This window comes from Robertmurraya sp., from assembly GCF_036676585.1.
Lineage (GTDB): Bacteria > Bacillota > Bacilli > Bacillales > Cytobacillaceae > Robertmurraya_A.
This window is the reverse complement of the sequence record NZ_JAKFCQ010000165.1, coordinates 1-115,343: the sequence shown is the minus strand read 5'-3', so window position 1 is coordinate 115,343 and position 115,343 is coordinate 1. Positions and strand designations below refer to the sequence as shown.

The 115,343-nt window shown below is 37.6% G+C and carries 126 protein-coding genes and 2 other annotated features (1 of these 128 running past the window's edge); of the genes, 107 read left to right on the top strand and 19 right to left on the bottom strand.

The window, feature by feature from the left end; genetic code table 11:
• From ACGLXV_RS21720 to ACGLXV_RS21630, 19 genes are all read left to right on the top strand, one after another.
• Window positions 1-421: the final stretch of an AI-2E family transporter gene (locus tag ACGLXV_RS21720; RefSeq protein WP_391560251.1), read on the top strand. Its footprint begins 659 nt before the window's first position; only the last 421 of its 1,080 coding nucleotides appear in the window; the start codon falls outside the window, past its left edge; its stop codon occupies window positions 419-421.
• Between the two features lie 60 nt (window positions 422-481).
• Window positions 482-691 (top strand) — a binding site (T-box leader).
• A 49-nt stretch (window positions 692-740) separates the two neighbouring features.
• Window positions 741-3,374 carry an alanine--tRNA ligase gene (alaS, locus tag ACGLXV_RS21715; protein ID WP_391560250.1) on the top strand — a complete coding sequence of 878 codons (2,634 nt, stop codon included), beginning with the start codon at window positions 741-743 and terminating at the stop codon, window positions 3,372-3,374.
• 135 nt (window positions 3,375-3,509) lie between these two features.
• A complete protein-coding gene (locus ACGLXV_RS21710; RefSeq protein ID WP_119709221.1) occupies window positions 3,510-3,779 on the top strand; it encodes an IreB family regulatory phosphoprotein in 270 nt (89 codons plus the stop codon).
• Window positions 3,780-3,782: 3 nt separating this feature from the next.
• A complete protein-coding gene (gene ruvX / locus ACGLXV_RS21705; RefSeq protein ID WP_119709220.1) occupies window positions 3,783-4,199 on the top strand; it encodes a Holliday junction resolvase RuvX in 417 nt (138 codons plus the stop codon).
• A 17-nt stretch (window positions 4,200-4,216) separates the two neighbouring features.
• Window positions 4,217-4,504, top strand: coding sequence for a DUF1292 domain-containing protein (locus ACGLXV_RS21700; protein ID WP_119709219.1), 288 nt, complete (start codon window positions 4,217-4,219; stop codon window positions 4,502-4,504).
• A gap of 216 nt (window positions 4,505-4,720) precedes the next feature.
• Window positions 4,721-5,800, top strand: a complete 1,080-nt coding sequence (gene mltG, locus ACGLXV_RS21695; protein ID WP_391560276.1) for an endolytic transglycosylase MltG — start codon at window positions 4,721-4,723, stop codon at window positions 5,798-5,800.
• Between the two features lie 165 nt (window positions 5,801-5,965).
• On the top strand, window positions 5,966-6,604 hold the full coding sequence (locus ACGLXV_RS21690; protein ID WP_391560249.1) for an O-methyltransferase: 639 nt from the start codon (window positions 5,966-5,968) through the stop codon (window positions 6,602-6,604).
• Between the two features lie 7 nt (window positions 6,605-6,611).
• Entirely contained in the window at window positions 6,612-7,541 is a 930-nt protein-coding gene (locus tag ACGLXV_RS21685) for a peptidase U32 family protein (protein ID WP_391560248.1), read from the top strand.
• Window positions 7,542-7,568: 27 nt separating this feature from the next.
• Window positions 7,569-8,840, top strand: a complete 1,272-nt coding sequence (locus tag ACGLXV_RS21680; RefSeq protein ID WP_391560247.1) for a peptidase U32 family protein — start codon at window positions 7,569-7,571, stop codon at window positions 8,838-8,840.
• Window positions 8,841-8,846: 6 nt separating this feature from the next.
• On the top strand, window positions 8,847-9,482 hold the full coding sequence (gene udk / locus ACGLXV_RS21675; RefSeq protein ID WP_391560246.1) for a uridine kinase: 636 nt from the start codon (window positions 8,847-8,849) through the stop codon (window positions 9,480-9,482).
• Between the two features lie 169 nt (window positions 9,483-9,651).
• Window positions 9,652-10,128 (top strand): transcription elongation factor GreA, encoded by a 477-nt coding sequence (gene greA / locus ACGLXV_RS21670; RefSeq protein ID WP_119709214.1) that lies wholly within the window; start codon window positions 9,652-9,654, stop codon window positions 10,126-10,128.
• A gap of 54 nt (window positions 10,129-10,182) precedes the next feature.
• Window positions 10,183-11,961 (top strand): peptidoglycan D,D-transpeptidase FtsI family protein, encoded by a 1,779-nt coding sequence (locus ACGLXV_RS21665; RefSeq protein ID WP_391560245.1) that lies wholly within the window; start codon window positions 10,183-10,185, stop codon window positions 11,959-11,961.
• Between the two features lie 104 nt (window positions 11,962-12,065).
• The gene (locus tag ACGLXV_RS21660; protein WP_391560244.1) at window positions 12,066-12,728 is read left to right on the top strand and encodes a YrrS family protein; all 663 of its coding nucleotides are present in this window, start codon (window positions 12,066-12,068) and stop codon (window positions 12,726-12,728) included.
• Window positions 12,729-12,751: 23 nt separating this feature from the next.
• On the top strand, window positions 12,752-13,450 hold the full coding sequence (mtnN, locus tag ACGLXV_RS21655) for a 5'-methylthioadenosine/S-adenosylhomocysteine nucleosidase (protein WP_391560243.1): 699 nt from the start codon (window positions 12,752-12,754) through the stop codon (window positions 13,448-13,450).
• Between the two features lie 92 nt (window positions 13,451-13,542).
• Window positions 13,543-13,794 (top strand): YrhC family protein, encoded by a 252-nt coding sequence (locus tag ACGLXV_RS21650; protein ID WP_391560242.1) that lies wholly within the window; start codon window positions 13,543-13,545, stop codon window positions 13,792-13,794.
• A gap of 339 nt (window positions 13,795-14,133) precedes the next feature.
• Complete coding sequence (locus ACGLXV_RS21645) at window positions 14,134-14,274, top strand: YrzI family small protein (RefSeq protein ID WP_391560241.1); 141 nt, start codon at window positions 14,134-14,136, stop codon at window positions 14,272-14,274.
• A gap of 565 nt (window positions 14,275-14,839) precedes the next feature.
• Window positions 14,840-15,565: an RNA polymerase sporulation sigma factor SigK gene (gene sigK / locus ACGLXV_RS21640; protein WP_066049924.1), complete on the top strand. Its 726-nt coding sequence runs from the start codon at window positions 14,840-14,842 to the stop codon at window positions 15,563-15,565.
• A 123-nt stretch (window positions 15,566-15,688) separates the two neighbouring features.
• Window positions 15,689-15,832, top strand: a complete 144-nt coding sequence (locus ACGLXV_RS21635) for a hypothetical protein (protein ID WP_162927791.1) — start codon at window positions 15,689-15,691, stop codon at window positions 15,830-15,832.
• Between the two features lie 107 nt (window positions 15,833-15,939).
• The gene (locus tag ACGLXV_RS21630) at window positions 15,940-17,733 is read left to right on the top strand and encodes a M3 family oligoendopeptidase (protein WP_391560240.1); all 1,794 of its coding nucleotides are present in this window, start codon (window positions 15,940-15,942) and stop codon (window positions 17,731-17,733) included.
• Between the two features lie 37 nt (window positions 17,734-17,770).
• Here the strand turns inward: ACGLXV_RS21630 and pssA are convergent, their stop codons facing one another.
• Window positions 17,771-18,310, bottom strand: a complete 540-nt coding sequence (gene pssA / locus ACGLXV_RS21625) for a CDP-diacylglycerol--serine O-phosphatidyltransferase (RefSeq protein WP_119709208.1) — start codon at window positions 18,308-18,310, stop codon at window positions 17,771-17,773.
• Window positions 18,311-18,427: 117 nt separating this feature from the next.
• On the opposite strand from pssA, the gene ACGLXV_RS21620 reads away from it, so the two are divergent.
• Window positions 18,428-19,213, top strand: a complete 786-nt coding sequence (locus ACGLXV_RS21620; RefSeq protein WP_391560239.1) for a phosphatidylserine decarboxylase — start codon at window positions 18,428-18,430, stop codon at window positions 19,211-19,213.
• A 44-nt stretch (window positions 19,214-19,257) separates the two neighbouring features.
• Here the strand turns inward: ACGLXV_RS21620 and ACGLXV_RS21615 are convergent, their stop codons facing one another.
• On the bottom strand, window positions 19,258-19,392 hold the full coding sequence (locus ACGLXV_RS21615; RefSeq protein WP_119709206.1) for a sporulation histidine kinase inhibitor Sda: 135 nt from the start codon (window positions 19,390-19,392) through the stop codon (window positions 19,258-19,260).
• Between the two features lie 279 nt (window positions 19,393-19,671).
• On the opposite strand from ACGLXV_RS21615, the gene ACGLXV_RS21610 reads away from it, so the two are divergent.
• The 8 genes from ACGLXV_RS21610 (at window position 19,672) to ACGLXV_RS21575 (ending at window position 24,733) form a co-directional block, all read left to right on the top strand.
• Window positions 19,672-20,187: a YqeG family HAD IIIA-type phosphatase gene (locus ACGLXV_RS21610; RefSeq protein ID WP_119709205.1), complete on the top strand. Its 516-nt coding sequence runs from the start codon at window positions 19,672-19,674 to the stop codon at window positions 20,185-20,187.
• A gap of 2 nt (window positions 20,188-20,189) precedes the next feature.
• Window positions 20,190-21,293, top strand: coding sequence for a ribosome biogenesis GTPase YqeH (gene yqeH, locus ACGLXV_RS21605; RefSeq protein ID WP_391560238.1), 1,104 nt, complete (start codon window positions 20,190-20,192; stop codon window positions 21,291-21,293).
• A 74-nt stretch (window positions 21,294-21,367) separates the two neighbouring features.
• The gene (aroE, locus tag ACGLXV_RS21600) at window positions 21,368-22,198 is read left to right on the top strand and encodes a shikimate dehydrogenase (RefSeq protein ID WP_391560237.1); all 831 of its coding nucleotides are present in this window, start codon (window positions 21,368-21,370) and stop codon (window positions 22,196-22,198) included.
• Window positions 22,199-22,200: 2 nt separating this feature from the next.
• Entirely contained in the window at window positions 22,201-22,491 is a 291-nt protein-coding gene (gene yhbY / locus ACGLXV_RS21595) for a ribosome assembly RNA-binding protein YhbY (protein ID WP_119709202.1), read from the top strand.
• 15 nt (window positions 22,492-22,506) lie between these two features.
• Window positions 22,507-23,094, top strand: coding sequence for a nicotinate-nucleotide adenylyltransferase (locus tag ACGLXV_RS21590; RefSeq protein ID WP_391560236.1), 588 nt, complete (start codon window positions 22,507-22,509; stop codon window positions 23,092-23,094).
• Entirely contained in the window at window positions 23,063-23,629 is a 567-nt protein-coding gene (yqeK, locus tag ACGLXV_RS21585; protein WP_391560235.1) for a bis(5'-nucleosyl)-tetraphosphatase (symmetrical) YqeK, read from the top strand. Before ACGLXV_RS21590 ends, yqeK begins: the two co-directional genes overlap by 32 nt.
• 4 nt (window positions 23,630-23,633) lie before the next feature.
• Complete coding sequence (rsfS, locus tag ACGLXV_RS21580) at window positions 23,634-23,990, top strand: ribosome silencing factor (protein ID WP_251514140.1); 357 nt, start codon at window positions 23,634-23,636, stop codon at window positions 23,988-23,990.
• Window positions 23,987-24,733: a class I SAM-dependent DNA methyltransferase gene (locus ACGLXV_RS21575; RefSeq protein ID WP_119709198.1), complete on the top strand. Its 747-nt coding sequence runs from the start codon at window positions 23,987-23,989 to the stop codon at window positions 24,731-24,733. Before rsfS ends, ACGLXV_RS21575 begins: the two co-directional genes overlap by 4 nt.
• A gap of 54 nt (window positions 24,734-24,787) precedes the next feature.
• Here ACGLXV_RS21575 and comER read toward each other — a convergent pair whose 3' ends face one another.
• Window positions 24,788-25,627 (bottom strand): late competence protein ComER, encoded by an 840-nt coding sequence (gene comER / locus ACGLXV_RS21570; RefSeq protein WP_391560234.1) that lies wholly within the window; start codon window positions 25,625-25,627, stop codon window positions 24,788-24,790.
• Between the two features lie 85 nt (window positions 25,628-25,712).
• On the opposite strand from comER, the gene ACGLXV_RS21565 reads away from it, so the two are divergent.
• The 3 genes from ACGLXV_RS21565 to ACGLXV_RS21555 all read left to right on the top strand — a co-directional run bounded on the left by ACGLXV_RS21565 (window position 25,713) and on the right by ACGLXV_RS21555 (window position 29,261).
• Window positions 25,713-26,339: a helix-hairpin-helix domain-containing protein gene (locus ACGLXV_RS21565; RefSeq protein WP_391560233.1), complete on the top strand. Its 627-nt coding sequence runs from the start codon at window positions 25,713-25,715 to the stop codon at window positions 26,337-26,339.
• Window positions 26,340-26,405: 66 nt separating this feature from the next.
• The gene (locus tag ACGLXV_RS21560; protein ID WP_391560232.1) at window positions 26,406-26,903 is read left to right on the top strand and encodes a ComE operon protein 2; all 498 of its coding nucleotides are present in this window, start codon (window positions 26,406-26,408) and stop codon (window positions 26,901-26,903) included.
• A gap of 36 nt (window positions 26,904-26,939) precedes the next feature.
• The gene (locus ACGLXV_RS21555) at window positions 26,940-29,261 is read left to right on the top strand and encodes a DNA internalization-related competence protein ComEC/Rec2 (RefSeq protein WP_391560231.1); all 2,322 of its coding nucleotides are present in this window, start codon (window positions 26,940-26,942) and stop codon (window positions 29,259-29,261) included.
• A 47-nt stretch (window positions 29,262-29,308) separates the two neighbouring features.
• Here the strand turns inward: ACGLXV_RS21555 and ACGLXV_RS21550 are convergent, their stop codons facing one another.
• Window positions 29,309-29,443: a YqzM family protein gene (locus ACGLXV_RS21550; protein WP_084361972.1), complete on the bottom strand. Its 135-nt coding sequence runs from the start codon at window positions 29,441-29,443 to the stop codon at window positions 29,309-29,311.
• A 300-nt stretch (window positions 29,444-29,743) separates the two neighbouring features.
• Between ACGLXV_RS21550 and holA the strand changes: the two genes are divergently transcribed.
• Window positions 29,744-30,766, top strand: a complete 1,023-nt coding sequence (gene holA / locus ACGLXV_RS21545; protein WP_119709193.1) for a DNA polymerase III subunit delta — start codon at window positions 29,744-29,746, stop codon at window positions 30,764-30,766.
• A gap of 56 nt (window positions 30,767-30,822) precedes the next feature.
• Here holA and rpsT read toward each other — a convergent pair whose 3' ends face one another.
• Window positions 30,823-31,089 carry a 30S ribosomal protein S20 gene (gene rpsT, locus ACGLXV_RS21540; protein WP_119709192.1) on the bottom strand — a complete coding sequence of 89 codons (267 nt, stop codon included), beginning with the start codon at window positions 31,087-31,089 and terminating at the stop codon, window positions 30,823-30,825.
• Window positions 31,090-31,315: 226 nt separating this feature from the next.
• Between rpsT and gpr the strand changes: the two genes are divergently transcribed.
• The 13 genes from gpr to deoC all read left to right on the top strand — a co-directional run bounded on the left by gpr (window position 31,316) and on the right by deoC (window position 45,947).
• Entirely contained in the window at window positions 31,316-32,440 is a 1,125-nt protein-coding gene (gene gpr / locus ACGLXV_RS21535) for a GPR endopeptidase (RefSeq protein ID WP_391560275.1), read from the top strand.
• Window positions 32,441-32,516: 76 nt separating this feature from the next.
• On the top strand, window positions 32,517-33,713 hold the full coding sequence (gene spoIIP / locus ACGLXV_RS21530) for a stage II sporulation protein P (protein WP_391560230.1): 1,197 nt from the start codon (window positions 32,517-32,519) through the stop codon (window positions 33,711-33,713).
• Between the two features lie 20 nt (window positions 33,714-33,733).
• Entirely contained in the window at window positions 33,734-34,063 is a 330-nt protein-coding gene (locus ACGLXV_RS21525; protein ID WP_391560229.1) for a YqxA family protein, read from the top strand.
• A 110-nt stretch (window positions 34,064-34,173) separates the two neighbouring features.
• The gene (gene lepA, locus ACGLXV_RS21520) at window positions 34,174-36,009 is read left to right on the top strand and encodes a translation elongation factor 4 (protein ID WP_391560228.1); all 1,836 of its coding nucleotides are present in this window, start codon (window positions 34,174-34,176) and stop codon (window positions 36,007-36,009) included.
• 98 nt (window positions 36,010-36,107) lie between these two features.
• Complete coding sequence (gene hemW, locus ACGLXV_RS21515) at window positions 36,108-37,247, top strand: radical SAM family heme chaperone HemW (protein WP_391560227.1); 1,140 nt, start codon at window positions 36,108-36,110, stop codon at window positions 37,245-37,247.
• Window positions 37,248-37,332: 85 nt separating this feature from the next.
• Window positions 37,333-38,364 carry a heat-inducible transcriptional repressor HrcA gene (gene hrcA, locus ACGLXV_RS21510; RefSeq protein WP_119709187.1) on the top strand — a complete coding sequence of 344 codons (1,032 nt, stop codon included), beginning with the start codon at window positions 37,333-37,335 and terminating at the stop codon, window positions 38,362-38,364.
• A gap of 88 nt (window positions 38,365-38,452) precedes the next feature.
• Window positions 38,453-39,037 (top strand): nucleotide exchange factor GrpE, encoded by a 585-nt coding sequence (gene grpE, locus ACGLXV_RS21505; RefSeq protein ID WP_119709186.1) that lies wholly within the window; start codon window positions 38,453-38,455, stop codon window positions 39,035-39,037.
• Between the two features lie 34 nt (window positions 39,038-39,071).
• Window positions 39,072-40,898, top strand: a complete 1,827-nt coding sequence (dnaK, locus tag ACGLXV_RS21500) for a molecular chaperone DnaK (RefSeq protein WP_119709185.1) — start codon at window positions 39,072-39,074, stop codon at window positions 40,896-40,898.
• Window positions 40,899-41,024: 126 nt separating this feature from the next.
• The gene (gene dnaJ / locus ACGLXV_RS21495; protein WP_391560226.1) at window positions 41,025-42,146 is read left to right on the top strand and encodes a molecular chaperone DnaJ; all 1,122 of its coding nucleotides are present in this window, start codon (window positions 41,025-41,027) and stop codon (window positions 42,144-42,146) included.
• Between the two features lie 20 nt (window positions 42,147-42,166).
• Complete coding sequence (gene prmA, locus ACGLXV_RS21490; RefSeq protein ID WP_119709183.1) at window positions 42,167-43,105, top strand: 50S ribosomal protein L11 methyltransferase; 939 nt, start codon at window positions 42,167-42,169, stop codon at window positions 43,103-43,105.
• A gap of 49 nt (window positions 43,106-43,154) precedes the next feature.
• Window positions 43,155-43,901, top strand: coding sequence for a 16S rRNA (uracil(1498)-N(3))-methyltransferase (locus tag ACGLXV_RS21485; protein WP_391560225.1), 747 nt, complete (start codon window positions 43,155-43,157; stop codon window positions 43,899-43,901).
• Between the two features lie 5 nt (window positions 43,902-43,906).
• Entirely contained in the window at window positions 43,907-45,256 is a 1,350-nt protein-coding gene (mtaB, locus tag ACGLXV_RS21480) for a tRNA (N(6)-L-threonylcarbamoyladenosine(37)-C(2))-methylthiotransferase MtaB (RefSeq protein ID WP_119709181.1), read from the top strand.
• Window positions 45,257-45,275: 19 nt separating this feature from the next.
• The gene (gene deoC, locus ACGLXV_RS21475) at window positions 45,276-45,947 is read left to right on the top strand and encodes a deoxyribose-phosphate aldolase (protein ID WP_119709180.1); all 672 of its coding nucleotides are present in this window, start codon (window positions 45,276-45,278) and stop codon (window positions 45,945-45,947) included.
• A 28-nt stretch (window positions 45,948-45,975) separates the two neighbouring features.
• Here deoC and ACGLXV_RS21470 read toward each other — a convergent pair whose 3' ends face one another.
• Window positions 45,976-46,899: a Na/Pi symporter gene (locus ACGLXV_RS21470; RefSeq protein WP_119709179.1), complete on the bottom strand. Its 924-nt coding sequence runs from the start codon at window positions 46,897-46,899 to the stop codon at window positions 45,976-45,978.
• Window positions 46,900-47,114: 215 nt separating this feature from the next.
• On the opposite strand from ACGLXV_RS21470, the gene rpsU reads away from it, so the two are divergent.
• The 27 genes from rpsU (at window position 47,115) to ACGLXV_RS21335 (ending at window position 71,976) form a co-directional block, all read left to right on the top strand.
• Entirely contained in the window at window positions 47,115-47,288 is a 174-nt protein-coding gene (rpsU, locus tag ACGLXV_RS21465) for a 30S ribosomal protein S21 (RefSeq protein ID WP_019154564.1), read from the top strand.
• A 14-nt stretch (window positions 47,289-47,302) separates the two neighbouring features.
• Window positions 47,303-47,746: a GatB/YqeY domain-containing protein gene (locus ACGLXV_RS21460; protein ID WP_119709178.1), complete on the top strand. Its 444-nt coding sequence runs from the start codon at window positions 47,303-47,305 to the stop codon at window positions 47,744-47,746.
• A gap of 156 nt (window positions 47,747-47,902) precedes the next feature.
• Window positions 47,903-49,222 (top strand): NfeD family protein, encoded by a 1,320-nt coding sequence (locus ACGLXV_RS21455; protein WP_119710675.1) that lies wholly within the window; start codon window positions 47,903-47,905, stop codon window positions 49,220-49,222.
• The gene (gene floA / locus ACGLXV_RS21450; RefSeq protein WP_162927789.1) at window positions 49,219-50,208 is read left to right on the top strand and encodes a flotillin-like protein FloA; all 990 of its coding nucleotides are present in this window, start codon (window positions 49,219-49,221) and stop codon (window positions 50,206-50,208) included. The genes ACGLXV_RS21455 and floA overlap by 4 nt, the downstream gene beginning before the upstream one ends.
• A 36-nt stretch (window positions 50,209-50,244) precedes the next feature.
• A complete protein-coding gene (locus tag ACGLXV_RS21445; RefSeq protein WP_391560224.1) occupies window positions 50,245-50,739 on the top strand; it encodes a hypothetical protein in 495 nt (164 codons plus the stop codon).
• A gap of 81 nt (window positions 50,740-50,820) precedes the next feature.
• Complete coding sequence (gene yqfC / locus ACGLXV_RS21440; protein ID WP_119709176.1) at window positions 50,821-51,105, top strand: sporulation protein YqfC; 285 nt, start codon at window positions 50,821-50,823, stop codon at window positions 51,103-51,105.
• 41 nt (window positions 51,106-51,146) lie between these two features.
• A complete protein-coding gene (yqfD, locus tag ACGLXV_RS21435) occupies window positions 51,147-52,340 on the top strand; it encodes a sporulation protein YqfD (protein WP_119709175.1) in 1,194 nt (397 codons plus the stop codon).
• Window positions 52,337-53,302: a PhoH family protein gene (locus tag ACGLXV_RS21430; protein ID WP_119709174.1), complete on the top strand. Its 966-nt coding sequence runs from the start codon at window positions 52,337-52,339 to the stop codon at window positions 53,300-53,302. The genes yqfD and ACGLXV_RS21430 overlap by 4 nt, the downstream gene beginning before the upstream one ends.
• Window positions 53,303-53,431: 129 nt before the next feature.
• Complete coding sequence (locus ACGLXV_RS21425) at window positions 53,432-55,612, top strand: HD family phosphohydrolase (RefSeq protein ID WP_391560223.1); 2,181 nt, start codon at window positions 53,432-53,434, stop codon at window positions 55,610-55,612.
• Window positions 55,609-56,079, top strand: coding sequence for an rRNA maturation RNase YbeY (gene ybeY, locus ACGLXV_RS21420; RefSeq protein WP_119709172.1), 471 nt, complete (start codon window positions 55,609-55,611; stop codon window positions 56,077-56,079). Before ACGLXV_RS21425 ends, ybeY begins: the two co-directional genes overlap by 4 nt.
• The gene (locus tag ACGLXV_RS21415; RefSeq protein WP_391560222.1) at window positions 55,997-56,440 is read left to right on the top strand and encodes a diacylglycerol kinase family protein; all 444 of its coding nucleotides are present in this window, start codon (window positions 55,997-55,999) and stop codon (window positions 56,438-56,440) included. The genes ybeY and ACGLXV_RS21415 overlap by 83 nt, the downstream gene beginning before the upstream one ends.
• Window positions 56,441-56,641: 201 nt before the next feature.
• On the top strand, window positions 56,642-57,043 hold the full coding sequence (locus ACGLXV_RS21410; RefSeq protein WP_119710673.1) for a cytidine deaminase: 402 nt from the start codon (window positions 56,642-56,644) through the stop codon (window positions 57,041-57,043).
• Window positions 57,036-57,953 carry a GTPase Era gene (era, locus tag ACGLXV_RS21405; RefSeq protein WP_391560221.1) on the top strand — a complete coding sequence of 306 codons (918 nt, stop codon included), beginning with the start codon at window positions 57,036-57,038 and terminating at the stop codon, window positions 57,951-57,953. The genes ACGLXV_RS21410 and era overlap by 8 nt, the downstream gene beginning before the upstream one ends.
• 153 nt (window positions 57,954-58,106) lie before the next feature.
• Window positions 58,107-58,250 carry a YqzL family protein gene (locus tag ACGLXV_RS21400; protein WP_119709169.1) on the top strand — a complete coding sequence of 48 codons (144 nt, stop codon included), beginning with the start codon at window positions 58,107-58,109 and terminating at the stop codon, window positions 58,248-58,250.
• Window positions 58,251-58,279: 29 nt separating this feature from the next.
• Window positions 58,280-59,041, top strand: a complete 762-nt coding sequence (gene recO, locus ACGLXV_RS21395; protein WP_119709168.1) for a DNA repair protein RecO — start codon at window positions 58,280-58,282, stop codon at window positions 59,039-59,041.
• A 39-nt stretch (window positions 59,042-59,080) separates the two neighbouring features.
• Window positions 59,081-59,259: a binding site (T-box leader), on the top strand.
• An 80-nt stretch (window positions 59,260-59,339) separates the two neighbouring features.
• Window positions 59,340-60,230: a glycine--tRNA ligase subunit alpha gene (gene glyQ / locus ACGLXV_RS21390; RefSeq protein WP_119709167.1), complete on the top strand. Its 891-nt coding sequence runs from the start codon at window positions 59,340-59,342 to the stop codon at window positions 60,228-60,230.
• Complete coding sequence (glyS, locus tag ACGLXV_RS21385) at window positions 60,223-62,298, top strand: glycine--tRNA ligase subunit beta (protein ID WP_391560220.1); 2,076 nt, start codon at window positions 60,223-60,225, stop codon at window positions 62,296-62,298. Before glyQ ends, glyS begins: the two co-directional genes overlap by 8 nt.
• Before the next feature lie 130 nt (window positions 62,299-62,428).
• Window positions 62,429-63,061, top strand: a complete 633-nt coding sequence (gene ccpN / locus ACGLXV_RS21380; RefSeq protein ID WP_162927788.1) for a transcriptional regulator CcpN — start codon at window positions 62,429-62,431, stop codon at window positions 63,059-63,061.
• Window positions 63,062-63,126: 65 nt separating this feature from the next.
• Window positions 63,127-63,936 (top strand): pyruvate, water dikinase regulatory protein, encoded by an 810-nt coding sequence (locus ACGLXV_RS21375; RefSeq protein ID WP_119709164.1) that lies wholly within the window; start codon window positions 63,127-63,129, stop codon window positions 63,934-63,936.
• A 263-nt stretch (window positions 63,937-64,199) separates the two neighbouring features.
• A complete protein-coding gene (locus tag ACGLXV_RS21370; RefSeq protein WP_119709163.1) occupies window positions 64,200-64,670 on the top strand; it encodes a YaiI/YqxD family protein in 471 nt (156 codons plus the stop codon).
• Window positions 64,671-64,708: 38 nt separating this feature from the next.
• A complete protein-coding gene (gene dnaG / locus ACGLXV_RS21365; RefSeq protein WP_391560219.1) occupies window positions 64,709-66,523 on the top strand; it encodes a DNA primase in 1,815 nt (604 codons plus the stop codon).
• A 33-nt stretch (window positions 66,524-66,556) separates the two neighbouring features.
• The gene (gene rpoD, locus ACGLXV_RS21360) at window positions 66,557-67,681 is read left to right on the top strand and encodes an RNA polymerase sigma factor RpoD (RefSeq protein ID WP_119709162.1); all 1,125 of its coding nucleotides are present in this window, start codon (window positions 66,557-66,559) and stop codon (window positions 67,679-67,681) included.
• Window positions 67,682-67,686: 5 nt separating this feature from the next.
• The gene (locus ACGLXV_RS21355; RefSeq protein WP_391560218.1) at window positions 67,687-68,286 is read left to right on the top strand and encodes a hypothetical protein; all 600 of its coding nucleotides are present in this window, start codon (window positions 67,687-67,689) and stop codon (window positions 68,284-68,286) included.
• A 102-nt stretch (window positions 68,287-68,388) separates the two neighbouring features.
• A complete protein-coding gene (locus ACGLXV_RS21350) occupies window positions 68,389-69,528 on the top strand; it encodes an acyl-CoA dehydrogenase family protein (RefSeq protein ID WP_119709160.1) in 1,140 nt (379 codons plus the stop codon).
• A gap of 179 nt (window positions 69,529-69,707) precedes the next feature.
• Window positions 69,708-70,073 (top strand): cytochrome c550, encoded by a 366-nt coding sequence (gene cccA / locus ACGLXV_RS21345; protein WP_119709159.1) that lies wholly within the window; start codon window positions 69,708-69,710, stop codon window positions 70,071-70,073.
• 80 nt (window positions 70,074-70,153) lie between these two features.
• On the top strand, window positions 70,154-70,864 hold the full coding sequence (locus ACGLXV_RS21340; RefSeq protein WP_119709158.1) for a tRNA (adenine(22)-N(1))-methyltransferase: 711 nt from the start codon (window positions 70,154-70,156) through the stop codon (window positions 70,862-70,864).
• Window positions 70,861-71,976, top strand: coding sequence for a Nif3-like dinuclear metal center hexameric protein (locus tag ACGLXV_RS21335; protein WP_391560217.1), 1,116 nt, complete (start codon window positions 70,861-70,863; stop codon window positions 71,974-71,976). Before ACGLXV_RS21340 ends, ACGLXV_RS21335 begins: the two co-directional genes overlap by 4 nt.
• Before the next feature lie 43 nt (window positions 71,977-72,019).
• Here the strand turns inward: ACGLXV_RS21335 and ACGLXV_RS21330 are convergent, their stop codons facing one another.
• Entirely contained in the window at window positions 72,020-72,958 is a 939-nt protein-coding gene (locus tag ACGLXV_RS21330; RefSeq protein WP_119709156.1) for a 4-hydroxy-3-methylbut-2-enyl diphosphate reductase, read from the bottom strand.
• A gap of 102 nt (window positions 72,959-73,060) precedes the next feature.
• Entirely contained in the window at window positions 73,061-73,699 is a 639-nt protein-coding gene (gene vrrA, locus ACGLXV_RS21325) for a VrrA/YqfQ family protein (RefSeq protein ID WP_391560216.1), read from the bottom strand.
• Between the two features lie 220 nt (window positions 73,700-73,919).
• On the opposite strand from vrrA, the gene ACGLXV_RS21320 reads away from it, so the two are divergent.
• Window positions 73,920-75,230, top strand: a complete 1,311-nt coding sequence (locus ACGLXV_RS21320; protein ID WP_119710672.1) for a DEAD/DEAH box helicase — start codon at window positions 73,920-73,922, stop codon at window positions 75,228-75,230.
• Between the two features lie 19 nt (window positions 75,231-75,249).
• Complete coding sequence (locus ACGLXV_RS21315) at window positions 75,250-76,146, top strand: deoxyribonuclease IV (protein ID WP_119710671.1); 897 nt, start codon at window positions 75,250-75,252, stop codon at window positions 76,144-76,146.
• A 39-nt stretch (window positions 76,147-76,185) separates the two neighbouring features.
• Here the strand turns inward: ACGLXV_RS21315 and ACGLXV_RS21310 are convergent, their stop codons facing one another.
• Window positions 76,186-76,440: a DUF2624 domain-containing protein gene (locus tag ACGLXV_RS21310; protein WP_119709154.1), complete on the bottom strand. Its 255-nt coding sequence runs from the start codon at window positions 76,438-76,440 to the stop codon at window positions 76,186-76,188.
• A 151-nt stretch (window positions 76,441-76,591) separates the two neighbouring features.
• Here ACGLXV_RS21310 and ACGLXV_RS21305 point away from each other — a divergent pair, with 151 nt between their 5' ends.
• From ACGLXV_RS21305 to ACGLXV_RS21295, 3 genes are read left to right on the top strand one after another with little or no spacing between them, the layout of a single operon-like run.
• On the top strand, window positions 76,592-77,383 hold the full coding sequence (locus tag ACGLXV_RS21305) for a metal ABC transporter ATP-binding protein (protein ID WP_391560215.1): 792 nt from the start codon (window positions 76,592-76,594) through the stop codon (window positions 77,381-77,383).
• Entirely contained in the window at window positions 77,380-78,231 is an 852-nt protein-coding gene (locus ACGLXV_RS21300; RefSeq protein WP_119709152.1) for a metal ABC transporter permease, read from the top strand. The genes ACGLXV_RS21305 and ACGLXV_RS21300 overlap by 4 nt, the downstream gene beginning before the upstream one ends.
• A complete protein-coding gene (locus tag ACGLXV_RS21295; protein WP_391560214.1) occupies window positions 78,228-78,644 on the top strand; it encodes a Fur family transcriptional regulator in 417 nt (138 codons plus the stop codon). Before ACGLXV_RS21300 ends, ACGLXV_RS21295 begins: the two co-directional genes overlap by 4 nt.
• 4 nt (window positions 78,645-78,648) lie before the next feature.
• On the opposite strand, the gene ACGLXV_RS21290 is transcribed toward ACGLXV_RS21295, so the two are convergent.
• Entirely contained in the window at window positions 78,649-79,218 is a 570-nt protein-coding gene (locus ACGLXV_RS21290) for a hypothetical protein (protein ID WP_119709150.1), read from the bottom strand.
• Between the two features lie 127 nt (window positions 79,219-79,345).
• Between ACGLXV_RS21290 and ACGLXV_RS21285 the strand changes: the two genes are divergently transcribed.
• Window positions 79,346-79,723, top strand: a complete 378-nt coding sequence (locus tag ACGLXV_RS21285) for a hypothetical protein (RefSeq protein WP_391560213.1) — start codon at window positions 79,346-79,348, stop codon at window positions 79,721-79,723.
• A 54-nt stretch (window positions 79,724-79,777) separates the two neighbouring features.
• Here ACGLXV_RS21285 and ispG read toward each other — a convergent pair whose 3' ends face one another.
• From ispG to ACGLXV_RS21270, 3 genes are all read right to left on the bottom strand, one after another.
• Window positions 79,778-80,875 (bottom strand): flavodoxin-dependent (E)-4-hydroxy-3-methylbut-2-enyl-diphosphate synthase, encoded by a 1,098-nt coding sequence (gene ispG, locus ACGLXV_RS21280; RefSeq protein ID WP_340906290.1) that lies wholly within the window; start codon window positions 80,873-80,875, stop codon window positions 79,778-79,780.
• 126 nt (window positions 80,876-81,001) lie between these two features.
• Complete coding sequence (locus ACGLXV_RS21275) at window positions 81,002-81,358, bottom strand: hypothetical protein (RefSeq protein ID WP_391560212.1); 357 nt, start codon at window positions 81,356-81,358, stop codon at window positions 81,002-81,004.
• 100 nt (window positions 81,359-81,458) lie between these two features.
• Window positions 81,459-82,229 carry a DUF1189 domain-containing protein gene (locus tag ACGLXV_RS21270; protein ID WP_391560211.1) on the bottom strand — a complete coding sequence of 257 codons (771 nt, stop codon included), beginning with the start codon at window positions 82,227-82,229 and terminating at the stop codon, window positions 81,459-81,461.
• A gap of 268 nt (window positions 82,230-82,497) precedes the next feature.
• Here ACGLXV_RS21270 and ACGLXV_RS21265 point away from each other — a divergent pair, with 268 nt between their 5' ends.
• Together ACGLXV_RS21265 and ACGLXV_RS21260 are read left to right on the top strand one after the other, a co-directional pair.
• Window positions 82,498-84,111 (top strand): Na/Pi cotransporter family protein, encoded by a 1,614-nt coding sequence (locus tag ACGLXV_RS21265; protein ID WP_391560274.1) that lies wholly within the window; start codon window positions 82,498-82,500, stop codon window positions 84,109-84,111.
• A 44-nt stretch (window positions 84,112-84,155) separates the two neighbouring features.
• The gene (locus ACGLXV_RS21260; RefSeq protein ID WP_391560210.1) at window positions 84,156-84,638 is read left to right on the top strand and encodes a DUF456 domain-containing protein; all 483 of its coding nucleotides are present in this window, start codon (window positions 84,156-84,158) and stop codon (window positions 84,636-84,638) included.
• A 37-nt stretch (window positions 84,639-84,675) separates the two neighbouring features.
• Here the strand turns inward: ACGLXV_RS21260 and ACGLXV_RS21255 are convergent, their stop codons facing one another.
• Window positions 84,676-85,371: a Crp/Fnr family transcriptional regulator gene (locus ACGLXV_RS21255; RefSeq protein WP_119709145.1), complete on the bottom strand. Its 696-nt coding sequence runs from the start codon at window positions 85,369-85,371 to the stop codon at window positions 84,676-84,678.
• 373 nt (window positions 85,372-85,744) lie between these two features.
• Here ACGLXV_RS21255 and ACGLXV_RS21250 point away from each other — a divergent pair, with 373 nt between their 5' ends.
• The 8 genes from ACGLXV_RS21250 (at window position 85,745) to phoU (ending at window position 94,503) form a co-directional block, all read left to right on the top strand.
• Complete coding sequence (locus ACGLXV_RS21250; protein ID WP_391560209.1) at window positions 85,745-86,353, top strand: superoxide dismutase; 609 nt, start codon at window positions 85,745-85,747, stop codon at window positions 86,351-86,353.
• 110 nt (window positions 86,354-86,463) lie between these two features.
• The gene (locus tag ACGLXV_RS21245) at window positions 86,464-87,675 is read left to right on the top strand and encodes an MFS transporter (protein WP_391560208.1); all 1,212 of its coding nucleotides are present in this window, start codon (window positions 86,464-86,466) and stop codon (window positions 87,673-87,675) included.
• A 55-nt stretch (window positions 87,676-87,730) separates the two neighbouring features.
• A complete protein-coding gene (locus tag ACGLXV_RS21240) occupies window positions 87,731-89,815 on the top strand; it encodes a peptidoglycan D,D-transpeptidase FtsI family protein (RefSeq protein ID WP_391560207.1) in 2,085 nt (694 codons plus the stop codon).
• A gap of 151 nt (window positions 89,816-89,966) precedes the next feature.
• On the top strand, window positions 89,967-90,941 hold the full coding sequence (locus ACGLXV_RS21235) for a PstS family phosphate ABC transporter substrate-binding protein (protein WP_391560206.1): 975 nt from the start codon (window positions 89,967-89,969) through the stop codon (window positions 90,939-90,941).
• A 128-nt stretch (window positions 90,942-91,069) separates the two neighbouring features.
• Window positions 91,070-92,041, top strand: coding sequence for a phosphate ABC transporter permease subunit PstC (gene pstC, locus ACGLXV_RS21230; RefSeq protein ID WP_391560205.1), 972 nt, complete (start codon window positions 91,070-91,072; stop codon window positions 92,039-92,041).
• A gap of 1 nt (window position 92,042) precedes the next feature.
• Complete coding sequence (gene pstA / locus ACGLXV_RS21225) at window positions 92,043-92,927, top strand: phosphate ABC transporter permease PstA (protein ID WP_119709139.1); 885 nt, start codon at window positions 92,043-92,045, stop codon at window positions 92,925-92,927.
• A gap of 74 nt (window positions 92,928-93,001) precedes the next feature.
• Complete coding sequence (gene pstB / locus ACGLXV_RS21220) at window positions 93,002-93,781, top strand: phosphate ABC transporter ATP-binding protein PstB (protein ID WP_391560273.1); 780 nt, start codon at window positions 93,002-93,004, stop codon at window positions 93,779-93,781.
• Window positions 93,782-93,843: 62 nt separating this feature from the next.
• Window positions 93,844-94,503, top strand: coding sequence for a phosphate signaling complex protein PhoU (gene phoU / locus ACGLXV_RS21215; RefSeq protein WP_119709137.1), 660 nt, complete (start codon window positions 93,844-93,846; stop codon window positions 94,501-94,503).
• A 25-nt stretch (window positions 94,504-94,528) separates the two neighbouring features.
• On the opposite strand, the gene ACGLXV_RS21210 is transcribed toward phoU, so the two are convergent.
• The gene (locus tag ACGLXV_RS21210) at window positions 94,529-95,044 is read right to left on the bottom strand and encodes a hypothetical protein (protein WP_391560204.1); all 516 of its coding nucleotides are present in this window, start codon (window positions 95,042-95,044) and stop codon (window positions 94,529-94,531) included.
• Window positions 95,037-95,405, bottom strand: coding sequence for a hypothetical protein (locus ACGLXV_RS21205; RefSeq protein WP_119709135.1), 369 nt, complete (start codon window positions 95,403-95,405; stop codon window positions 95,037-95,039). The genes ACGLXV_RS21210 and ACGLXV_RS21205 overlap by 8 nt, the downstream gene beginning before the upstream one ends.
• A gap of 313 nt (window positions 95,406-95,718) precedes the next feature.
• On the opposite strand from ACGLXV_RS21205, the gene ACGLXV_RS21200 reads away from it, so the two are divergent.
• From ACGLXV_RS21200 to ACGLXV_RS21125, 16 genes are all read left to right on the top strand, one after another.
• A complete protein-coding gene (locus tag ACGLXV_RS21200) occupies window positions 95,719-96,207 on the top strand; it encodes a DUF4912 domain-containing protein (protein ID WP_391560203.1) in 489 nt (162 codons plus the stop codon).
• Window positions 96,197-97,378 (top strand): glycosyltransferase family 4 protein, encoded by a 1,182-nt coding sequence (locus ACGLXV_RS21195; protein WP_240390601.1) that lies wholly within the window; start codon window positions 96,197-96,199, stop codon window positions 97,376-97,378. Before ACGLXV_RS21200 ends, ACGLXV_RS21195 begins: the two co-directional genes overlap by 11 nt.
• A 40-nt stretch (window positions 97,379-97,418) precedes the next feature.
• Window positions 97,419-98,852, top strand: a complete 1,434-nt coding sequence (locus ACGLXV_RS21190) for a nucleotidyltransferase family protein (protein ID WP_391560202.1) — start codon at window positions 97,419-97,421, stop codon at window positions 98,850-98,852.
• A 1-nt stretch (window position 98,853) separates the two neighbouring features.
• A complete protein-coding gene (locus ACGLXV_RS21185) occupies window positions 98,854-99,483 on the top strand; it encodes a hypothetical protein (RefSeq protein WP_391560201.1) in 630 nt (209 codons plus the stop codon).
• Window positions 99,484-99,557: 74 nt separating this feature from the next.
• Complete coding sequence (gene rpmG, locus ACGLXV_RS21180; protein ID WP_066049658.1) at window positions 99,558-99,707, top strand: 50S ribosomal protein L33; 150 nt, start codon at window positions 99,558-99,560, stop codon at window positions 99,705-99,707.
• 70 nt (window positions 99,708-99,777) lie between these two features.
• A complete protein-coding gene (locus tag ACGLXV_RS21175; RefSeq protein WP_391560200.1) occupies window positions 99,778-100,344 on the top strand; it encodes a 5-formyltetrahydrofolate cyclo-ligase in 567 nt (188 codons plus the stop codon).
• Complete coding sequence (locus ACGLXV_RS21170; protein WP_391560199.1) at window positions 100,337-101,113, top strand: DUF92 domain-containing protein; 777 nt, start codon at window positions 100,337-100,339, stop codon at window positions 101,111-101,113. Before ACGLXV_RS21175 ends, ACGLXV_RS21170 begins: the two co-directional genes overlap by 8 nt.
• Window positions 101,114-101,169: 56 nt before the next feature.
• Window positions 101,170-102,126 carry an L-lactate dehydrogenase gene (locus ACGLXV_RS21165; protein ID WP_391560198.1) on the top strand — a complete coding sequence of 319 codons (957 nt, stop codon included), beginning with the start codon at window positions 101,170-101,172 and terminating at the stop codon, window positions 102,124-102,126.
• A 62-nt stretch (window positions 102,127-102,188) separates the two neighbouring features.
• Window positions 102,189-102,380, top strand: a complete 192-nt coding sequence (locus ACGLXV_RS21160; protein WP_119709128.1) for a hypothetical protein — start codon at window positions 102,189-102,191, stop codon at window positions 102,378-102,380.
• A gap of 115 nt (window positions 102,381-102,495) precedes the next feature.
• Entirely contained in the window at window positions 102,496-104,043 is a 1,548-nt protein-coding gene (locus tag ACGLXV_RS21155; protein WP_391560197.1) for a rhomboid family intramembrane serine protease, read from the top strand.
• A gap of 139 nt (window positions 104,044-104,182) precedes the next feature.
• Complete coding sequence (locus ACGLXV_RS21150; RefSeq protein WP_391560272.1) at window positions 104,183-105,640, top strand: spore germination protein; 1,458 nt, start codon at window positions 104,183-104,185, stop codon at window positions 105,638-105,640.
• A 124-nt stretch (window positions 105,641-105,764) separates the two neighbouring features.
• Complete coding sequence (locus ACGLXV_RS21145; protein WP_119709126.1) at window positions 105,765-105,965, top strand: YqgQ family protein; 201 nt, start codon at window positions 105,765-105,767, stop codon at window positions 105,963-105,965.
• A gap of 11 nt (window positions 105,966-105,976) precedes the next feature.
• Complete coding sequence (locus ACGLXV_RS21140; RefSeq protein ID WP_391560196.1) at window positions 105,977-106,954, top strand: ROK family glucokinase; 978 nt, start codon at window positions 105,977-105,979, stop codon at window positions 106,952-106,954.
• 251 nt (window positions 106,955-107,205) lie between these two features.
• Window positions 107,206-109,086: an LTA synthase family protein gene (locus tag ACGLXV_RS21135; protein WP_391560195.1), complete on the top strand. Its 1,881-nt coding sequence runs from the start codon at window positions 107,206-107,208 to the stop codon at window positions 109,084-109,086.
• A gap of 116 nt (window positions 109,087-109,202) precedes the next feature.
• Window positions 109,203-110,390, top strand: coding sequence for a M14 family metallopeptidase (locus ACGLXV_RS21130; protein WP_391560194.1), 1,188 nt, complete (start codon window positions 109,203-109,205; stop codon window positions 110,388-110,390).
• Window positions 110,391-110,463: 73 nt separating this feature from the next.
• Window positions 110,464-111,609 (top strand): YqgU-like beta propeller domain-containing protein, encoded by a 1,146-nt coding sequence (locus ACGLXV_RS21125; RefSeq protein WP_391560193.1) that lies wholly within the window; start codon window positions 110,464-110,466, stop codon window positions 111,607-111,609.
• A gap of 55 nt (window positions 111,610-111,664) precedes the next feature.
• Here ACGLXV_RS21125 and ACGLXV_RS21120 read toward each other — a convergent pair whose 3' ends face one another.
• Window positions 111,665-111,838 carry a DUF2759 domain-containing protein gene (locus ACGLXV_RS21120; RefSeq protein WP_119709121.1) on the bottom strand — a complete coding sequence of 58 codons (174 nt, stop codon included), beginning with the start codon at window positions 111,836-111,838 and terminating at the stop codon, window positions 111,665-111,667.
• 236 nt (window positions 111,839-112,074) lie between these two features.
• Between ACGLXV_RS21120 and ACGLXV_RS21115 the strand changes: the two genes are divergently transcribed.
• Together ACGLXV_RS21115 and ACGLXV_RS21110 are read left to right on the top strand one after the other, a co-directional pair.
• The gene (locus tag ACGLXV_RS21115) at window positions 112,075-112,707 is read left to right on the top strand and encodes an MBL fold metallo-hydrolase (protein WP_391560192.1); all 633 of its coding nucleotides are present in this window, start codon (window positions 112,075-112,077) and stop codon (window positions 112,705-112,707) included.
• Between the two features lie 139 nt (window positions 112,708-112,846).
• On the top strand, window positions 112,847-113,923 hold the full coding sequence (locus ACGLXV_RS21110; RefSeq protein ID WP_391560191.1) for a class I SAM-dependent methyltransferase: 1,077 nt from the start codon (window positions 112,847-112,849) through the stop codon (window positions 113,921-113,923).
• 59 nt (window positions 113,924-113,982) lie between these two features.
• On the opposite strand, the gene ACGLXV_RS21105 is transcribed toward ACGLXV_RS21110, so the two are convergent.
• A complete protein-coding gene (locus ACGLXV_RS21105; RefSeq protein WP_066049620.1) occupies window positions 113,983-114,228 on the bottom strand; it encodes a DUF2626 domain-containing protein in 246 nt (81 codons plus the stop codon).
• 86 nt (window positions 114,229-114,314) lie between these two features.
• On the bottom strand, window positions 114,315-115,013 hold the full coding sequence (locus ACGLXV_RS21100) for a helix-turn-helix transcriptional regulator (protein ID WP_119709119.1): 699 nt from the start codon (window positions 115,011-115,013) through the stop codon (window positions 114,315-114,317).
• 201 nt (window positions 115,014-115,214) lie between these two features.
• On the opposite strand from ACGLXV_RS21100, the gene ACGLXV_RS21095 reads away from it, so the two are divergent.
• On the top strand, window positions 115,215-115,343 hold a 129-nt coding region (locus ACGLXV_RS21095), incomplete at its 3' end, for a glutaredoxin domain-containing protein (protein WP_391560271.1).

Below are 115,343 nucleotides of genomic sequence, written 5' to 3'. Positions count from 1 at the left end.
AGTATGCGTGTTGATTGGTACGATTTCAGCTTTATCCTTCTGGTTCATCGACTTACGGTACCCGCTGTTGCTTGGATTAATTGTTGGGATAACAAATATTATCCCATATTTCGGACCTGTTATCGGTGCTGTGCCAGCTGTAATCATCGCTGCTACAATTAGTGTAAAAATGATCCTATTCGTAGTGATTATCATCGCTCTACTCCAATTTTTAGAGGGAAATATATTATCTCCCTTTATTGTTGGAAAGAGCTTGCATATGCATCCTTTAGTGATTATGTTCGCTCTTTTAGCAGGTGGAGAAATAGGTGGAATACTAGGACTGATCTTAGCTGTACCAATCATGGCCATTTTAAAGGTGAGCCTTCTACATGCAAAGCAGCACTTTTCAAAAGATGTATCCGATAATCAATTGATGTGACAACGTTGACAAATATAAAAACATATCAGTATAATTCGTACTATAAAGTTCAAAATACACGAAAACATGTTGAAGGAACAAGTATGTGATAGACCGTCTGTAGAGAGGAATTTCCTTGGCTGAAAGAAATTCTAGACGAAGGATGACAGAAAGCTATTCCGGAGTGCAGCTAATTCCTGCCGTTAACCTGCGTTAAAGGTCTTTGAGAGATGAGTGCTTTTTTGCATTCATAATCAGGGTGGTACCGCGAGCAAGCTCCTCGTCCCTGTTTTGGGATGAAGGGCTTTTTTTGTTGGAAAAAATGTTGGAGGGAAAATAAATGAAGAAACTTACAGGCTCAGAAATTCGTAAAATGTATTTAGACTTTTTTAAAGAAAAAGGACATGCAGTGGAACCAAGTGCTCCCCTCGTTCCTCATGATGATCCATCTTTGCTTTGGATTAACAGTGGGGTAGCGACGTTAAAAAAGTATTTTGATGGACGAGTGATTCCAGACAATCCAAGAATTACAAATGCACAGAAATCTATTCGTACGAACGATATTGAAAACGTTGGGAAAACAGCAAGACATCATACGTTTTTTGAGATGCTTGGGAATTTCTCTATCGGAGAATACTTCAAAGTTGAAGCCATCCATTGGGCATGGGAGTTTTTGACTGATGAAAAATGGGTAGGGTTTGAAAAGGAAAAGCTTTCCGTTACGATTCATCCAGAAGATGACGAGGCGTTTGAAATTTGGAGCAAAGAAATTGGTGTGCCGGAAGAGCGAATTATTCGCTTAGAAGGGAACTTCTGGGATATCGGGGAAGGACCTAGTGGACCAAATACGGAAATTTTCTATGATCGTGGACCTGAATATGGAAATGATGAAAGTGATCCGGAGTTGTATCCTGGAGGAGAGAATGACAGATATTTAGAGGTTTGGAACTTAGTTTTCTCAGAATTTAATCATAATCCGGATGGTACATATACTCCACTACCAAAGAAAAATATTGATACAGGAATGGGACTTGAAAGAATGGCTTCGGTTGTTCAAAATGTTCCTACTAATTTTGATACTGATTTATTTATGCCAATTATTCGCGCAACAGAAGAGATCTCTGGGGCAAAGTATGGAAATGGTAAAGAGTCTGATGTAGCATTTAAAGTCATTGCTGACCATATCCGTACCGTGGCATTTGCTATTGGTGACGGCGCACTTCCTTCCAATGAGGGTCGAGGGTATGTGTTAAGAAGATTGCTTCGTAGAGCCGTACGTTTTGCCAAGCAAATTAACATCAACCGTCCATTCATGTTTGAACTGGTTCCCGTTGTAGGGGAAATCATGGTTGATTTTTACCCAGAAGTAAAGAATAAGACCGACTTTATCCAAAAGGTCATAAAGAATGAAGAAGAAAGATTCCATGAGACTCTTAATGAGGGGCTTCAAATTCTCTCAGCGGTTATCAAAAAAGAAAAGGAAGCTGGAAGTGATACGATTCAGGGCGCAGACGTTTTCCGTCTTTATGACACATACGGTTTCCCAGTCGAATTAACAGAGGAGTATGGTGAAGAAGAGGGAATGAAGGTTGACCACGCTGGTTTTGAGAGCGAAATGGAGCTTCAGCGTGAGCGTGCACGTAAAGCAAGACAAGATGTAGACTCTATGCAGGTTCAAGGTGGAGAACTTGGTGAGATTAAAGTAGAAAGTAAGTTTGTTGGTTACGATCAGTTACAGGTTGAATCAAAGGTTCTTGCTATCGTACAAAATGGTGTAAAAATCGACAAGGCAAGTGAAGGAGAAGAAATCCAATTAATACTCGATGTCACTCCATTCTACGCTGAGAGCGGTGGGCAAATTGCTGACCTTGGTACACTATTTAGCGATGGTGTAAAAGCGGCGGTAAAAGATGTGCAAAAGGCACCAAACGGACAAAACCTTCACCGTGTACTGATTGAATCTGGTGAATTGCAAGTTAATGACCAGGTAGTTGCGGTTGTTGATGAGAACAATAGAGGGAAAATTATTAAGAACCATACGGCAACCCATTTATTACATCAAGCATTAAAAGATGTTCTTGGAACACATGTAAACCAAGCCGGTTCTCTAGTAGAACAAGATAGACTTCGTTTTGACTTCTCTCATTTTGGACAAGTAAAACCAGAGGAATTAGAAGAAATAGAGAAGATTGTAAACGAAAAAATTTGGCAGTCTCTATCTGTTCAAACAGACTATAAGGCAATTGCTGAAGCAAAAGCGATGGGAGCTATGGCGCTATTTGGTGAAAAATATGGTGATATCGTACGTGTGGTTCAAGTCGGAGATTATAGTTTAGAACTTTGTGGTGGTTGTCACGTTCCTAATACATCAGTCATTGGTCTCTTTAAAATCATATCTGAAAGTGGTATTGGAGCAGGAACTCGTCGTATAGAAGCGGTGACGGGGGAAGGTGCATTTAAGCAAATGCATAGCCAAATCCAGATTTTAAAAGACGTGGCAGGAAAGTTAAAAACGAACCTAAAAGATGTACCATCTAGAATCGATGCACTGTTAAGTGAACAAAAACAGCTTCAAAAAGAAAATGAGTCTTTAACAGCTAAGCTAGGGAATATTGAAGCAGGTAATTTGGTTAATAATGTGAAAGAAGTGAATGGAGTTCAAGTTTTGGCTGTTCGAATTCAAGGTGCTGATATGAACGGACTTAGAAACATGGTGGATGATTTGAAGCAAAAGCTTGGATCTGCAGTAATCGTACTTGGAAGTGTAAACGAAGAAAAGGTAAACTTAATTGCCGGTGTAACAAAAGACTTAATTGAAAAAGGCTATCATGCCGGTAAAATTATTAAAGAAGTTGCTACTATTTGCGGAGGTAGCGGTGGTGGACGTCCAGATATGGCCCAAGCAGGAGGAAAAGATGCTGGAAAGCTGGATTCCGCACTAAGTTTTGTAGAAGAATGGGTCAAATCCGTTTGATATTCAAGAAAAGTAGTGTAAAATGAAGGAGATTAGACTACTAAATATTTCTTCCATTGGATAGATTTGATGATAGATACTTCTATAAGAGCGGAAGTTAGCCAGCGATTACTAGATAAAGCGAGGTGCAAGAGAATGAGTACATTTGATAAAACAATGAGGTTTAATTTTCCAGAAGAGCCAATCGAACATGACGTGAAGGAAGTCCTTTTTCAAGTACATGAAGCTCTTCAAGAAAAAGGATATCATCCGATTAATCAAATTGTAGGTTACCTGCTTTCTGGAGATCCTGCTTATATTCCTCGTCATCGTGATGCTCGTAACATTATTCGAAAGCTTGAACGAGATGAAATTATTGAAGAGCTTGTCAAAAGCTATTTAAAAACACAACGAGAGGGCTCTTAACGTATGCGAATTCTCGGTCTTGACGTCGGCAGTAAAACGGTCGGCGTTGCGCTCAGCGATGAATTTGGCTGGACAGCGCAAGGATTAGAAACAATAAAAATTAATGAAGATGAAAGAATGTTTGGTTTTGACCAGATTGGTCAAATAATAGAAAAGTATGAAGTAGGAAAAATAGTAGTAGGGCTGCCTAAAAACATGAATGGTACCATTGGACCTAGAGGGGAAGCGAGTCAATTTTACGCTAGTGAGCTAGAAAAGAGGTTTTCCTTGCCTGTATTCCTATGGGACGAGCGTCTAACTACGGTTGCTGCGGAACGTGTCTTACTAGAAGCGGATGTTAGTAGGAAAAAACGTAAAAAAGTAATCGACAAAATGGCAGCAGCTATGATCTTACAAGGCTTTTTAGATAGTCAAAAATAACTTGAGGTGATTTTTCAATGCAACATGGAGAAAACAATATTACAGTAATTGATGAGGATGGTAACGAGCAACTTTGTGAGGTGCTTTTTACATTCGATTCTGATGAATTTGGTAAGTCTTATGTTCTTTATTATCCAATTGGTGCAGATGAAAACGATGATGAAGAAATTGAAATTCATGCATCTGCTTTCGTTCCAACCGAAGATAATAATGATGGTGAGTTAATGCCTATCGAGACAGACGAAGAGTGGGACCTAATCGAAGAAATGTTAAATACATTCCTAGAAGAGCAAGACGAAGAATAGAACGATAAAAAGCGGATAGCATAGGCTATCCGCCTTTTTTTTGCAATTTTTTACTTCTATTGTCGAAAAATATAGTATAATGATTCGAGAATAGTTATAAGGGAATAGTAAGAATGAGCCCTGTGAATTGGAGGGGAAACTTTGTCAACGGAAGAGAAGCAAAAGAAAGAGAATACAGGTAACAAGACTGATAAAAAAGCAATCATCCGAGAAAAGATGATTGAGAGGGAAGGCGAGGCAAGAGTCGTAAGGAAAATTGTCTTTACCATTTCAATCATCTTATTTCTACTGGTAGCAATTACGGCTGGTGGCGGATATTTTTATATTAAATCGGCACTAAAGCCCGTAGATCCAGATAATAAAAAAGAAATGACAGTAGAAATTCCAATTGGTTCTTCAGTTACTGGTATTGCAAACATATTAGAGGAACATGGGATTATTAAAGATGCACGTGTATTCAAGTACTTTGTTAAGTTTAAGAACGAGTCAGGGTTTATGGCTGGTAACTATGAACTCTCACCTTCTATGACCTTGCCAAGTATCATTGAAAGCTTAAAAACAGGTAAAGTGGAGCAAGAAGTGGTGTTTCAAATTACCATCCCTGAAGGAAAACAGCTAAAAGAAATTGCAAAAATCATCGCAGAAAAAACAAATCATACAGAAGAAGATGTATTTACAAAATTAAATGACCGTGAATTCATACAAGCACTTATGAATAAATACCCTGATTTATTAACAGAGGAAATTCTCGTGGAAAATGTTAAATACCCATTAGAAGGCTATTTGTTCCCTGCAACATATCCTTTCTATAAAGAAGACACAAAAATAGAAGAAATTATTATGGCCATGCTAGATCAGACAAAAAAGGTAATTAGTGAGTATGAGGGTGATATGGCTGAGAGGCAATATACTGCTCACCAACTATTAACCTTTGCCTCATTGGTAGAAGAGGAAGCAACTGAGAAACTTGAGCGTGACCAAATTGCCAGTGTCTTTTATAATCGTATAGATACGGGGATGCCGTTACAAACAGATCCTACCGTTTTATATGCACATGGAGAACATAAGGACAAGGTGTTGTATAAGGATTTGGAAATTGATGATCCATACAATACTTACAAATACCAAGGCTTAACACCAGGTCCAATAGCTAATGCAGGTGCTGTATCAATTGAAGCTGTTTTACATCCTGCCGAGACAGACTTTCTATACTTTTTAGCAACGGCATCTGGTGATGTATTATTCTCGAAAACTCTCGAGGAGCATAATGCAAAAAAGGCCGAGCACATCAATTAATCTGCTTCAAGGAGAAATGTTCGCATTTCTCCTTCTATTATGATAAAATAGTTCAAGTGTTTTTAAATAGCGTCAACCACAGAAGACCATATTTAGCCGTGCTGAATCCCTGTGAATTGCTGTGAACGCTATTTTTTCATGTCTAAACAAAAGAGGTGACGCAGCTTGGAAACGGAAAAGCTGCATTCTTATATAGAAGAGCTCATTCTAAATAGAACAGATCTACTAGAAGAAATGGAGCAATACGCGAAAGCTCATCATGTTCCCATTATGGAACTGTCAGGAATCGAAACGATTCTTCAAATACTGAGAATAGCTCAACCGAAAAAGATTCTAGAGGTGGGTACAGCTATTGGATATTCTGCCTTACGAATGGCCACTGTTCTTCCTGAAACGAACATCGTCACAATTGAACGGGACAGTGAGCGCTATACGGTCGCGGAGGAATTTATTAAACGTGCAAACAAAGAACACCAAATATCGATCATCAAGGGTGATGCGCTAGAAGTAGAGTCACTTATAGAAAAATTTGGTTCTTTTGATGCGATTTTCATAGATGCAGCCAAAGGGCAGTACAAGAAGTTCTTTGAAATATATTCAAAGTATTTAGCAGACAAAGGAATAATCATAACCGACAACGTCCTGTTTAAAGGACTCGTCTGTGAGGATACAATTGAGAGTAAAAGAGTAAGAAGCATGGTTACAAAAATAAAAGATTTTAACAAATGGCTAATGGAACATGCAGAATACGATTCGGTCATTATTCCTGTTGGCGATGGAGTAGCAATTAGTAAAAAGAGGTGAAGAGAAAATGAAAAAACCAGAACTATTAGTCACACCAAAAACGATTGAAGATATAGAAGCATTATGTAAAGTTGGAGCGGACGCTTTTGTGATCGGAGAGGAACGCTTTGGTCTTCGTTTGGCTGGAGAATTTTCAAGTGAAGATGTAAAGAAGGCTGTAGAAATTGCCCATTCTTTTCAGAAAAAAGTGTATGTAGCGATGAATGCAATCTTCCACAATGAAAGCATTGACGCTTTATATGACTATGTAAGGTTTGTAAAAGAAGCAAACGTAGATGCAATCATTTTCGGTGATCCAGCGGTTTTAATGGTAGCGAAAGAGGCTGCACCTGATATGCCTCTTCATTGGAACACAGAAACAACTGCAACGAACTGGTATACATGTAACTATTGGGGTAGAAAAGGGGCTAAACGTGCGATCCTTGCTAGAGAAATCAATATGGATGCGATTGTCGAAATGAAAGAGCATGCTGAAGTGGAGATTGAGGTACAAGTTCACGGGATGACAGCCATGTTCCAGTCCAAGCGTTCACTATTAGGGAACTATTATGAGTATCAAGGAAAAGCACTAGTGGTTGAAAATCGTGCCCAAAATGCGAACATGTTCCTTCATGATAAGGAAAGAGAAAACAAATATCCGATTTTTGAAGATGCGAACGGAACACATATTATGAGTCCGAATGATATGTGTATGATAGATGAGCTAACAGAGCTAATTGAAGCAGAAGTTGATTCTCTAAAGATTGATGGTGTACTACAAACATCAGAATACATTCAGAAAGTAACAGAATTATATCGAAAAGCAATTGATCTATGTGTCGAAGATCTTGATCAGTACGAAGAAGTAAAGGACGACTTATTACAGGAAGTTGAAAAGATTCAGCCAAAGAATCGTCCATTAGATACTGGATTTTTCTTCAAAGAGACCGTTTATTAATAAAACATGTGTTAAGGAGGGAAAAAGATGTCTATCGTACTAAACGATAAAATTTCACAGATTGTGAATGGAAAGCGAGTAATTGTAAAAAAACCAGAATTACTTGCTCCTGCTGGAAATCTAGAGAAATTAAAAATTGCTGTCCAATACGGGGCAGATGCTGTATTTATCGGTGGACAAGAATACGGACTTCGCTCAAACGCAGGGAACTTTACTTTTGATGAAATGAAAGAGGGAGTAGAGTTTGCTAAGAAATATGGTGCGAAGATTTATGTAACAACAAATATTTTTGCTCATAATGAAAATATAGATGGATTAGAAGAATATATTCTTGGTTTAAAAGGAGCTGGGATTGCAGGTATTATTGTTGCTGATCCTCTTATCATTGAAACATGCCGTCGATTAGCTCCTGAAATTGAAGTGCATTTAAGTACACAACAGTCTTTATCCAATTGGAAAGCTGTCCAATTCTGGAAGGAAGAAGGATTAGAACGTGTGGTACTTGCACGTGAAACTAGTGCGGAAGAAATTAGAGAAATGAAAGAGAAAGTCGATATCGAAATTGAAACATTCATCCATGGTGCAATGTGTATCGCATACTCTGGACGCTGTACATTAAGTAATCATATGACAGCTCGAGACTCAAACCGTGGTGGATGCTGTCAGTCTTGCCGCTGGGATTATGACCTGTATTCGCTTGATCAACAAGATGAAGTAGCTCAATTTAGCGAAGGTGATGCACCGTTTGCGATGAGCCCTAAGGATCTTAAGTTAATTGAGTCCATTCCTCAAATGATTGAGCTTGGTATTGATAGTTTGAAAATCGAAGGTCGTATGAAGTCCATTCACTATGTGGCAACAGTTGTTAGTGTGTACCGTAAAGTAATTGATGCTTATTGTGCGGACCCTGAGAACTTTGTTATTCAAAAAGAATGGTTAGAAGAACTTGATAAATGTGCAAACCGTGACACGGCTCCTGCTTTCTTTGAAGGAGTTCCTGGGTATAAAGAGCAGATGTTTGGAAATCATAGCAAAAAGACAACTTTTGACTTTGCTGGATTGGTGTTAGACTATGATGCTGAAAATCAAATGGTAACACTTCAGCAGCGAAACTACTTTAAACCTGGTCAAGAAGTAGAGTTTTTTGGACCTGAAATTGAGAACTTTACAACTGTTGTTGAAAAAATTTGGGATGAGGATGGCAATGAGCTAGATACAGCAAGGCATCCAATGCAAATCGTAAAGTTCAAATTAGACAAGCCGGTTTACCCAAACAACATGATGCGGAAGGAGATTTAAACTAGCATGAAGCGCAAACCCGTTGTTATTGGTGTAGCCGGTGGCTCCGGCTCCGGGAAAACGAGCGTAACAAAGTCGATTTACGAGTCGTTTAAAGGGCATTCAATTTTAATGCTCGAGCAAGATTTTTATTATAAAGACCAATCGCATTTGCCTTTTGAGGAGCGTCTAAAGACGAATTATGACCACCCACTAGCATTTGACAATGATTTACTAATTGAGCATATTGAAAGTCTTCTCCGCTACGAAGCGATTAATAAGCCTGTGTATGACTACAGTGTTCATACCCGTTCAAGTGATGTCATCCATGTTGAGCCCAAGGATGTAATTATCCTTGAAGGGATCCTCGTATTAGAAGACGAAAGACTTCGTAACTTGATGGATATTAAGTTATACGTAGATACTGATGCGGACCTTCGTATTATTAGACGATTGGTAAGAGATATAAAAGAACGCGAGCGCTCAATGGATTCAGTCATTGACCAGTATGTAAATGTGGTACGGCCAATGCATAATCAATTTATTGAACCAACGAAACGTTATGCAGATATTATTATCCCAGAAGGTGGCCATAATTTTGTCGCAATTGATTTGATGGTCACAAAAATTCAAACAATTCTTGAACAAAAATCATTTTTATGAAACAATAAAAAGCAGTAATGCAAATGTTTCCCAAAATAAGTCCAGTTGGACGTTTCATGCGCGCCCTTTTCATAAGGACGCGCTCCTATGCATTTACCGTAAGATATAACTACATAAGAAGAATACACAATCTATTTGGGGGTTGTGAAACTAGAAGGAGTGAAGGGTTTTGGCTACAGAAAAGGTTTTCCCGATGACTTTAGCTGGTAAAGAAAAATTAGAGCAAGAATTAGAACATTTAAAATCAGTAAAACGTAAAGAAGTCGTAGAGCGTATTAAAATTGCTCGTAGCTTCGGAGACTTATCTGAGAACTCAGAGTATGACTCGGCTAAAGAAGAACAAGCATTTGTTGAAGGTCGTATTACAACGATTGAAAATATGATAAGAAACGCAAAGATTATTAAAGAGGATGAACTTGCTACCGATGCGGTTGCTTTAGGTCGTTCTGTTACGTTTATTGAGCTTCCTGGAGGCGACGAGGAAACGTATTCAATCGTAGGAAGTGCAGAAGCAGATCCATTTGAAGGCAAAATCTCTAATGATTCTCCAATTGCCAAAAGCTTGATGGGTAAGAAGGTTGGAGACGAAGTAACGGTTCAAACGCCTGGTGGAGAAATGAATGTACGTATTACAAATATTAAGTAAATTGGTTTGAAATAAGAAAACCTCGTCAACACTTTTGACGAGGTGTTTTTTATTATGTGGAGAAAACGGGCAGTGGTATGGTTAATTATTTGTATAATAGCAATTAGTCTCTTAATAGGAAGGCTTGTTCAAGTGCAGCTCGTTTCAACAGAAAACTTTACAAAACATAACGTTAATCTCCTTGAGGCGAGTGTTGTTCAACGCTCACAACAAATGGTGATTGATAATGGGAGAGGCGGGTTTCTTGATCGCAATGGAGAGTCACTTGTTCACCGTAAGATTCCGGTTCTCATTCTCTTTCCGTTTTTGAAGAATATGGAGTGGGATAGTGAACAGGTCGCAGACATTATCAATGTTCCTGTGGAATCAATTGAATACAGAGTGAAACAAGCGGAAGACCCTTTCGCCTATGGCGATCCGAATCCACTTAAACTAACAGATGCTCAAATGGAGCAAATTAATGCTCTGAAAATACCAGGAGTGTTTGCTGTAGAAAGGAAATATTCACTAAATGAGTATCCAGCTGAACAGCTTATAGGTATTACGGGACAAAATACAGCTGAATTACAAAAACGATATCCTGATAAAGACTTGCTAGAACAGACAGTGATTGGGTTAACCGGATTAGAAAAAAGCTTTGATGAATTTTTGCTTCCTGATGGAAATTCCAAGCTTATCTACCATGTTGATGCAAAGGGTGGACCGCTGTTTGGGATTGATGTGAAATATGTCGAACCAGCCAATCCTTTCTATCCAGTCAATATTAAAACAACGATAGATAAAGATATTCAGGAAATGGCTGAAAATCTAGTTGACCAATATAAAATTAGTAAAGGAGGACTTGTCCTTCTAGACTTAGAGACGAATGCTGTCCTTGCTATGGTATCTAGACCTAACATTAATAAGGAAAAGCCGTTTGAGGATGGTTCAAGTGGTCTGAAGAATATGATGATATCTGAGCAAATTATTGGGTCTGTTTTTAAAACGGTTGTGGCTGGAGCCGCCATTGATTATGAACTAGATGATCCCACTCGAATGTATGATTGTAGTAAAAAAATAAATGGCCAACCAGACTTAGTGTATGAACATGGAATGTTAAACTTTACGGATAGCTTTGCAAGGAGCTGTAACAATACTTTTGGTACGATAGCAAAGGAATTAAAGGATATTGACCCTAATATACTCGAGGAGTATGCAAATAAATTATCTCTCGTAGGTTCTGTTGGATGGAACGGTGATATCTATCATTTCTCTAATTTTAAGCAGCTTCAAGAAGAACAAAAAGGCCGTGTGTTTTTATCAGAGGATGCTAAAAATGATAACAACTTTGTTGCTTTGACAGGAATCGGTCAGCATGAGGTACGTGCAACACCACTGGCTGTTGCCAATATGATGGGGACTATTGCGAAAGGTGGAGTAAGGGAGAGTGTTAGAGTCGTTTCAGAAGTGGAATATAAAAATGGGAACTCACTACTACCATTCGAAAAGCAAGCTCTGCCTGGCGAATCGATTTCTCCTTATACCGCAATGAAGCTTCAAAAATTATTGCGTGAAGTGGTTGTAAATGAAAATGGAACGGGGAGATGGTTTCAAGAACTGCCATATGCCGTTGCTGGGAAGTCAGGAACAGCTGAAACGGGAATCTTTAAAGATGAGAAACAATTGCATAATAAATGGTTTGCTGGTTATTTCCCATACGATAACCCTAAATATGCTCTAGTAACAGTAAATTTAGGGGTTTATGGGGACGAAGGTGGAGTTAACGGATTATTTGCCGATATGGTAAAAAACGTATATAACTTTGATCATAATGAGCCTCTGTCGAAACGTTAATGTATTTGTAACGTGATTGTCCTTTTCGATTTACGGGTTAAATGGTAGAATGTATAGCGAGTTCGCTCTTAAAAGGATGTTCAAAAGAGGTCTAGGAGGTTCGTATGATGCAAGATGATTATCAGCAATCAAGGTTCAATCAAAGGTCGAAGCGTCGTAAAACAAATCTGATTTTAAATGGTCTCATTGGAATAGTATTGGTTTTAATTATTGTTGTTTCCGGGGTTATTTTTTTGGGGAACGATGATAAAGCTACGACAGTAAAAGAGCAAGAACAAAGCGTAGAAGCTTCAAATGAAGCGAATGAAGGAGAAGAGTCCTCGAAGGAAGAGACAGAAGGATCTGACTCAGAAACGGATGAGGAAGATTCGTCTACTGAGTCTTCGTCCTCGAATGAAGAGTCAAGCGAGGAAGCTAGCTCTAATGATAACGAAGAGGCAATTGTGACAGAAGGCGGGGCGGATTCTAATGTAGTCAGAACCATTGTTAACCCAAATTGGGAGCCAATCGGAACGAGCCAAACAGGTGAACACACGAACGTGTATAGTGGTGTGGATTGGGATGAAATGGTTTCTGCCATTGAATATGCCACTGGGCTATCAGAGGATAATATGACGATCAAGTTCCTTGGAAATGATGGTCATAATAAATCAAAAGGAACCGTCTTTTCAAAGGACAGAACCCAAATTTATCGTGTTTCCATTGAGTGGGTTGATGGTCAAGGTTGGAAGCCTACATTAGTGGAAGAGCTAGCGTCGATAGAATAAACAATAGAGAGAGGTCTTTATAAGTGAAAATCGCAATTATTGGTGCAATGGAAGAAGAAGTAGCTTTACTAAGAGAAAAAATCAGCAATCAGGAACAAGAAACTATTGCAGGATGTGAGTTTACAACAGGTAGTATGGATGGTGCGGAGGTAATCCTATTGCGCTCAGGGATAGGGAAAGTAAACGCAGCAATGTCCACAACGATACTATTAGATAGATTTAAACCTGATTATGTTATTAACACAGGTTCAGCAGGAGGCTTTCATCCTGATTTAAATGTAGGAGATGTTGTTATCTCTTCTGAGGTTCGCCATCATGATGTAGACGTTACAGCATTTGGATATGAGTATGGTCAAGTACCACAGCTTCCTGCAGCGTTTGAGGCCAATTCCGGGCTTGTTGAGATAGCAGAGGAAGCTGCAAAGGAAATTGGTAGTGTGCAAGTTGTGAAAGGATTAATCGCAACGGGCGATTCTTTTATGAATGATCCAAAGCGTGTGGATGCTATCCGTGATAAATTTCTTAATTTACAGGCAGTCGAAATGGAAGCAGCTGCTATTGCCCAAGTTTCCTATCAATTTGGGATTCCATTTGTTATCATTCGTTCATTGTCTGATATCGCTGGGAAAGAATCCGATGTTTCATTTGAACAATATTTAGAAAAAGCAGCACTTCATTCAGCTTCTTTGGTTATGAAAATCGTCGAAAAGCTTAAAGGCTGATTGAACAACTTAGAAAAATTGCTATTAATTACATCCTCACTAACACAGCGTTCTATGATAAAGTAGTTTCATAGAACAAGAGAAGGTTGCAGGTGAGTATAGTGAAAGATAGCAGCGCAGGAAAAATGCTTGAAGAGAAAATGATTGATTTTAAAAGGTTTGCGGTTGTTTTACTTGCCGTAGGAAGCTTTTTTTACCTAGGTGTTATCATTCCATCAGGTGAAAAAGTGCTAACCGATCTATATATTATGATGTGCTCATCTATGCTGTTTTTAGCGGGTTCTATTTACTTTTTTACTTTATCGAAGCAAATAAAAACAAAGCTTGATGACATAAATGAATAGAAAGATAGCTCTCAGTCTCCCTGAGGGCTATTTTTTTTAGAAAATCTTAAAAAAGGGGTTTACATAATTGGTAATAGTGGATATAATTACCACTGTAAGCAATAATTTCTAAAAAGGAGGTCGAGTGAAATGATTAAATTATCTGTAGCAATTGAAAAGAAGACAACTAAATGTTTCACGCATTCGACCATTAGGAATGAATTGCTTAAGTAAATGTGAAGATAACTTATGCCATTTCAAGCCGCTTGGAGAATGTACTCTTGCGGCTTTTTATATGCCTAAAAGTCGCAGGGGGATCCTTGCGGCTTTTTTGTGTGCAAAAATAAGGAGGTGATAGATATGACCCTGAATATATTATTCTTAACGGTAACGATTAAAAAACGTAACGTGTCAGCTGCTGAATTTGAACGAGCAGAAAAGGCGAAAAAGCAATATGAAGCTACTCGCGATCGTATGCTTTCCATTCAACGATTATTTTAAGGTAAGGTTAATAACAAAACTAAAAAATAAAGAAAGGTGGGAATGAAGATGATTTATTTCATGCAAGATCGTAAGGCAGTTTTATGGGTGGAGAAAGATACCACCTAACGAATTTGTGGTGAGGAGGGGAAATCGATGTTCCTCCGTGTATTGTTGCTATCTCTAGAAATGTATTGCTTAAGAAAATCAAAGAAGAGTTCTTCCCCCGGAGATATCTCTTAGATTTAAGTGACTTAGCGCATTATGAAGGCTTCATAAGTAACAAAATGTTCACATCCTTTCTCCATTTTGCTCTGAAAAATATGTTACATTCGAAGTAACAAAAGGGAGAGAAGGGGTGGTAACATGTTCGCAATCGTTATGGGTTTAATTATATGCGGATCTGTAGGTTGTATAATTGCTGCCGAAGTTTCCGTAGAATAGAAGCTTAAAACACCGACCTCGCTGTCGGTGTTTTTTAATAATCATTTTCTATTTAAATATAATTAAGTGGGACAGACAAATACGACCACCTCTCTTCATAGGTATTAACATGGAGGAAAGTCCTGAAAGTGGGGTGGAATAAATGTCAGGTATATTGACTGCACTTAGCTATTTAGTAAAGGAAATTGTGTTTTTAGTTTCCTATGTTAAAAATAATGCATTTCCACAACCATTATCATCGGCGGATGAAAAGAAATATTTACGATTAATGGCAGATGGTGATGCTCATGCTCGTAATATGCTTATTGAACATAATCTCCGTCTCGTCGCTCATATCGTTAAAAAATTTGAGAATACGGGGGAAGATTCAGAGGATTTAATCTCCATTGGAACAATTGGATTAATTAAAGCCATTGAAAGCTATTCTGAAGGGAAAGGAACAAAGCTTGCTACGTATGCGGCCCGTTGTATAGAAAACGAAATTCTCATGCATTTACGGGCTTTAAAAAAGACAAAAAAAGATGTGTCCCTTCACGATCCAATTGGTCAGGATAAAGAAGGAAACGAGATCTCATTAATCGATGTCTTGAAATCAGAATCTGAGGATGTCATTGAAACCATTCAACTAAATATGGAGCTTGAAAAGGTAAAAGAATTTATAGACGTGCTTGATGACAGGGAAAAGGAAGTAATCGTTGGCCGATTTGGTCTCGATTTAAAAAAGGAAAAAACGCAAAGAGAGATTGCCAAAGAATTAGGCATATCAAGAAGCTATGTTTCAAGAATTGAAAAGAGAGCATTAATGAAGATGTTTCATGAATTTTATCGAGCGGAGAAGGAAAAGCGAAAGCGTGATTCTCAAAGTTAGAAAGTAGTAGGCATAGAGCAATCTATGCCTATTTGTATACACGGAAAGTCCGCACCTGCCTACACCAATATGGACAATGAACATACATTGATTAGTAGGATAAAGTGTAAAGGAGGGTAAAAAATGCCATACGGTTATCCTTATCCATATGCTTATCAAGCACCATATTATGGTGGCGGTGGAGTAGCTTTAGCACTGCTTATCGTTTTGTTCGTACTGTTGCTCATATTCGGTGGTTGGTGGTATTTTACTGGTTATCGATATTAATTTTAGGACCCATCATCAAGGTGGGTCTTTCGGTTTTCGAAACTTTTCGTAGAGTTTTCGGAAAAATAAATTTATAATGAAATAGACAATGATTAGGAGGGGTATGGATGACAAAAGGAAGTACTTATTATGATGTATGGGACCTTGACGTGTTTTTTTCAGGGGGAAGTTCTTCTCAAGCATTTATTAATCACATACATAGCTCAAAAGAAGATGTTGAAAGGTTTCGAAGTAGGGTAACAGACTGGCAGCCATCGAATAAAATAACAGATCAAGAACAAATTGCAGAAATCGTTGAATTCTTTCAAAGAGTTGCGAAAGAGATTCGCCAGGCAGGAGCATTTGTTAGCTGTTTACATGCACAAAATACAAACGATAAGAAAGTAAGCGGACTTCGTGGGCAAGTAACTGAGCTTAGTGCTAGTTTACAAAATGCTCTCACTGTTTTTGATCAAAAATTAACTACTTACGATGATCAAATTTGGGAAGAACTGTTGCAGGTAGAGGCTTTACATCAATTGCAGTTTGTGTTAAATGAAAGACGTATCAATGCATTAGAGAGACTTTCTCAGGAAGAAGAAACAATCATTAATGCATTAAGTATTGATGGCTATCATGGATGGGGGCAATTATATGATACCATCGTTGGTACGATTAAAGTTCCGTTTAAAGAAGGAAACGAAACAAAGGAATTATCAGTTGGGCAGGCAGCCAACAAGTTCTCACATCCTGATCATGTGGTAAGAAAATCCATCTTTGAAGGCTGGGAGGAATCTTGGTCTGAAAAAGCAGAGTATTTGTCGAAAACACTCAATCACCTTGCCGGATTTCGTTTAAACACTTATAAGCTTCGCGGATGGGAAGATGTATTAAAGGAGCCTTTACAAATAAATCGTATGCAGAAGAAAACATTAGATACGATGTGGCAGGTTATTTCCGATGCCAAAGCCCCTTTTGTAACATTTTTAGAGAGAAAAGCGAAGTTACTAGGGAAGGATCGGTTAAGCTGGTATGACTTAGATGCACCCATCGGTCAGGTAGAATCAAAGGTTTCATATGAAGAAGGTGCTGAATTTATTATTGAGCATTTTTCACGCTTTGGAAAAGAAATGACCGGTTTTGCGAAAAAGGCATTTGAACAGAAATGGATTGAAGCTGAAGATCGCCCTGGAAAAGCACCAGGTGGTTTTCATACCTTTTTCCCTGAGAGCAATCAGTCAAGAATATTTATGACGTTCTCAGGAACACCTTCTAATGTTTCAACTCTTGCACATGAATTAGGTCATGGCTTTCATACATATGCGATGAGAGATCAACATTATTTAAATAGAAATTATGCGATGAATGTAGCAGAAACAGCCTCGACCTTTGCAGAGATGATCGTAGCTGATGCTTCTGTCAAACAAGCGAAGAACCCAGAGGAAAAGCTAGCGTTATTAGAGGATAAAATACAGCGTTCAGTAGCATTATTAATGAATATTCACGCTCGCTTTCTATTTGAAACACGCTTCTATGAGGAAAGAAAAAATGGAGTCGTAGGAACAGATCGTTTAAATCAATTAATGAAAGAAGCACAAGAAGAGGCATATGGTGGAGCTCTAGCTGAATACCATCCTTTGTTCTGGGCCTCTAAGCTACATTTCTTTATCACAGGTGTTCCTTTTTATAATTTTCCTTACACATTTGGTTATTTATTCTCTTTAGGAATTTATGCAAAGGCACTAGAAGAAGGGGAAGGCTACGAGGAAAAGTATATTGCTCTGTTAAAGGATACAGCATCTATGACAGTAGAGGAATTAGCTTGGAAGCATTTGAATGTTGATTTAACAAAGCCTGATTTTTGGGAAAAAGCAGTACAACAATGTATAGCAGATGTTGAGGAATTTTTATCGTTAACTTAAATGAGAAAATATAGACACGGGCTTTTTAAGGCTGTGTCTATATTTTTTTTAATTTGAAAGGACTAACCATGAAAAAAGAAAGAATAATAATGAAAAAGAGGAACATCTCAGGAAGTAGGGACGGGAGCAATAGGTAGCTAAAAGTCAATAAGCAGCCAGCAGCTGTAATCGGTAAACCCGTAAAATAGCTTTGATTCTCACTAATATTAAAGCGAGCAAGTCGAAATGCCCCACAGGCGATATAAAAAATCGTAAAGAATGTTCCAGGAAAGTCAAACTCAAATAATATTCCTTGATAAATCAATAGTGCAGGTGCGACACCAAATGATATAATATCACTCATGGAATCTAATTGTTTGCCAAGTTCTGATTCAATATGAAGTTTTCGGGCAACCATTCCATCAAATCGGTCAACGAAAGCGGCAATAAAAATTAATAAAAGGCTCAAATCTAAATTCCCTTTAAGGCTCTCAATCACTGCGAATCCACCGAGAAAGAGATTGATGAAAGTTAATAGATTGGCCGTTTGAATCCTTAATTTTTTGAGCGTTTGATCGAGTACGTTTAATAAAAACAAATATGCCTCACCCCTATATTAAAATGGATAAAAAACATCTTAATTATAAGTAATGATTGGTTATCTTGTTTTATTCGTTTATTGTGTGAGAATTTTCCCATAACGGAGGTCAATCCATTGTTTCAAACTATTTATCGTTTTATGATTGAATTAACCAATGGCAAATGGTCATCATTGCTGTTGAAAAGATTTGCTACATCAAATATGAGTCGTTATGTCGTTCCTCACTTCTCAAGAATCTATCAAATCAATACGGAGGAAATGAAAGGAGATCTCAAGGAATTTTCCACACTTCATGATTTCTTTATACGAAAGTTAAGGAAAGGGAGTAGACCGATTGATCAGGATGTGCAAGCTGTTACTAGTCCAGTGGATGCCGTACTTGAGGAAGTTGGACCTATTTCAGAACAGAAATTGATTGAAGTGAAGGGGAAAACATACTCGATTGCAGAGATGCTAGGGAATAATGAACTTTTACAGAAATACATACATGGTACCTTCATGGTTTTGTACTTAAGCCCGAGTCATTACCATCGTATTCATAGTCCTGTAGCTGGAAGGGTTACAGCCAGTTGGACTCTCGGAAAGAAATCATATCCAGTCAATTCTCTTGGGTTAAAGTATGGGAAAAGTACACTTTCGAAAAATTATCGGACAGTGACTGAAATTCAGCATCAGACGGGTCATATAGCAGTGGTGAAGGTGGGAGCCATGTTCGTGAACTCCATAGAAGTTACACGTGAGAATGAACATTTAGAGAAAGGGCAGGAACTCGCGTATTTTACATTTGGATCAACGGTCGTTTTATTGTTTGAGAAAGACTCCATTCAATCAACTTCAGAAAAATCGCTTCCATTTCCTATTAAAGTGGGGGAAAGAATTGCGTTATTAAAAGAGACATGATATTGTTTTGTGAGCGCAAAGAAAAAAGCCCAATAAAGGGCTTATTAGACAATGATTTTGTGAGTTAATGAACGACGGTGAATTTCTGTCTCAATTAGATAAATAAAATCTTTGCTTAGTTGTAGTTCTCTTGCTTTAAAATACGATTCAACAAGCAAGTCATCCGATAATTTACGCAATGGAAATCACACCTTTCTTTTTTTGAGAATGGTTCTACTGCATAGTGATTCATCATAAAATGTAGGCTATGTAGCTGTACTCCTACTCTATCAAAATTAATAAAACAGAACAACCGTTCTGTTATCCACAAGTTGTGGTGGATAACTTGTGATTAATTTGTTTATAAAAGAGTAATTCCTTTTTATGACAGTGTGAGTTATGTGCATAAAGTTATCCACAGTGTTGAAGGAACGTGAAATTTGTCGAAAAATTTTCATTAATTTAATGAGGTGTAAGAAATGCTTAAAAAGTTTTTGCCAGATCAGCATGTCAAAAGTATTTTTGAAATTACTCCTGAAAGTCTGAAGGAAAAGGGAGTAAAGGCGATCATAACTGATTTAGATAACACTCTTGTCGAATGGGATCGGCCAAATGCAACACCGAACCTTATCAAATGGTTTGAGGAAATGAAAAAACACAATATTATAGTGACCATTGTGTCTAATAATAATGAAGGAAGAGTGAAAGCTTTTTCTGATCCGCTGAAAATTCCTTTTATTTTTCAAGCTCGTAAGCCGATGGCAAGAGCCTTTAAAAAGGCTATGAAGCAAATGGGAACATCTAAGGAAGAAACGGTGGTTATTGGAGACCAGCTACTTACAGATGTTCTGGGTGGTAATCGCAGCGGGTTACACACTATTCTTGTTGTACCTGTAGCCTCAACAGATGGGTTTGTGACAAAGTTTAATCGACTAGTTGAGCGGAGAATACTGAATTGGTTCCGTAAAAAAGGAATGATTGTATGGGAGGATTAAGTTTGAGTGAACAGTTTTCGTGTATAGGCTGTGGGGTAAATATCCAAACAGAGGATAAGGAGGCTTTAGGCTATGCGCCTCCATCTGCGCTTGAAAAGGAAGTTATTATTTGCCAACGCTGCTTTCGTTTAAAACACTATAATGAGATTCAGGATGTTAGTTTAACAGATGACGACTTTCTAAAAATATTGAATGGATTATCCCAGACGGATGCACTTATTGTAAAAATTGTCGATATTTTTGACTTTAACGGTAGCTGGTTACCAGGACTACACCGTTTTGTAGGGAAGAACAAAATCCTGCTAGTTGGAAATAAAGTGGACCTTCTGCCTCATTCTGTTAAACCAAATAAAGTCATTCAATGGATGAAGCGAGAGGCAAAAAAACTGGGTTTGCATCCAGAAGATGTGTTTTTAGTGAGTGCACATAAAGGTCATTTTGTTCGTGAAGTAGCGGAAGCAATCGACGAGTATCGAAATGGCAAGGATGTGTATGTAGTAGGTTGTACAAATGTTGGGAAATCAACATTTATTAACCGTATTCTTAAAGAAGTATCGGGAGAAGGGGATGTAATTACCACTTCTCATTTCCCTGGAACGACTCTTGATATTATTGAGATTCCACTTTCTGACGGTAAGCATCTCATTGATACACCAGGAATTATCAATCATCACCAAATGGCTCATTTTGTAAGTAAACAGGATTTAAAAATTATTACTCCCAAAAAGGAAATAAAGCCAAAAGTCTTTCAATTGAACGAAGGACAAACTTTATTTTTCGGAGGACTTGCACGATTTGATTTTATAAGTGGGGGAAGACAATCATTTGTTTGTCATTTTTCTAATGAAATTAATATTCATCGTACAAAACTTGATCATGCCGATGAGTTATACAAAAAGCATGTGGGTGACATGCTCTCACCTCCAAGAACTGATGAATTAGAGGAATTCCCACCACTCGTTCGCCATGAATTTATGATTAAAGAAGAAAAGACAGATATCGTGTTTTCCGGTCTGGGCTGGATAACGGTAAACGAACCAGGTGTGAAGATTGCAGCGTATGTCCCTAAGGGTGTTCATGCAATGATCAGAAAATCACTTATATAATTTAGCTATTTGAGTAAATCAGCTTGATCAACCTCATGAAGTACTCTAGGCTACAACAAGGGAGAGGAATTTTTTTGAAAAAGCTGTATGCGGTAATAGGGGATCCAATCGCTCATTCTATGTCGCCTGCCATGCACAATGATTTATTTGGCTTTTATGATATAGACGCTCATTATCAAGCGCTTCATGTGAGAAAAGGAGACTTACAGAAAGCGGTCATAGGGTTAAAAGCGGTTCAAATTAGTGGGTTTAATGTGACTGTTCCACATAAGGTCGATATCCTTCCGATGCTTGATCGCTTAGATCCTTTAGCAAAAGCAATCGGTGCAGTTAATACAGTTGTAAATGAGGATGGCGAACTTGTTGGTTACAACACGGATGGCGAAGGGTCAGTAAAAGGAATTATGAATATTATTCCGAATCTTTTCAACCACCGAATTCTCATAGTTGGAGCTGGTGGGGCTGCAAGAGCTATTTATTTTACTTTAGCTTCAATGGGGATTAAAAATATAGATGTTACCAATCGTACGAGTGAAAAAGCAGAAGAATTAATTGCTCAATGTCCATATACAGTTAACTCCAGTGTATTACTACGTGAGGAAGCTGAGAACCTGTTGGATGATTATGATATTATCATACAAACAACATCGATTGGTATGGCACCGGATGTAGAATGCCAACCGCTCTCATTACATAACTTAAAAGAAAATAGTTTTGTAAGTGATATTATATACAACCCACTTGAAACTCTATTTTTGCGTTCTGCAAAAGAAAAAGGGGCTCGTACGCAAAATGGAATTGATATGTTCGTTCTTCAAGGAGCATTAGCATTTAAAAAATGGACTGGAATTTTCCCGGACCAAAAAAGAATGGAAAAATTGGTTTTAAACCGATTAGGAGGATAAGGATGTTAACTGGTAAGCAGAAAAGATTTTTACGTTCGAAAGCACATCATCTCAACCCTATTTTTCAAGTAGGAAAAGGTGGAGTGAACGATAATATGATTAAACAAATCAATGAGGCATTAGAGGTTAGGGAGCTTTTGAAGGTAAGTGTGTTACAGAATTGTGATGAGGACAAGGACGAAGTAGCAGTTAAGTTATCGTCAGGCTGTAAGGCAGAGCTTGTTCAAGTCATTGGATCAACCATTGTTCTATATAAAGAGTCTGAGGAAAATAAACAAATACAGCTTCCTTAACCAGAGGAGGTCCTTATGAGGAAAATTGGAATTTTAGGGGGGACCTTTGATCCGCCCCACAATGGACATCTGCTTATTGCAAACGAGGTATTAGAATTCTTAGGGCTAAATGAAATATGGTTTTTACCTAATTCAAAGCCACCGCATAAATCAACAAGCGGGACGAGCACCATCCATCGAGTGACCATGCTTGAAAAGGCAATAAGTGATCATGCTCATTTTAAAGTTGAAAAGATAGAGTTGGAGCGAAGTGGTCCGTCCTATACGTATGACACGATGAAACTTCTCCAAGAAAAAAATGATGGTACAGAGTTTTATTTTATTATCGGGGCAGATATGGTTGAATATTTACCAAAATGGTACAAGATTGATGATTTAATGAAACTTGTTACGTTTGTCGGAGTGCAAAGACCAGAACACGTATTGCAGACAAGTTATCCGGTTATCTATTTAGATATTCCGGAATTTGCCGTCTCTTCTAGTTTAATAAGAGAAAGAGTAAAGAATGGGAATACTATTCATTATCTTACCCCTGACTCCGTCATACAGTATATAAAGGAGCATCAGTTATATGGATCGAGCGAAAGCGTTAGAGATTGTTAAAGAGCAATTAACCGACCATCGTTATCAGCATACACTAGGGGTAGAAGAAACAGCGTTAAAGCTAGCAAAAAAATATGGAGCAAATGAGAAACAAGCGGAGTTGGCAGCGATCTTTCATGATTATGCTAAGTTTCGTCCAAAGGAAGAGATGAAGCAAATCATCCTTCGTGAAAAAATGCCAGAGGAACTGCTTTCCTATAACAGCGAACTTTGGCATGCTCCAGTAGGCGCCTATTTAGTGGAGAAGGAAGTCGGTATTCATGATCATGAAGTACTAGAGGCAATTCGTTACCACACTTCTGGTAGGCCGCATATGTCATTGCTTGAAAAAATAATTTATGTGGCTGATTACATTGAGCCAGGAAGGCAATTTCCAGGTGTCGATGAGGTCAGAGAGGTAGCGGATAAGAATTTGAATGAAGCATTGTTACTTTCCATTCAAAATTCAATCATTTTCTTAATAAAAAAGAAACGAGCAGTTTTTCCGTTAACGCTCCAAACGTATAACTATTTCATTCATTTAAAGGAGGACTGATTGGATGACCAATCGTCAATTATTAGAAACATCAGTAAAGGCTGCTGATGATAAGCGCGCAGAGGATATTGTAGTATTAAATATGCAGGGCATTTCACTAATCTCTGATTACTTTATTATTTGTCACGGAAACTCTGATAAGCAGGTTCAAGCGATTGCCAGAGAAATGAAGGAAAAGGCAATGGAAAATGGCTATATAGTAAAGAGGATGGAAGGCTTCGACGAGGCTAGATGGATCCTTCTTGATTTAGGGGATGTGGTGGCTCATATATTCCATAAAGACGAAAGAAGTTACTATAACCTCGAGCGATTATGGGGTGATGCACCAATAGAAAATATGGAAAGTGTTCTCACTCAATGACGTATGGGAAATTTGCCTACCTTTATGATGAATTAATGAAGGATGTACCGTATGATGAATGGGTTTCTATCGTAACGGAAAAATGGAGCAAGTACGAGTGTAAGGGAAAAAAACTATTAGATTTAGCCTGTGGTACAGGTGAGTTATCTGTACGCTTTGCGAAAGCTGGATTCGAAGTGACAGGTGTCGATTTATCAGCGGACATGCTTACAGTAGCGCAGATGAAAGCATCGACTAACGGGCTAAAGCTTCCTTTTTATCAACAAAATATGGTTGAACTCGACTTATATGAGAGTTTCGATGTGATCGGGATATTTTGTGACTCCTTAAATTACCTACAGACGGAAGAAGAAGTTATTGAAACGTTTGCAAAAATTTATGACTTACTTGATGAGGATGGATTTTTTATATTTGATGTCCACTCTGTTCATAAAATCATGAATATATTTATGAATCAAACGTTTACCCATGATGAGGAGGATATTTGCTATATTTGGAATTGTTTTCAAGGAGACTATCCTCTTAGTATTGAACATGAGCTTACATTTTTTGTCCAGGATGATGAAAGCGGGAAATATGACCGTTATGATGAGTTTCATAGTCAAAGAACATTCCCGATAGAAGTGTATAAAAATTGGTTAGAAGCAAGTGGCTTATATGTAACAGATATCTTCTCTGATTTTATGGACGATTTATCTTCCGAGGCAGAAAGAATCTTTTTTATCGCTAAAAAGCAGGCATGAGAAAAAGGCTGATTGAAAATAATCAGCCTTTTTTTTATATTATTGCAGGAATCATTATTTCTTTAGAGAATTATTTAAAGGGAACTGTTTTTGTGATTCAATTAGATCCTCTTCGAATTTTGTATGAGTTGCTTGAAATAAGTGCTCAAACACATCTCCAAGCTCTGCATCCAATACTTTAATTCCTTCCCACGTTACTCCGCCCTTAACACAAACTTTTTGCTGTAGGGTTGGAAGTGTATAAAATCCTTTTCGAAGCAATTCCCCAAGCCCTATTAACATTTCACTAGCAAGTGTCGTAGCAGTTGCTTCATCTATTTTTGTTTCTGCTACTGCTGCATTAATAAATCTTTGCGTTAAGTAACTGAAAAATGCTGGTCCACAACTAACGATATCTGAGCCTACTCTTGTAATATCTTCGTTAATGGAGACCGGTGTGGAAATTGCTTCAAACAGCTGAAGTAGCTTATCCTTCCATTCCCCTGTACAGCTATCACCAAACGTTAGTAGAGATACACCTGCTAGTGCTCGATTGGTAATACTTGGTATAGCTCTCGCCACCGAACAGTCTACCACTGATTCAATTTGATTAACACTAATAGGACTAGTGATGGAAACAACACATTTCTCTGGGAGTAAAAATGGTTTAATTTCCATTAATACCTTTTGGATGTCTTTTGGTTTTATGCATAAGAAAATGACATCTGATACTCTTGCTACCCTTTTAGCATCAGAAAGTACGGCGATGTCATTATACACTGCTTTTATATTCATTGCTTTACTAAGCGTTCGATTTGTCACATTCATAAAAGAAGGGGAAATGGCTTTTCCGTCAATAAGTGCCTCAATTAATATCCTCCCCATATTCCCTGTACCAATCACTCCGATTTTCAATGTACTTCCCTCCTTCACAAAGCAAGCATTCTCATATAAAAGTATGTAAATAAATTTGTGAATATGCCAAGAAAGGAGTAACAAGATGATGGACTCTGTAAAGAAGTATAAATGGTTTATTGTTGGGTCTTGTGTTATCGCCATTGGAATGCTAATTTTTGCTCGCGGTCTTGTAAACGACAAAGAAGAGGAAAATGAATGGACGATTCCAAGTGAGGAAGAACACGATCCGGAAGTGTCCGAAGAAAGGCTTGTTCAGGAACCTGATGTTAAGAATTTGGTTGATGTAAAAGGTGCGGTAGAGAATCCTGGTGTTTACGAAGTGATGCTGGATGAAAGGGTAATCGATGTTATTGAAAAGGCAGGAGGATTAAAGGAAGGAGCGGACGAGACAAAAATTAACTTTGCTGGGCGGGTAACAGATGAAATGGTGTTGTACATTCCTTTAATAGGAGAAGAAGGAGAAAATATGATTGTGTCTGCCGGTGCTAGTTCTACCTCTACTAGTCAAGGAGAAGGCAAAATCAATATTAATAAAGCTACTTCTGATGAATTGCAAAATCTCCCTGGGATTGGACCGTCTAAAGCGGAAGCGATTATAGCCTACCGTGAAGATAGCGGGTTATTTCAAACGATTGATGATTTGAAGCTTGTTACTGGGATTGGTGATAAAACATTTGAAAAGCTGCATGATCAGATCATCGTAAAATAATAGCATTGACTAAAATCGACAATTTCCCTTAGACTAGTAGAAAATGAGAAATCTGGAGTGGGGAATATGAGCAACCATCGTTTAACTTGGGATCAATACTTTATGCTAAATGCGCATCTGATAAGTATGAGAAGCACATGTAATCGACTGAATGTAGGTTCGGTATTGGTAAAGAATAATCGAATCATTTCAACTGGCTATAATGGGGGAATTAGTGGAGATGATCACTGCCTTGATGCGGGCTGTTACGTCGTTGATAATCACTGTCTACGCTGTTTGCATGCCGAAGAAAATGCGATCCTTCAGTGTGCACTTGAAGGAGTTTCCACAAAGGGAAGTCAAATCTATGTGACTCATTTTCCTTGTATACATTGTATGAAAAAGATCCTACAAGCGGGTATTACAAAAATTTATTACACGCATGATTATAAAAATCATGAATATTGCTATCATCTTCTTCGCATAAGCAATGTGGAAGCGGTAAAGCTAGAAATGGATATTGAAAATGAGCTTAACAATAAAAACGATAACTCAGGGCGTTTAAGTTGGAATTTTCAAGAATAATATACCTTGATTCAAACACGATCCGGGGGTGATATCTTGCAAGGAAGTTGGATCTATTTTGCAATGACTTCTTTACTTGCTCTGGTTATTGCTTTTCAGACCCATGCTGTTGTCAAGGTCTCACTCTTTTTATTTTTGATCTTATTTTTGTATTATAAGCGGTTCTCAAAAAGAAAAGTTTATATCATCTTGTTGATTGTCCTTGTTTTCTATACGAAGGCAAGGATTGATATAAACAGAAATGAATCTGTTTTTAAAGGGAGTGAGACCCAGTTTACTGTTTCGTTTCAAGATGAAGTAACGCTTAATGGGAGTCTACTAAGTGGTTATGGAAAGGATATAACCGGAGAAAAGTTATTAATTAAATACCGAATGAAGTCCGAAAAGGAAAAGTCCAGTTTTAATGAGGAAAGACTACTTGGATATTCTTGTCAGTTAAAAGGTAGCTTAAAAACAGTGAATGGACAAACAAATCCAAATGCCTTTGATTACCAATCTTACTTAAATCATCAACAAATTCATTGGCAGTTAGTTGTTGATCAATGGGGGGATTGTAACGAACATGATGGACCTATTCTTCTTGTAAAAAAGCAAAGGCAAAGGGCAATCGCATTATTGGAATCTTATTTTCCCGAGTCCGTCGCTTCCTTAGGCAGTGCACTGCTGTTTGGAGAGAGACAGATACTCGATCCATCCTTAGAGAAAGCGTATCAAAAACTAGGAATCATCCATTTATTAGCTATTTCTGGAGCAAATGTTGCTCTTTACGTAAGCATCATCCATTATATTGGTGTGCGTTTAGGAGTGACAAGGGAACGCATGATTGTTGTCCTTCTTCTCTACCTACCAATCTTTACTTATCTGTCAGGAGCCTCTCCTCCCGTGTTTCGAGCAGCGATGATGATGTTTCTTTTTTTGTTCCTTCGGCTCGTATCACCACAGTCAAAAATGGCGAGTCTAGATATTTGCAGTATCGTATTCATGGTTTATGCATTTCTTTCACCTTATCTCCTTTTTGATGTTGGGTTTCAGCTGTCCTTTAGTGTGACCTTCTCATTACTTCTTTCCACCAAAGGATTATTAAAGTCTTCTAAATTCCTCTTAATAAAAGCGTCATTTATTTCTCAGCTAAGTTCTCTCCCTATCGTCCTCTATCATTTTTATGAATTTTCTCTGTTGTCATTATTGGCAAACCTCGTTTATATTCCGTTTTTCTCAATCATCATAAACCCTGTTTTTATCACTCTGTTTTTTCTGTTACTCATTTTTGGGGAACCTGTTTCATTTATGATAAAACCAGTGGATTTTGTCATTACCTTAATGAACCGATTCACCGTTTGGTTAGCTTCGTTTCCATACCAAACAGTCACAATTGGCCGGCCTTACATTTGGATGATACTTGTCCTTATATGCTCTATTGTCTATTTACTCTACAAATGGGAGACAGGCAAGACAAGGATAAACCAACTGATATCAATCCTTCCTTTGTTATTTACCCTCACTTTTTCCTACTGCTTGTCACATTATTCTTTCTCAGGACAAATCACGTTTGTTGATGTTGGGCAAGGAGACAGTATCGTTATTCAAAATGGTTTTCATAAAAAAACGTATGTGATTGATACAGGAGGGACTATGTCTTTTTATGAGGAGGAATGGGAAAAGCCAAGAAGTCCTTTTGAAGTTGGAAATGATATTCTCGTCCCCTTTTTAAAAGGAAAAGGGATAAGTACAATTGATAAATTAATAATAACGCATGGTGATATGGATCATATCGGTGGAGCAAAGTCTGTTCTTGAAACAATAAGAGTGAAAGAATTAATCCTTCCTTATGTTTCTAATCGTTCCAACTTGGAAAATGAAATCATTCATTTAGCTAAAGAAAAGAAAACTAACGTCATATTTGTGAAGAACGGAATGAGTTGGAATGAAAATGGATCCTCCTTTAAAATTGTTAATCCAATTATTGAACAAGAGGATAGAAACGATAATTCAGTCGTTATTCATGTGAAATTAGGAGGGGTATTCTGGTTGTTTACAGGAGATTTAGGCGAACAAGGAGAAGAAAGACTATTGAGAGAGTATCCTACCTTACCGGTGGATGTTTTAAAAATAGGTCATCATGGCAGCAAAAGCTCTACATCTGCTACTCTTCTTCAGGCCTATCAGCCGAAAGTTGCGGTGATATCTGTTGGGAAGACCAACCGATTTGGGCATCCACATCAAGAAGTTTTGGATCGGTTAAAGGAAAGAAATATAAAAATTTTCCGTACTGATACAGATGGTGCAATTAGTTACACTTTTCAGAATGGGATAGGAACCTTTTCTAAACATATCCCATATGATGTAACAAACCCATAAAAAAGAGACTGCAGTAGCAGTCTCCTTATGTTTTATGTAGCAGAACTTTAAGCCCCTACGAGTTTAATGACAGTTGCAATGATAAATAAAGTTGCAAAAAAACCGAAGGAAACGATGAACCCTACACCAGAATCAACAGCGTCATTACGTTTACTTTGCACATTTTTCTCAAATTCGTTCACAACTACCCCTCCTAATCAATCTTAGTATAAGCGATTTCATAAAAAAAATCTACCGATCCTCTTGTTTCTTTTCCTTGCTTGTCAGTGATTGTCACAAATACTTTTTAGATGTACGGTAACAATAAGGTATACAACGGGGGTTATCGCTGTATAAGGAGTATCCTAGGCCTCTTTTTTCAGCGTTTCTATAGATGGGAATTGGTCAGGAGATTGATCAATTCCCTTTAAAATGCTTGTCAAATCCTTGATCCTTCATTAGGATAAATAAGTAACCTATTTTCCTGAACGGAGCGAGGAAAAGTGATTTTTGATTTATGGAAGCAAATTAAGAGGAAAGAATTTTCTCCAATTTACGTTTTGTATGGAACAGAATCGTTTTTAATAAATGAAACAAAGCAGCTTTTTATACAAAATGTTTTGGGTGAAGATGAAAGTGATTTTAATCTATCCACCTATGATTTAGAAGAAATACCGATTGAAGTAGCATTAGAGGATGCCGAAACAATCCCATTCTTAGGGGATAAAAGGCTGATATTTTTAAATAACCCAGGTTTCTTAACTGCTGAAAAAACGAAGGACAAAGTGGAACATCAGCTAGGAAGACTAGAACAATACATGAAAGAGCCCTCCCCTTATTCGATTGTTGTGATGGTAGCGCCATATGAAAAGCTGGACGAACGAAAAAAGCTTACAAAGGAATTAAAGAGAACAGCTGTAGTGGCTGAAGCAAAGAAACTTGGGGAACACGAACTAAAGAATTGGATTGTCCAAAGAGCAAAGACAAATGGAACAAGCATAGATGATGAGGCAGTTGAGCGGATGCTTGCATTAGCTGGGACCAATCTATTTTTATTAACCTCAGAGGTGGACAAGCTTAGCTTATATTGCAATGAAACAAAACAAATTGATGCCGAAACAGTAGAAAAGCTCGTGTCACGCTCACTTGAACAAAATATTTTTACACTCGTTGATAAAGTGGTGCATCGAAAAGTAGACGAGGCATTACGTATTTATTATGATTTGTTAAGGCAAAACGAAGAACCACTAAAAATATTAGCGATTATTGCAGGTCAGTTCCGGTTGATTTACCAGGTAAAGGAATTAGCAAGACGTGGATACGGTCAACAGCAAATGGGAGGGTATTTGAAAGTACATCCATTCCGCGTGAAACTAGCTGCAGGTCAAGCGATGCAATTTAGTGATGAAGAACTGACGAAAATTATGAAAATGTTAGCAGACGCTGATTATCAAGCGAAGACAGGTGGAATGAACAAGGAGCTTCTTATTGAAATGTTCTTATTTCATTTACATTCTAGTTCATAAATCAAAAAAAGCTAGATCCGATAAGGATCTAGCTTTTTATCTATGATTAGCAAAAATTAAGAGTTTAATGAGTTTAATTTCTTCATTAAACGAGACTTTTTGCGAGCAGCAGCATTTTTGTGGATAAGACCCTTTGCTGCAGCTTTGTCAAGTTTACTTGCAGCAAGAGCATAGCTCTCTTGTGCAGTAGTAGCGTCACCGTTTACGATAGCTGATTCTACTTTCTTAACAGCCGTACGTGTTGCAGATTTCACCATCGTGTTACGTGCATTACGCTCTTCGCTTGTTTTCACGCGCTTGATTGCAGATTTAATATTTGGCATTCTTTTCACCTCCTACAAAGCATCGAGATTATATCCTCGACTATCACCATTCATTAATTTACGTAAATTAAGAACAAAACACATTTTATCATTCGGTGCATACTATTGCAATACTTTTCAATGGAAATATATCAGCCGATATCCAATGATTTGAATGGTTTCATATAGAAAAGGAAATAATAGTTGCTAGTTTATTATCTAATTTGACGAAAGAGAGGGGCTTATGATGAAAGAATCAATAGATTTAAGTAGATATTCCATCCGTACCGATTTGGCAGTAGAGGCAAGGGAGATGGTGATTGCTAGCAGGGGGGGGAATGTAACAGATGCACAAGATCTCTCAAATATAAATGGTGTGGTTATTAAAGAAAAAGAAGAGAACGGAATTAAGCTATCGCTAGTAGAAGTGTCTAAGGAAGGAGAGAAAGAGCTAAATAAAAAAGCAGGAAAGTATTTAACCATCGAAGTTCAAGGAATTAGACAACAGGACACAGATTTACAAAAAAAGGTTGAAGAAACGTTTGCGAGAGAATTCTCCCATTTTTTAAGAGGATTAGGAATAAATAAAGATGCCTCCTGCCTTGTAGTTGGACTAGGGAATTGGAATGTTACTCCTGATGCTCTTGGTCCACAGGTGTGTGAAAATCTATTAGTTACGAGACATTTATATCAATTAAGTCCTGAGAGTGTAGACGAAGGCTATCGTCCAGTAAGTGCGTTAGCTCCTGGTGTGATGGGCTTAACAGGTATAGAAACAAGTGACATTATTATGGGAGTGGTTGAGAAAACAAAACCTGACTTTGTTATCGCTATTGATGCGTTAGCTTCGCGATCGATTGAGAGGGTAAATTCAACGGTTCAGATATCAAATACAGGAATACATCCAGGATCTGGGGTAGGAAATAAGCGTAAGGAGCTTAGTGAAGAAACATTAGGAATACCTGTTATCGCAGTGGGCGTGCCAACGGTGGTTGATGCGGTTTCCATTACAAGTGATACGATTGATTTTATTTTAAAGCATTTTGGACGGGAGTTAAAAGAAGGAAATCGACCTTCTAGGGCATTAGCGCCAGCGGGAATGACGTTTGGTGAGAAGAAGAAATTGACTGACGAAGATATGCCTGAAGAACATCACCGAAATACATTTCTTGGAATGATAGGCACTTTAGAAGATGAAGAAAAAAGAAGATTGATTCATGAAGTATTATCCCCGCTTGGACATAACTTAATGGTAACGCCAAAGGAAGTGGATGTATTTATTGAAGATATGTCCAATTTAATTGCAAATGGATTAAATGCTGCTTTGCATGATGCCGTAAATCAAGATAATGCAGGTTTCTATACAAGATAGAGTTCGTCCAAATTTATTGTTCTACCTTCTCTAGTAAGTACATATCATTTACTAGACTAGGCTAAGAGGTGGAATAATGAAACTACAAAAAACGCCCTATGTTGTAACTATTCAAGGGACAAGCATTTTAAAACTCATTTTATCGTGTTTGTTGTTGATTTTCCTACTCTTTTCTGTGAGCGGACTATTAACTTCTTTAAACCCACAATATCAGCTTAGATCATCGAGTGTGAACAAAGCGACAATGAATGTGAGCGGAAATGTACTCTTTCAGTTGATGGCTAGAGAAAACCATTATTTTATGAGCGGATTAGTAGAAAGAGATGAAGTTCCGAGTATGTCGAGTGTATTGTTTAAAGCCTCCACAAATGTGAATCTTGATGATCCACGGAGCTTATTAGGCAGAGAACTTCCGGGGTTCTCCTTATTTGATGGGAAAATTCTTGTTGCTGGTGAAGGAACCAATTATACCAATATGCCGATTGAATCAGCTCCACCAGAGGAAGCGTTGAACACAGAAAATGAGGCGAGTTTGCAAAACACGGACGATATTACAAAAGAAGAACCAAATAAAGTAACTCCTCCTTTAACAACAGGTGATAAAAAGGTTGCTTACATTTATTTCTCTCATACAAGAGAATCTTACCTCCCTTATTTAAAAGGAGTGACGGATCCAAATAGTGCGCAACACTCAGAAATAAATGTAACGAAAATAGGTGATCGCCTGCAAGAGAGGTTGGAAGGTTATGGGGTTGGCACAATAGTGGATAAAACCGATATTACGAATCGTTTAAATTCCAATGGTTGGACGTATGGCCGATCCTATGACGCTTCTAGGGCTCTTGTACAAGAAGCAATGGCTGGTAATTCTAACTTATCGTATTTGATAGATATTCATCGTGATTCAAGAAGAAAAGAAGATACAACGAAAGTAATCAATGGTAAATCATACGCGAAACTAGCTTTTGTAATTGGAGCAGAACATCCAAATTACGAAAAGAATTTAAAGTTAGCGACGGAAATCCACAAGAAACTCGAGGAGAAATATCCTGGTTTAAGCAGAGGAATTATCCAAAAGAGTGGAGCTAGTACAAATGGCCGTTTCAATCAGGACCTTTCCGGAAATGCTCTATTAGTAGAGTTTGGTGGAGTGGATAACAACTTTGACGAGCTTAATCTTTCTGCAGATGCATTTGCAGATGTATTTAGCGAAATTTTCTGGGATGCAGAAAAGGTGAATTACCCAGTAACCGTTCCTTCTGAGGAGCAATAATGTTAATTTAGGTGATAGTTATGAAAATGTTTATGTTTAAAAGCATATTGTTAATGTCTCTCATGTTTGTATCAGTATTATTTGGAATGCAAATTGCAAACAACGGGATCGTAAACATGAAGGGATTTGAGGATCCTAATTTTAAAGGTGCATTCACTATTAACGAACAAGAAGAAAATGTCCAAGTATCGGTATTAGGAAATAATGTAGATAGTCACGATATTAATAAAAAAAGAGAGCAGCTAGAAGAAATGGAAGCCTATAACTTCTTCTCAGACTTAGGTAAAACACTAGCAGACATAGTAACGGGTATAGTAGATATTACAATTGATCTGATTAGAAATAGCTAGAAATGCGGCAATCTCAGGATTGCTGTTTTTTCTTTATATTGAATCTTATTTTACCTACTGCTATAATCAAAAATAGTGTATACGTGCGAAGTATAGTAGGAGTGAACCGAATGAACAGACAAGACAGACTAAATAGACAAGAAAAAATCAGGAATTTTTCTATTATTGCACATATTGACCATGGAAAATCCACATTAGCTGACCGTATCCTTGAAAAAACGAATGCGCTAACAGCTAGAGAAATGAAGGACCAGCTACTAGATTCAATGGACCTTGAAAGAGAACGTGGAATTACAATCAAATTAAACTCTGTGCAATTAAAATATCAAGCAAAGGATGGAGAGGTTTACACTTTCCATTTAATCGATACACCTGGGCACGTCGACTTCACTTATGAGGTATCCCGAAGCTTAGCGGCTTGTGAAGGAGCTGTACTTGTGGTGGATGCGGCACAGGGAATTGAAGCTCAAACATTAGCAAATGTTTATTTAGCAATTGATAATGACCTTGAAATTGTGCCTGTAATCAACAAAATTGACTTACCTAGTGCAGATCCAGAACGAGTACGTAACGAGATTGAAGAAGTAATTGGACTAGATGCATCTGAGGCGGTTTTAGCAAGTGCGAAAGCCGGTATTGGAATCGAAGACATACTAGAGCAAGTAGTAGAAAAAGTGCCAGCCCCAACTGGCGATCCAGATGCACCGTTAAAAGCGCTCATTTTTGACTCGCTCTATGATGCTTATCGTGGAGTTGTAGCTTATATTCGTGTCGTTGATGGCACGGTAAAAGTGGGAGACAAAATTCGAATGATGGCAACCGGAAAGGAATTCGAAGTAACGGAAGTGGGAGTATTTACACCAAAATCGACTCCTTGTTCAGAACTTACTGTTGGTGATGTTGGATTCTTAACTGCTGCTATTAAAAATGTTGGAGACACACGAGTGGGGGATACGATTACTAGTGTGAAAAATGGAGCAACAGAAGCACTTCCAGGTTACCGCCGTTTAAATCCAATGGTATATTGCGGTTTGTATCCAATTGATAGTGCAAAGTTTAATGATCTACGAGAAGCATTAGAAAAGTTAGAACTTAATGATTCTGCACTTCAATTTGAGCCAGAAACCTCTCAGGCGCTCGGCTTTGGATTCCGTTGTGGATTCCTAGGATTACTTCATATGGAGATTATCCAAGAGCGTATTGAAAGAGAGTTCAAAATTGACTTGATTACAACGGCACCAAGCGTTATTTATCACGTGATTATGACGGATGGTACGGAAATTAAAGTCGATAATCCTTCAAACATGCCTGATCCACAAAAAATTGCCCGTGTTGAAGAGCCATATGTAAAAGCTACAATGATGGCTCCTAATGACTATGTTGGTGCAATTATGGAACTATGTCAGGAAAAACGAGGAATCTTTATCGATATGCAATACATGGATGAGACTCGTGTAAACATTGTGTATGAGATCCCTCTATCAGAAATCGTTTATGACTTCTTTGATCAATTAAAGTCAAGTACAAAGGGTTATGCTTCGTTTGATTACGAGTTAATTGGATACAAGGAGTCAAAACTTGTGAAGATGGATATTCTTCTTAATGCTGAAAAGGTTGATGCGTTAAGTTTTATTGTTCATAAAGACTTCGCATACGAACGTGGAAAGATCATAGTTGAAAAGCTGAAAGAATTAATTCCAAGACAACAGTTTGAGGTTCCTATTCAAGCAGCAGTTGGGCAGAAAATTGTGGCACGTTCTACCATTAAAGCAATGCGAAAAAACGTATTAGCAAAATGTTATGGTGGAGATATCTCGCGTAAGCGTAAGCTACTCGAAAAGCAAAAAGAAGGTAAAAAGCGTATGAAGCAGGTAGGTTCTGTAGAGGTACCTCAAGAGGCATTCATGGCTGTGTTGAAAATGGACGATACAAATTCAAAGAAGTAGATGATTTGATTTTAAAAGAAAGGTTAGATAAGCTTGATAAATCAAGTAATCTAACCTTTTTTGATTGCAAAAAAGTTATATTTTAAGGTTGTGTGAAAATGGTAAAAGCAGCATATATTCATATTCCGTTCTGTGAGCATATTTGTCACTATTGTGATTTTAATAAGGTTTTCTTAAAAGGCCAGCCTGTTGATGAATACCTAGACGCGCTTGAAGAGGAAATTAGATTAACGCTAGAAAAGCATCCTGCAGAGCCTCTTCATTCCGTATTTGTAGGCGGTGGAACTCCAACTTCATTAACTGAAAAACAATTACAACGATTATTGTTTTCCATTAAAAAATATCTTCCATTAGAACAGAATGCAGAGTTTACATTTGAAGCCAATCCAGGTGACTTGTCCGATGAAAAGTTTCGTGTGTTATTCGAGGGTGGAGTCAATCGATTAAGCTTTGGTGTGCAAACCTTTGATAATCAGTTGCTAAAGGAGATTGGAAGAACACATCGAGCGGAAGATGTGTTCACCTCTATTGAAAAAGCAAAAAAAGTTGGGTTCGAAAATATTAGTGTAGATTTAATCTATAGCTTGCCGAATCAAACGCTAGATAGCTTTAAAGAAACATTACAAACGGCTCTCTCCCTTGATATTCAACACTACTCTGGCTACTCTCTCATTATTGAACCCAAAACGGTGTTTTATAACCAAATGAGAAAGGGAAAGCTGCCTGTTCCAGGAGAAGATGCTGAAGCAGAAATGTATTCGTTGCTAATGGAGCAAATGCAGTTAGCCGGATTTCAACAATACGAGATTTCCAACTTTGCTCTTCCAGGCCACGAGAGCAAGCATAATTTAACATATTGGAATAACGAGGAATACTATGGGTTTGGAGCTGGTTCTCATAGTTATGTTGCTGGAGAGAGGATCGCAAACCATGGTCCTTTAAAAAAATATATGGATCCCATTTGGAATGGCACTTTACCCTCTCATAATATTCACAAAGTGGAGAACAATGAAAAGTGGGAGGAAGAAATGTTTCTCGGTTTAAGGAAAATGGAGGGAATCAGCGTGGACCACTTCATTCAAAAATTTGGGGTTGATCCGCTCTCCTTATTTAAGAACGAGATAGATTCTTTACAAAGTCGCGATTTAATCTCATTTCAAGAGGGTAAAATTGCATTAACAAAAAAAGGGCGGTTTTTAGGAAATGAAGTGTTTCAATCATTTATTGGCGTTATCTAAATGTTGACATATAGCCCTAACATTTGATAATTTATTATTAGATTTAGCACTCGTTAGAAGAGAGTGCTAACAGAGGTGATGAAACATGTTAACAGATCGTCAGTTGTTAATTTTTCAGGTGATTGTTGATGATTTCATTCGTTCTGCTCAGCCGATTGGATCTAGAAGTTTGTCGAAAAAAGAGGATATTAGTTATAGCTCTGCTACGATTCGTAATGATATGGCTGATTTAGAGGAGCTAGGCTTTCTTGAGAAGACACATACATCTTCTGGTAGAATTCCGTCCGAGAAGGGCTATCGTTTTTATGTAGATCATCTTCTTGCTCCACAGAAGCTTGATCAGCATGATATGCATTCGGTCAAATCGATTTTTGCTGAAAGGCTTTATGAACTTGAAAAAATCGTACAAAAATCTGCGAAGATTTTATCTGATCTGACAAATTATACTTCTATCGTTCTTGGACCTGCCGTTAGAGAAAATAAACTTAAAAAGATTCAAATTGTTCCACTTAATAAGGAAACAGCTATCGCGATCATTGTGACTGATAAAGGACATGTAGACAATCGAATGTTTCATCTTCCTGAGGGGTTAGATGCAAGTGATATTGAGAAAATGGTCAATATCCTTAATGAACGTCTAACGGGTGTGCCACTTGAAGATTTAAATGAGAAGATCTACAAAGAGGTAGCCACTTTACTCAGACAGCATATCCGAAATTATGATTCCATGCTTCATGCATTCGCTGATACGTTGAAGATTCCATCAAATGAAAAGGTGTTTTTTGGTGGAAGAACCAATATTCTTAGTCAACCGGAATTCCATGATATCGAAAAAGTAAAAAGCCTTTTAAACATGATTGAGCATGAGAAAAGCATGTACGATTTGATTCGGAAAAATCCGACTGGGATTCATGTGAAAATTGGAAAAGAAAACAACAATTCAGCAATGGAGAATTGTAGCTTAATTACGGCTACATATTCTGTAGGTGAGGAACAACTTGGGACAATTGCTATTTTAGGCCCTACTAGAATGGAATACTCTCGAGTCATCAGCTTGTTACAAACGATTAGCCATGATTTAACTTCTGTACTAACAAAGCTGTATCAAAATAAATAACGGTGGTGATTATGTTAAGGGAATTACTACCTTAACATCGGCCACTACTTATAAATGAGGAAGGAACAATTTAAGGGAGGTGAGTAATTTGGCAGAAGAGAAAAGTACATTAAATGAAGAATTACAATCTTCTACTGAAACAGAAGCAAGCTCAGAAGGTATTGAAGAAGTTTTTGCTGAAGCAGAAGTGGTAACTGAGGAAAATGTTGAAACTAATTCTGAGGACACTCGTATACAAGAACTAGAAACAAAACTTCAAGACGCTGAAAATCGTTACTTGCGCTTGCAGGCTGATTTTGATAACTCTCGTCGTCGGGCCAGAATTGACCTTGAAGCGGCGCAAAAATATAGAGCTCAAAGCTTAATTACAAATTTATTGCCAGCTCTAGATAATTTTGAAAGAGCTCTTCAGGTTGAACCTGATAATGAACAAACAAAATCGTTGTTACAAGGGATGGACATGGTTTACCGCAGTCTGTCTGAAGCGTTAAAAGGTGAGGGCCTTGAGGCAATTGAAGCTGTTGGTCATTCATTTGATCCGCATATGCATCAAGCTGTTATGCAAGTAGAGGATCCTAACTTTGAATCAAATGTGGTTGTAGAGGAATTTCAAAAGGGGTACAAGTTAAAGGATAAAGTCATCCGACCATCTATGGTTAAGGTGAACCAGTAATCCCTACATAATAGAATTTTGGGAGGTTATTTTTATGAGTAAAATCATTGGTATTGACTTAGGGACAACAAACTCATGTGTGTCTGTACTTGAAGGTGGAGAGCCTAAGGTCATTCCTAATGCAGAAGGAAACCGCACAACACCATCTGTTGTTGCTTTCAAAAATGGTGAGCGTCAAGTTGGTGAAGTAGCAAAGCGTCAAGCAATTACAAATCCAAATACAATCATGTCCATCAAGCGTCATATGGGTACTAGCCATAAAGAAACGATTGAAGGAAAGGATTATACACCACAAGAAGTATCTGCGATCATTCTTCAACATCTTAAAGCGTACGCAGAAGACTATCTTGGAGAGCCTGTTTCAAAGGCTGTAATTACCGTTCCAGCTTATTTTAACGATGCAGAGCGTCAAGCAACAAAAGATGCTGGGAAAATTGCAGGTCTAGAGGTAGAACGTATCATCAACGAGCCAACTGCAGCAGCACTTGCTTATGGTTTAGACAAAATGGACGACGATCAAACGATTCTTGTTTACGACCTTGGGGGCGGAACATTTGACGTGTCTATTTTGGAATTAGGCGATGGTGTATTTGAAGTAAAATCAACAGCAGGTGATAATCGTCTTGGTGGAGATGACTTTGACCAAGTGATTATCGATTATCTAGTTGAGCAATTCAAAAAGGAAAATGGCATTGATCTTTCTAAAGATAAAATGGCGCTTCAACGCTTAAAGGATGCGGCAGAAAAGGCGAAGAAAGACCTTTCTGGTGTTACGACAACTCAAATTTCTCTTCCGTTTATCACGGCTGGGGAAGCTGGTCCACTTCATTTGGAAGTGACACTATCTAGAGCGAAATTTGAAGAATTATCTGCAAGCCTTGTAGAAAGAACAATGGGTCCGACTCGTCAAGCTTTAAGAGATGCTGGTTTAACACCTGCTGAACTTGATAAAGTTATACTAGTTGGTGGTTCAACTCGTATTCCTGCAGTACAAGAAGCAATTAAGCGTGAAACAGGAAAAGAGCCACATAAAGGCGTAAATCCAGATGAAGTAGTTGCAATGGGCGCTGCTATTCAAGGTGGAGTTATCTCTGGTGACGTAAAAGATGTTGTTCTTCTTGACGTAACTCCATTATCACTTGGTATTGAAACAATGGGTGGCGTATTTACGAAGTTAATTGATCGCAATACGACGATTCCAACTTCAAAGTCACAAGTATTCTCAACTGCGGCAGATAGCCAAACAGCTGTTGATATCCATGTTCTTCAAGGTGAGCGTCCAATGGCGGCTGATAACAAAACACTTGGTCGTTTCCAATTAACGGACATTCCACCAGCACCACGTGGTATTCCACAAATTGAAGTATCATTTGATATTGATAAAAATGGTATCGTAAACGTTCGTGCGAAGGATCTAGGAACAAACAAGGAACAAACAATTACGATTAAGTCTTCAACTGGTCTATCTGATGAAGAAATTCAAAAGATGGTTAGAGAAGCAGAAGAAAATGCAGAAGCTGATAAAAAGCGTAAAGAAGAAGTAGAACTTCGCAATGAAGCGGATCAGCTTGTATTTACAACTGAAAAAACTCTGAAAGACCTTGAAGGAAAAGTAGACGCGTCTGAAGTAGCTTCAGCAAATGAAGCGAAGGATGCCCTAAAGGCTGCGATTGAGAAAAACGAATTAGAAGAAATTCGTGCGAAAAAGGATGCTCTTCAAGAAATCGTTCAAAACTTAACAGTTAAGCTATATGAAGAAGCAGCTAAGCAAGCTCAAGCAGCTGGAGGTCAACCAGGCGAAACTAGCAAGGATGACAATGTCGTTGATGCAGAATTTGAGGAAGTAAAAGACGATAAATAAGTTTAGGCTAACTAGCTTAGAAAAAGTCAAAGTCAAATCCAAGCGACTTTGGCTTTTTCATTGCTTTGGGTTGAATGGTAATGTTAAAATAACCTTTATGTGAAATGATTCGGGGAGTGGGCAATCATGAGTAAAAGGGACTACTATGAGGTACTTGGAATCAGTAAAAGTGCTTCAAAAGATGAGATAAAAAAAGCGTACCGAAAGCTATCAAAAAAGTATCATCCGGATATTAACAAGGAACCAGATGCGGATGAAAAGTTCAAAGAAGTAAAAGAAGCATATGAGGTGTTAAGTGACGACCAAAAGAAAGCACACTATGATCAATTCGGTCATACGGATCCTAACCAAGGTTTTGGTGGAGGAGACTTCGGTGGTTTTGGCGGCTTTGAGGATATATTTAGCACGTTCTTTGGCGGTGGAGGATCAAGAAGAAGAGATCCTAATGCACCAAGACAAGGAGCTGACCTCCAATATACAATGACCCTTAGCTTCGAGGAAGCGGTTTTCGGGAAGGAAACCGATTTAGAAATACCGAGAGAAGAAAATTGTGAAACATGTCACGGATCTGGAGCAAAACCAGGTACGAAACCAGATACTTGTAGTCACTGTCAAGGTACTGGTCAGTTGAATGTAGAGCAAAACACACCATTTGGTCGGATTGTGAATCGAAGAGTCTGTCATTACTGTAGCGGAACTGGAAAACAGATTAAAGACAAGTGTTCAACATGTGGTGGAACAGGGAAAGTGAAAAAGCGTCGTAAGATTCATGTGAAGATTCCTGCAGGTATTGATGATGGTCAACAGCTTCGTGTTGCTGGACAAGGTGAACCTGGAGTGAATGGTGGACCGGCAGGAGATTTATATGTTGTATTCCATGTCCGTTCGCATGAGTTCTTTGAACGTGATGGAGACGATATCTATTGTGAAATGCCGATTAATTTTGTTCAAGCAGCACTAGGTGATGAAGTGGAAGTACCAACATTACACGGAAAAGTAAAACTGAAAGTGCCAGCTGGTACACAAACAGGAACCAAATTCCGATTGAAGGGAAAAGGTGTTCCAAACGTAAGAGGCTATGGTACAGGTGATCAGCATATTATTATTCGAATCTTAACACCAACAAAGTTAACTGAAAAGCAAAAGCAATTGCTTCATGAGTTTGCAGAGGTAAGTGGAAGCGTACCTCAAGGGGAGCATGAAGAAGGTTTTTTTTCAAAAGTAAAGAGAGCATTTAAAGGCGAATAAAAGGAATAGGAGTTGGTAGTATGAAATGGTCAGAACTTTGCATTCATACAACAAATGAGGCAATAGAACCGATCTCAAATATTTTGCATGAGGCAGGCGCAAGTGGAGTGGTTATTGAGGATCCATTAGAGCTTGTGAAAGAAAGGGAAGACCAATTCGGTGAAATCTACCAACTCAATCCTAAAGATTATCCGGATGAAGGAGTAATGGTTAAAGCATATTTACCGGTTACAAGCTTCTTGGGAGAAACGGTTGATGCAATAAAAGAATCCATTAACAACCTAAGTATTCATAATATTGATATTGGAAGAAATACCGTAACGGTCAGTGAAGTGAATGAAGAAGAATGGGCAACCGCATGGAAAAAGTATTATCATCCAGTGAAAATTTCTGAACGATTTACCATTGTACCAACATGGGAAGAATATACTCCGGTTTCAAGTGATGAATTAATTATTGAATTGGATCCAGGAATGGCATTCGGTACAGGTACGCATCCGACGACAGTTATGTGTATACAGGCGTTAGAAAGAACGGTTAGAGAAGGTAACCGTGTTGTTGACGTTGGAACGGGAACAGGTGTATTAAGTATTGCATCAGCCATGTTAGGTGCAAGCTCAGTCCTCGCTCTAGATTTAGACGAAGTGGCTGTTAAATCAGCAAAGATTAATAGCAAGCTGAATAAAACACATGAAGTAGTAACCGTCGCTCAAAACAATTTACTTGATGGTGTGGACCAACAGGCGGATGTGGTAGTTGCAAATATTTTAGCCGAAGTAATTGTTCGATTTACTGATGATGTAGCAAGAGTTGTTAAAAAAGACGGCTATTTTATTTCTTCAGGTATCATTCTACAGAAAAAAGATGAAGTTAGAGCTGCTATAGAGCGCTCGGGTTTTGAAATAATAGAGACGATTCAAATGGAAGATTGGATTGCAATGATTGCGAAGAGGCAATAATGTGAAGGGGGATATCCCCCTTTATACATGAATAAAGAAGGTGTAGCGTGTGCAACGATATTTTGTTGATCAGACAACGGAAGGACGATTTGTCATAAAGGGTGACGATTTCAGACACATTGTGAAGGTGATGAGATTAAAGATTAACGATCAAATCATTTGTACGACTTCCAAAGGAGAAGGGGCTATTTGCCAAATTGCAGAAATTACCGATGAACAAGTCGTTGCAGACGTTGTACAATGGGAGGGAGTGTCTTCTGAACTTCCCGTTCGTGTGACGATTGCAAGTGGTCTTCCTAAAGGTGACAAGCTAGAGTGGATCATACAAAAAGGCACTGAATTAGGTGCCTATTCTTTCGTCCCAGTAACAACTGCTAGATCGGTAGTAAAATGGGATGAAAAAAAGGCTGATAAAAAAGTAGACCGTTGGCAAAGGATCGCAAAGGAGGCAGCAGAGCAGTCGCACCGACGGATCGTGCCAACTGTTGTAACTCCTCTTAATTTAGCAAAGCTTATTAGTCTTTCAAAAGACTATACGTATAAATTAATTGCTTATGAGGAAGAAGCAAAGCAAGGGGAGCGCTCGACTCTCGCTCGCACTCTTCAAGAGATGAAGAATGATGACAGTGTCTTAATTGTGTTCGGTCCTGAAGGTGGACTAACAGAATTAGAAGTTGAGTTGCTCACCCAAGAAGGGTTCCGATCCTGTGGGCTTGGTCCTAGAATCTTACGTACAGAGACAGCACCCTTATATGTGCTGTCAGTAATTTCTTATCAATTTGAACTATTGAGGTGAACAATATGCCATCAGTTGCATTTCATACATTAGGTTGTAAGGTAAATCATTACGAAACAGAAGCCATTTGGCAGCTATTTCAAGAACAGGGATATGAGAGAGTAGACTATGAATCAACTTCAGATGTTTATGTCATCAATACTTGTACAGTAACAAACACAGGCGATAAAAAGAGTCGCCAAGTAATCAGACGTGCGATTCGAAAAAACCCGGATGCAGTTATATGTGTAACAGGATGTTATGCACAAACATCTCCGGCTGAAATTATGGCAATTCCTGGTGTAGATATTGTTGTTGGAACACAGGACCGTGTGAAGATGCTTGAATACATTGAACGCTTTAAGGAAGAAAGACAACCAATTAATGCGGTTGGTAATATTATGAAAAATCGTGTTTACGAGGAGTTAGATGTTCCTGCTTTTACGGACCGTACTCGTGCGTCTTTAAAGATTCAGGAAGGCTGCAATAATTTCTGTACGTTTTGTATCATTCCTTGGGCTCGTGGATTAATGAGATCACGTGATCCAAAGGAAGTGATCAGACAAGCACAGCAGCTGGTTGATGCTGGTTATAAGGAAATCGTATTAACTGGTATTCATACTGGTGGATACGGTGAAGATATGAAGGATTATAATCTTGCTATGTTATTAAAAGATATAGAAAAAGAAGTGATTGGGCTTGAGAGACTAAGAATCTCTTCCATTGAAGCGAGTCAAATTACGGATGAAGTTATTCAAGTAATGAATGACTCAAATGTAATAGTTAGACATCTTCATATTCCATTACAATCTGGTTCAAACACGGTTTTAAAAAGAATGCGCCGTAAGTATACCATGGAATTCTTTGGCGAGCGCTTAAACCGATTGAAGGAAGCTTTACCAGGTCTTGCGGTCACTTCTGACGTAATCGTTGGTTTCCCTGGTGAAACAGAAGAAGAGTTTATGGAAACTTATCATTTTATCAAGGACCATAAATTTTCAGAACTCCATGTATTCCCATACTCTAAACGTACGGGTACTCCTGCAGCTAGAATGGATGACCAAGTGGATGAAGATATTAAAAATGAGCGTGTGCATCGATTAATTTCATTATCTGATCAATTAGCGAAAGAGTATGCTTCACAATTTGAAGGGGAAGTACTCGAAGTGATTCCTGAAGAACGGTCAAAAAGTGGTGAAGGCATGTATGAGGGATATACAGATAATTATTTAAAGGTTATATTTAAAGGGACAGAAGAAATGATTGGACAAATTGTAAAGGTGAAAATCACAAAAGCTGGTTACCCTTACAATGAAGGTCAATTTGTCCGTGTGCTTGATGAGTTTGTTAGATCAGCAGAACAAGCAGCGATATAATTTTTTAATTGGAGTGAATATGATGAAAGAAATCGCTAAAATGATTGATCACACTTTGTTAAAAGCTGAAGCAACAAAAGACCAAATTGAACAATTATGTGCTGAAGCAAAGGAATATCAGTTTGCTTCAGTATGTGTGAACCCAACATGGGTAGCTTATGCTAGTGAGTTATTAAAGGGAACGGGTGTGGATGTTTGTACGGTTATCGGTTTTCCTTTGGGAGCCAATACACCTGAGACAAAAGCCTTTGAAACAACGAACGCCATTGAAAATGGTGCGACTGAGGTAGATATGGTTATCAATATCGGTGCACTAAAAAATGGAGATGACTCATTGGTAGAAAGAGATATTCAAGCGGTTGTTAACGCTGCAAAAGGTAAAGCTTTAACAAAGGTTATTATTGAAACATCTCTTTTAACGGAAGAGGAAAAAGTGCGTGCATGTAAGCTAGCTGTAAGTGCAGGTACGGATTTTGTCAAAACATCTACAGGATTCTCCACGGGTGGAGCAACGGTTGATGATATTGCATTAATGCGCAAGACGGTTGGTCCTACTATTGGAGTGAAAGCTTCAGGTGGAGTAAGAAGCGCGGAAGACGCAAAAAATATGATTGATGCTGGTGCAACTCGTATTGGAGCTAGCTCAGGCATTGCTATTGTAAAAGGATTAGTTTCCAATAGTGACTATTAATAATAAAAACATGCCACCCGGCATGTTTTTATTTTTTACCATGTATTTTTGTAACAAATGTAGCGAAATGACTGGTGAATGGAAGGACAAGTAGAGAAGAAATAACGTTAAACAGGACGCTAATATGAGCAAGTTGTACATCAGGCTCTTGAGCTAGGCTACCTGCTATGCTTGCAAGATAAGCGATGAATGGGAAAAAGGCAATCACGCCGATTACATTTAACCATATATGAGAATACGCGCATAGACGAGCCTCTTTTCCCCCGCCGATACTAGCCACATACCCAGTTACACAGGTTCCTATATTAGCTCCAAGCATGACGGCTATACCAGCACCAATCGTAAGTAACTGACTTGATAGGAAGCCCATAATAATACCTGTCGTAGCAGAGCTTGAGTGAATAAGAGCTGTAATAATAGCCCCCACACCAACACTAAGTAAGTTGCTTTCATTCATATCAATAATCAATTGTTGGATGATCGGTAAACTAGATAAGGGTTTTGCTAGATATTTAAAGCCACTCATTGCAGAAAAAACCGTTGCCATTCCCAGTAGTATTAAACCAAAGGCATTTGCATTTTTATTTTTCATGAAAATAAGTAAGGCTCCTAAAATAGCCATTGGTACGAGAAAAGAGTCGATTTGGAATGTGATAAATTCAGTTGTAAAGGTTGTGCCAATATTGGTTCCAAGTATAATCCCAATAGATTGGCGAAACGTTAGCAACCCAGCAGAAATCAACCCGATCGTCATGACCATGACAGCTGAGCTGCTTTGTAGAGCTCCCGTAATGATAATGGATGCTAAAAGTCCCTTCCATGTGCGATCGGTTAATTTTACAAGCCATTTTTTAAGTGAATCTGCGGATAAATTAAATAAACCCGTTCGCAAAATGGTCATACCAAAAATAAATAATACAATAAAGATACAAAATAAAAGAACACTTACCATGCTTTTCCCTCCTTTTACATCTTTATTGCAAAGGGATGTGGGACATGCTAAGTATCCGTAAGAAAATATGATATTTTAAAGTTTTATTCATAAATGGACGATAGCTAGTCGAATTACAGTTGACCTTGTTTCACTGTTATATTATAATTGCAAAGTACATGGAAATTCCATGTTGTTTGTTGTAAGTGTGTTGTGTTCGGAGGGAGGGAAAGAGAATGTCTAAAACCGTTGTTCGTAAAAACGAATCGCTTGAAGATGCTCTTCGTCGCTTCAAACGTACTGTATCTAAGTCAGGTACTATACAAGAAGCTAGAAAGCGCGAATTCTACGAAAAGCCTAGCGTTAAGCGTAAGAAAAAGTCTGAAGCTGCTAGAAAACGTAAGTGGTAAGAGAGGGTGTGTAAATGAGTCTTCTCGAGCGTTTAAATAATGATATGAAGCAAGCGATGAAAAACAAAGAAAAAGATAAACTTTCCGTTATTCGGATGGTCAAAGCTTCGTTGCAAAATGAAGCTATTAAAACTGGCCAGGAATTATCCGAGAACGAAGAGTTAACTGTCCTTTCTCGCGAAGTAAAGCAACGCAAGGATTCCCTCCATGAATTTGAAAAAGCAGGTCGTGATGACCTAGTTGAGAAACTACGTACTGAATTATCGTATATAGTGGAATATATGCCAAAACAGCTAACGGAAGAGGAACTATCCGATATAGTGAAAGCGGCGATATTAGAAACAGGTGCTTCTACAAAGGCTGAGATGGGAAAAGTGATGGCAGTACTAATGCCTAAAGTAAAAGGTAAGGCTGATGGATCACTTGTTAATAAACTTGTACAACAACACCTTTCATAATAAACATGCTTTAAAGACTGCAGGGATTCTGCAGTCTTTTTACATATACTTTGTATAAAGAAACTAAGTTTTGAAACCTTTTTGCAGGATCAACCGTATACATACTATGCATCATGTGAGGAAGGAGGGAAATGGGTGAAGCTTTGTCGATGGATCATGGTCATTTCTTTTTTTATGGTTGGTATATTGTCGATCCTTCCGCTTAAAGGAGGAGCTCAAGGCGAAGCTGTATATGTAGTACCTTTGGAAGAAACAGTTGAGAAAGGTCTTTACGCCTTCTTATCGAGAGCTGTAAAAGAGGCTGAAGAAGAAAATGCAAAGGCAATCATTTTTACAATCAATACACCAGGAGGCGCTGTCGATGCGGCAGGGAAAATAGGCCAATTACTGTCAGCGACGAATATAAAAACCATTGCGTTTATTGACAATCAAGCGTTATCAGCAGGAGCGTATATTTCACTTAATATGGATGAGATTTATATGGTGCCAAGTGGAACCATTGGTTCGGCTGCAGTCATTGATCAAGCAGGAAATGCTGCTGATGAAAAGGCGCAATCCTACTGGCTAAGTGCCATGAAAGCTGCTGCGGAACAAAGCGGTCGGGATCCCATCTATGCACTAGCGATGGCTGATCGTGAAGTAGACTTGCCTGAGTATGGGGCACCAACAGGAAAATTGTTAACATTGACTGCAGATCAGGCAGAGGAAGTGGGATATTCAGAAGGGACGGTTTCTAGCCTAGAGGATTTACTTTCAGTACTTGATCTTTCTGGCGCTAAGCTCATAGATGTAGAAGAGAGCTTTGCAGAAAAAATTGCACGTTTCATCACTCATCCTGTTGTTGTTCCGATTTTACTATCGATTGGTAGTCTCGGCTTAATCCTTGAATTATACTCACCAGGGTTTGGAATCCCAGGATTTATGGGACTTTCATCGTTGCTACTATTCTTCTACGGACATTTAGTGGCAGGATTAGCTGGTTTTGAAACATTAATCCTATTTGTGATAGGAATTGGACTCATATTGTTGGAGTTGTTTTTACCTGGTGGAATTGCAGGTGTTTTTGGTCTAGCGGCCATTTTAGCAAGTTTGTTTCTAGCCACGGATAATGTTGTTCATATGGGAATCTCGATTCTCATTGCATTAAGTATTTCCGTATTAGCATCTATCTTAATGGTAAAGGTGTTTGGTAAAAAGATGAAATTCTTTAGAAGGATTATTCTAACTGACTCCACAAAAAGCGAAGCCGGTTACGTTTCAAATAAAAATCGACCGGAGATCGTAGGGAAAGAGGGAATGACTCTCACGGCATTACGTCCAGCAGGTACCATTGTTTTAGATGATGAGCGTATTGATGTGGTTAGTGAGGGGAGTTTTATTGGGAAAGATAAGAGAGTAAAGATTGTTAAATCTGAAGGAGCTAGAATAGTTGTTAGAGAGATAACAGAACCATTGTCTAAGGAGGAAGAAGAATGATTTTAGGATCTGGAACGATATTTGTTATTGTTTTAGTTGTATTAGGAATTGTTTTATTATCTGTTTTGCTCACGTTTGTACCAGTTATGCTCTGGATTTCAGCACTTGCTGCAGGTGTTAAGGTAAGCATTTTCACACTGATTGGAATGAGATTACGTCGAGTGATTCCAAGTAGAGTAATCAACCCTTTAATTAAGGCACATAAAGCAGGCTTGGATGTTACAACCAATCAACTAGAAAGCCATTACTTAGCAGGTGGTAATGTAGATAGAGTGGTTAATGCATTAATTGCTGCTCACCGTGCCAATATCGAATTATCTTTCGAACGTGCGGCAGCGATTGATTTAGCGGGTCGTGATGTATTAGAGGCTGTACAGATGAGTGTAAATCCAAAGGTAATTGAAACTCCATTTATTGCAGGGGTAGCAATGGATGGAATTGAGGTAAAAGCAAAAGCGAGAATTACCGTGCGTGCAAATATTGATCGTTTAGTCGGTGGTGCTGGTGAAGAAACGATTGTAGCTCGTGTTGGGGAAGGGATTGTTTCAACAATTGGTTCCTCTGACAATCATAAAAAAGTGTTAGAAAATCCAGATATGATCTCACAAACCGTCTTGTCAAAAGGCTTAGATGCGGGTACGGCATTTGAAATTCTGTCGATTGATATTGCGGATGTTGATATCGGAAAGAATATTGGTGCTGAATTACAAACGGAACAAGCGGAAGCAGATAAAAAGATCGCTCAAGCAAAAGCAGAGGAACGCAGAGCAATGGCAGTAGCTCAGGAACAGGAAATGAAAGCACGTGTTGAAGAAATGAGAGCAAAAGTAGTAGAAGCGGAAGCAAAGGTACCACTTGCCATGTCAGAGGCGTTAACTTCAGGGAAAATTGGTGTGATGGATTATTTAAATATCCAAAACATTGCGGCTGACACGAGTATGAGAGATTCTATTGGTAAACCAGACGGAAATACGGATAAAAAATAATACGATTACTGACGTAAAGCAAGGAGGTGTCCATCTTTGCAATTTCTATTGGAAAATCCCTTTATCTTAGTTGTATTGATCGGGATTATTTCCTCCTTCTATAAACAGATGAAGGGCACGGGGGAAGACGACCGTCAAAAGCGTAAACAGCCAAAGCCTTTTCTCCCTGGACAAACATCAGAGAAATCAAAACCTTTCATCGACTTTGATTTTGGAGAACTTCAACAAAAGTTTGAACGTCCACAAATGGAAAAGAAAGAGCCTGTAGAAACACGAAGCTTGAGCACCAATCGAGTGCAAGAAGTAAAAAACACGAATAGAGAACAACAGTATACTCCAAACAAGAAGGTGGACCGTCAAACGACGGGAAGATTAAATCAGAAGCCGAGAGTGGAATCGTCTGCTAAAACAGATCATGACCTCCGTGTGACTAGCCAGACATTAAGGGATGCTGTTATTTGGTCGGAAATTTTAGGCCCACCTAAAGCAAAACAGGGTTATCATCGAAAAAGAACGAATTCACACTACTAAAACACGGCAGGATTGCTTAAAAAGTAGTGCTAGAACCCCCATTCATTTCATAAACATGAGATGAAAGGGGGTTCTTTTTTTATGGCTAAAAGGTGGGGGCAACGTGTAAGAAACTGGATGACCCAAACAATGGATCTTCCACAAGATGTCATGATGGATTTACCCCGCATCACTATGATTGGTCAAATCCACATCTATATTGAGAACCACCGTGGCTTACTCACTTTCTCAGAGAAAGAGCTTAGACTGCTTTTAAAGCAAGGGCAGTTGTTAATAAAGGGCAAGGCATTTGTCATTAAGACGATACTTCCAGAGGAGATTCTACTTGAAGGGAAAATTGAACACGTTATTTATCTTGAAGAATAAGAGTTTTAATTGATTTCGTCTGAAAGGTAAGGAGGCAGAATATGAAGAACCAATGGATTTACTACTATACGGGAATTGTATCTGTAAAGGTGACAGGAAAAGGCCTTGAAAGATTTATTAACACGCTAACAAGAGAACAGGTTTCAATCTGGAGAGTAAAGCGTCATGGCGTAAATGCCATGAGCTTTGAAATAAGAGTGGAGGATGCCCATAAAATTAGGAAGGTTGTTAGGAACTCAGGCTGTAAAATTGAGTTCCAGCGACGGACAGGCCTTCCTTTTCTGATGAAAAGAGCAATTAAAAATATTGGTTTCTTTATCGGTGCTTTTCTTTTTTTTATTGTTATTACCCTGCTTTCAAACATGGTATGGGGAATCGAAATTAAAGGAGCAGACCCAGCAACAGAATATAAAATCCGAAAAACCCTTGATGAAATAGGAGTAAAAAAGGGGAAATTTCAGTGGTCCTTAGGTACCCCAGATGCGATTCAAAAGTCGATTACAGACAGTATGGATGAACTAACATGGATCGGAGTGGAGTTACAGGGGACAACCTACCACTTACAAGTAGTCGAAAAAAATGAACCTGAAAAACAAAAGGAATACGGCCCACAAAATTTGGTAGCAAAAAAGAAAGCAACGGTTGTTGACTATTTTGTTGAAGAAGGTAAAACGCTGGTTTCTCTTAATGAAGTCGTTTCTCCAGGAAAAGTTTTAGTGTCAGGGACGATTGGAAGGGAAGGAGAGGAGCAACTCGTTCCAGCAAGGGGAGAGGTTTTAGGTGAAACTTGGTACTGGACAGAAGTGGAACTTCCTTTGTCAACGAACTTTCAAGTATACACGGGAAATGAAGTAAGAAAACATACAATAACTATAGGTGGGTTCAATATTCCTGTTTGGGGTTTTGGGAAGGTCGAGTACAAACAATCGGTTACAGAGGAAAATAAGAAGCCAATTAAATTTCTAAAATGGAATTTGCCCATTTCTTACCAACAATCCACGATTCGTGAAAGTGAAAATGAGACAAGGGTATATACGGAAAAACAAGCATATACTGTCGCAAGAGAAATGGCTAGAAAAGATATAAAAAGTCTCCTACCTGAAGATGCTAAAATAAAAGGGGAAAAAGTTTTGCGCCAATTGGTCAAGAATGGTAAAGTTAACTTAATTGTTCATTTTCAAGTAATTGAAAATATTGCAGAACCTCAACCAATTACTCAAGGAGACTCGGAATGACAGAAGAACTAAAAACAATTAGTGTAAATCTCGAAAATCCAAATGAAGCCATCGCTCTATTAGGTAATTCTGATGCAAATATTAAAATGATTGAGCAGGAATTGGGTGTATCGATAGTAACCAGAGGTGAAACCGTAAGTGTATCGGGTTCAACTGAAAATGTTGAAATGGTTACAAGCATTATTAGCAATCTATTGTATGTTATTAGAAAAGGCATTAATATTAGCGGACGAGATTGTATGTATGCCATCCAAATGTCTAAGAAAGGTACATTAGAGTACTTTAAGGACATATATGAAGAAGAAATTGCGAAAAATGCGAAAGGCAAGTCAATAAGAGTGAAAACTCTCGGTCAGCAGCAGTATTTAACGGCGATGAAGAAGCATGATCTCGTTTTTGGCATTGGTCCAGCCGGTACGGGAAAAACGTATTTAGCTGTGGTTATGGCAGTGAATGCCTTGAAAAATGGAAATGTAAAACGAATTATCTTAACAAGACCAGCAGTCGAAGCGGGAGAAAGTCTTGGATTTTTACCAGGGGACTTAAAAGAAAAGGTTGACCCGTATTTACGTCCACTATATGATGCACTTCATGATATCTTAGGAACGGAGCATACACAGCGTATGATCGAACGAGGAACGATAGAAATTGCTCCTCTAGCCTATATGAGGGGAAGAACCTTAGATGATGCCTTTGTTATTTTAGATGAAGCACAAAACACAACACAGGCACAGATGAAAATGTTCTTAACCCGACTTGGATTCGGCTCTAAAATGGTCATTACCGGTGATCAAACACAAATTGACTTACCTAAAGGTGTAAGATCAGGTTTGATTACGGCGGAATCCATTCTATCTGCCGTAAAGGGTATTTCCATTATTCATTTAGAACAAAGCGATGTGGTTAGACACCCTCTAGTAGGTCGAATCATCCAAGCGTACGAAAAGCAATCTAATGAGTAAACCGTTCGAGTAAAAATCGAACGGTTTTTCTTGTTTTTTGAAAAAGATGCATCTTACCTGAAAAACTGTTATCATTTTACATATGTGGCATTTATTTTGTTTAATGATAAGAATTGGAGGAGAGTCATAGTGGAAAAGATTCAACAACAGTTGATGAAAATTAGAGGCTTACTAGATCTACGAATTTTTCGGGTCTTGTTATTCCTCGTTCTTGGCTTAGTCCTTTATGCCTCCATGTTTTCCAATGTTAAGCCAGAAAAAATGGATTTACGCTTGTTTTCCATTGCGAATCAAACCGTAAGATCTCCAGTAACGATCTCTGATAAAGAGAGTACCGAAAAGAAGAGAGAAGAAGCTGAAGACAGTGTTCAAGATGTCTATTATATGAAAAAGGAAACAAATGAGAATCGAGTCGATTTAATCACCTCAATCTTCGATGCAGCAACGGAAGTGAAAAAGGAGCTGCAAGACCAAGTAAACGCTTCAGAAGGAACTTCTCAGGGGCAAGAAAGTGAGAATTCTGGGGGTGCTCCTTCAGATAATGAAGTTGTCGACAAGATGAAGGGAAAGCTAACAGAGGAGGTAACAAGAAGTATTTCTGATTCTGTCTTGCTAGCACTTGTCTCTTCCTCCAAGGAAGAGTTATCTGTTGCCAAGGATGTGACCATAACCGCTATAAATACGGTTATGAATCGAAGAATTCCAGCAGATGAAGTGGAAAATAGTAAGAGGCTTGTAGAAGAAGAACTGAAACTTACATCTATGAGCAGTCAATTAAAAGCAGCTGTAATTGAATTAGGACGATATGCTGTTGTTCAAAATGAATTTTTTGATTTAGAGGCTACTCAGGAGCTTAGGGAACAGGCCAAGGAAAGTGTTGAGCCAGTAAAGATATTACAAGGGCAAATAATTGTTGAGGAGAACCAACTGATCAGTAGAGAAGTCTTTCGTCAGCTAGAGCTTGTCGGCCTTACAGACAATCAGCAATCAACACTGCCTTTTATCGGATTAGCACTTCTTGTTATGGTAATGGTAATTGCTCTGTACTATTACTTCCATGAACTCAAAGTGAGTGGAGATATGAAGCAAAATTACTTGCTTTTGTTTAGCATTATCTTTATCCTTTCAATCGTGATGTTAAAAGGAATTAGTCTTCTTCAACAATTTGAGTTTTCAGATTTAGGTTATTTATTTCCTGCTGCTATGGCAGCCATGTTAATTAAAATTTTAGTGGACGATAGACTAGCGATTTTAACAACCATTATTTTAGCTCTAAGCGGAACCATTTTGTTTAGTGAAAATATAACAAGCTCACTCAATGTAAATATTGGTATCTACATCATTTGTAGTGGTTTAGCGAGCATAATGTTTTTAAGTAAACAAAATCAGAGGATGAAAATTCTTCAGGCGGGTATGTTTGTTTCTTTGATAAATATCATCATTATTTTTGCCTTGTTATTTATTAACAATGGTCACTATAATGCAAAAGAATATACGTTTTATTTTGGTGGTGCCTTTACATCGGGAATTATTGCCGCGATTCTAACCATCGGGCTCCTTCCTTTTTTCGAGGCTGGATTTGGAATCCTTTCGACGATGAGACTGATTGAATTATCAAATCCAAATCATCCGCTTCTAAGAAAAATACTTACAGAGGCACCTGGAACCTACCATCATTCTATTATGGTAGCAAATCTTGCCGAGTCAGCATGTGAGGCAATCGGGGCAAACGGCTTATTAGCAAGGGTAGGATGCTATTATCACGATATTGGGAAGACAAAGAGACCACAATTTTTTATTGAAAATCAAATGAATATTGAAAATCCTCATGATCGCTTGCCGCCACAAACGAGCAAAAATATTATAGTGGCACATGCCACAGATGGCGCTGAACTATTAAGACAATACAAAATGCCTAAAGAAATTGTTGATATTGCTGAGCAACATCATGGCACTACTTTACTCAAGTTCTTTTACCACAAGGCAAAACAAAATGGCAATGAGGTGCGAGAAGAGGATTATCGTTATCCTGGACCAAAAGCTCAAAATAAGGAAATTGCCATCATCGGAATAGCCGATAGTGTGGAGGCAGCCGTTCGGTCTATGCAGCATCCTAATCCTGAACAAATAGAAAGCTTGGTTAAAAGTATTATTGCAGATCGATTACAGGATGGGCAGCTGAATGAATGTGACTTAACACTCAAGGAAATGGAAATCATCTCAAATACACTATGTGAAACGTTAAAGGGAATCTTCCATTCTCGAATTGAATATCCAGAAATTACGAAACAGAAGGTGAAACAAGCATGAACTTAAGTATCGATTTTTTAGATGAAACAAATGAAATGACAGAAGAAGCGATTGAGCAAATTGAAGGGGTATTAAATTCAGCTCAAAAAAAACTACAAATTACAGAACCTTGTGAGCTATCCGTTACATTTGTTGATAATGACCGTATTCAAGAAATTAACCGTGAATACAGAGGAAAGGATAAGCCAACAGATGTAATTTCTTTCGCCTTAGAGGAACTCGGAGAGGGAGAAATTCAAATAAGCGGTGCAAACATGCCAAGAGTACTCGGAGATATTATTATTTCAACTGATAAAGCTCGAGAACAGGCTACAGACTACGGGCATTCTGTTGAGCGTGAGTTAGGTTTTTTAGCTGTCCATGGATTTCTTCATTTATTAGGTTATGATCATGAGACAGAAGCAGAGGAAAAGGAAATGTTTGATCTTCAACGGAGTATATTGGATGAGTACGGGCTCGGACGATAAAAGAAAGTATAAAACGAGACATGTCCTATATTCTTTCCGGCATGCCCTATCCGGGTTTAGTAAGGCAGTAAAAGAGGAGAGGAATATGAAAATTCATCTTTTCTTTACGATGTTAGTTGTCTTACTTGGATTTTTGCTACAAGTTTCATTAGTTGAGTGGATATTTCTCCTCTTATCAATAGGAGGAGTGATCTCCTTAGAACTAATTAATTCGAGTATAGAAAACCTTGTGGATTTAGTGACAGAGGAATTTCATCCATTTGCAAAAAAAGCAAAGGATATGGCTGCGGCGGCAGTCTTTATCTTTTCCATGGTGAGCATCATCATTGGTATGATTATTTTTATACCAAGGCTATGGTAATAGGGAACCGAACCTATTTTCGGTTCCATTTTTATTTGAAATCGCATTCAAGAAAGAGTAAAATAGGGAAACAAATTGAAGGAATTGAGTAATATTTAGAAAATTCAATCTTCTTTATTACAATTTTGCTACAATCGATGAAATGCAGAACAAAATGAGGTAAAATAGGAGTATGCAGTCTCCTTGAAAGGAAGTATTAATTTGAGCAAGCAAGAAACATTAATTAAAGAAGCGAAAATTGCAAGAGAAAAAGCTTATGTACCATATTCGAAGTTCCAAGTGGGAGCTGCCCTCTTAACGACTGATGGGAAAGTATATCATGGGTGTAATGTAGAAAATGCTGCTTTTAGCATGACCAATTGTGCGGAGAGAACTGCGTTTTTCAGTGCATATGCTGGGGGAGATCGTCAGTTTGAGATGCTTGCCGTGGTTGCAGATACAGAAGGTCCTGTCTCTCCATGTGGAGCATGTCGTCAAGTTATTTCAGAGTTATGTCCTAAAGATATGAAAGTCCTTTTAACAAATTTAAAAGGCGATACACAAGAAATCACCGTAGCAGAATTACTACCAGGAGCATTTTCACCGGAGGATCTAAATGAGTAATAATCAAAAGCAAGAGCACAAATCAGGGTTTATTTCAATCATCGGCCGTCCAAATGTTGGGAAATCAACATTCCTCAATCGGGTAATCGGACAAAAAATCGCTATTATGAGTGATAAACCACAAACTACAAGAAACAAAGTACAAGGTGTACTAACAACCAATGATGCACAATTAGTATTTATTGATACACCAGGAATTCATAAGCCAAAGCATAAGCTTGGGGACTTTATGATGAAGGTTGCTCAAAACACATTAAAAGAAGTAGATATTGTTCTTTTTATGGTGAATGCAGAAGAAGGTTTTGGTCGTGGTGAAGAGTTTATTTTAGATAAATTCCAATCAATTAAAACACCTGTATTCCTTGTGATTAACAAAATCGATCTTGTTCATCCTGACCAACTCATGGAAATTATCGTGTCGTATAAAGAAAAATATCCATTTGCTGAAATTATTCCCATCTCTGCGCTTGAAGGAAATAACCTCGAGGTCTTGCTTGATGTGATTAAGAAATATATTCCTGAAGGACCTCAGTATTATCCAGCCGATCAAGTAACAGATCATCCAGAAAGATTTATCGTGTCAGAGCTAATACGTGAGAAGGCATTGCATTTAACAAGAGAAGAAATTCCTCATTCATTAGCGGTTGTTATTGAGAAAATGGAACGCTTAGAAGACAAAGATGTCGTACACGTCATGGCAACCATTATTGTAGAACGTGATTCCCAAAAAGGAATTATTATTGGTAAACAAGGAAGCATGTTAAAGGAAATTGGAAAACGTGCAAGGCATGATATTGAGAACTTGTTGGGAACAAAAGTATTTTTAGAATTATGGGTTAAGGTTCAGAAGGATTGGCGCAACAAAATGTCCCAACTGAGAGATTTTGGGTTCCGTGAGGACGAATATTGATTTACCATTTTTAGATTATTATTCATCTTTCTAGTTTATGCACCTTTTTTATTAACAATATTTTCGACTCATTATTTTTGGTAGACAAGGCTATGATAATGGTAACGATTTGGATTTATTGCTAGTCAACTATTTGAAAGGTGGGGGTTTTTGATGATGGATTTTACCTGGAAAGTTTTTTCGCAAACAGGTAACATTGACACTTATCTGCTCTTTAAGGAGTTAGAGAAGGAGAATCAAGACATACCCGGGAATCAGGATGATGAGCTAGCAGAGGTTGAATTTCCATATCTCTAGGTTTGTCTCGTACTAGGATGGTGTTCTAGATGTTTCAAAAATGCGAAGGCATCGTCATTCGAACAAATCATTATGGTGAAACAAATAAAATAGTGACTCTATTCACACGTGAATGGGGGAAAATCGGGGTGATGGCACGCGGCGCAAAAAAGCCAAACAGCCGTTTAGCTGCCATCACTCAGCTTTTTACATACGGTCAATTCCTAGTGCAAACAAGCAGCGGTCTAGGGAGTTTGCAGCAAGGTGAGATGCTTTCCTCGATGCGCTCAATCAAGGAGGATATCTTCCTAACCGCTTATGCAAGTTACGTTATTGATCTAACAGATAAAAGCACTGACGAAAAAAAGGCAAATCCTTTTTTATTTGAGATGCTATATCAAACGCTAAATTATATTAACGAAGGCTATGACCCAGAAATTATTGTTCATATTTTTGAAGTGAAAATGTTGAATACATTAGGGTTGTATCCTGTTCTTAATCAATGTGCCGTTTGTGGAAGTACAGACGGTCATTTTTCATTTTCAATCAGAGAGGGCGGATTTATCTGTCATCGCTGTTTGGAAAAGGATCCCTATCACTATAAAATTTCTCAATCAACAGTAAAACTACTTCGTTTGTTTTATTTCATTGATATGAGTAGGTTAGGGAATATATCTGTGAAGCAAGAAACAAAGGATGAGCTGAAAAAAATTATTAATGCTTATTATGATGAATACTCTGGTTTACATTTAAAAACAAAAAAATTTCTAAATCAGATTAGTCAATTAGGCAGTATTGATTTTAAGAGTTGACAACGACCTTTGTTTCAGCTAAGATTCAAATTAAATTTAATATTTGCGTTGAAGGAAAGGAGTACTTAACTTTCTCTACTTAGAAGCGATCCTAGGACGGTGTAAGCTAGGAATAGAGTGTTAAGGAAGGGCGTTCCTGAGCAATTTCGGATTAAGGTGGCTGACGTTTTTTAAAATCAGCAAATAGGGTGGAACCGCGGGTAACTCTCGTCCCTATGCTAAAAAGGCATAGGAGACGGGAGTTTTTTGTTTGGGCAAAAATGATTATCTCTTATGCGACAAATTTTGGAGGTGTACGATGAATATTCAAGACATGATTTTAACTTTGCAAAAGCATTGGTCTGATCAAGGATGTATTTTAATGCAAGCTTACGATGTAGAAAAAGGTGCAGGAACTATGAGCCCATATACGTTCTTACGTGCCATTGGCCCTGAACCATGGAATGTAGCGTATGTGGAGCCATCAAGACGACCAGCCGACGGAAGATACGGAGAAAACCCTAATCGCTTGTATCAACATCACCAATTCCAAGTGATTATGAAGCCTTCTCCTGACAATATTCAGGAACTTTATCTTGATTCGTTGAAGGCGCTGGGAATTGATCCTCTTCAGCACGATATTCGTTTTGTTGAAGATAATTGGGAAAACCCATCGCTTGGATGTGCAGGGCTTGGTTGGGAAGTATGGTTAGACGGCATGGAGATAACGCAATTTACATATTTCCAACAGGTAGGGGGACTTGAGTGTAAGCCAGTTTCGGTTGAAATCACTTATGGAATTGAGCGCCTTGCTTCTTATATTCAAGAAAAGGAAAATGTATTTGATTTAGAGTGGACCAACGGATTTACGGTTCGTGATATTTTCTTACAGCCTGAATATGAGCACTCAAAATATACTTTTGAAACGTCAGATCCTGAAATGCTTTTTAATCTGTTTAACATTTATGAAAAAGAAGCACATCGTCAAATGAACGAAGGGCTTGTTCATCCCGCTTATGACTATGTCTTAAAATGCTCTCACGTATTTAATCTTCTAGATGCTAGAGGTGCCATTTCGGTTACTGAACGTACTGGTTTTATCGGTCGATGTAGAAACCTAGCAAGAAAGGTAGCTAAAACGTTCTATGAAGAGAGAGAAAAGTTAGGATTCCCAATTCTACAGCAAAAGGGGGAAGATACACATGAATAAGCAAGATTTATTACTAGAAATCGGGCTTGAGGAGATGCCGGCTCGTTTCGTTACTGGGTCAATTGAGCAGTTAACATCAAAAATAGAGAACTGGTTAAAAGAGAAAAAGATTTCGTTTGATTCCATCACTCATTTTTCTACTCCAAGACGTCTAGCTGTCATTGCTTACGGTGTAAGTACTAGCCAAGAGGATGTTGAGGAAGAGGCAAAAGGACCTGCTAAAAAGATTGCCGTTGACCACGAAGGGAATTGGTCAAAAGCAGCTGTAGGATTTACTAGAGGTCAAGGAATGTCTGTTGAGGATATATATTTTAAAGAGATTAATGGGGTTGAGTACGCTCATGTACGTAAGTTTACAAAGGGGCAAGCGACGAAAGAGATACTTCCGGAGATAGAACATATTATTACCGGACTAACTTTCCCTAAAAATATGCGTTGGGCAAATGAAACACTAAAATATATTCGTCCAATTAAATGGTTACTTGCTATATATGGAACAGAGATTATCCCATTTAAAATTACGAATGTATCGGCAAGCAATCGTACAAACGGGCATCGTTTCCTAGGGAAAGAAGTAGAAATCGGTACACCAGAAGAGTATGTAACTAAGCTTTTAGGTGAATTTGTAATTGCGAATGCAGAAGAAAGAAAAGATGCAATCCTCTCCCAAATTTCTAAGTTAGAAGAAGAGCAAGGCTGGACGATTCCTGTCGATGAGGAATTATTAGAGGAAGTAACGAATCTAGTTGAATATCCAACGGCTTTATTTGGAAGATTTGAGGAAGAATTTCTAGAACTTCCGGAAGAAGTTCTTATCACATCAATGAAAGAGCATCAGCGCTATTTCCCTGTAAAGAAAAAGGACGGAACACTTTTGCCGTTCTTTGTAACAGTAAGAAATGGTGATCATATGCATCTTGAGACAGTAGCAAAGGGAAATGAGAAGGTACTTAGAGCAAGACTATCAGATGCAGCATTTTTCTATAGAGAAGATCAAAAAATGAATATTCCCGATGCTTTAGCTAAGCTTGCTTCAATTGTATATCATGAGGAAATTGGTACCCTTTCTGAAAAGGTTGCACGAGTTCGTTCACTAACAAATCAGTTAGCAGAGTTATTAACCTTTAATGATGAAGATAAAAAGACAGCGGATCGTGCTGCTGAAATCAGTAAGTTTGATTTAGTCACTCATATGGTATATGAATTCCCAGAACTTCAAGGTTTCATGGGTGAGAAGTATGCTAAACAAAAAGGGGAATCTGAAGCGGTTGCTGTTGCCATTAATGAACACTACATGCCAAGAAACGCGGATGACTCTACTCCTAAATCAAATAGTGGGGCACTTCTTGCCTTAGCCGAGAAATTAGATACGATTGTCTCGTTTTTTGCAATTGGCAATATCCCTAGCGGTTCACAGGATCCGTACGCATTAAGAAGACAAGCTTCAGGAATTGTCCAAATCTTAATCAATAAAGAATGGAATGTTTCACTAACTGATCTTTTACGTCTCTCTATCCTTTCCATTAAGGAGAAGGGAATTGGAGAAAAAGGTGAAGAAGAGTTACTACTTGAGCTTGTAGCTTTCTTCAAGCTCCGCTTAAAGCACTATTTACAAGAACAAAGCATTCGCTATGACATCATCGATGCCGTATTAGAAAAGAATATTACAGCTTTACCTACGCTGGTCAAAAAGGCATTTGTTCTGCAAACGAAAAAAGATGGTAGTGGGTTTAAAGAGACGGTTGAAGCTCTTAGCCGTGTGCTAACCATCTCGAATAAAGCAGTGGATAATGCGGAAATCAAAGAATCCCTGTTTGAAAATGAGTACGAGACGGCACTATATAATCAATATCGTGGTGTGAAATTGGGATTGGAATCAAATGAAGCTAGTGAGGAAGAGTTTTTCGACAAACTTGCATCTTTACAAGGGGCAATCAACGACTTCTTTGACCATACAATGGTCATGGCAGAGGATCAAGCGTTGAAAAACAACCGATTAGCATTAATGTCACAGTTGGCAGAATTGATTATCAGCTTTGCGAATGTGAAGGAAATTGTAACAAAATAATCTTTTTTAAAGAGGGCCTTCTTAATGGTGAAGGCTCTTTTTATCCTTATGTCTTTTCATTTATGAGAGATAGTATATAATAATTTTATATAAGTATGACATACATATGAGCCTAAAGGGCGATTAGGTGGTGAGTACAATCGAGCTAAATAAACGGCAAGAGCATATTTTGCAAATTGTGAAGGAAAATGGGCCGATAACTGGAGAGCATATTGCAGAACGACTCAATCTAACGAGAGCTACACTTCGACCAGATCTAGCTATTTTAACCATGGCTGGATATTTGGATGCACGGCCACGGGTAGGTTATTTTTACACAGGGAAATCAGGCACTCAATTATTAACTGAGAACTTAAAGAAACTGTATGTGAAGGATTATCAGTCTATTCCTGTAGTGGTGAACGAAAACGTTTCTGTCTACGATGCGATCTGTACTATGTTTCTCGAAGATGTTGGGACATTATTTGTTGTCGATCAATCTTCATTGCTCACGGGCGTATTGTCGAGAAAAGATCTACTTAGAGCAAGTATTGGAAAGCAGGAACTAACCACATTACCGGTGCATATCATCATGACAAGAATGCCTAATGTTACGATGTGCGGAAAAGACGATCTTCTCATTGATGTGGCACATAAATTAATTGATAAGCAGATTGATGCATTACCTGTTGTTAGGGAATCGGAAAGAGGTTTCGAAGTACTTGGCAGAATTACTAAAACGAACTTAACAAAGGCGTTTGTCGCATTAGCAGAAGGAAATTAATGAACGAAAACGAAATTACTCGATTCGCATAAGATTATTACAAATGATGTAGGAGATGAGGAAGTATGGGGAAAATGCCAATCGTCTACGTGGTATCTGATTCTGTAGGAGAAACTGCAGAGCTCGTGACAAAAGCAGCGATAAGCCAATTTGATGGACAAGAAGTCACAATCAAAAGGTTTCCATATGTAGAGGATAAATCCAATATTGACGAAGTGATTTCACTTGTGAAATTAGACGGTGGGATGGTTGCCTATACACTTGTTAAGCCAGATATGCGCGAGTATATGAGGGATACAGCGAAGGCAGAAGGAATTTATGCTTGTGATATTATTGGACCTTTAATTGACCAAATTCAGGATATTTGTGGGAAACAACCTTTATTTGAACCGGGTTTAGTTAGGAAGCTTGATGAGGATTATTTTAAAAAGGTGGAAGCAATTGAATTTGCCGTTAAGTATGATGATGGTCGGGATCCACGTGGAATCTTAAAGGCGGATATCGTCTTAGTAGGTGTTTCGAGAACTTCAAAAACCCCATTATCACAGTATCTGGCTCATAAACGTATTAAAGTGGCGAATGTTCCACTTGTTCCAGAGGTTGACCCTCCTGAGGAATTGTTTAAAGTACCTTCAGAGAAATGTTTCGGATTAAAAATAAGCCCGGAAAAACTAAATAATATTAGGCGTGAAAGACTTCTTTCTTTGGGTTTAAATGATCGAGCAAGCTATGCGAATATCGAACGAATTAAAGAAGAAATTGAGTATTTTGATAAAATTGTCTCAAGAATTGGATGTCATGTAATCGATGTAACCAACAAAGCTGTTGAGGAAACAGCTAATGTCATTTTAAACCGTTACTTAAAAAGAGGATAAATAAAAGAAATAGCGCATAGAATGATGTGCTATTTCTTTTTATTGTTTGGAGAGTATCACAAAAAAAGTGATGGAAAAATAGACTTTTATATACTATAATAAAAAATTGTGATAAAAATGTATCAGATTAGGTTTAGACTTCACTATGAACGAATAAACTATTTATTGTCAGAAGTCAAGATACTCGTCCGAAAAAAATTCGACAAACGCTTTTCCACTAAGTTATTCCTCGAAATAAGAAGGAATATATGGAGTGATGTAGAATTAATAGTACATTAGGTTTACCAAAGGTTCTTGTTGATGCAGATTCCTGTCCAGTGAAGCAGGAAATTGTCGAAATCGCGTCGAATTTTTCATTGGAAGTAATTTTTGTTGCATCTTATAATCATATGAGCACAACAGAAGCTGCAGGAACATGGAAATATGTCGATACGGGTAAGGAGGAAGTTGACTTATATATCATGAACCATGTTGATAAAGGAGACTTTGTAGTCACCCAAGACATCGGGTTAGCTTCGACACTCGTGAATAAAGGTGTTTATGTACTTTCTCCAAGGGGGAATGTATACGAAGAGAAAGATATTAATCTTGCTCTTGATATGAGGTATCTTGCCGCAAAAGCTAGGCGACAAGGGGTACACTCAAAAGGGCCCAAACGTTTTGGTCAAAATGACCGAGATGATTTTGCGAAAAATTTTTATAGCATTTTGTCGAAATTTGCAGGAAATCTATAATTTATCGCGAATTACCACTAATACCTGGAGTTGTTTTCATGGCAGAACGTATCCCTGAGGATAAAATTAATGAAATTCGCCAGGCGGTTGATATAGTGGACGTGGTTAGCGACTATGTTCAGCTGAAAAAACAAGGTCGTAATTATTTTGGACTTTGTCCGTTTCATGGAGAAAACTCTCCTTCCTTCTCCGTTTCTCCGGATAAGCAAATTTATCATTGTTTCGGATGTGGAGCGGGTGGAAATGCATTCTCTTTCTTAATGGAACAAGAAGGTGTCTCATTTATAGAAGCGGCTGTTAAATTAGCTGAAAAAGGAAATGTTGAGCTACATATCGAATCGTCATCTCACACTACTTCTAGGACGATCCCGAATGATTTTCAGCAGATGATTGATGCCCACGATTTATTACGTAAATTCTATCATCATTTGCTCGTAAACACAAAAGACGGTCAACATGCACTTGAGTACCTTTTATCGAGAGGCTTTACTAATGAAGCGATTGCTAAATTTCAAATAGGTTATTCATTAAATTCGTGGGATTTTGTTTACAAATTTCTATCGAAACGTAATTACCCCCCTGATGTGATGGAAAGGGCTGGGCTGGTTATTAAACGTGAACGAGATGGAACTTATTTTGATCGCTTCAGAGACCGCATAATGTTTCCTATATTAGACCACAAAGGCAATACAATTGCGTTTTCAGGAAGATCATTAGGGGCTAATGAGCCAAAATATTTAAATAGTCCTGAAACAGCAATTTTTAACAAAAGTAAAATTTTATATAATTTTCACCAAGCAAGGGCAAGTATTAAAAAAACGAATCAAATCGTATTATTTGAGGGGTTTGCTGATGTAATAGCTGCCGATCGATCAGGTGTACTCAATGGAGTTGCAACCATGGGAACATCATTGACAGACGATCACATCGTGTCGATCAGGCGGAGCGCTGAAGCAGTAACGATTTGTTACGATGGAGACAATGCTGGTATTGAAGCCGCTCACCGTGCTAGTCAGCTTCTTCATTCAGCGGGGATACAGGTCCGTGTGGCGATATTGCCAGATGGAATGGACCCTGATGATTATATTCGCCAAAATGGTGAAGAGAAATTTCAAAACGAAATTATCTCTGCTAGTGTTACATTAATGAATTTTAAACTTCGATATTTAAGACGAGGAAAGGATTTAAATAATGAAGGAATTCGCCTCCAATATATCGAAGAAGTATTAAAGGAAATAAGCCAACTAGAGAAGGTAGTAGAACGAGATCACTATTTGAGACAGCTGGCAAGTGAATTTTCACTTTCACTCGATGCATTAAAGCAACAACAAAAACAATTTTTCTTTGCGAACAAAAAAGGAAATCGTGAGCAATACGTTCAAAAAAGAAATCAAGATGTGGTTATCAAACAATCTTCCAACCTAAGGCCGGCTTATGAAACTGCAGAAAGACGTTTAATAGCTTATATGTTGAAGGATTCTGACATAGCATATAAAGTGCAGGATTTGTTAAACGGTACTCCCTTTAATATTGATGAACATCAAGCGATCATAACATACTTGTATGGTTACTATGAAAAGGGATTCCAACCGAATCCAAGTGATTTCCTAACATATATAAAAGATGAAAAGCTTAGACGTACAGTAGCAGATATTGGAATGATGTCTATTGGTGAGGAAATAAGCGACCAGGAGCTTTCCGATTACATTAAGCAGGTGTTTAATTATCAAAAGATGTTAAAAATAAAAGAAAAAGAAGCAGAAGAGAAAGAAGCAGAGAGACAAAAGGATCATGGTAGGGCAGCAGCGATTGCGATGGAAATTATCCAATTGCGCAAAACATTAAAAGCTTGAGATTGTTGTTTGACTTTGGAAGGAGGGGTACATATGGCTGAAAAATCGGCCCGTTCAAAAGAGGTTGATTCAGATTTGACCCTAGAACAAGTAAAAGATCAGTTAACAGAGGTTGGAAAGAAAACAGGGGTTCTAGCCTATGACGATATTGCAGAGAAATTATCTAATTTTGATGTAGACTCAGATCAAATGGATGAGTTTTATGAATTTTTAGGTGAGCAAGGTGTTGAACTAGTTGGAGAGTCCGAAGACGGAGATCCTAATATACAGGAGCTTGCTAAAGGTGAAGAAGAATTTGATTTAAATGATCTAAGCGTACCACCAGGAGTGAAAATCAATGACCCTGTTCGGATGTACTTAAAAGAAATCGGTCGAGTAGACCTATTGTCTGCCGAAGAGGAAATTGAGCTCGCTAACCGTATTGAACAAGGTGACGAAGAAGCAAAGCGCCGATTAGCAGAAGCAAACCTACGTCTTGTGGTTAGTATTGCAAAACGTTATGTTGGTCGCGGTATGTTGTTTCTTGATTTGATTCAAGAAGGAAACATGGGATTAATCAAAGCGGTTGAGAAATTTGATTATCGCAAAGGGTTTAAATTCAGTACGTATGCTACTTGGTGGATACGACAAGCAATTACTCGTGCGATTGCTGACCAAGCCAGAACGATTCGTATCCCCGTTCATATGGTGGAAACAATAAATAAACTAATTCGTGTTCAACGTCAGCTACTTCAGGATCTTGGACGTGAACCAACTCCAGAAGAAATTGGAGAAGATATGGACTTAACTCCTGATAAGGTTCGTGAAATCCTGAAAATTGCTCAAGAACCAGTTTCATTAGAAACACCAATTGGTGAAGAAGATGACTCGCATTTAGGTGATTTCATTGAAGACCAGGATGCTACATCACCTTCAGAGCATGCTGCTTATGAGCTGTTAAAAGAACAGCTTGAAGATGTTCTTGATACTTTAACCGACCGTGAAGAAAATGTATTACGACTACGTTTTGGACTTGATGATGGCCGTACGAGAACTTTAGAAGAAGTTGGAAAAGTGTTTGGTGTCACAAGAGAACGTATCAGACAAATTGAAGCAAAAGCGTTAAGGAAGTTAAGACACCCTAGCCGTAGCAAGCGTTTGAAGGATTTCTTAGAATAAAATGATTGTCTAAAAATAGTTTACTTCTTACAATAGAGGTAAACTATTTTTATGTTCAGCAAGAGAAAGGACAAGGTATGAGTGATAATCGGAAAGAAATCATTGTTAAAGAAATTTATTATTGGAAAGAAACGAAGCTGTTACCAGAACAATATTGCAATTTTTTATTAGCTTTATATACAGAAGGTGAACAAGTTAATGGAAAGAAAGTTGGAAAAAGAAGCACAAAGAGAAAGTTTTTCCTCGCTTACACTCCATTGCTACTGATTCCAATTGGTATATTTATATATTTTACTGAATTATCTTTCTTTTTGCAAATGACTCTTTATGCTTTATTGCTATTATTTGGATTTGGTGCTAGTTTTTATTTTTTTAGAAAAGCGACAGACTTTATTGTTCCAATGATTTCTACAGCTCTCATCGCTTTATTATGCTCAGTAGATTTTGTCACTTATGTTTTTCCTAATAGTGGTATAAGCCTCTATGCAATCATTATTTTAAACTGTATAGCTTGGTTTCTTATTGGAAGAAAAGCTAAATTATTGTCCTTTGTTATTTCTTCCATATTAGGACTGTTATTACTAATTGGGTCTATATTTATATAATGATTATTTATTATAAAATTTAAAATGTTGAGAAAATTATTTAACTCCTTATATAATAAGTATGAAAGCGATTTCATCATTAGGCTTAAGGAGGAGAAAAACGTGAATTTTGATTTAACATCAGAACAAAGCATGATCCTTCGAACAATTAGAGAATTTGCAAATGAAGAGGTTGCACCAGGTGCGCTCGAAAGAGACCTTCATAAGCAGTTCCCACATGAGGTGTTTCAAAAGCTAACTGAATTAGGTTTAATGGGGCTTCCGTTTCCAGAAGAATACGGTGGTGGGGGAGCAGATACAATAAGCTTTGCCATAGTCACAGAGGAGCTAAGTAGAGCCTGTGCATCTACTGGAATTACGTATTCAGCCCATATATCGCTGGGGGGTGCTCCGCTCCATTTGTTTGGTACAGAAGAACAAAAGAGAAAATATTTAATTCCGATTTGTACAGGAGAATCCTTTGGAGCCTTTGGGCTAACCGAACCCAATGCTGGTTCTGATGCAGGAGGTACTAAGACGAGAGCGATTGAGAAAGATGGCAAGTTTGTTATAAATGGTAATAAATGTTATATTACAAATGCAAGCTACGCAAAGCATTTAGCCATTACCGCAGTAACTGGGGAACAAAATGGGAAAAAAGAAATTAGTGCTATTATTGTTCCAACGAATTCCCCTGGCTTTCAGGTTATCAGCAATTATGAGAAAATGGGGCTTCATGCCTCAAATACAACCGAGTTAGTATTAGAAGATGTTCAAGTACCAACTGAGAACTTACTAGGAAAGCGTGGAGAGGGGTTTAAACAGTTTTTAATCACTCTTGATGGGGGAAGGATTGGAATTGGTGCAATGGCAGTAGGTATTGCTCAGGCGGCTTACGAAAAGGCATTGAGCTATGCGAAGCAAAGACAGCAATTTGGAAGATCATTGTCACATTTTCAGGCGATACAATTCAAGCTTGCAGACATGGCTATGAAGATTGAACTTGCTAGAAATATGGTTTATAAAGCTGCTTGGTTAAAAGATCAAGGACGTTCCTTTACAAAGGAAGCTTCCATGTGTAAACTTTACGCTTCGGAAATTTGTATGGAGGTTACTGATCAAGCCGTACAAATACACGGGGGATATGGGTATATGAAGGATTATCATGTGGAACGATATATGCGTGATGGAAAGTTAACAGAAATTGGTGAAGGTACTTCAGAAATTCAACGAATGGTAATTGCACGAGAAATTGGTTGTTAGCTTTCCTTCGTTTATGACAGACCTCACAAAAACTAGTGAGGTTTTGTCTAAAATGAGAACATAATGTGACAAAGTTTACTTTAGTACTTTTCCTTCTGCCCATTTTCAAGTAAAATAGATATTGTTTGCATTCTATATTTAAATAGTTTTTGATGTACTTACATAAGGGAGGGAAAAGCATGAATCGCAATCCGATTATTCCATTTGTCTTAATCATGGTTCTTGGTATTGCTGCGATGTTCCTTTTTTCGTTTAAAGGCTTAGGTGACAGTAAGGAACTAGCTGCAGAACAAGAAGGCGGTGGAGAACAGGCAGAAGAGGTTTCAAACAATCCTGAAGATATTTATAAGTCTGCGGGCTGTATTGGATGTCACGGGGATTCATACCAAGGGGGCGTAGGTCCAGCTTTAACAGGTGTTGGTGACAAACTGTCGAAAGAAGAAATTGAAGACATTCTTGTAAACGGAAAAGGCTCAATGCCATCAGGACTCGTTACTGCTGAGAATGCAGGAGCAATGGCTGATTGGTTAATGGAGCTTAAATAAGTAAGCGTTTTAAGTCCTTTGCATATGTAAAGGACTTTTTTTATACTGTATGTAATCAAATAAAGAGTTGGTGTTTGTAAATGAATGTGGAAAAATTATCGAAAAGACTTAGCACCGTTGCAAATTTTATTCCAGAGGGTGCGAAACTAGCTGATATAGGTTCTGATCATGCCTATCTTCCTTGTCATGTAGTGAAAGCAGGAAAAGTACCTTATGCAATAGCAGGCGAAGTGGTTGAAGGACCTTTTCAATCTGCAAGAAAACAAGTAGAAATGGAAGGGTTAACGAAACAAATTAATGTTCGAAAAGGGAATGGTCTTGAAGTTATTGGTGCAGGTGAAGTAGAATGCATTACCATTGCCGGTATGGGTGGTGCCCTTATTGCCAGCATCCTTGAAGAGGGAAAGGAAAAGCTTGAGGGTGTGAACAGACTTGTGCTTCAACCGAATATTAGTGCTATTTCGATACGATTGTGGCTCCTAGAAAATGGATGGAGTCTCATAAATGAAGCTATTTTAGAAGAGGACGGCAAGATTTATGAAATCTTGGTTGCTGAAAGAGGAGATCCCAAATCTGTTTATTCTGAGAACATCGAAAACCAATTGCTATTCGGACCGTTTTTAAGTAAAGAAAAGAATGAGGCTTTTATTCATAAGTGGACGGCTGAATGGAATAATTGGGAACGCATTTTAAATCAAATGAGCCAATCTAGCCAAACAGCAGAAAAAATAGAAAAGAAAATGGAAATACAGAAGAAGATTTCAATGGTAAAGGAGGTTCTAGGAGAATGAAAAGCGTAAATGGGCATGAAATTATTAGTCTCTTTGAACAATTTTCACCAAAGAACCTAGCGCTAGAAGGAGATAAGATTGGTTTACAAATTGGTAGACTAAATAAAAAAATTTCAAATGTAATGATCGCACTAGATGTACTAGAAGAAGTAGTGGATGAAGCCATACATAATAATGTTCAATTGATCATTGCTCATCATCCACTCATTTATCGTCCTTTACAAAAGCTCGTGACAGATACAGCAACAGGTCGAATCATTGAAAAATTAATCAAGCATGATATCGCTGTATATGCAGCTCACACGAATCTGGACGTTGCAGAAGGCGGAGTAAATGATTTGCTGGCAGACGCCCTGCAATTATCAAACAGAGAGGTTCTCGTTCCAACCTACGATTCTGAATTACTTAAACTCGTTGTCTATGTTCCAATCGGGTATGAAGAAGCTATAAAAAAAGCAATAGCTGATGCGGGAGCAGGTTCAATAGGGCAGTACTCTCACTGTTCCTTTACATCTGAAGGAAAGGGAGAGTTTATTCCTTTAGAAGGGGCAAATCCTTTCTATGGGACGATAGGAAAAGTGGAGCAAGTGGAAGAAGCTAGAATTGAGACCGTGTTTCCTGCTCATCTAGAAAAGAAGGTACTATCTGCTCTAATGAAAGCACATCCATACGAAGAAGTAGCATATGATATGTACCGACTAAAAAATAAACCAAAGTCACTTGGTTTGGGTAAGATAGGGACCGTCCAAGAAACAACCCTCCGAGAATTCGCAGATTTTGTGAAAGTAGCCCTAGATGTACCTACCGTTCGAGTCGTTGGGGACTTAGATTCTAAGGTGAAAAAGGTTGCTGTACTTGGTGGGGATGGGAATAAATATATTCAAACTGCAAACTTCAAAGGTGCGGATGTATATATAACGGGTGATATGTATTATCACGTTGCTCATGACGCCATGATGCTAGGATTAAATATCATTGATCCAGGTCATAATGTAGAAAAGGTTATGAAGCAAGGAGTTGCAAACAAGCTTACGGAAATGTGTAAGCAAAAAGGATATGAAGTAAATATTTTTGCGTCAACCATCCATACGGACCCTTTCCAATTTGTGTAAGAAACAAAAAAGCCACGAGAGTTCGTGGCTTTTTTAGGTTATATTAATTTTTTACTTTAGGTAATATTTTGTGAAGTGGTACTTTCTTCTCTCGAGTCCATGTAGATTCATCAATAGGATTAAATTGCTCGATAAAGGCAATGACTTCTTTTGTAATTGGAGTAGGTGTTGATGCTCCGGAGGTTACTCCTACGGTTCGTGCATCTTTAATCCAATCAATATTTAATTCTGATATATCACTAATTCGATAAGCCTTCGTCCCCGCGATTTCTTCGGAAACTTGCGCCAGACGATTAGAGTTATTACTTTTTGGATCACCAACAACGATCACCACATCAGTCTCACCTGCTTGTTCGGCAACCGCTTCTTGTCGAACTTGTGTAGCCATACAGATTTCCTTATGAAATTCTGCATGTGGATATTTCTTTTCAATTTTCTCCATAATATGGCCAACATCCCATTGGCTCATTGTTGTTTGATTCGTAACAAGTATTTTGTCAGCATGAATGGCTAATGAATCAACATCTGCTTCAGTCTCTACAAGGTGAACGATATCAGGGGCTACTCCAATCGCTCCTTCTGGTTCCGGATGCCCTTTTTTACCAATATAGATCACTTGATAACCTTCATCCTTTTTTGCTTCAATCAGCTGATGGGTGCTTGTTACATCTGGACAAGTAGCATCGATTGTAACAAGTCCTTTTTTCTTTGCTAACTCTCTGACTTCTGGAGATATACCATGGGCAGTAAAGATAACAGTCCCTTTATCTACTTGTTCTAGTATTTGTTTTCGATTAGGGCCGTCTAGCGTAATAATCCCTTCTTCAGCAAAAGCATCCGTAACGTGCTTGTTGTGTACAATCATTCCTAATATATATATAGGCCGTGGCAGAGATTTATCAAGTGCTGCATTTCTTGCAATGACCATCGCGTCAACAACACCATAGCAATAGCCACGAGGCGATATTTTTATAACTTTCATTGAGTTGGATCTCCCCTTTAAGCATGCTTATTCTATCATTATATATAAAGTGTGATGATTATACAAAGAAGAGAAAAAGGAATATGCTACGCGCATATTCCTTTAGACATATATTTTAGGTACTGATTTTCCGTGTAATCTTTTTGGTACCACCTCTTCAATCTCGACCGAGTGTGTATCGTTTTCAGTACTCACTGGGTTCGTACGTTTTCGTTTTGTTTCAGGTTTTTGCTCTGAATTGGTGGACTCTATATCTACATCTTCTTTAGTTTCCTCATCAGAACTCGCAGCATTTAAACCACGGTATAGTTTCCACATTGCTGGTAAGTTTTTAACAATTGGACCATACTGCTGTACCATCGGTCCGATTTGCTGAGCGGTGTTTAATACCCGTTGCGTATTATTCAGGAAACCCGTAATTGCAGTGGGGTCTGCTAGTGATTTTAACAGCCCGCCACCTCCAGCTGGTGCAGCAGAGCGAGCAGCATTACCAAACATTTGCATACCGGCTTGTGCGCCTTGAGTTTTCCCTTTGCCAAGTAATTTAGCAAGTAAACCTCCACCGCTATTTCTTGTGGGACCCCTCATTCCTCTTGCAGCATTTCCCCCCATAGGGGCTCTGTTCATCCCCATATTCCCCATTCTTGTTGGGGGCATCATTGGTCTCATTTGGTTTCGTCCAAATCCAAGCATAGGTTGAGGCATTCCTCCACGAACAGGAAATGGTTGTCTTGGTGGCATACGAACAACCTCCTTTCATAATTTTCCCTCTTATACCCTATGCAACAACTGGATATTTGGTCTAGGTGAATGATGATAAGTTATGAACTGGTTTGAAAATACTGTAATTCGTAAAACATAATTATATGGAAGTGAACTGTAGGTGGCGCTTTATGAAGAACTTTATTATAATTACATGATGGGTATGGACATCCTTACCAAAACTGAAGGAGCTTTAATAATGACGAAGACAAAATTTTCAACGTATCAACTTAAACCATTTATAAACAAGGCGATTGAAGCCATTGGATTTTATGAACCAACTGAAATTCAAGAAAGATTGATTCCGACGGTACTAAAAGGTGAAAGTGCAATTGGACAATCTCAAACAGGGACTGGGAAAACACATTCGTATGTATTACCAGTTCTTCATAAAATTAATCCTATGAAGCAAGAGGTACAAGCTGTAATCACCGCGCCAACAAGAGAGCTTGCCACACAAATTTACCAAGAGGTATTAAAGGTCACCGAGCATGCGAATGAGGGTGAAGAGATCACAAGTCGTCTTTTTATCGGTGGCACAGACAAAGTTCGTACCATTGAGAAACTAAAAACTCAACCACATATCGTTGTTGGGACTCCAGGTCGTATTAATGATTTAGTAAAGGAACAAGCCCTTTTTGTACATACGGCAAGCATGTATGTGGTCGATGAAGCAGATTTAATGCTTGATATGGGATTTTTAGAAGACGTTGACCAAATTGGAGCAAGAATGCCAGAAAAGCTTCAAATGCTTGTTTTTTCAGCAACTATTCCAGAAAAGCTAAAACCATTTCTGAAGAAATATATGGAAAATCCAAAATACATTCATATCGAACCGAAGCAGTTAACGGCAGCAAAAATTGAACATATTCTTCTTCCATCAAGACATCGTGAAAAGTCAACACTCGTGTACGAGGCACTAAAGCTGTATAACCCGTATTTAGCGATTGTCTTTACTAATACAAAGAAAAAAGCCGAGGAAGTTGCCACAGCACTTACTCATAAAGGCTTGAAGGTTGGTAGAATTCATGGGGATTTAAGTCCTCGTGAACGTAAGCGGATGATGAAGCAAATCACGGATTTAGAATTTCAATATATTGTGGCTACCGATTTAGCTGCAAGAGGTATTGATATTCCAGGGATTAGCCATGTGATTAACTATGAACTACCAACTGACTTAGATTTTTATGTACACCGCGTCGGTAGAACAGCTAGAGCGGGGAATTCGGGAATAGCTCTCACTATTTATGAACCATCTGATGAAGATGCATTAAATAGGCTTGAAAAACTGGGGATTGAATTTAAGCATATTGATATTAAAAAAGGTGAACTCTCGGAGCTTGAAGATCGTAACAGACGTAAAAAGAGAACGAAGCAGTCTGATGAGGTAGATAAGCTGGCGAAGTCTTTTGTTAAAAAACCAGCAAAGGTGAAGCCAGGCTATAAGAAGAAGATGCAGTTTGAAATGGATAAAATTAAGAAAAGACAGAACCGATTGAAAAAGAAATAACAGGTGGGAGAGTGTGAAAATGCTAAAATTAGGTTCACATGTTTCAATGAGTGGGAAAAGTATGTTGCTAGCATCAAGTGAAGAAGCGGTCTCATATGGTGCGAATACTTTCATGATCTACACAGGTGCTCCTCAAAATACTAGAAGAAAGAAAATTGAAGATTTAAATATCGAAGCAGGTCAAAAGCATATGGAGCTAAATGGAATCAATCTAGAAGATATTGTTGTTCATGCTCCATATATTATTAATATTGGAAATACTACGAACCCAGATACATTTGACCTTGGTGTACGATTTTTAAAATCAGAAATCGAACGTACAGAGGCGATCGGTGCAAAGCAAATTGTTCTGCATCCAGGAGCCCATGTAGGAGCAGGGGAAGAAGCTGGAATCAAGAAGATCATTGAGGGTCTTAATGAGGTTCTAACAGGAAATGAGCAGCTTCAAATTGCTCTAGAAACAATGGCTGGCAAAGGATCTGAATGTGGAAAAAGCTTCGAAGAATTAGCGATGATCATAGATGGTGTCAAACATAATGAGAAGCTTTCTATTTGCTTTGACACTTGTCATATTCATGATGCGGGGTATAATATTGTTGAGGATTTTGATGGAGTTCTTAATGAGTTTGATAAAACCATTGGAATTGACCGCTTAAAGGTCCTTCATATTAATGATAGTAAGAATGATCGTGGTTCAAGAAAAGATAGACATGAAAATATTGGATATGGAAAGATTGGATTTGAAGCACTTTCTTACATCGTGCATCATCCGCAGCTAATGAGTATTCCAAAAATCCTTGAAACACCGTTTGTTGGGGAAGATAAGAATAATAAAAAAGCACCGTACAAACAAGAGATTGAAATGTTAACTTCAAACACATTTAACGAAAACTTACTCGAACATATTATGGCATAGAAAAGAGAAGGCTCATTGAATAATGGGCCCTCTATTTAATTATTTTGTGAATTGTGTAACCAACTGACTGACGGCTTTTGCTGTCGCAGGGCTCGTTAATTTTTCAATTTCCTTTAACAGTTTCGCTCTTTCAGAGGCATTGAAAATATCTACATGTCGCCCCCTAAGATAAGATGCAATTTTTTTCGCCTCATTAACGCTAATGGCAACCCCAAATTGTTTGGCGTATTTCAGTAACTCTTCTGTCGAGATTGTGTTTATTTTGTGATTAACAATTGAATGAAAAATACTCACGAATTCACCACTCCCTGATGTTAATCTATGTGGCTACCAAATAAAAGGTGTAAACAAAGAGGGCAGGAAGTACTTCCTTTACATCTCTTCATTTCTCATGTATACTACTTTTGGTAAATCGGAATGATTCTGATAATAATAGGTGGTAAAAATGAAAGATATTATAAATGTAAATAAACTGACTTATAAGTACGAAAAGGAAAATGTACTTGAAGATATTCATTTTTCGGTTCCTCGCGGAGCATTTTTAGGACTTGTTGGACCTAATGGGTCAGGAAAGTCTACTTTACTTAAAATAATCTTAGGCTTATTAAAGCTTCAAAAGGGAGAAGTCGAATTATTTGGAACAGCCATTGAGCAGTTTAAAGATTGGCATCGAATAGGCTTTGTTTCTCAGAAAGCAAATTCCTTTAATTCGGGATTCCCTGCAACAGTATATGAAGTTGTATCAAGTGGGTTAACCAAAAAAGTAGGATTGTTTAAAAGGCATAAGGAAGAGGATAAAGAGAAGATACGAGCAGCGATTGATTCTGTGGGGCTAACTGAAAAAATAGGAAGCAATATCGGTGAGTTATCAGGAGGACAACAACAAAGAGTTTTTATAGCTCGTGCATTAGTAAGTGACCCAGACTTACTTATTTTAGATGAGCCAACAGTTGGTGTTGATGCAAAGAATGTCCAATCGTTCTACGAAATGCTTACGGAGCTTAATCAAGATCGAGGTATTACTTTAATTTTAGTAACTCATGATATAGGCACGATTACAGATAAAGTGACCCATGTTGCTTGCTTGAATAAGCATATGCACTTTCATGGTGATACGGAGGAGTTTGAAAAACAAAATATGTCTGACCTTTATGGCCATGATGTTCAAGTTCTTATGCATCAACATGACCATCAACATCATCATCATGTTCATCATCACGGAGGGGAAAACCGGTGATTGAAGCGATATTTAAATACGAATTTTTACAAAATGCATTTCTTACAGGTGCAATTATTGGAATAATTGCACCTTTACTCGGTGTCTATATTGTTGTAAGAAGACTTTCTCTAATAGCCGATGCTTTAAGTCATGTTACCTTAGCCGGAATAGCGGCAAGCTTGCTTTTAGAAAAAAGGTTTTTGCTCACTACGGGATTAAATCCCATCTATCTAGGAATGACCTTTTCTGTAGTAGGTTCTTTGTTTATAGAAAAGCTTAGAACCGTATATAAACATTATCAAGAATTGGCTATCCCAATTATATTGTCTAGTGGTATTGGCTTAGGTGTTATTTTTATTTCATTAGCCGATGGTTTTAATACAGATTTATATAGTTATTTATTCGGTAGCGTTAGTGCAGTAAGCCGAACAGATTTAATTATTATCATCATCATCAGTATGATTGTGGTAGCTTTTATTACGCTTTTATATAAGGAATTATTTCTTCTATCATTTGATGAAGAACACGCAAAAGCCTCAGGTATAGCGGTAAAGTCTCTTCATTTCTTTTTCATTGTTTTAGTTGCATTAGTCATTGCAGCTTCGATGAGAATTGTTGGAATTTTACTAGTATCTTCTCTCATGACTCTCCCTGTAGCTGCAAGTATTCGGGTTGCAAAAGGATTTAAACAAACAATCCTACTTTCTATCGTTTTCGGAGAAGTTTCTGTACTCGGTGGGTTAACCATATCTTATTATCTTGATTTGGCCCCGGGTGGAACGATTGTAGTTATTGCTGTATTGATTCTCATTCTTGTTATATTATTAAAGAAAATGTTCCAATGGAAACATGAGGTGAGAGTATGAATGTAACTGAAGCTCTTGAGTTATTAAAAAATAAAGGCTACAAGCATACAGGGAAAAGAGAAGAAATGCTTGGTCTTTTTGCTAACAGTAATAAATATTTAACGGCTAAGGACGTGCTTGACCAGATGAAGGATCATTATCCTGGGTTAAGCTTTGATACGATTTATCGCAATCTCTCGTTATTTGTAGATCTAGGTATTTTTGAAATGACTGAATTATCAGGTGAAAAACATTTTCGTTATTCTTGTGAAAGTAAACACCATCACCATCATTTTATTTGTTTGGACTGTGGAAAAACGAAGGAAATTGATACTTGCCCCATGAATAGTTTACAGGAAAGCTTGAAGGACTATGATATCTCTGGCCATAAATTTGAAATTTATGGCCGATGCCCAGAATGTACGCTTAATTAAAAATTTAACAATTGAACCATTTCTCAACCCAATTATTGGCTTCCTTCCAACTAAAAACTCTTTTTACCTCATTTGGAAGGGAGCCTTGATTATAAGGCGTATCAAATAGAAGTACAGGTATATGGCATTTTTTCGCAATTTCAATGGCATTTTCATACTTATCTTCAAAAAATATTTCCACCCCGTACTTTTTTGCTGCTTCTACTTTTTCATGTGATCCGATAAGTTCTAAATGATCGTAGCTGATCCCATGGTTAATAAACCACTCTTTGGTCACCTCTAACACATTTTCTCCACGTGCGCTGATGAAAATTAATTCGTGGTGTTTTCCCCATTCTAATAATACTTCCTTTGCACCCATAGCTAATGGCGACATAGTGAAGATGTCTGCCTCTTTTTGTTCATACCAGTTGGTAAATTCTTTTTCTGGAACATTCACTACTTTTAATAAATCATAGTCAGTTAAATCTGCGAGTGATAATTGTAATTGAAAGGCTTCATTTATAAAAGGAACTATAGCTGCAGGGCAGGTAATGGTTCCATCAATATCAAATCCTAATGTTCTTTTCTTCATGTAGTACTTCCCCATTTCGTTATATTCCATCATTGAAAATAGTCGAATTAGAAATGATTAACAACATAATTGTTGCGTAAAAGCAAATAATAATACTGCTCCTATCAAAGGAAAGCGAGGGATGAATATGGCAGATCAAGAACGCAACAACGAAGGGTCATTTGATTACCTTCGTACGAGCGACAATGTTGGTGAAACAAATAAATACCAACCTGCAGATTATTTAGAAGAAACCTCAGCTGAAATTGCTGCACCAACTACTTTTAACAGAGAAAGAACAACAAATAATGTTGGTCAGACGATGAAAAGCGGCACAGGGATAGGGTTTGCTGCTTTAATCATTTCTATCCTTTCATTGTTTGTTGCCCCAATCTTGTTTGGAGCAGTTGGGATTGTATTAGGGTTTATCGCCCGAAGACGTGGAGCAACTGGCCTTGGTAGCTGGGCTATCGGGATTGGAGCGATTTCAATCATTGTCGGTATGTTTATACTACCATTTTTTTAACCGCTACAGATAAAAGGAGAGGCTCCGGCGATACGCCAGAGCCTCTTTCTCTAATTATGATTGCAGTGCTTCCTGATCACGTTTTGCTTGAAATTCTGCAGCAATTTGATCGATTTCCTTTTTAAGCTCTTCCACCATTGTTGCTTCAGGAACTTTGCGGACAATTTCTCCTTTACGGAATAAAAGGCCTTCGCCTCGTGCTCCCGCTATTCCTATATCGGCTTCTCTAGCTTCACCAGGACCATTTACAGCACAGCCCAATACAGCCACTTTAATTGGTACTTTAATCTGCTGAATGTACTCCTCTACCTCGTTTGCGATCGAAATTAAGTCAATTTCAATTCTTCCACATGTTGGACAAGAAATAAGTGTTGCCGCATTTGAAGATAAACCAAATGATTTTAATAATTCACGGGCAACCTTCACTTCTTCTACAGGGTCAGCACTAAGTGAAATTCGAACGGTGTTGCCAATTCCCTTGCTTAAGATCGCTCCCAAACCAGCTGCACTTTTTACAGTACCTGCAAACAAAGTTCCTGATTCAGTAATTCCAAGATGTAAAGGATAATCGAACGCTCTTGCCGCTTTATCATAGGCTTCAATAGCAAGATTAACATCTGATGCCTTCATACTGACGATGATATCATGAAAGTCGAGGTCTTCTAAAATTTTGATATGGTGCAAGGCACTTTCTACCATACCATCGGCTGTTGGGTACCCATATTTCTCTAATATTCTTTTCTCCAATGAACCAGCATTGACACCAATTCGGATTGGAATGCCCTTCTCTTTAGCTGCTTTAACAACTGCCTCCACTTTTTCGCGGCGACCAATATTACCGGGATTAATACGGATTTTATCCGCACCTCCCTCAATGGCTTTTAGAGCTAGTTTGTAATCAAAGTGGATATCTACCACAAGAGGAATATTAATTCTCTTTTTAATTTCAGAAATGGCGTTAGCTGCTCTTTCATCAGGACAAGCAACACGAACGATTTGACAACCGGCTTCTTCTAGCCTCTTTATTTCAGCAACCGTGGCCTCAACATCATGAGTTTTTGTGGTAGTCATGCTTTGAATAACAACTTCATTATTTCCACCAATAGTTAAAGGTCCGACTTTTATGGGACGAGTTTTTGTACGATGTATAATTTCACTCAACAGTGATTCTCTCCTTTTGAAAAAAAGATCTAAATTAATCTTAGTACTTTCCTATTGAACATTGTAACAATGAACGTTAAAGGTGACAAGAATCTTGATGCCGGGAAAAAGTCTCCATTATTGTGAGTTGCTATCGGATTTGCTGTAATCAGGAAATAGGTATGACTTTCCGGCTTGAATTTCCTCTGGTTTTTTGCCTTTATTTAATTGGATAAAATCATTTACTATTTTTTCTATAGGAACTGGTACCGCTCCCTCTAGTTGTGCCTCTATGATCGATAGAACAGTTTCTCCCTGCTCCACGGTTTTACTAAAAGATGCAATAACAGTCTCTTCTGTATGATTCACTTTAGAATCTACTTCAATGGATTCTATCGTTTCATTGTTTGTGTTTGGTATCGTACCTATGCTTAAGTCAACATATATGATATACAAAATAAGAGTAACTAGTAGAGAAACGAAGAGACGTTTCATGGACGATTCTCCTTATTAGTAGAGTTACTCTATTTATATGCAGTAGAAAAATTGATAGTACAAATAAAAAAAGAAAAACGCGTAATATCGCGTTTTTCTTTTATTTCTTAGCTTTCTGAGGGATTTCTCTTACTGTTAAATACAACATAATGATAGAAACAAACCAATTAATTAGGAATCCGTTAGGAACGTTCGTTTGAAAAGCTTCCATTATCGTAAAGAAAATAGTAGGGAGAGTCACACTATAAGCTGATAGCCTCCACAATTGTCGATATGGTAGATTACGACTGGTTACATTCTTAATAAATAGACCGAACAATGCAAGAATGGTAATTTCAATAAATTTGATTCCGCTTGAAAAAATATAAATGGTAAGTGCAAGGACGGGAATAATAACTGCCAATAAACCGTCAACGGAATGAATCACTTCCAAGATACTGTCCTTCGTAATGTTTAGGTCGGATAAAGTTGAATAGTCGTATGTGTCGAGCGTTCCTCCTGCAATGAGAACAAACTCATTTTGAAGAAGAGCGAAGGCATTCTCATAGCTCTCTAAATCATTCTCACTAACTTCACCAGTAGAATCAAAAATAATTGTAAAATCCGCATCCTCAATATAGATCGGTTCCTCTTGGTCTGCTGTGAGCTCACCATTTTCTATTGAAAAATCAGGAAGCTCCTTATCTACTGTGTGGGCGGCTGTCTCAATTCCATTATTTATAGCTGAACTTACATAGCTAATGGTTGGAATAACAGAAACGAGAGTTAGTAGAAAGACATAAAGAATGGTTTTTCCAATACCTTGGAATCTGGTTATAGCAATGTCTTTAGGAGAGTAGAGACTTTTAAATAATTGCTGAAATATGTTCATGAGCGCGTGACACACACCTTTCTATGTAATCCTTCATTATTTTACCGTTATATGGCTTTGTTGTCCAAGTAAACAAGATTAGTAAAAAAATAGGGATGCTCTTTGTAACATAATTGTAACATTACTATCCTTTTGTTAAGGCATTGTAAATTTAAAGATAATAATATTTACTTTTTTCTTTACGTTACACATAATGATTAAGGGGTTTTTAAGAATAATGTCGAAAAAAGTGTAGGGGTTGAAATACTTGGAATTAAACATCCAGCAAATGATTTTTGAGTTTTTAGGTGGCCTTGGAATTTTCTTATTTGGTATCAAGTTTATGGGGGATGGCTTGCAAAAGTCGGCAGGAGACAAATTAAGAGATATTCTTGATCGATTTACAACCAATCCTTTCATGGGTGTGTTAGCAGGTATTATTGTTACAGTGCTAATCCAAAGTAGTTCTGGTACTACGGTCATTACCGTTGGGTTAGTAAGTGCTGGTTTTATGACATTGCGACAAGCAATTGGTGTTATTATGGGGGCAAACATCGGTACAACCGTTACCGCATTCATCATTGGTATTGATATTGGTGAATATGCGCTTCCAATTATTGCTCTTGGTTCAATTCTTATATTCTTCTTTAAAAACAATAAAACAACTAGCATTGGACAAATTATTTTTGGTTTCGGTGCATTGTTTTATGGATTAGAGTTAATGAGTGGTGGGATGAAGCCGCTAAGAAGCTTAGAGGCCTTTCACGAGTTAACCGTTAATATGAGTTCTAATCCTATTTTGGGTGTTGTGATTGGAACAGTATTTACCGTTATTGTACAAAGTTCTAGTGCAACGATTGGAATACTACAAGGCCTATATGCAGAAAATCTAATAAATATTGATGCAGCACTTCCTGTATTGTTTGGAGATAATATTGGAACAACGATAACAGCTGTTTTAGCATCAATTGGTGCATCGGTTGCTGCAAGAAGAGCGGCTGCCACTCATGTGCTATTTAATCTCATTGGTACAGCCATCTTTATGATTTTCCTGATTCCTTTTACAAAAATTATTACAACTTTACAAGGTGCTTTAAATTTAAATGAAGAAATGACGATTGCCTTTGCTCATGGTATCTTCAATACGACAAATACAATCATTCAATTTCCGTTTATTGGATTACTTGCACTTATTGTGATCAAACTAATACCAGGTGATGACTCTCTGATTGATTACAAATCGAAGCATTTAGACCCTAACTTTATAAAGCAGTCTCCTTCTATTGCTTTAGGACAAGCAAAGGAAGAAGTGTTAAGAATGGGGCAATTTGCCATTAAAGGGTTAGAGGAAACTAGTAGTTTTGTTAATACAAAGCAGAACAAGCATGCAGATTCAGCGTATCAGTTAGAAAGTGCAATAAATAATCTTGACCGAAAAATTACTGATTATCTAGTGCAACTAGCTACAAGCCCACTCTCAACAAATGATTCAGAAGAGCATACAACGCTAATGGATACGGTTCGTGATATTGAGAGAATAGGGGACCATTTCGAAAATATTGTTGAGCTTGTTGAATATCAAAATTCTAATAAAGTAAAAATTACAGAGAGTGCAATGAAAGATTTAGAAGAAATGTTTGCTTTAACTATTTCGACTGTTCAAGAAGCGCTTCAATCTCTTGATCATAAAGACTTGGATGCGGCTCGTCATGTAGTTGAAAAAGAAAACCAAATTGATAAAATGGAAAGAACTCTTCGTAAGCAGCATATACTTCGTTTGAATGAAGGAAAGTGTTCCGGTTCTGCAGGGATTGTGTATGTTGATATTATTAGCAATCTAGAGCGTATTGGTGACCATGCTGTAAATATTGCAGAAGCAGTTCTTGGAGTAAGACATTCTTAAAAAACAAGGGATCCTCCCTTGTTTTTTTGTACAGAGGTGACAAGATGGAACTAGTGTATTGGCTTATCATTGTATTGTTTTTTCTAGTTTCTTTTGTAGGTTTGATTTATCCGATCATTCCAGGTGTGTTATTTTTGGTTGGCGGTTTTATCGTTTACGGCTTATTATTCTCCTTTGAACCTTTTAATTGGTTGTTTTGGAGCATTCAAAGCTTATTTGTCCTCTTATTATTTGGCGCAGATTATTTAGCGAATATGTTTGGTGTAAAAAAATTTGGTGGCTCAAAAGCAGGGATATGGGGAAGTACGATTGGATTATTAATAGGTCCGTTTATCATCCCGATACTAGGGATTATTTTGGGACCCTTTATAGGTGCGGTTATTGCAGAACTTCTTATAAATAAAAGAGGCTTGAGGGAGTCCTTAAGGGTTGGTGTTGGGTCAGTAGTTGGGTTTATTAGTAGCGTGATTACAAAAGGGCTTATTCAATTATTTATGATTATATATTTTGTCTTAGTGGTACTTTAAGAAAGAAGAGAAAAGAGCTTTTGAGCCCTTTTCTCTTTTAGTTTAACCCGCATATTTCATGTGGGCAGTTTTGACAATCTACTTCTTGCTTTAAATAGGCTAAATTTTTCACGGTAAACTTCTGTTGATCATACGATATAACATCTAGTTCCCTAAGTTCTTTTAACATGCGCTGTATGACTTCTCTTGTTCCATACGTAAGACTTGCGAGTTCCTGATGGGTGAGTGGTAAGTCAATTAAAATTCCCTTTTCAGTCATTATTCCGTAACTATTACAAAGTCGAATTAAGATACTATAAAGTCCCCCTTTTTTTCCGTTCATAATTAGATCCTGGCACTTCATTTGAGCTTTTAAATATCTAGTACTAAGCCAAGAAGTCAATGCACTCATGACGCGAGGTGAACTCATCGCAAACTTTTCGAAGTCTTCTCTTTTGATTATAAGAAATTCGCAATCTGAAATGGTTTTTGCAAAAAAGTGATAAATCGGATTTGTTTTAAATAATTGGTATTCAATGACTAATTCTTCTCCATTAAGAATTTTGATAATAAATTCTTTGCCTCTTAGATGAACTCTTCCAAGAGACAGACTTCCCTGTAATAGAATATAAATATGACTCACTGAATCTCTTTCATTAAATATAGTTGTACCTGCTTTTATTTTCTGTATATTTTCTTTATCTATAAATTCTTGTATAAGTAAGCTATATAATGAAACATTTATTTCATTCATATAATACCCGCCCTTTCTCTCCTCTCTTTGATTTAATAAAAATACATAAAGAGTGTCAATAACGTAGCGTCCTTTAAAAAGAACAATAAACAGCTGCTATGACTTAAATCATTGACATGACGCTAATATTTACAATTTTGACAAATTATCGAAACATCAGAAATGGTATGATGAAAGGAGGAAATACCATCTAGTAATGCGAATATTTCTTTGCAGAAAGGGTAATGTAAATCTGTTGGCTTAAGCTTAATATTTGAACAATGTTGCCAAGTTTGGTAATCTTAAGTTAATAACTTTAGGAATATCCAAATGTTAAAAACGAAAGGATTTTTCTAAAGAAAAAATCATTATACATATTTAGGAGGAGTTATTCATGGCATTCGAATTACCGCAATTACCTTATGCTTACGACGCTCTAGAACCACATATTGACAAGGAAACAATGAACATTCACCACTCAAAACATCACAACGCATACGTAACGAACTTGAATAATGCTTTAGCTGGAAATGAAGAATTACTGTCAAAGTCAGTTGAAGAAGTAATTGCTAATCTTGATGCAGTACCAGAAGCTGCTCGCACAGCAGTGCGTAACAACGGTGGTGGACACGCTAACCACACATTATTCTGGCAGATCTTATCTCCAAATGGGGGAGGAGAACCTACTGGCGATCTTCTAGATGCAATCAATGCAAAGTTTGGAAATCTTGATAGCTTTAAAGAAGAATTCGCAAAAGCTGCTACAACTCGTTTTGGTTCTGGTTGGGCTTGGCTTGCGGTAAATAACGGAGAACTAGAAGTGACAAGCACACCAAATCAAGACTCTCCATTAATGGAAGGGAAAACGCCAATCCTTGGTCTTGATGTTTGGGAGCACGCTTACTACTTAAAATTCCAAAACCGTCGTCCAGACTATATCAATACTTTCTGGAACGTTGTAAATTGGGATGAAGTTTCAAAGAGATATGCTGAAGCAAAATAAATAAACAAGTAACGACGTGGATAATTCCACGTCGTTTTTGTTTATTTTTGTACATAATTAAGGTGACCTTGTTGAAAACTACCCTTAGATACGAAGGGGAGTTTCTATTCATGAGTAAAGTTAAAAAATTAATTGGTGACATTGATCTGACAAAGGATTTGCTTTTGCTTTTGTTAATCGGAGGTCTGTATTCCTTAAGTGTTGCTTTATCCAATACATTTGTAAATATTTATTTATGGAAACAATCCGGTGACTTTAAAGATTTAGCTATTTATAACCTCTCAGTTGTTGTTCTCCAGCCTTTAACATTTATCCTTGCAGGCAGATGGGCTAAAAAGATTGACCGAGTAATTGTTTTGCGTATAGGAGTCATTTTTTTAGCTATTTTCTACTTAACCGTTTTAACAATAGGAGCCAATGCTTCGCAATTTTTAATTGTGTTAGGAGGATTACTAGGGATTGGTTATGGTTTTTACTGGCTGGCCTTTAATGTGTTAACCTTTGAAATTACGGAACCAGAAACAAGAGATTTCTTTAACGGCTTTTTGGGAATTCTTTCTTCTGTTGGAGGAATGATCGGTCCTATTGCTGCTGGAACTGTGATTTCAAAACTAGAGAAATTCACAGGGTATTCCGTTATCTTTGCTACTTCTTTAGGGTTATTTTCCGTTGCCGTTATTTTAAGTTTTTTCTTAAAGAGAAGGCCTGCGAATGGAAGATACATGTTCTTAAGGATTTTGGAAGAGAGAAAAAACAACTTTAATTGGAGGCAAATTACGAATGCGCATTTTGTCCAGGGAGTTAGAGAAGGAACGTTTGTATTTGTAATTTCGGTATTTGTATTTATTACGACTGGAAGCGAAATGGCACTAGGAACCTTTGGATTGGTGAATTCAGGGATTGCCTTTATTGGGTATTATTTTGCTTCACGTTGGATTAAAAAACAGCATCGGAAAAAAGCCATTCTTCTCGGTGGTATACTATTGTATTTAGCTATTTTGTTATTAGTATTTAACCTCACGTATACAAAGCTTTTAATTTACGCTTCGATCATCGCCATTGCTTATCCGATGCTTTTGGTACCATATTTATCGATGACCTATGATGTAATTGGTAAAGGCTGGAATGCTGCAGAAATGAGAATTGAATATATTGTGGTCAGAGAAATTTTTCTGAATTCGGGAAGAATTGTCTCAATTCTTATCTTTTTAATGGCGGTATCATTTTTTGATCCGAAGGAAAGTATCCCAATCCTTTTATTATTTATCGGAGCGGGGCATAGTCTAATTTATTTTTTTGTTAGGAAAATCGAATTTCATTGATCGTAACCGCCTCTCCTATTGAATATTGGGAGGGGCACTGAAATGAGGTGGAGAAATGCATCAGGAAAAGAAGAAAAAAAAGAAGAGAAAGCAGCTACCTGTTCGGTTAAATATGCTGTTTTTTTTCGTGTTTTTGCTCTTTTCCATTCTTGTACTTCGCCTTGGCTTTATCCAAATAGTCTATGGAGAAGATTATCGTAGGGAGATAGAAAGAACAGAGGATGTTACCATCAATCATCCTGTTCCGAGAGGTCGTATGTACGATAGAAATTTTAGAATGATTGTTGATAATGCTCCACAAAAGGCAATCGCTTATATAAATCAAGGACATGGACCAAAAGAAATGTTACAGGTTGCAGAGAGATTAGCTTCAATTATTATGATGGATTCAAGCAGGATTTCCGATCGAGACAAAAAAGAGTATTGGGTGATGCGTTTCCCTGATGAAGCAGAAAACAAGGTACAGGAAAAAGAAAGGAAAACTTTAAAAAAAGGACTAACCACCCAGGAGTGGAATAAAAAGATTTACCAATTAACGTTAGAACGAATAACGCAAAGTGATATCGAACAATTCAGTGATAAAGATTTGGAGATCATATCCATATGGAAGGAATTAAGAAACAGTACCGAATTTACTCCGCAAGTGATAAAAAATAAAGATGTGTCAGATAAAGAGTTTGCAGAAGTAAGTGAAAGCTTGCAATCTTTACCTGGTATAGAAACGATTACTGATTGGGAAAGAGTGTATAAGTTTAACAATACGTTAAAAACAGTCCTTGGAAAAGTGACTGACACAAAGGAAGGGATACCGAGAGATCATCTAGATTACTACGTTGCAAGAGAGTATAACCGCAATGACCGGGTTGGTAAAAGTTATATTGAATATCAGTACGAGGACGTCCTTAGCGGGCAAAAATCAAAGATTAAGAAGGTCACAAACAAATCTGGAGAAATAATTGAGTCAGAGACCATATCTGAAGGTGAACAAGGGAATGACCTTATATTAAGTATTGATATGGAATTGCAACTAACCGTCGAAAAAATAATTGAAGACGTGCTAATGAAAACGAAGGCAAATAAGGATACCGAGTTTTTAGACCGAGCATTTGTCGTCTTAATGGATCCCCGTACAGGTGAAGTTTTAACAATGGCTGGAAAGTTATTGGTGCAGAATGATGATGGGAACTATGAAGCAGAAGATTTTTCATTAGGGAATATTACTACTTCCTACAATGTTGGTTCGACTGTAAAGGGTGCAACCATTTTGACAGGTTATCAACGGGGAGTAATAAAGCCTAGAACCATACTAGTAGATGCCCCTATGAAAATAAAAGGAACACCTGTGAAGAAATCTTGGAAGAATTTTGGTCCGATTGATGATGTATACGCACTAAGAAGATCTTCTAATGTGTATATGTTTCATACCGCAATAAAAATTGGAAAAGGTCATTATACATACGATAAACCATTAATTCTAGAACCGAACACCTTTCATATAGTTCGCGATTCCTTCGGTCAATTTGGTCTCGGAACTAGAACGGGAATTGATCTTCCCAATGAAACCATAGGTTATAAAGGGACAAGCACAAAGCCTGGTTTTTTATTGGATTTAGTGATCGGGCAATATGATACATACACACCCATGCAGCTTGCCCAATATGTTTGTACAATCGCAAATGGGGGAAATCGACTACAGCCAAGAATGGTGAAGGAGATACGGCAAACGAATCTTCAGGATATACATGCTCCTGGGACACTCGTGAGGGAGATAAAACCAAAAATACTAAATCGAATTGATGTTAATGAGGCAAATATTAAGAGGGTACAAGAGGGCTTTCGCCAAGTCATGCAGCATCCGTTAGGAACGGCTTATAAAGAATTTAAGGATGCTGCCTATTCACCAGCTGGAAAAACGGGAACCGCACAGGCCTTTTATGATGGGCCTTCAAAGCATTTATATAAAGAGCCGCCAGCCGTTATGAATTTGAGCCTAGTGGCGTATGCACCTTCCGACAATCCTGAGATTTCAATGGCTGTTGTTGTCCCATGGGTATATACAGGGGAAAAAGGACCTTCTCCTAATTTGGAAATAGGGAGAAAAGTTCTAGATGCGTACTTTCACTTAAAGAAAACAAAATAATACTATGCCCAAATTCCGACAGGTTCACACACATTTCTACTTAATTTACAAAACCTTTACAATCGATTAAAACCCCTTTAACAGTTCAGTATTATTGTATTACTTGTAGGACACAATAAAACAACCTTTATTTCTTAGGAGGAATTACCGAATGAAAAATCTCAAGAAACTCAGCCTACTTCTAATGCTTGCAGCCGTTATGTCCATTATTGCTGCTTGTGGTGGTGGAGAAGAGGAAGCTACTGAAGGTACGGAAGGTACTAGCGAAACAGCTGAATTAGAAGGATCTGTAGTAATTGATGGTTCAGGTACAGTTTACCCGTTCATGGTTGAAATGGCTGAACAATATATGACAAATGCTCAAGAAAATGTTTCAGTTGAAGTTGGACGTGCTGGTACTTCTGCCGGTTTTAAGAAATTTTTAGTTGAAGATGGTACAGACTTCAATGATGCTTCTCGTCAAATCAAGGAAGAAGAAGCAGCAACTGCTGAAGACTTAGGAATTGAAGTTCAAGAAATGAAAGTTGCTTTAGATGGATTAACATTTGTAATTAACCAAGATAATGACTGGGCTGAAGAGCTTACTCAAGATGAAGTAAAACAAATCTTCTTAGGTGAAAAGAAAAACTGGTCAGATATTCGCCCGGATTTCCCAAATGAGCCAATTGTGACAATGGGACCTAATGAAAACCACGGAACATATGAGTTCTTCTGGGAGAAAATTCTTGAAGAGCAAGACTTAGTTGAAGGTGTGAATCTACAGCAAGACTATTCTACACTTGTGGACTTAGTTTCTAAAGAAAAGAATGCTATTGCTTTCTTCGGTTACGGTTACTATGAAAACAACAAAGATAAATTAAAAGCTGTTAAAGTTGACTTTGGTAACGGTGCGGTTGAGCCTACTTTAGATACAATCGGTGAAGGTGAAGAGTTTGCTTATGCTCCGTTCACTCGCCCAGTGTTCACTTACTTAAACGTAAACATGGCAAAAGAAAAGCCGCAAGTTTTAGATTATGCAATCTATACAATGGAGAATGCTCAAGATGTTGCTAAAAATACTGGTTTCGCTCCATTAACAGACGAAGAAGTGGAAGCAACAATCAGCACTCTTGAAGGATTAAAATAATAAACAAAGTATTCAGATACCAATCTGACGTACTAAGAAGATGAGATGGGTTCATTCTCATCTTCTTAGCTGTTTAAAATTAGAATAAAATGAGTCATTCTTTGCATGATAAGGATGATAGGGTTTGGATGAAAGGGGTTTTATCCTTGGAAAAAGATGTAACAAGGGAATCAAACACGTTAAGTGTTCGAGAGATGATTGCGAAAAACAAGCAATCTGTTAGTACGGCTAGTATTTTAGAGGGGTTAATGCCTAAAATACTACTTACAATTGCTATTATTTCTATTTTAACAACTATAGGTATTGTACTAACTTTATTAACAGAGACAGTCGCCTTCTTTAGAGAGGTGTCCTTCGTTGAGTTTTTTACTAGTACTATCCTAAAGCCACTAGGGGAAGATGCACAGTTCGGAGTTTTGCCATTACTAACTGCAACGATTATTTCTTCGACCATAGCTATGTTAGTAGCGATTCCTATTGGATTAATGACAGCTGTGTACTTAAGTGAGTATGCATCTGACAGAGTTAGAAAATTACTAAAACCAATGTTAGAAATACTTGCGGGTATTCCAACGATTGTATATGGTTTCTTTGCTTTTACATTTGTTACTCCCCTATTAACAAAGCTAATACCTACACTTGAGCCTACTAATATCCTCAGTCCTGGTATAGTTATGGGGATTATGATTATCCCAATGGTTGCTTCTCTATCAGAAGACGCAATGAGCTCCGTGCCTAATGCAATGAGGGAAGGAGCCTTAGGATTAGGGTCGACAAAATTCGAAGTAACCTGGAAGGTAGTTGTTCCCGCTGCTATATCTGGAATTGTTGCTTCATTTGTTCTCGGAATTTCTCGTGCAATTGGTGAAACGATGATCGTAACGATAGCAAGTGGAAGTAACAAAGTCTTCACATTTGATATTACCCAATCCATGCAAACCATGACTGCATATATAGTAGAAGTTACAGGAGGAGATGCTCCTGCAGGTTCCACCCTTTATTACAGTCTTTACGCAGTGGCAATGACATTATTTGTTTTTACATTAGTTATGAATTTAATTGCCCAATATATCTCTCGTAAATTTAGGGAGGAATATTAAGATGAAATATGTTGATACAACTCAAGTTCAAAAAAAGATGTCATCTCGTCTACTTACTAATCGTATAGCAAAAACTTTGTTTCTTTTAGCTACCTTATTTGGACTACTGGTTTTGGTCGTATTAATTTATCGAGTAGTTGCACAGAGCCTTGGCTGGGTTGATTTTGATTTCTTAAATAATAGACTTTCTACAAACCCAGAGAGAGCCGGAATAAAGGGAGCTATTATGGGTACCTTGTGGTTAATGCTAGTGGTCGCACCTGTGACGTTAATCTTAGGAGTAGGTACTGCCATTTATTTGGAGGAGTATGCAAAAAAAGGGCGTTTACAAGCCTTTATTCAAATGAATATTTCTAATCTAGCTGGAGTTCCTTCAATCGTTTTTGGAATTTTGGGATTAACGATCTTTGTGAGAGGATTAAATTTAGGGGCAGTTGTTTTAGCCGGTGGTTTTACAATGGCTCTATTAGTTCTTCCTGTAGTAGTCGTTGCGAGTCAGGAAGCCATTCGTGCGGTTCCTCAGTTTTTAAGGGAAGCTTCCTATGGAATGGGAGCGACGAAATGGCAAACAATTAAAAATGTAGTTTTACCTGCAGCACTACCTGGGATATTAACTGGTGTTATTTTAGCATTATCCCGTGCAATTGGTGAAACAGCACCACTTGTAGTAATTGGTATTCCAGCATTTATTATTCCACTTCCTGAAGGTTTGTTAGATAAATTTACAGTTATGCCGCTGCAAATTTATTACTGGACCATTGATTCAGCTTTAGTGGATGAATATGCAAACCTGGCTGCTGCAACGATTGTTATTCTGTTATTAGTATTATTTATTATGAACTCAATAGCAGTGTTAATAAGAAACAAATTTCAAAGAAGATTTTAATTGGGTGGAGGGGTTTTACGATGGTCGTTTCAACATACAGTGAAAATAAAACAACAGAAGAGTCTAGTGATAATATGAGCGTAAACAAGGGAAGTAAGAAGAGCCTTGCTTATCAAACGAAGGATTTAAATCTTTGGTACGGTACAGACCATGCATTAAAGAACATTAACCTTGATATAAATGAGAGGGAAGTAACAGCCATAATTGGTCCTTCAGGATGTGGGAAATCAACATTTATTAAAACGTTAAATCGAATGGTTGAATTGATTCCAGTGGTGAAAATTTCTGGTGATATATTGTATCGAGAAAGAAGTATACTAGATAAATCATATAAAGTGGAAGATTTACGAACAAATGTAGGAATGGTTTTCCAAAAGCCAAATCCATTCCCTAAATCCATTTATGAAAATATTGCATATGGACCTAAAATTCATGGAATTCGCAATAAAAAAGTACTTGATGAGATCGTTGAAAAGAGCTTGCGCGGTGCCGCAATTTGGGATGAAGTAAAGGATCGTTTGAATGAGAATGCCTACGGTCTATCCGGTGGTCAACAACAACGTCTTTGTATTGCACGCTGCTTAGCAATTGAGCCAGATGTTATCTTAATGGATGAACCTACGTCAGCCCTTGACCCTATTTCAACTCTTAAAGTAGAGCAGTTGGTTCAAGAACTAAAAAAGGAATATAGTATCATAATTGTTACACATAATATGCAGCAAGCAGCACGTATTTCGGATAAAACGGCATTTTTCTTAAATGGAGAAGTAGTTGAATTTGACGATACGAATAAAATATTCTCAACTCCTTCTGATCAACGTACAGAAGACTATATTACTGGTCGCTTCGGGTAATATACACAAAACAAACGATTTGATTGTAAAGAACACCAATCGGAGATGAAAGGAAGTCAAATATGGTTGTACGTGAAAAATTTCATTTTGATCTTAAGGAACTTCAGAATAAGCTGATTGAACTCGGTGAGTTTGCCGATCATGCATTAAGCGAAGCAATTAAAGCATTAGAAACAAAAAATGTGGAACTCGCTTTAGAAATTATGGAGAATGATACGAGAGCAGATGTCATGTATGAAGAAATTAATGACTTTGCTATTCTATTAATTGCAAAGCAACAACCTGTTGCGATTGACTTACGTCGAATTATTGTTGCCATTAAAATTGCAACAGATATCGAGCGGATAGCCGATTTTGCCGTAAACGTAGCTAAATCAGCTATTCGAATTGGTAGTGAGGAACATGTGAAGCCAATTGTCCGTATTAGAGAAATGTACGAGGCAACATCTAAAATGTTAAAGCTTTCGTTAGAATCATTCATCGAGGAAGATGTACAAAAAGCAAAACAAGTTGCGGATATGGACGATGAGGTTGATAATTTATACGGTCAAACGATTCAGGAACTATTAAGAATCAATCAGGAAAAGCCGGAATTTTTGGCGCAAATCACACAACTATCGTTTACTTGCCGTTATTTAGAAAGAGCGGCGGATCATGTGACCAATATTGCTGAACACACGTTTTATCTTGTTAAAGGTAGACATTATGATTTAAATGAATAATATAAAAAGCTGAAGATATTCATCTTCAGCTTTTTGTTATGATCTTTGCAAGTTGTTCGTAAGTCATATCACTTTTTACGACAAACTCACCTAGTTGAACTTTTGTATGATAACCCGTATTGATTAAATATTGCTCGAATTCAAAGGCATCAGTGATTATTCCTGCATCCTTTAAAAGTGTGGCAATCTCACTTGATTGCATACCACTAATAATGTTAAGTTTGTACTCCTTAACAGCTTCTGCAGGCTTTTCCTCTTCTTTTGCTGCCTCTTCTTTCGTTGTATCTGTTTGTTCTGTCTCTGTCTCTTTTGTTTCTTCTTCAGTAGGTGTTGCTTCTGTGTCTTTTGCCTTTGCTTCTAACTCTTCGTATGCTTTTTCATCAACTACTTTATATCCCTTGTCTTCTACTTGAGCAATTAACTCTTCATTGCTTAATTTTGCTGCTGCTCCATTATCACCAGAAAAATAATAATAGGTCCCAAATATACAAGTTGATAAGAGGAGACCAAAAGTAAATGCTCTAAGGTGAATCTTATTCATAGGTTTCTCCCCTCATAGAAAATTCATTTAAAATAATCTCAACATCCTCGATTGGAAGAGAAGATTGCTTTGCAATTTGTTCAATTGAGAGACCTTGTTGGGATAGTGACCAAACTTGATTCTTTAATATTGCATGAACTTCTCTTTTTTGAGAAGCAGTACCAGAGAAGTCTGAATCAGGTACTAGAAGTTCCTCTTCAAGAATCTTTATTTTTCTCTTCATTTGGTATAGCTCTTGAATTTGGTTTAGGGATAACTGATCGATTTCACTCTTAAGCTCTTTTACCGGATCCTTTACAAAAAAGGATAGGACGAAGAGTAGTATTGATACAACCAATAAACTTAGTAACACATATTCCATTTCTTTCACCTCTTAAAAATCAATAAAAACATTGTATCACTATATACGACAATTTTCGAATCAAAGTAAGAAGATAAGAGGGTTTTGTCGAGGGAAATGAGAAAAAAAGGTCGAAATGACTAGTTTTTCTTACAAGACTTGTAAATAAAAAAAATAATTCTTCCTATAAAGAAGGTGTGACGGGGATAAGCAGATTACGACAAAATGTGTTTATTGTTAGAGAAACCTATCAATGCTACGATGAAACTAACAAATTGGTATTTTTAAAGAAAGAAAACATATACTGTTAATTTCTAAATTCTTGAGGTGCATAATGACGATTGTTTCTAATACATTGGCTAAAACAAAAGAAAAGGATGGGCTACACACTCAATTTATGGCTAAAGACAAGCTTTTCGTATGTTGGTATACATCACCGCTAAAAAAGGATGTTATACAACGCTTCTTTAAACAGTCTATAGAAGGTCAGATTGTGAGAGTGTATGACGTGACCAAGAAATTACGTAATAATGAGGCAACTTGTCCTTACCTAGATATAAGAGTTCCCCTACAACAAAACTATTGGACATTAAAAGGTTTGAAGGATAACAAGGTATACTTGCTGGAGTTAGGGTTTTTCTTGGAAGATCAATACTTCCCAGTTCATCGGTCTGAGTTTATTCAAATAAAACACACTGATTTCATTGAAGAACAAAAATCACTTCATGTGGTTGTAAGAAATTCACGTGGCTGGAATGAATATGTAAGTACATACAGCTTCTATGAAAATGTGAAGGAAAGTGAGTGGGAACGTGAACAATAAAAAAATTCTTATGCTTTCATGGGAGTACCCTCCTAATGTTGTTGGAGGCCTGTCCAGACATGTGGAAGGATTAGCTAAAGCATTAACCTCAATTGGCTATAAGATCCATATCATAACGACTTGGATTGAGGAGCTTCCTATGTATGAAAGAATAGGAAATATAGAAATTTTTAGAGTGGTTCCCTTAAATGAGGGAGACCCCAGTTTTATTCGTTGGGTCGGTGGCTTGAACTTAGCAATTATTCATCAAGCTATGGATCTTATGGAAGAACATGAATATGCTTTGATTCATGCTCATGATTGGCTCGTAGGTGCTGCTGCGGTGACATTGAAAGAAAAACGAAAATTACCTTTAGTTACTACGATTCACGCTACTGAACATGGTAGGAACGAAGGCATATATACTGAAATGCAAAAGAAAATTTATGAACAAGAGAAAGAGCTCATTCATCATTCAGATAAAGTCATTATTTGCAGTACATCTATGAAAGAAGAAGTACTTCACATTTTTGATATAGAGCCCCATAAAATTGTCATGATTCCAAATGGAATAGATACAAGCATTGCCAACATTATTTATAGTAAAGAAGTATTGGGAAAATTCCCTATCCATTTAGAGAAAAAAATGGTGTTTTCAATTGGTAGGATGGTAAAGGAAAAGGGTTTCCATACTCTTATTGAGGCAGCGAAAGAAATGGAAAGAAGTCGACCTGATGTTTACTTTATTATTGCTGGGAAAGGTCCGATGCTCCAAGAGTTTAGACATCGAGTGGAAATGCTCGGGCTGAAAAATATTCATTTTATTGGATTTGTTACAGATGCTGAGAGGGAAGCCCTTTTTAAGCAATGTTATTTAGCTGTGTTTCCAAGTTTGTATGAGCCTTTTGGGATTGTTGCGCTAGAAGCTATGGCCTATTCGAAACCAACGATTGTATCAAATGTTGGAGGTCTAAAGAGTATTATTCATCATCTAAATACGGGTTTATTAATGAGCAGCAATAATCCAAAGAGTTTTATTGAGCAGGCAACGATTCTTTTAGACAATGAAGAACTTGCTATTCAATTAGGTGAGAGTGGAAAAAGAATGGTTGAGGCTATGTATAGCTGGAAAAGAATTGCGGAGGATACACACCGAGTTTTTGAAGAAACAGTTTTGCAGATTAGGTTATAACTAAGTTCGCACAAACAAAGGATGTAGGGGAGAGATAAGAATGAAGGGCGTGATTTTGGCTGGTGGGAAAGGGTCCCGGATGTCGCCACTTACATTATTAACTCCTAAACCTCTCGTACCCATTATGAATATTCCTGTAATTGATCTTTGTATCTCATGGTTAAAATCACAGGGGGTAACTGAAATAGCCATAACAATCCATCATCTAGCGACGAAAATACAAAAACATTGTGGTGACGGGAGCAAATATGGAGTAAAGCTTGTTTATTTTTATGAGACAAACCCAATGGGTACCGCAGGTGGTCTTCAAGCTTTAAAGGAGTTTATTGATGGAACATTTATTGTGATATCTTCAGATGTAGTTAATCAATTTGATCTTCAAAAGGCTGTTACATTCCATTTTGAGTCAAGAAGTGACCTTACGGTAATAACAACCTCGATAGCACACCCAGAGCATTATGGGATAGTCATTAAAGATAAGAAAGGAAAAGTTCGTTGCTTTTTAGAAAAGCCACCACAGCACTTAATCTTTAGTGATCAAATTAATACAGGAATTTATATTATTGAACCATCCATATTAAACTATATTCCAAGCGACCGTCCATTCGATTTTAGCCATGATTTATTTCCTTTACTACTACAGAAGAATGTTGCTCTTTACAGCTTTAGTTTGGAGGGCTATTGGATTGATATTGGTCAGATTCATACATACCACCAAGTTCATCGAGATTACTTGTCACCCTTCTTGGGATGGGAAGAAAAAAGAGGATACAAGGAGATTAAAAAGGGTGTGTGGGTTGGTCCGAACTGTGAGATTGATCCATTGTGTAGAATTGAAGGTCCGGTTCTTATTGGTGAAGGTTCTCAACTTAGTTCAAATACGATCATCGGTGCCAACACCGTCATCGGTAATAATTGTGTAATTGAGAGTGACTGTTTTATTGAAGATTCAATTCTATGGGACGGAGTTCAAATAAAAAAGGATTCACACATTGTAAATTGTGTCATTGCTTCATTTGTTGTGGTTGAAGAGGGAGCAAGTATGGTGGATAATATGTTGGTTTTTGGAAAGAAAGAGATACAGAGTAAAATAAGTAGAAGTGTCGCTTCTAAACCTGTGGATTTTTTTGAAAGTGGCGAGCAAGAGGATCATCCCGGTAGTGAATACAGTATGGAGAAACTTGAATCCAAAATTCCATTTGATGCAATAGTGACGGTAACAAAAATTCACTGTCCATCAAATTTAAAAAGTAAAATGGTTAGAATACTCATTGAGAGTATGCTTGAAAAGACAAAGGATATAAACATAAAAGAAGGAATCAAGCTCCACTTGAGTGATAATCGTTGGGTATATATTTTTCCGTTCGAAATGGAAGAGTATATTACCATCTATACACATGCGGAGAGTATCGAAGTTGCTAGAGCAATGGCTTATGAATGCCGTAACCAAATAACGATCTATCAAGGGGTGTAAAATGATAACAAATACGTATTTGTCAATGGAAAAGGATCCAGTTGAGCACACTCCTAATATGAGAAAACAGTTTTCAACTATTCCTGGTATTTGGATAGGTGGGAATATGCACTGGATTTCAAATGGGCATGAAAAATTAATTTCTTCAGAGTCAATTTCCATTCATGTTAAAGAAGAAAGTATCCATTCAAAAGTTCGTTTGTTCCAAGTTTATGTCAGAAATCATAACGAAGTGGAAAAGAACATGAAGCTAGTCTTTATGAGCCGTCACCACGAAGTAGCGACCGAGCACCTCTCGTTTGTATCGCCCCTTGAAAAAGTAATTTTTCATCATTCAGGTGAAAAAATGTTTCTAGTAAATGGTCGGTCTGAAGAAGGAACAATTCAGCAAACCGTTCAGCCTCTTTGGAATATTCCAACTGAACAAATATGGGCAGATCAAACAAAAGGCATATTGAAATATCAACCGATGGGAAAGGGAGCTGCTGCAAGCATCTTTACACTCGATTTAACCATTCCTGCTCAAACTTTTAAAAAAGGCACCGCATGGGTGATTCAAGGAACTGAGAAAAATTTGCTTCTACATCTTAATGATACAATTTTAAAAAAACACACTAGCATTTCAAAATAAATAATGGTATTATAGAAAAGTCGTATGAACAAATAACGAACAAGTCTGAACAGATAGAGTTTGGAGGGATAAATATGCGTGTGAACATTACATTAGCTTGCACTGAAACTGGTGATCGTAACTATATCACTACAAAAAATAAGCGCAATAACCCAGATCGTATCGAGCTGAAAAAATATTGCCCAAGATTAAAGCGAGTTACTTTACACCGTGAAACAAAATAAGCAGTAGGGTCATTCCCACTGCTTTTTTTTGTGTTTACAAACAAATATTCAGATACCAGGAGGAAATTCATTGACTAGTAAAAGGTCCCTTCGCTCCATCCTTCAACAAGATCTTCAGCAAAAGCCGCAACAACAATATGAAAACCAATCCACTCAGATTGCTACTCGTTTATTCAAAACAGAGGAGTGGAAGGACGCTACTACTATTGCAATCACCATTTCAAGAACACCTGAAGTAGATACATACCCCATCATTCGTGAAGCCTGGCAAACAGGGAAAACGATTGTTGTTCCAAAGTGTCACAAGCAGACTCGTACAATGACTTTTCATGTTATTCAATCTTTTGAACAACTAGAATCCGTCTTTTTTGGTCTACTAGAACCAATTGTCAGTCAAACGGTTGAAGTTCATAAAAATAAAATAGATTTAGTTATTGTCCCAGGCTTAGGGTATACAACAAATGGCTACCGTATAGGTTTCGGTGGTGGTTATTATGATCGTTTTCTAAGTGAATATGAAGGTAACACCATCTCTTTGGCTTTTCCAGAACAAATCTTACCTTCTCTTCCGTTAGAACCACATGATATTCCTGTAAAAAAGCTTATTTCCCCAGAGGAGGTTATTAGTATTGATTGAATATATCCTAATACCTTCCTTTATCATTTTGGCATCTCTTCTTGGGTATGCCTTGCGCTTTTTGACAAAGTCAGGAAGTGTTTCAGCCGTATTTGTTGGGTTACTGATTTACTTTGGCTTAGGGATAAAAGGATTGATTTTATTAGGGATATTTTTTGCTTCTTCAAGTCTTTGGTCTGTATACAAAAGGAAGGACAAGATGGTAGTAGAGGAGAAGCATGCAAAGGGTTCTAGGCGGGATTATCAACAAGTGTTGGCAAATGGTGGAATGGCGGCACTAATAAGTGTTTTGTATGGATTCTTTCAAACCAATAGTTTAATTTTAGCTTTTTGTGTTTTTATTGCTACTTCTAACTCTGATACTTGGGCATCGGAAATTGGGACGTTAAGTAAAAGACGCCCTTACTCTGTTCGTACATTCTCTGTTGTCGATAGAGGAACGTCGGGAGCGGTCAGTTTGTTAGGGACAATGGCAGCGGTAGTAGGTGCAATGGTGATTGCCTATTCATCTTATGTACTATTTTACTTACAAATATCTGAATTTTGGGTGATTTTCCTATTTGGGTTTCTCGGCAATGTCATTGATACTTTCCTTGGTGCATATGTACAAGCATTGTATAAGTGTTCACGCTGTGGAGTGGAAACCGAGAAAATGGTTCATTGTCAAAGAAAAACAGCCTTAATTAGAGGAAGAAAATTCTTTAATAATGACGTTGTTAACTTTATATCTGGCTTTGCTCCTGCGATTGCGATATTGTTAATGTATTAGGTCATGAAAATAATTGATTGTGGAAACCATAAGTAATGAACTAAGGAGGGAATGGAATGAAAAATCATGTTAATCGTGTAGCTCTAATTGGAACAGGTGCTGTAGGTTCGAGTTATGCATTTGCACTGTTAAACCAAGGGGTAACGGAAGAACTAGTGCTAATTGATTTAAATAAAGAAAAATCAGAAGGGGATGCTATGGATTTAAACCATGGGATGCCTTTTGCTCCAAGCCCAACAAAGATATGGTTTGGTGATTATAGTGATTGTAAAGATGCTGATTTAGTTGTCATTTGTGCAGGGGCAAATCAAAAGCCTGGTGAAACAAGATTAGACCTAGTTGAAAAAAATACCCGTATTTTCAAAGGAATTGTTGAGCAAGTTATGGCAAATTCCTTTGACGGTATATTTTTAGTTGCTACAAATCCGGTAGACATTTTAACCTATGCTGTCTGGAAATTTTCTGGTCTGCCTAAGGAGAGAGTCATCGGATCTGGTACGATTCTTGATACAGCAAGGTTTCGTTACCTGTTAGGAGATTATTTTAATGTGGATACAAGAAATATTCATGCCTACATTATCGGTGAGCATGGTGATACAGAGCTTCCTGTATGGAGTCGCGCTGATATTGCCGGCATTCCAATTTCACAATGGATTAAGAAAAATAGTGAGTATAAGCAAGAGGATTTAGAGGAGCTATTTCTTAACGTAAGGGATGCAGCTTATCACATTATTGAAAGAAAAGGTGCGACTTTTTATGGAATCGCCATGGGCTTAGTTCGTGTAACAAAAGCAATCTTGCAAAATGAAAATTCGGTTCTTACTGTTTCAGCCTACCTTGATGGAGAATACGATCAAACAGATGTATACATAGGCGTACCTGCAGTAGTAAACAGAAATGGAATTAGAGAAGTAATCCATTTGGATCTAGATGAAACAGAGAAGGTAAAGTTTGCTCACTCTGTTAAAGTGCTGAAAAAGACAATGGAACCTGTCATGAAGATTGAAAAATGATTTTCATTTGTCATGGATAAAAATGAATTTGACGTTTCAAACTATAGGTAGGAGGGATGAAAATGTCACGTTTATTTTCCATGGTATTAGTTGGTATTGGTGGATATTATGCCTATAAGAATCGTTTTCGATTGGTTAATATCGTACTCGGTAGTCCAATGATAAGAAGAATTGTTGTTAGTTCCTTAATGAATGTACCATTTGTTCGAAATCTAATGACAAAAACGGTATTCTCAGGACGTCCTGCCTATTAATAAGAAAGACCAAAGTTTTCGTACTTTGGTCTTTTTTATGTGCGTTTAACATTTATGAAAGTACCAAACTCAAAACTTTTTTATTAGGAACTAATCTCGTATATAATGTGAGTAAATGTTTGTAAAGGAAAGAGGGGGAAGCTTGAATAAATTAGAAGATTATTTATTTTGGAAGCTTGCACATTTTCTTATTCATAAAAAGGAGTATCGACTGTTAAGGACCTCTCCTTCGCAAGAGGAATTGTGGTTTGAAAAAGTAGAAAACAAACAAGTACCAATTATTCGTCTCAGACGGATCGACTTAGACTGGAGCAATTGGCTTGCTCGGGATATTGAGAATAGTGGAAACAATGGTGAAGCAATCCGGCGTCAATTGATTCGCGGCGAGGCAAACGTATTAAATTTATATGTGTCAGCCTATCCACCGGTCGATGACTATGATTTTCTACTTTCCGAAAAAAAGATTCTGAAAACAAATGTCACCACAAAGGTGATTACACGGGACACATATATTAAGGAAATATCTGAATTAGAACATGTATTCAGTGAAGAGATACCACTTGAGAGCAAGGAGGAATACTCTCTAAATGAAATCGAGCTCTTAAAAAACGCTACGTTAGAAACAGCTATAGAACGAATAAAAATTGAAAAGTCCTTGTTTGAAAATGGAAAACCCTTTTTTACATATGTTTTCATAGTCCTTCAAATCATCGCCTTCCTTTTTCTTGAATGGAAAGGTGGAAGCACAAATACGGCCACACTCATTAAGTATGGCGCGAAGTTCAATCCGCTTATTTTAGAGGGAGAATGGTGGAGGTTTTTAACACCCATCCTACTTCATATCGGATTTTTCCATTTATTTATGAATACATTGGCTTTGTATTATCTTGGCCCTACGATTGAAAGAATATATGGGCGAATGAGATTTCTTTTTATATATTTGGTCGCTGGGTTTAGCGGTTCGCTGGCAAGTTTTTTATTCACTACAAGTCTTTCGGCTGGTGCAAGTGGTGCAATCTTTGGCTGCTTTGGAGCTCTTCTATACTTTGGCCTCAACTATCGTTCCCTTTTCTTTCGGACAATGGGCTTTAATGTTCTTGTTGTCATTGCCATCAACCTGTCTCTTGGTTTTACGATCCCGGGAATTGATAACGCGGGTCATCTTGGTGGTCTTGTAGGAGGATTTCTAGCCACAGCGATTGTCCATTTTCCTAAACAAAAAAAATGGGTACAACAACTATTGTTTTTATTCCTTACTCTAGCAGCGATGGGTAGTGTGTTATGGTATGGTTACGCAAATCCAGAAAAAATAACAGATACACAATCGGTGATGGTCTTGTCTCAGGTGTACCTTCAAGATGAGAACTATGATAAAGCATATCGTTTATTGACAAATGCCATTCAAACTCATCAGTCCTCTGCAGAATTATTTTTTCAGCTTTCTTATGTTGAGATTAAACGAACTGATCTATCTTCTGCGGAAAATCATTTGCAAAGAGCAATTGAACTGGATCCGTACTTTCATGAGGCATACTATAATCTTTCCCTCATTTATTATGAATTAGGAAACAAAGAAGAGTCACTAACATATGCACAAAAAGCAGCAGAACTTGCTCCCGATCGAGAGGAGTATCAAAGTTTTATAGAAAAAATACAAGAATAATCCCATTTTCCTCAAGGTGATGTTTTTTAGCATCACCTTTTTCAATTGAAGAGTATGTTTTTTTGGGGGTATGTCTAAGATGTTGAAGTATACATGGAAATGTTTGGAGCAAGCTCTTCAATTGAACGAGGTGGACGCTATGGAAGCAGCAAAACATAAGGTGAGTTCAAAACTACATACCAATACAAGGTATTTAAGGGATGCTCTTGGTGTTGATAAAAGCTTTGATGTTATTCAGTTAGATGTAGAATACGCTGAAAAAGGAATGGCGTTTTATTTTGTCGATGGCTTTGTAAAAGATGATATTCTTCACTATTTAATGAAGCTGTTAGCAGATTTAAAGAAGGAGCAGCTTGAGCCTGATGCACTGAGTGCGTTGCTAAAAACGTATATTCCTTATGTCGAAGTAGAAACTACCGACGATTTGGATAAGGTTGTTGACACCGTATTAGCAGGTCCTACAGCTCTTCTTGTAGATGGGATACCAACGGCCATTCTAATTGACGCAAGAACCTACCCAGTTCGTGGTCCTCAAGAGCCGGATATTGAAAGGGTGGTTAGAGGAGCAAGAGATGGCTTTGTCGAGACACTAGTTTTTAATACAGCCTTGACCCGAAGAAGAGTAAGAGACCGTACATTACGGATGGAATATTTGCAGGTCGGAAGAAGATCAAAGACTGATATCGTTATTAGTTATATAGAAGATATTGCCGATCCCCATATGGTTGAACAACTGAAAGAATCTTTATCAAAAATTGATACGGATGGCTTACCAATGGCAGACAAAACAATCGAGGAATATTTGTCAGGTAGACATTGGAACCCGTTTCCTGTTATTCGATATACGGAACGGCCGGATACAGCTGCTACACACTTATATGAAGGACATGTGTGTATTATCGTGGATGGGTCACCGAGTGTGATCATTGCACCGGTTACCTTTTGGCATCATCTACAGCATGCAGAGGAGTATCGGAACAAACCCATTGTTGGTGCGTATCTTAGATTAGTACGTTTTATTGCGGTTTGGTCTTCTATCTTTTTGTTGCCAATGTGGTATTTATTAGCGACGAATAAAGAATTGCTGCCAAAAGCTCTTGCCTTTATAGGGCCCAATGAGATGGGGCAAATCCCACTGTTTTTACAGTTTCTGCTGATTGAGATTGGGCTCGACGTGCTAAGGATGGCAGCTATTCATACTCCATCAGCTTTAGCAACTGCACTTGGTCTTGTTGCAGCCTTGATGATTGGACAAGTTGCTGTCGAGGTAGGATTATTAAGTAACGAAGTCATATTATACTTCTCTATTGCAGCGCTTGGAACTTTTGCAACACCAAGCTATGAGTTAAGCTTAGCATCAAGATTAGTAAGGCTGTGCTTACTAATTTTTACAGCACTATTTCATACGATTGGGTTTGTGGTAGGTACCGTATTACTAATTCTGTTGCTCGCAAATATGAAATCTTTTGGTGTCCCATATCTTTGGCCATTCATCCCCTTTGATTTAAAAGCACTAAAAGATGTATTAATTCGATCACCAATTCCTTTAAAAAGTAAGAGACCAGAAATTTTACATCCACAAGATCCTGATAGATAACGCATGTCTTTCTTTTTAGAAAGGCATATTTTTTTTGCAGTATTGAGTAAAGCGTAGTTTTCGATTATACTTTTTATGAAAGCGTTTGTACAAGCTTTCACAATTTAGTGCTTGAGGTAAATACATGAAGAATACATATGATATTCAACAATTTTTAAAGAAATTTGGAACCATTATTTACGTTGGTGACCGCCTTGCTGATTTAGAGTTGATGGAGGAAGAACTGAAGGAATTATATCAATCTCAGTTGATTGAAGAACAGGACTTTCAAACGGCATTATTTATTGTCCGTCATGAAATTCAACAATTAAAAAATAAAGAATAGTAGGTGTGAATATGACAGATAAGTGGTTGGTTGGGGTAGATTTAGGAGGAACAACAACAAAACTTGCTTTTATTAATCAATACGGTGAAATTTTAAAAAAATGGGAAATTCCTACAGATAATAGCAATAAGGGGAAAAATATTACGATAAATATTGCTAAATCAATTGATCAGGCGCTTGAAGAATTAGATCAGCCTAAAAGTAAGCTGTTAGGGATAGGAATGGGTGCACCTGGTCCAGTGGATTATGCAACAGGCATTATCTACAACGTTGTAAACTTAGGCTGGGAAGATAACTATCCTTTAAAGGATTTATTAGAAGTAGAAACATCTTTACCTGCTATCATTGATAATGATGCTAACTGTGCGGCACTTGGTGAAATGTGGAAGGGTGCTGGAAATGGTGGGAAGGATATCGTTGCTGTCACATTAGGAACAGGTGTAGGAGGCGGTGTGATCGCTAACGGGCATATTGTTCAAGGTGTAAGTGGTGCGGCTGGTGAAATTGGTCATATTACCTCCCTACCTGTTGGTGGAGCACCTTGTAACTGTGGAAAAACAGGCTGCTTGGAGACCATTGCTTCAGCAACAGGTATCGTTCGAATAGGAAAAGAAAAGCTTCAGGCGGCACAGGATTCAAGTGGAGAATTAGCACAGATTTATCGTGAAGAGGGTACCATTTCAGCCAAAAATATATTCGATGCTGCGAGAAATGGGGATGTCCTTGCAAAAGAAGTAATCGAGGAAGTAAGTTTCCATCTTGGATTAGCATTAGCAAATATTGCAAATACCCTTAACCCAGAGAAAATTGTTCTTGGTGGAGGAGTTTCAAAAGCGGGAGATATTTTACTAGACAGCGTTCGTCAAAACTTTGAGAAATATGCCTTCTCAAGAGTAAAGGAATCAACAAAAATCGCTGTTGCGACACTCGGAAATGACGCAGGTGTTATTGGCGCAGCTTGGTTAATAAGGGATTATGTAAGTAAATAATATGGGAGGAGCCTCTACATTTATTGTGGAGGTTCTTTTTTTTATTTTAAAAAAATCGGACAAAGTTGAAACTATTTTAGGTTTCAAACGTCTATTATTAGGGTAATATGGAGGTCAGTAATTTAATATTCTATAAAACAATTATAATGATGAGTTTGATTTTTCGTTAAAAAAGTATTAAGATTATTTTTGGTTAACTATAATTCTACCAAAATATACCATTGACCAAAGATACAGGAGGTACTAGCTGCATGAACAAGTTGAAATGGTCAAAGTTTCCTTTGATTGCAATTGCAATCGTATTGCTCTGGATAAAAACGTATATCGTTTATAAAACTAGCTTTGATATTAAAATTGAAAACTGGAGACAAGAGTTTATTTTATTTATAAACCCGTTAAGTTTTCTTATGTTTATCTTTGGTATTGGCTTGTTTTTAAAGGGAAAAAGCCAAAACCGATTCATTATTACGACAAGTTTTCTTATGTCGGCCGTATTGTTTGGTAATGTTGTTTTTTATCGTTTCTTTAATGATTTCTTAACGATACCGGTATTGTTTCAAACAAGTAATATGGCGGACTTAGGAAGCAGTGTGAATGAACTATTAGAATGGAAGGATCTTTTATATTTCACTGATTTCTTTCTTATTGTTGCTTTTGTCTTACGGAGACCAACCTTAACTGAACAGAAGAATCGTAATAAAGTAGTGATAAGTGCGTATTATTTACTTACTGCTGCCATTGCATTTTTTAATTTAGGTTTGGCTGAAGCAGAAAGACCACAGCTCCTTACTCGAACATTTGATAGAGAAATGCTTGTTAAAAATATTGGAACATACAATTACCATATTTACGATGCCTTTTTACAGTCTAAATCATCTGCTCAAAGAGCATTAGCAGACGGCAGTGAATTGGTGGATATTGAAAACTATGTTCGGGCGAATTACAAGCGTCCTAGTGATGATATGTTTGGAATTGCCAAAGGAAAAAATGTGATTTTAATTTCAATGGAATCAACCCAAAGCTTTGTCATTAATCAGGAAGTAAATGGCCAAGAAATTACTCCCTTCCTAAATCAATTTATTAAGGAAAGTTATTATTTTGATAACTTCTATCACCAAACCGCACAAGGCAAAACGTCAGATTCTGAGTTTATCGTTGAAAATTCTCTTTATGGCTTAAGCCGCGGGGCAGTATTCTTTACTCATTCAGAAAATGAGTATCGAGCGACACCAGAAATTCTAAATGAAAATGGGTATTACACAGCTTCTCTTCATGCCAATAACAAGAGCTTCTGGAATCGTGATTTAATGTATGATTCATTAGGCTATACAAGATTCTATGCCCTTGGTGATTATGACGTAGATGAAACAAACTCGATTGGTTGGGGACTTAAAGATATTCCTTTCTTTGAACAATCAGTTGATCATTTATTAAATATGCCAAAACCGTTTTACTCGAAATTTATTACTCTAACTAATCACTTCCCATTTGAACTTGGTGAAGAAGATTTGTATATTCAACCTTATGATTCTACTAATAAAACAGTAAATAACTATTTCCCTACGGTCCGTTATCAAGATGAAGCATTAAAACTTTTTATTGAAGATTTAAAGGAAACTGGATTGTACGAGGAATCAATTATCATCCTTTATGGTGATCATTACGGAATATCGGAAAATCATAATAAGACAATGGGTGAGTTTTTAGGAAAAGAAATTACACCGTTAGAGAGTACACAGCTTCAAAGAGTACCATTAATTATTCATATTCCTGGGCAAGAAGGAAAGGTTATTCACAATGTTTCAGGTCAGGTTGATTTAAAGCCTACAATCCTTCACTTACTTGGAATTGATACCAAGCAAAATATTGATTTTGGTTCGGATCTGTTTTCTAAAGACTATACAGAGTTTACAGTGCTTCGTGATGGAAGTTTTATTACGAAGGACTATGTATACACGAAAGGCACATGTTATGACAAATCTACAGGGGAAGCAATTGATTCTGTTGATGCTTGCGAGCCATACATGGAAAAAGCGAAAAATGAGCTAGAGTACTCTGATAAAATTGTTTACGGAGATTTGCTTCGGTTTTACGAAAAATCTGGGAATATCAAAAAAAAGACAAATGAGTAATCAAAGAGAAGCCTACTTTTTGTAGGCTCTTTTTTATAGCTCAGATTTCCCTATTCTTTCTAGGAATCTTTTTTCATCTTCTTCATATGAATCGATAAAGGAAGGAGATGATGGTCTTGAAAGTTAAGGTTCGGACTGGAGACTCATTGGACTATTATAGTCAATTATTTATGTTGCCAATTCATTTGCTGCTAGACGCTAACAAACTGACAAAAAATACGATCCTTGAAAAAGGGCAAACGATACAGATTCCAGGATTTGAGCTAGAAACTCGTTGTATCGGCCAGAATGATGCTTTCTGGAGACTAGCTCTTCACTATAATCTTTCCATTGATGCATTATTGTTAGTCAATCAAAAGCGTAATCCAAACAGTTTTGAGCAAGGTGAAGCTGTTAATATTCCAAAGCGAATGATTAAACCAATCATACATGGGCAGACATTTTATGATTCAGCCCAACTTGAAACAGATATTAAAAAGCTTGTTGAAATGTATCCTTTTATCTCAACAAGTACCATTGGGCAAAGTGTACGTGGAAATCCAATTCATGAGTTGCGGTTCGGCAAGGGAGATTTAAAAATACACTATAATGCTTCTTTTCATGCGAATGAATGGATTACTACCCCGATTCTCCTACAGTTAGTGAATACCTTTCTATTAGCATTAACCAATCAAAGACCGATCAGAGGAATAGATATTCAGGCCCTTTATAACCGTGTGGATGTTTCTATCGTACCTATGGTGAATCCAGATGGAGTGGATTTGGTATTACATGGTCCGTTAGAAAGTGAAAGGGATAATTTAATAACGTACAACGGTGGCAGTAGTGATTTTGTAGGTTGGAAAGCAAATATTCGTGGAGTTGATCTAAATAATCAATTTCCGGCAAAATGGGAAATTGAAAAAGAGAGGAAAATACCAAAAGCACCGTCGGCTAGAGATTTCCCTGGTAATGAACCTTTAACAGAACCTGAGGCAATCGCAATGGCTCAACTGGCTAATGAGAGAAATTTTCATCGACTATTGGCCTTTCACACACAAGGAGAAGAGTTTTATTGGGGTTATGAGGGGTTAGAACCTTCGGAGGCACATTCGCTTGCAAACGAGTTTGAACGTGTCAGTGGATACCGTTCTGTACAGTATATTGACAGCCATGCAGGTTATAAGGATTGGTTTATACAAGAGTTTAAAAAGTGCGGGTTTACGTTTGAACTTGGGAAAGGAATCAATCCACTCCCATTATCACAGTATAGAAAGATATACCATGAGATGCTAGGGGTTTTTTTAGCTGCTATGTATGTTTAGGAAAGTTTTTACTTGTTCACCGCAATAGAGAAAGGTAAAATAAATTTAATTGTCTTTAAGGAGGAAAAGAATAGTGTTTTCAGTAAAAATTAAACAGGCACTTTATTTCTTTCTTTTCCTTCTTTTTGTTGTTCTATTATTTGGGTGTAGTAAGGAAAGTGTACCAAATAGCTTACCTCAATCATTACATAATAATGAGTTAAAAAAGAAGGAAATACCCCTATCATTTAATGGTGGTGAAGTTATGCTACCAATTAAAGAGATGAAGGGAAGCTTTTCTTCCGCTAGTGGCTGGTTAGATAATCAAACAATATTGTATGTAACCGATACTAGTGAGGGCTCCGCCTTATATTCCTATGACTTAGTGGAAGGTCAGTCGACACTGTTGTATTCGAGTGTCTATCCTATTGTTTCGGTAACTGTTAGTCCTACTAGAAGCAGCATACTTATTCATTCCTCACCTAATTCAAGTACGGGATTGGTGACAATTATCTCGTCTAGTGGAAAAATCATCTTGTCTTCAGAGATACCTTCGAATGAATTGGCTATCGAATGGAATGAGTATAATGAAAATCTTTTGCTAATAACGAGCTTTACAGAAGATTGGCAATATCACACCTATACATTAGATATAAGCAATAATACACTTGCTCAAATAACGATCCCTCAACCATTTGCGTATTGGAGTAATGTAAACGAAATTCTATATCTCGATTGGCGTACGGATAGTCCATCGCTTTCTGCGCCGTTAAAAAAATATAATATCAATAGTAAAGTAAGTAAGGATGTCTTGAAGGATGTCTATCAGGTAGATGTTTTTCCGAAACACACGCTTACCATAACCATAGACCCCAGTGAGGAATCAACTGTAGGAAACTACACATTTTATGACCAGGACTTTCAAGTGAAGTCGCGATTGTTGTTGCCGCAGCTGTCGAATTTTTCAGGATGGTCTGTTCCTTTTTATGATTATAACAAGGATTCTCATGCATTCTATACATTTAAGCCACAATATAGTTCGGAGATTGACACCTACGAAGGGACCTTCGACCTTATAAGGTTTTCAGTCGAGTCTAATGAGGAGCTTGTTTTAATCGAAGACTTAGTAAATGAACCTATCAGCTGCTCCCCTAACGGAACATTATGTCTGTACGGGTACAGCCTAGAGAACCTCCTCCTCCTCGGTGAGAAAAAGGTATTAGGGTTGATAGAAGAATAAAAAAGGACTGAGAAAATTTCTTTTCCCAGTCCTTTTTGTCGCATCGCTATTTTAGTTAGTGCGTTGCTGGATATCCATGGTGAATTACAGTCATAACTGTAAAGAAACCGAAAACAGCTAAAGTTCCTACAGCAAAAAATAAACCTAGGAAATTTTTGTTTTTTAGTGAACTAAATGCTCCGTATGCTGCTAGCAATGTAACTAAAGCAAATATAATGACCAATCCCACTTTGACAGCCCCCTTTATCAAATGGTAAAGACAAATGCCTTTTATCATTTCGTGCATATTCAGTATTTTATGTAACGTAAGTGTTTACATTCGTATTTTATTGTATCGGTTTTTATCCCATTTGTCGAGGTCTAAAAATGACACTTTCTTGACGTTAATTCTGTAGAGCAATATTTCTCCTTTCCATAAAACTAGTGTAAAATATTCTTAAGATCAAATGATATGGAGGAAATCTTATGAAATGGGAACAGGTCCCCCTCGGTCCGTTACAAACCAACAGCTATATCGTAACCGAAGGGAATCATTGCCTCGTTATTGACCCGGGTGATGAAGGGAAAAAACTTATTCAATTACTAGAGAAAAGAAAAGTGGTACCACAAGCAATCCTGTTGACACATGCTCATTTTGACCATATTGGAGCAGTGGACATCATTAGAGACCATTATCGTGTACCCGTATATATACATAAGAAAGAAGAAAACTGGTTAGGAGATCCTTCTTTAAATGGTTCTAAGTTCTTTATGATGCCAGTCTCTACATCAGTAAAGCCTGCAAATATTTTCTTTGAAAAGGAAGAAACAATAACCATTGGAGATTTTACTTTCTCCGTGTTTGAGACGCCTGGACACTCTCCTGGTAGTGTCTCGTTTTACTTTGAGGAAGCAGAATTTGTTATTTCAGGAGATGCGTTGTTTCATCAGAGCATCGGGAGAACTGACCTGCCTGGGGGAAATCATGATCAGCTTCTTAAGAGTATTCATAGTAAACTACTTGTACTTCCCGAGCAAACGTTAGTATTGCCTGGACATGGATACACAACAACCATTGGTGACGAGATGGATTCGAATCCGTTTTTGAATGGTTTTTAACAAATGAAAAGACCCTTCTCATGTGAGTAGGGTCTTTTATAGGGATACTTCCATTCCTTCTTTGGGAGGGAGGTTTTAATTACTATTACGATATTACAAAATAAATACTGTGTCAATAGAGGATAGTGGGGATATGATAGTGAAGGAAAAGATAAAGGAAATGATCACTTCATCCAAACATCAGCAAATCTCTTATGCTGAATATATGTCAGTAGCTTTATATGATAGGGAGAGTGGCTATTATATGAAAGCTGGTGAGAAGGTTGGTCGTCAAGGAGATTTTATTACAACAAGTAACATTGGAAATATTTATGGCCAGCTGATTGCAAGGTGGTACTATAAGCAAGTATCCAAGGGGAATATCCCTGCTAATGTTTGTGAAATCGGAGCTGGATCAGGAAGATTTGCTCAAGCATTTTTGGAAGAATGGAGTCTAATAACTACCGAACCTATTACATATTTCGTTTTAGAGGCCAGTCCTTTTCATCAGCAACTTATACAAAAAGAAATAGATGATGGGAAAATTAAAATAATTGATAGCTTAAGTAAGCTTAAAGGCTTCCATGGAATGATTTTTTCGAATGAGTTATTCGATGCTCTCCCGGTACATGTTATCGAGAAGAAAAAGGGGATCCTTCATGAAGTGATGATTACGGTAGAGAACGAGGACTTAAAGGAGTTATTAGTACCGCTAGCAAACACGAATGTTCAATCCTATGTTTCAGAATATATGCGAGACTTGCAAGAACACGAGCGAGCAGAAGTACCCGTAGCAATGGTTGAATTCATTAAAGAGATTTCAAAAATAATTGACTCAGGAATTTTGCTATCTGTTGATTACGGTTATACTGACTCAGAATGGGAAGAACCAGCTCGATCACAAGGTAGCTTAAGGGGATATTCGAAGCACACAATGAAAACAAACCTTCTTGCACACCCAGGCGAAATGGATATCACCTCACATGTGCAGTGGGATCCTTTCATTCGGATTGGAAAAAAGTATGACCTTAACTTAGAACGATTTATGAGGCAAGATGAATTCTTCTTAGAAATTGGTATCTTGGATTTATTAAAAGATCATTATGATCCAAATCCTTTTTCGGAACAAAGTAAACGAAACCGAGCGATTCGGAGTTTAATCACTCCGGGTGGAATGAGTAGCCATTTTCAAGTAGTCGTTCAATCGAAAAATTTATCAAAGGAGTTCTCTATATAATAAAAAGCGATGGATCAATTCCATCGCTTTTTCCCCCTTTTCATGGGGCTTCGTTCCTATTAATGCCCGCCAGCTCCTGGTGTCATCATAAATGTTGTCCAGTATGTAAAGCCAACGAAGAACACTGTTAAATAGGCACCGAAAATATAAATATACATACGTTCAGAAAGCTTTAGGTAGCTTAACAGAATGAAAAACCCCGTTTGACCAAAGAATAGCAATGATGTTTGTGGCATATGCCCTAGGTAGAACATAACGGCAAAAATACCTGTCCAAAACCCCATTACTCTAAACATACGATCCATATGATCCCTCCTTTTCACCCTATAAGTCCCTTACCTTACAATATTATAATGTAAACGCTATGAAAAAGTAAACAGGAGTTTGTTTTTTAATTCGTGATTAATGCTTGATAAGCACAAGCATCGCAGCCATTGATTAAGTTTTGCTTTTCTATAAGCTCAACGTCATTAAAAAGTGACTCAAACATCCCTTTTAAAAATTCGTGATGTGTTTCACAAACAGCATCTGGATGTTCTGTAGCAATTTCTTTAAATGGACAGTTGAAAATTTGGAAGTATATACGAGTCTGGTCTTCACTCACTTCGAATTCTGGATAGAAGCCAGCCATTGTTGCAGCATTTTTTAACGTGTTTAACTTTTGTTCAAACGTAGGGAACTCTCCATTATGAGATCGGGCCATTTCTTGCTCAATCATTTCCTTACCAAATCTTTTCCCGGTCATTCGTAATACTCTATGACCTTCTTCTCCGAGAGAGAGCATGGATTCCATAGTAATTTTAGCTAACATTTGATAGTCTCGGAATGGAAAATTTAACTGAATGACGTCATCGGACAATCGGTACAACCTACTTGGTCTACCACCTTTGCCTGTTTTTTTTGTTTCCGAGATCAGCATATTCACATCTTCAAGCTTAGAAAGATGTAATCTTGCTACGTTCGGATGAATATTAAAATTGTCTGCAATTTCTTGAACGGTAACTTCCTGATGTCTTTTTGTAATGTACTGATAAATGTAATAACGAGTTGGGTCCGATAATACATTTGTTATTTTCAATGTTTGTTCCATCTTAGCCACACCTCTCGGATCTCCTTAAATTTATTCCATTATAATACAGGCGACGGTAGTAAAAACTGTATTCACTATAAGTTTATAAAATGTTCACAACTTGTTGGCGAAATATTGAACAAATAACTATACAAATGTTATACAAAAGGTTAAAATGTATTTAACAAATTATTGAAAACAACTTCAAAGGCGGGGAAAAGGATGAATGATTTGATATTTTTCACTTATCCAAGTTGTACATCTTGTCGTAAAACGAAAAAGTGGCTGACAGCCAATGCAGTTACATATGAGGAGAGGCATTTATTTAAAGAAACACCGACAAGTGAGGAG

Excerpts from the sequence above, each read along its gene's own strand:
- lepA (WP_391560228.1), top strand. The coding sequence starts at position 34,174 with ATGAACAGACAAGACAGACTAAATAGACAAGAAAAAATCAGGAATTTT.
- hrcA (WP_119709187.1), top strand. The coding sequence starts at position 37,333 with ATGTTAACAGATCGTCAGTTGTTAATTTTTCAGGTGATTGTTGATGAT.
- yqfC (WP_119709176.1), top strand. The coding sequence starts at position 50,821 with ATGGCTAAAAGGTGGGGGCAACGTGTAAGAAACTGGATGACCCAAACA.
- ACGLXV_RS21415 (WP_391560222.1), top strand. The coding sequence starts at position 55,997 with ATGATCATGAGACAGAAGCAGAGGAAAAGGAAATGTTTGATCTTCAAC.
- hemW (WP_391560227.1), top strand. The coding sequence starts at position 36,108 with ATGGTAAAAGCAGCATATATTCATATTCCGTTCTGTGAGCATATTTGT.
- pstC (WP_391560205.1), top strand. The coding sequence starts at position 91,070 with ATGAAAGGGGTTTTATCCTTGGAAAAAGATGTAACAAGGGAATCAAAC.
- ACGLXV_RS21560 (WP_391560232.1), top strand. The coding sequence starts at position 26,406 with ATGAGCAACCATCGTTTAACTTGGGATCAATACTTTATGCTAAATGCG.
- rpsT (WP_119709192.1), bottom strand. The coding sequence starts at position 31,089 with ATGCCAAATATTAAATCTGCAATCAAGCGCGTGAAAACAAGCGAAGAG.
- ACGLXV_RS21205 (WP_119709135.1), bottom strand. The coding sequence starts at position 95,405 with ATGGAATATGTGTTACTAAGTTTATTGGTTGTATCAATACTACTCTTC.
- ACGLXV_RS21140 (WP_391560196.1), top strand. The coding sequence starts at position 105,977 with ATGACAGATAAGTGGTTGGTTGGGGTAGATTTAGGAGGAACAACAACA.
- ACGLXV_RS21235 (WP_391560206.1), top strand. The coding sequence starts at position 89,967 with ATGAAAAATCTCAAGAAACTCAGCCTACTTCTAATGCTTGCAGCCGTT.
- ACGLXV_RS21340 (WP_119709158.1), top strand. The coding sequence starts at position 70,154 with ATGAATGTGGAAAAATTATCGAAAAGACTTAGCACCGTTGCAAATTTT.
- udk (WP_391560246.1), top strand. The coding sequence starts at position 8,847 with ATGAAGCGCAAACCCGTTGTTATTGGTGTAGCCGGTGGCTCCGGCTCC.
- floA (WP_162927789.1), top strand. The coding sequence starts at position 49,219 with ATGATTTTAGGATCTGGAACGATATTTGTTATTGTTTTAGTTGTATTA.
- ACGLXV_RS21330 (WP_119709156.1), bottom strand. The coding sequence starts at position 72,958 with ATGAAAGTTATAAAAATATCGCCTCGTGGCTATTGCTATGGTGTTGTT.
- ACGLXV_RS21275 (WP_391560212.1), bottom strand. The coding sequence starts at position 81,358 with ATGAAACGTCTCTTCGTTTCTCTACTAGTTACTCTTATTTTGTATATC.
- ACGLXV_RS21590 (WP_391560236.1), top strand. The coding sequence starts at position 22,507 with ATGAGGAAAATTGGAATTTTAGGGGGGACCTTTGATCCGCCCCACAAT.
- ACGLXV_RS21645 (WP_391560241.1), top strand. The coding sequence starts at position 14,134 with ATGACCCTGAATATATTATTCTTAACGGTAACGATTAAAAAACGTAAC.
- ACGLXV_RS21200 (WP_391560203.1), top strand. The coding sequence starts at position 95,719 with ATGACGATTGTTTCTAATACATTGGCTAAAACAAAAGAAAAGGATGGG.
- rpmG (WP_066049658.1), top strand. The coding sequence starts at position 99,558 with ATGCGTGTGAACATTACATTAGCTTGCACTGAAACTGGTGATCGTAAC.
- ACGLXV_RS21135 (WP_391560195.1), top strand. The coding sequence starts at position 107,206 with ATGAACAAGTTGAAATGGTCAAAGTTTCCTTTGATTGCAATTGCAATC.
- mltG (WP_391560276.1), top strand. The coding sequence starts at position 4,721 with ATGATTGAGAGGGAAGGCGAGGCAAGAGTCGTAAGGAAAATTGTCTTT.
- ACGLXV_RS21635 (WP_162927791.1), top strand. The coding sequence starts at position 15,689 with ATGCCATACGGTTATCCTTATCCATATGCTTATCAAGCACCATATTAT.
- ACGLXV_RS21470 (WP_119709179.1), bottom strand. The coding sequence starts at position 46,899 with ATGGTAAGTGTTCTTTTATTTTGTATCTTTATTGTATTATTTATTTTT.
- ACGLXV_RS21660 (WP_391560244.1), top strand. The coding sequence starts at position 12,066 with ATGATGCAAGATGATTATCAGCAATCAAGGTTCAATCAAAGGTCGAAG.
- dnaJ (WP_391560226.1), top strand. The coding sequence starts at position 41,025 with ATGAGTAAAAGGGACTACTATGAGGTACTTGGAATCAGTAAAAGTGCT.
- glyS (WP_391560220.1), top strand. The coding sequence starts at position 60,223 with ATGAATAAGCAAGATTTATTACTAGAAATCGGGCTTGAGGAGATGCCG.
- ACGLXV_RS21460 (WP_119709178.1), top strand. The coding sequence starts at position 47,303 with ATGAGTCTTCTCGAGCGTTTAAATAATGATATGAAGCAAGCGATGAAA.
- ACGLXV_RS21245 (WP_391560208.1), top strand. The coding sequence starts at position 86,464 with ATGAGTAAAGTTAAAAAATTAATTGGTGACATTGATCTGACAAAGGAT.
- rpoD (WP_119709162.1), top strand. The coding sequence starts at position 66,557 with ATGGCTGAAAAATCGGCCCGTTCAAAAGAGGTTGATTCAGATTTGACC.
- cccA (WP_119709159.1), top strand. The coding sequence starts at position 69,708 with ATGAATCGCAATCCGATTATTCCATTTGTCTTAATCATGGTTCTTGGT.
- ACGLXV_RS21160 (WP_119709128.1), top strand. The coding sequence starts at position 102,189 with ATGTCACGTTTATTTTCCATGGTATTAGTTGGTATTGGTGGATATTAT.
- ACGLXV_RS21375 (WP_119709164.1), top strand. The coding sequence starts at position 63,127 with ATGGGGAAAATGCCAATCGTCTACGTGGTATCTGATTCTGTAGGAGAA.
- ACGLXV_RS21150 (WP_391560272.1), top strand. The coding sequence starts at position 104,183 with ATGGAAGCAGCAAAACATAAGGTGAGTTCAAAACTACATACCAATACA.
- vrrA (WP_391560216.1), bottom strand. The coding sequence starts at position 73,699 with ATGCCACCAAGACAACCATTTCCTGTTCGTGGAGGAATGCCTCAACCT.
- alaS (WP_391560250.1), top strand. The coding sequence starts at position 741 with ATGAAGAAACTTACAGGCTCAGAAATTCGTAAAATGTATTTAGACTTT.
- ACGLXV_RS21315 (WP_119710671.1), top strand. The coding sequence starts at position 75,250 with ATGCTAAAATTAGGTTCACATGTTTCAATGAGTGGGAAAAGTATGTTG.
- ACGLXV_RS21565 (WP_391560233.1), top strand. The coding sequence starts at position 25,713 with ATGATGGACTCTGTAAAGAAGTATAAATGGTTTATTGTTGGGTCTTGT.
- ACGLXV_RS21145 (WP_119709126.1), top strand. The coding sequence starts at position 105,765 with ATGAAGAATACATATGATATTCAACAATTTTTAAAGAAATTTGGAACC.
- glyQ (WP_119709167.1), top strand. The coding sequence starts at position 59,340 with ATGAATATTCAAGACATGATTTTAACTTTGCAAAAGCATTGGTCTGAT.
- ACGLXV_RS21295 (WP_391560214.1), top strand. The coding sequence starts at position 78,228 with ATGAATGTAACTGAAGCTCTTGAGTTATTAAAAAATAAAGGCTACAAG.
- pstA (WP_119709139.1), top strand. The coding sequence starts at position 92,043 with ATGAAATATGTTGATACAACTCAAGTTCAAAAAAAGATGTCATCTCGT.
- ruvX (WP_119709220.1), top strand. The coding sequence starts at position 3,783 with ATGCGAATTCTCGGTCTTGACGTCGGCAGTAAAACGGTCGGCGTTGCG.
- yqfD (WP_119709175.1), top strand. The coding sequence starts at position 51,147 with ATGAAGAACCAATGGATTTACTACTATACGGGAATTGTATCTGTAAAG.
- phoU (WP_119709137.1), top strand. The coding sequence starts at position 93,844 with ATGGTTGTACGTGAAAAATTTCATTTTGATCTTAAGGAACTTCAGAAT.
- ACGLXV_RS21240 (WP_391560207.1), top strand. The coding sequence starts at position 87,731 with ATGCATCAGGAAAAGAAGAAAAAAAAGAAGAGAAAGCAGCTACCTGTT.
- ACGLXV_RS21335 (WP_391560217.1), top strand. The coding sequence starts at position 70,861 with ATGAAAAGCGTAAATGGGCATGAAATTATTAGTCTCTTTGAACAATTT.
- pstB (WP_391560273.1), top strand. The coding sequence starts at position 93,002 with ATGAGCGTAAACAAGGGAAGTAAGAAGAGCCTTGCTTATCAAACGAAG.
- ACGLXV_RS21610 (WP_119709205.1), top strand. The coding sequence starts at position 19,672 with ATGCTTAAAAAGTTTTTGCCAGATCAGCATGTCAAAAGTATTTTTGAA.
- ACGLXV_RS21575 (WP_119709198.1), top strand. The coding sequence starts at position 23,987 with ATGACGTATGGGAAATTTGCCTACCTTTATGATGAATTAATGAAGGAT.
- ACGLXV_RS21100 (WP_119709119.1), bottom strand. The coding sequence starts at position 115,013 with ATGGAACAAACATTGAAAATAACAAATGTATTATCGGACCCAACTCGT.
- ACGLXV_RS21260 (WP_391560210.1), top strand. The coding sequence starts at position 84,156 with ATGGAACTAGTGTATTGGCTTATCATTGTATTGTTTTTTCTAGTTTCT.
- ACGLXV_RS21400 (WP_119709169.1), top strand. The coding sequence starts at position 58,107 with ATGATGGATTTTACCTGGAAAGTTTTTTCGCAAACAGGTAACATTGAC.
- sigK (WP_066049924.1), top strand. The coding sequence starts at position 14,840 with ATGTCAGGTATATTGACTGCACTTAGCTATTTAGTAAAGGAAATTGTG.
- ACGLXV_RS21430 (WP_119709174.1), top strand. The coding sequence starts at position 52,337 with ATGACAGAAGAACTAAAAACAATTAGTGTAAATCTCGAAAATCCAAAT.
- yhbY (WP_119709202.1), top strand. The coding sequence starts at position 22,201 with ATGTTAACTGGTAAGCAGAAAAGATTTTTACGTTCGAAAGCACATCAT.
- ybeY (WP_119709172.1), top strand. The coding sequence starts at position 55,609 with ATGAACTTAAGTATCGATTTTTTAGATGAAACAAATGAAATGACAGAA.
- rsfS (WP_251514140.1), top strand. The coding sequence starts at position 23,634 with ATGACCAATCGTCAATTATTAGAAACATCAGTAAAGGCTGCTGATGAT.
- ACGLXV_RS21165 (WP_391560198.1), top strand. The coding sequence starts at position 101,170 with ATGAAAAATCATGTTAATCGTGTAGCTCTAATTGGAACAGGTGCTGTA.
- ACGLXV_RS21455 (WP_119710675.1), top strand. The coding sequence starts at position 47,903 with ATGGTCATTTCTTTTTTTATGGTTGGTATATTGTCGATCCTTCCGCTT.
- ACGLXV_RS21685 (WP_391560248.1), top strand. The coding sequence starts at position 6,612 with ATGAAAAAACCAGAACTATTAGTCACACCAAAAACGATTGAAGATATA.
- ACGLXV_RS21155 (WP_391560197.1), top strand. The coding sequence starts at position 102,496 with ATGTTTGTAAAGGAAAGAGGGGGAAGCTTGAATAAATTAGAAGATTAT.
- ACGLXV_RS21255 (WP_119709145.1), bottom strand. The coding sequence starts at position 85,371 with ATGAATGAAATAAATGTTTCATTATATAGCTTACTTATACAAGAATTT.
- yqeK (WP_391560235.1), top strand. The coding sequence starts at position 23,063 with ATGGATCGAGCGAAAGCGTTAGAGATTGTTAAAGAGCAATTAACCGAC.
- ACGLXV_RS21290 (WP_119709150.1), bottom strand. The coding sequence starts at position 79,218 with ATGAAGAAAAGAACATTAGGATTTGATATTGATGGAACCATTACCTGC.
- ACGLXV_RS21665 (WP_391560245.1), top strand. The coding sequence starts at position 10,183 with ATGTGGAGAAAACGGGCAGTGGTATGGTTAATTATTTGTATAATAGCA.
- ACGLXV_RS21265 (WP_391560274.1), top strand. The coding sequence starts at position 82,498 with ATGATTTTTGAGTTTTTAGGTGGCCTTGGAATTTTCTTATTTGGTATC.
- rpsU (WP_019154564.1), top strand. The coding sequence starts at position 47,115 with ATGTCTAAAACCGTTGTTCGTAAAAACGAATCGCTTGAAGATGCTCTT.
- ACGLXV_RS21305 (WP_391560215.1), top strand. The coding sequence starts at position 76,592 with ATGAAAGATATTATAAATGTAAATAAACTGACTTATAAGTACGAAAAG.
- ACGLXV_RS21270 (WP_391560211.1), bottom strand. The coding sequence starts at position 82,229 with ATGAACATATTTCAGCAATTATTTAAAAGTCTCTACTCTCCTAAAGAC.
- ACGLXV_RS21250 (WP_391560209.1), top strand. The coding sequence starts at position 85,745 with ATGGCATTCGAATTACCGCAATTACCTTATGCTTACGACGCTCTAGAA.
- ACGLXV_RS21185 (WP_391560201.1), top strand. The coding sequence starts at position 98,854 with ATGATAACAAATACGTATTTGTCAATGGAAAAGGATCCAGTTGAGCAC.
- ACGLXV_RS21210 (WP_391560204.1), bottom strand. The coding sequence starts at position 95,044 with ATGAATAAGATTCACCTTAGAGCATTTACTTTTGGTCTCCTCTTATCA.
- ACGLXV_RS21320 (WP_119710672.1), top strand. The coding sequence starts at position 73,920 with ATGACGAAGACAAAATTTTCAACGTATCAACTTAAACCATTTATAAAC.
- spoIIP (WP_391560230.1), top strand. The coding sequence starts at position 32,517 with ATGAAACTACAAAAAACGCCCTATGTTGTAACTATTCAAGGGACAAGC.
- gpr (WP_391560275.1), top strand. The coding sequence starts at position 31,316 with ATGAAAGAATCAATAGATTTAAGTAGATATTCCATCCGTACCGATTTG.
- deoC (WP_119709180.1), top strand. The coding sequence starts at position 45,276 with ATGATGAAAGAAATCGCTAAAATGATTGATCACACTTTGTTAAAAGCT.
- mtaB (WP_119709181.1), top strand. The coding sequence starts at position 43,907 with ATGCCATCAGTTGCATTTCATACATTAGGTTGTAAGGTAAATCATTAC.
- ACGLXV_RS21700 (WP_119709219.1), top strand. The coding sequence starts at position 4,217 with ATGCAACATGGAGAAAACAATATTACAGTAATTGATGAGGATGGTAAC.
- ACGLXV_RS21630 (WP_391560240.1), top strand. The coding sequence starts at position 15,940 with ATGACAAAAGGAAGTACTTATTATGATGTATGGGACCTTGACGTGTTT.
- ACGLXV_RS21105 (WP_066049620.1), bottom strand. The coding sequence starts at position 114,228 with ATGGATCGTATGTTTAGAGTAATGGGGTTTTGGACAGGTATTTTTGCC.
- ACGLXV_RS21680 (WP_391560247.1), top strand. The coding sequence starts at position 7,569 with ATGTCTATCGTACTAAACGATAAAATTTCACAGATTGTGAATGGAAAG.
- ACGLXV_RS21525 (WP_391560229.1), top strand. The coding sequence starts at position 33,734 with ATGAAAATGTTTATGTTTAAAAGCATATTGTTAATGTCTCTCATGTTT.
- prmA (WP_119709183.1), top strand. The coding sequence starts at position 42,167 with ATGAAATGGTCAGAACTTTGCATTCATACAACAAATGAGGCAATAGAA.
- era (WP_391560221.1), top strand. The coding sequence starts at position 57,036 with ATGAGTAATAATCAAAAGCAAGAGCACAAATCAGGGTTTATTTCAATC.
- ACGLXV_RS21115 (WP_391560192.1), top strand. The coding sequence starts at position 112,075 with ATGAAATGGGAACAGGTCCCCCTCGGTCCGTTACAAACCAACAGCTAT.
- ACGLXV_RS21285 (WP_391560213.1), top strand. The coding sequence starts at position 79,346 with ATGGCAGATCAAGAACGCAACAACGAAGGGTCATTTGATTACCTTCGT.
- dnaK (WP_119709185.1), top strand. The coding sequence starts at position 39,072 with ATGAGTAAAATCATTGGTATTGACTTAGGGACAACAAACTCATGTGTG.
- ACGLXV_RS21710 (WP_119709221.1), top strand. The coding sequence starts at position 3,510 with ATGAGTACATTTGATAAAACAATGAGGTTTAATTTTCCAGAAGAGCCA.
- dnaG (WP_391560219.1), top strand. The coding sequence starts at position 64,709 with ATGGCAGAACGTATCCCTGAGGATAAAATTAATGAAATTCGCCAGGCG.
- recO (WP_119709168.1), top strand. The coding sequence starts at position 58,280 with ATGTTTCAAAAATGCGAAGGCATCGTCATTCGAACAAATCATTATGGT.
- ACGLXV_RS21190 (WP_391560202.1), top strand. The coding sequence starts at position 97,419 with ATGAAGGGCGTGATTTTGGCTGGTGGGAAAGGGTCCCGGATGTCGCCA.